This is a genomic window from Bifidobacterium sp. ESL0732 (genome assembly GCF_029395535.1).
Classification (GTDB): Bacteria; Actinomycetota; Actinomycetes; order Actinomycetales; family Bifidobacteriaceae; genus Bifidobacterium.
The window spans coordinates 2,191,517-2,306,859 of record NZ_CP113920.1 but is presented as its reverse complement, the minus strand read 5'-3'; the positions used below and the strand labels follow the sequence as shown (position 1 = coordinate 2,306,859).

67 protein-coding genes and 1 pseudogene (2 of these 68 running past the window's edge) are annotated in these 115,343 nt (G+C 55.7%); 46 read left to right on the top strand and 22 right to left on the bottom strand.

The features are described from left to right. Nucleotides 1–37 carry the 5' portion of an InlB B-repeat-containing protein gene (locus OZX70_RS08705; RefSeq protein WP_277180817.1) on the bottom strand. 2,633 nt of this gene lie to the left of the window's left edge, so only the first 37 of its 2,670 coding nucleotides appear in the window; the start codon lies at nucleotides 35–37; its stop codon lies beyond the left edge, outside the window. Nucleotides 38–635: 598 nt separating this feature from the next. On the opposite strand from OZX70_RS08705, the gene OZX70_RS08700 reads away from it, so the two are divergent. Further along, nucleotides 636–2,645, top strand: a complete 2,010-nt coding sequence (locus OZX70_RS08700) for a trypsin-like peptidase domain-containing protein (RefSeq protein ID WP_277180814.1) — start codon at nucleotides 636–638, stop codon at nucleotides 2,643–2,645. A 383-nt stretch (nucleotides 2,646–3,028) separates the two neighbouring features. Here the strand turns inward: OZX70_RS08700 and OZX70_RS08695 are convergent, their stop codons facing one another. Then, nucleotides 3,029–3,616: a TetR/AcrR family transcriptional regulator gene (locus OZX70_RS08695; protein WP_277180812.1), complete on the bottom strand. Its 588-nt coding sequence runs from the start codon at nucleotides 3,614–3,616 to the stop codon at nucleotides 3,029–3,031. Nucleotides 3,617–3,756: 140 nt separating this feature from the next. Between OZX70_RS08695 and OZX70_RS08690 the strand changes: the two genes are divergently transcribed. Next, nucleotides 3,757–4,677: a carotenoid biosynthesis protein gene (locus OZX70_RS08690; protein ID WP_277180810.1), complete on the top strand. Its 921-nt coding sequence runs from the start codon at nucleotides 3,757–3,759 to the stop codon at nucleotides 4,675–4,677. A gap of 91 nt (nucleotides 4,678–4,768) precedes the next feature. On the opposite strand, the gene OZX70_RS08685 is transcribed toward OZX70_RS08690, so the two are convergent. After that, the gene (locus OZX70_RS08685; protein WP_277180808.1) at nucleotides 4,769–4,921 is read right to left on the bottom strand and encodes a hypothetical protein; all 153 of its coding nucleotides are present in this window, start codon (nucleotides 4,919–4,921) and stop codon (nucleotides 4,769–4,771) included. Between the two features lie 534 nt (nucleotides 4,922–5,455). On the opposite strand from OZX70_RS08685, the gene OZX70_RS08680 reads away from it, so the two are divergent. The 8 genes from OZX70_RS08680 (at nucleotide 5,456) to OZX70_RS08645 (ending at nucleotide 18,512) form a co-directional block, all read left to right on the top strand. Further along, complete coding sequence (locus OZX70_RS08680; RefSeq protein ID WP_277180806.1) at nucleotides 5,456–8,161, top strand: heavy metal translocating P-type ATPase; 2,706 nt, start codon at nucleotides 5,456–5,458, stop codon at nucleotides 8,159–8,161. Between the two features lie 328 nt (nucleotides 8,162–8,489). Next, nucleotides 8,490–10,160: a PTS transporter subunit IIC gene (locus OZX70_RS08675; protein ID WP_277180804.1), complete on the top strand. Its 1,671-nt coding sequence runs from the start codon at nucleotides 8,490–8,492 to the stop codon at nucleotides 10,158–10,160. 137 nt (nucleotides 10,161–10,297) lie between these two features. Next, the gene (locus OZX70_RS08670) at nucleotides 10,298–11,299 is read left to right on the top strand and encodes a LacI family DNA-binding transcriptional regulator (protein ID WP_277180802.1); all 1,002 of its coding nucleotides are present in this window, start codon (nucleotides 10,298–10,300) and stop codon (nucleotides 11,297–11,299) included. A 13-nt stretch (nucleotides 11,300–11,312) separates the two neighbouring features. After that, nucleotides 11,313–11,993, top strand: a complete 681-nt coding sequence (gene rpe / locus OZX70_RS08665; protein ID WP_277180800.1) for a ribulose-phosphate 3-epimerase — start codon at nucleotides 11,313–11,315, stop codon at nucleotides 11,991–11,993. Nucleotides 11,994–12,267: 274 nt separating this feature from the next. Next, complete coding sequence (locus tag OZX70_RS08660) at nucleotides 12,268–13,173, top strand: ribokinase (RefSeq protein ID WP_277180798.1); 906 nt, start codon at nucleotides 12,268–12,270, stop codon at nucleotides 13,171–13,173. Between the two features lie 412 nt (nucleotides 13,174–13,585). Next, nucleotides 13,586–14,887 carry an adenylosuccinate synthase gene (locus tag OZX70_RS08655; RefSeq protein ID WP_277180796.1) on the top strand — a complete coding sequence of 434 codons (1,302 nt, stop codon included), beginning with the start codon at nucleotides 13,586–13,588 and terminating at the stop codon, nucleotides 14,885–14,887. A 335-nt stretch (nucleotides 14,888–15,222) separates the two neighbouring features. Next, on the top strand, nucleotides 15,223–16,710 hold the full coding sequence (locus OZX70_RS08650) for a ClC family H(+)/Cl(-) exchange transporter (protein ID WP_277180794.1): 1,488 nt from the start codon (nucleotides 15,223–15,225) through the stop codon (nucleotides 16,708–16,710). Nucleotides 16,711–16,847: 137 nt separating this feature from the next. Continuing rightward, nucleotides 16,848–18,512, top strand: coding sequence for a hypothetical protein (locus OZX70_RS08645; RefSeq protein ID WP_277180792.1), 1,665 nt, complete (start codon nucleotides 16,848–16,850; stop codon nucleotides 18,510–18,512). 482 nt (nucleotides 18,513–18,994) lie between these two features. Here the strand turns inward: OZX70_RS08645 and OZX70_RS08640 are convergent, their stop codons facing one another. Continuing rightward, on the bottom strand, nucleotides 18,995–19,360 hold the full coding sequence (locus OZX70_RS08640) for a PaaI family thioesterase (protein WP_277180790.1): 366 nt from the start codon (nucleotides 19,358–19,360) through the stop codon (nucleotides 18,995–18,997). A gap of 48 nt (nucleotides 19,361–19,408) precedes the next feature. Between OZX70_RS08640 and menB the strand changes: the two genes are divergently transcribed. From menB to OZX70_RS08600, 8 genes are all read left to right on the top strand, one after another. Further along, nucleotides 19,409–20,233, top strand: a complete 825-nt coding sequence (gene menB / locus OZX70_RS08635) for a 1,4-dihydroxy-2-naphthoyl-CoA synthase (protein ID WP_277180788.1) — start codon at nucleotides 19,409–19,411, stop codon at nucleotides 20,231–20,233. A gap of 196 nt (nucleotides 20,234–20,429) precedes the next feature. Beyond that, entirely contained in the window at nucleotides 20,430–22,343 is a 1,914-nt protein-coding gene (locus tag OZX70_RS08630; protein WP_277180786.1) for an AMP-binding protein, read from the top strand. A gap of 400 nt (nucleotides 22,344–22,743) precedes the next feature. Next, nucleotides 22,744–30,684 (top strand): DUF5979 domain-containing protein, encoded by a 7,941-nt coding sequence (locus OZX70_RS08625; RefSeq protein ID WP_277180784.1) that lies wholly within the window; start codon nucleotides 22,744–22,746, stop codon nucleotides 30,682–30,684. A 361-nt stretch (nucleotides 30,685–31,045) separates the two neighbouring features. After that, nucleotides 31,046–37,963, top strand: coding sequence for a hypothetical protein (locus OZX70_RS08620; RefSeq protein WP_277180782.1), 6,918 nt, complete (start codon nucleotides 31,046–31,048; stop codon nucleotides 37,961–37,963). Nucleotides 37,964–38,910: 947 nt separating this feature from the next. Further along, on the top strand, nucleotides 38,911–40,209 hold the full coding sequence (locus tag OZX70_RS08615) for an MFS transporter (protein ID WP_277182193.1): 1,299 nt from the start codon (nucleotides 38,911–38,913) through the stop codon (nucleotides 40,207–40,209). 526 nt (nucleotides 40,210–40,735) lie between these two features. Further along, nucleotides 40,736–41,791: a ketol-acid reductoisomerase gene (gene ilvC, locus OZX70_RS08610; protein WP_277180780.1), complete on the top strand. Its 1,056-nt coding sequence runs from the start codon at nucleotides 40,736–40,738 to the stop codon at nucleotides 41,789–41,791. A gap of 901 nt (nucleotides 41,792–42,692) precedes the next feature. Beyond that, on the top strand, nucleotides 42,693–43,079 hold the full coding sequence (locus OZX70_RS08605) for a hypothetical protein (protein ID WP_277180778.1): 387 nt from the start codon (nucleotides 42,693–42,695) through the stop codon (nucleotides 43,077–43,079). 751 nt (nucleotides 43,080–43,830) lie between these two features. Then, nucleotides 43,831–44,973, top strand: a complete 1,143-nt coding sequence (locus OZX70_RS08600; RefSeq protein ID WP_277180776.1) for a DUF5067 domain-containing protein — start codon at nucleotides 43,831–43,833, stop codon at nucleotides 44,971–44,973. Between the two features lie 226 nt (nucleotides 44,974–45,199). On the opposite strand, the gene OZX70_RS08595 is transcribed toward OZX70_RS08600, so the two are convergent. Beyond that, nucleotides 45,200–46,390, bottom strand: a complete 1,191-nt coding sequence (locus OZX70_RS08595; RefSeq protein ID WP_277180774.1) for an ATP-binding protein — start codon at nucleotides 46,388–46,390, stop codon at nucleotides 45,200–45,202. A 471-nt stretch (nucleotides 46,391–46,861) separates the two neighbouring features. Continuing rightward, nucleotides 46,862–48,478 (bottom strand): amino acid permease, encoded by a 1,617-nt coding sequence (locus OZX70_RS08590; protein WP_277180772.1) that lies wholly within the window; start codon nucleotides 48,476–48,478, stop codon nucleotides 46,862–46,864. Nucleotides 48,479–49,043: 565 nt separating this feature from the next. Here OZX70_RS08590 and OZX70_RS08585 point away from each other — a divergent pair. From OZX70_RS08585 to OZX70_RS08550, 8 genes are all read left to right on the top strand, one after another. Next, nucleotides 49,044–50,609 (top strand): amino acid permease, encoded by a 1,566-nt coding sequence (locus tag OZX70_RS08585; RefSeq protein ID WP_277180770.1) that lies wholly within the window; start codon nucleotides 49,044–49,046, stop codon nucleotides 50,607–50,609. A gap of 394 nt (nucleotides 50,610–51,003) precedes the next feature. Then, a complete protein-coding gene (locus OZX70_RS08580) occupies nucleotides 51,004–51,207 on the top strand; it encodes a hypothetical protein (RefSeq protein ID WP_277146035.1) in 204 nt (67 codons plus the stop codon). 611 nt (nucleotides 51,208–51,818) lie between these two features. Further along, complete coding sequence (locus OZX70_RS08575) at nucleotides 51,819–52,346, top strand: MarR family winged helix-turn-helix transcriptional regulator (RefSeq protein ID WP_277182191.1); 528 nt, start codon at nucleotides 51,819–51,821, stop codon at nucleotides 52,344–52,346. Between the two features lie 266 nt (nucleotides 52,347–52,612). Further along, nucleotides 52,613–54,472, top strand: coding sequence for an ABC transporter ATP-binding protein (locus OZX70_RS08570; protein WP_277180768.1), 1,860 nt, complete (start codon nucleotides 52,613–52,615; stop codon nucleotides 54,470–54,472). Nucleotides 54,473–54,611: 139 nt separating this feature from the next. Further along, on the top strand, nucleotides 54,612–56,447 hold the full coding sequence (locus tag OZX70_RS08565; protein ID WP_277180766.1) for an ABC transporter ATP-binding protein: 1,836 nt from the start codon (nucleotides 54,612–54,614) through the stop codon (nucleotides 56,445–56,447). Between the two features lie 675 nt (nucleotides 56,448–57,122). After that, nucleotides 57,123–59,963, top strand: coding sequence for a hypothetical protein (locus OZX70_RS08560; protein WP_277180764.1), 2,841 nt, complete (start codon nucleotides 57,123–57,125; stop codon nucleotides 59,961–59,963). A gap of 161 nt (nucleotides 59,964–60,124) precedes the next feature. Further along, nucleotides 60,125–62,107 (top strand): isopeptide-forming domain-containing fimbrial protein, encoded by a 1,983-nt coding sequence (locus OZX70_RS08555; RefSeq protein ID WP_277180761.1) that lies wholly within the window; start codon nucleotides 60,125–60,127, stop codon nucleotides 62,105–62,107. A 348-nt stretch (nucleotides 62,108–62,455) separates the two neighbouring features. Next, nucleotides 62,456–63,511: a class C sortase gene (locus tag OZX70_RS08550; RefSeq protein WP_277180759.1), complete on the top strand. Its 1,056-nt coding sequence runs from the start codon at nucleotides 62,456–62,458 to the stop codon at nucleotides 63,509–63,511. 115 nt (nucleotides 63,512–63,626) lie between these two features. Here the strand turns inward: OZX70_RS08550 and OZX70_RS08545 are convergent, their stop codons facing one another. Beyond that, complete coding sequence (locus OZX70_RS08545) at nucleotides 63,627–65,321, bottom strand: MFS transporter (protein WP_277180757.1); 1,695 nt, start codon at nucleotides 65,319–65,321, stop codon at nucleotides 63,627–63,629. Nucleotides 65,322–66,005: 684 nt separating this feature from the next. Further along, complete coding sequence (locus OZX70_RS08540; protein WP_277180755.1) at nucleotides 66,006–66,968, bottom strand: hypothetical protein; 963 nt, start codon at nucleotides 66,966–66,968, stop codon at nucleotides 66,006–66,008. 203 nt (nucleotides 66,969–67,171) lie between these two features. Here OZX70_RS08540 and metG point away from each other — a divergent pair, with 203 nt between their 5' ends. Next, the gene (gene metG / locus OZX70_RS08535) at nucleotides 67,172–69,049 is read left to right on the top strand and encodes a methionine--tRNA ligase (protein WP_277180753.1); all 1,878 of its coding nucleotides are present in this window, start codon (nucleotides 67,172–67,174) and stop codon (nucleotides 69,047–69,049) included. Nucleotides 69,050–69,619: 570 nt separating this feature from the next. On the opposite strand, the gene OZX70_RS08530 is transcribed toward metG, so the two are convergent. Next, complete coding sequence (locus OZX70_RS08530; RefSeq protein ID WP_277182190.1) at nucleotides 69,620–71,113, bottom strand: C1 family peptidase; 1,494 nt, start codon at nucleotides 71,111–71,113, stop codon at nucleotides 69,620–69,622. Between the two features lie 251 nt (nucleotides 71,114–71,364). Here OZX70_RS08530 and OZX70_RS08525 point away from each other — a divergent pair, with 251 nt between their 5' ends. From OZX70_RS08525 to OZX70_RS08515, 3 genes are all read left to right on the top strand, one after another. Then, a complete protein-coding gene (locus OZX70_RS08525; protein ID WP_277180751.1) occupies nucleotides 71,365–72,303 on the top strand; it encodes an aldo/keto reductase in 939 nt (312 codons plus the stop codon). 384 nt (nucleotides 72,304–72,687) lie between these two features. Further along, nucleotides 72,688–72,954, top strand: a complete 267-nt coding sequence (locus OZX70_RS08520) for a hypothetical protein (RefSeq protein ID WP_277180749.1) — start codon at nucleotides 72,688–72,690, stop codon at nucleotides 72,952–72,954. A gap of 115 nt (nucleotides 72,955–73,069) precedes the next feature. Continuing rightward, on the top strand, nucleotides 73,070–73,588 hold the full coding sequence (locus OZX70_RS08515) for a ClbS/DfsB family four-helix bundle protein (protein ID WP_277182189.1): 519 nt from the start codon (nucleotides 73,070–73,072) through the stop codon (nucleotides 73,586–73,588). A gap of 171 nt (nucleotides 73,589–73,759) precedes the next feature. On the opposite strand, the gene OZX70_RS08510 is transcribed toward OZX70_RS08515, so the two are convergent. Beyond that, on the bottom strand, nucleotides 73,760–74,551 hold the full coding sequence (locus OZX70_RS08510) for a nitroreductase family protein (RefSeq protein WP_277180747.1): 792 nt from the start codon (nucleotides 74,549–74,551) through the stop codon (nucleotides 73,760–73,762). Between the two features lie 79 nt (nucleotides 74,552–74,630). Then, complete coding sequence (locus tag OZX70_RS08505; protein ID WP_277180745.1) at nucleotides 74,631–75,230, bottom strand: DUF4235 domain-containing protein; 600 nt, start codon at nucleotides 75,228–75,230, stop codon at nucleotides 74,631–74,633. Nucleotides 75,231–75,463: 233 nt separating this feature from the next. Here OZX70_RS08505 and OZX70_RS08500 point away from each other — a divergent pair, with 233 nt between their 5' ends. Then, nucleotides 75,464–76,162 carry a histidine phosphatase family protein gene (locus OZX70_RS08500; RefSeq protein ID WP_277180743.1) on the top strand — a complete coding sequence of 233 codons (699 nt, stop codon included), beginning with the start codon at nucleotides 75,464–75,466 and terminating at the stop codon, nucleotides 76,160–76,162. A gap of 105 nt (nucleotides 76,163–76,267) precedes the next feature. Here the strand turns inward: OZX70_RS08500 and OZX70_RS08495 are convergent, their stop codons facing one another. Further along, on the bottom strand, nucleotides 76,268–78,040 hold the full coding sequence (locus tag OZX70_RS08495; RefSeq protein ID WP_277180741.1) for a glycoside hydrolase family 13 protein: 1,773 nt from the start codon (nucleotides 78,038–78,040) through the stop codon (nucleotides 76,268–76,270). Nucleotides 78,041–78,225: 185 nt separating this feature from the next. Between OZX70_RS08495 and OZX70_RS08490 the strand changes: the two genes are divergently transcribed. After that, nucleotides 78,226–78,414: a histidine phosphatase family protein gene (locus OZX70_RS08490; protein WP_277182188.1), complete on the top strand. Its 189-nt coding sequence runs from the start codon at nucleotides 78,226–78,228 to the stop codon at nucleotides 78,412–78,414. A gap of 105 nt (nucleotides 78,415–78,519) precedes the next feature. Here OZX70_RS08490 and OZX70_RS08485 read toward each other — a convergent pair whose 3' ends face one another. Then, nucleotides 78,520–80,301: a glycoside hydrolase family 13 protein gene (locus OZX70_RS08485; protein ID WP_277180739.1), complete on the bottom strand. Its 1,782-nt coding sequence runs from the start codon at nucleotides 80,299–80,301 to the stop codon at nucleotides 78,520–78,522. Nucleotides 80,302–80,752: 451 nt separating this feature from the next. On the opposite strand from OZX70_RS08485, the gene OZX70_RS08480 reads away from it, so the two are divergent. Next, nucleotides 80,753–82,021: an MFS transporter gene (locus OZX70_RS08480; RefSeq protein ID WP_277180737.1), complete on the top strand. Its 1,269-nt coding sequence runs from the start codon at nucleotides 80,753–80,755 to the stop codon at nucleotides 82,019–82,021. A gap of 170 nt (nucleotides 82,022–82,191) precedes the next feature. Here OZX70_RS08480 and OZX70_RS08475 read toward each other — a convergent pair whose 3' ends face one another. Further along, entirely contained in the window at nucleotides 82,192–83,292 is a 1,101-nt protein-coding gene (locus OZX70_RS08475) for a LacI family DNA-binding transcriptional regulator (protein ID WP_277180735.1), read from the bottom strand. Between the two features lie 191 nt (nucleotides 83,293–83,483). After that, nucleotides 83,484–84,563, bottom strand: a complete 1,080-nt coding sequence (locus tag OZX70_RS08470) for a Gfo/Idh/MocA family oxidoreductase (protein WP_277180733.1) — start codon at nucleotides 84,561–84,563, stop codon at nucleotides 83,484–83,486. 136 nt (nucleotides 84,564–84,699) lie between these two features. On the opposite strand from OZX70_RS08470, the pseudogene OZX70_RS08465 reads away from it, so the two are divergent. After that, nucleotides 84,700–85,070 (top strand): annotated as a pseudogene (locus OZX70_RS08465) (ABC transporter permease subunit); the annotation flags it as partial. 32 nt (nucleotides 85,071–85,102) lie between these two features. On the opposite strand, the gene OZX70_RS08460 reads toward OZX70_RS08465, so the two are convergent. Next, nucleotides 85,103–86,569 carry an MFS transporter gene (locus tag OZX70_RS08460; protein ID WP_277180731.1) on the bottom strand — a complete coding sequence of 489 codons (1,467 nt, stop codon included), beginning with the start codon at nucleotides 86,567–86,569 and terminating at the stop codon, nucleotides 85,103–85,105. Between the two features lie 425 nt (nucleotides 86,570–86,994). Between OZX70_RS08460 and OZX70_RS08455 the strand changes: the two genes are divergently transcribed. Next, nucleotides 86,995–87,846 (top strand): tyrosine-protein phosphatase, encoded by an 852-nt coding sequence (locus OZX70_RS08455; RefSeq protein WP_277180729.1) that lies wholly within the window; start codon nucleotides 86,995–86,997, stop codon nucleotides 87,844–87,846. Between the two features lie 253 nt (nucleotides 87,847–88,099). Further along, nucleotides 88,100–89,560, top strand: coding sequence for an NADP-dependent phosphogluconate dehydrogenase (gene gndA / locus OZX70_RS08450; RefSeq protein ID WP_277180726.1), 1,461 nt, complete (start codon nucleotides 88,100–88,102; stop codon nucleotides 89,558–89,560). Between the two features lie 151 nt (nucleotides 89,561–89,711). On the opposite strand, the gene pgl is transcribed toward gndA, so the two are convergent. The 3 genes from pgl to zwf all read right to left on the bottom strand — a co-directional run bounded on the left by pgl (nucleotide 89,712) and on the right by zwf (nucleotide 93,395). After that, nucleotides 89,712–90,536 (bottom strand): 6-phosphogluconolactonase, encoded by an 825-nt coding sequence (pgl, locus tag OZX70_RS08445; protein WP_277180724.1) that lies wholly within the window; start codon nucleotides 90,534–90,536, stop codon nucleotides 89,712–89,714. Between the two features lie 349 nt (nucleotides 90,537–90,885). Then, nucleotides 90,886–91,860 (bottom strand): glucose-6-phosphate dehydrogenase assembly protein OpcA, encoded by a 975-nt coding sequence (locus OZX70_RS08440; RefSeq protein ID WP_277180722.1) that lies wholly within the window; start codon nucleotides 91,858–91,860, stop codon nucleotides 90,886–90,888. Then, nucleotides 91,857–93,395, bottom strand: a complete 1,539-nt coding sequence (gene zwf, locus OZX70_RS08435) for a glucose-6-phosphate dehydrogenase (protein ID WP_277180721.1) — start codon at nucleotides 93,393–93,395, stop codon at nucleotides 91,857–91,859. Before zwf ends, OZX70_RS08440 begins: the two co-directional genes overlap by 4 nt. A gap of 1,564 nt (nucleotides 93,396–94,959) precedes the next feature. Between zwf and OZX70_RS08430 the strand changes: the two genes are divergently transcribed. The 5 genes from OZX70_RS08430 to OZX70_RS08410 all read left to right on the top strand — a co-directional run bounded on the left by OZX70_RS08430 (nucleotide 94,960) and on the right by OZX70_RS08410 (nucleotide 103,559). After that, nucleotides 94,960–97,728 (top strand): hypothetical protein, encoded by a 2,769-nt coding sequence (locus OZX70_RS08430; protein WP_277180719.1) that lies wholly within the window; start codon nucleotides 94,960–94,962, stop codon nucleotides 97,726–97,728. Nucleotides 97,729–97,847: 119 nt separating this feature from the next. Beyond that, a complete protein-coding gene (locus tag OZX70_RS08425; RefSeq protein ID WP_277180717.1) occupies nucleotides 97,848–99,569 on the top strand; it encodes a SpaH/EbpB family LPXTG-anchored major pilin in 1,722 nt (573 codons plus the stop codon). 33 nt (nucleotides 99,570–99,602) lie between these two features. Continuing rightward, nucleotides 99,603–100,610 carry a class C sortase gene (locus tag OZX70_RS08420; RefSeq protein ID WP_277180715.1) on the top strand — a complete coding sequence of 336 codons (1,008 nt, stop codon included), beginning with the start codon at nucleotides 99,603–99,605 and terminating at the stop codon, nucleotides 100,608–100,610. Between the two features lie 49 nt (nucleotides 100,611–100,659). Next, entirely contained in the window at nucleotides 100,660–101,346 is a 687-nt protein-coding gene (locus OZX70_RS08415; protein WP_277180713.1) for a hypothetical protein, read from the top strand. Further along, a complete protein-coding gene (locus tag OZX70_RS08410) occupies nucleotides 101,343–103,559 on the top strand; it encodes a hypothetical protein (protein WP_277180711.1) in 2,217 nt (738 codons plus the stop codon). Before OZX70_RS08415 ends, OZX70_RS08410 begins: the two co-directional genes overlap by 4 nt. Nucleotides 103,560–103,736: 177 nt before the next feature. Here the strand turns inward: OZX70_RS08410 and OZX70_RS08405 are convergent, their stop codons facing one another. After that, nucleotides 103,737–104,105, bottom strand: a complete 369-nt coding sequence (locus tag OZX70_RS08405; RefSeq protein ID WP_277180709.1) for a hypothetical protein — start codon at nucleotides 104,103–104,105, stop codon at nucleotides 103,737–103,739. Between the two features lie 644 nt (nucleotides 104,106–104,749). Here OZX70_RS08405 and OZX70_RS08400 point away from each other — a divergent pair. The 4 genes from OZX70_RS08400 to OZX70_RS08385 all read left to right on the top strand — a co-directional run bounded on the left by OZX70_RS08400 (nucleotide 104,750) and on the right by OZX70_RS08385 (nucleotide 112,137). After that, the gene (locus tag OZX70_RS08400; protein WP_277180707.1) at nucleotides 104,750–108,655 is read left to right on the top strand and encodes a BspA family leucine-rich repeat surface protein; all 3,906 of its coding nucleotides are present in this window, start codon (nucleotides 104,750–104,752) and stop codon (nucleotides 108,653–108,655) included. A gap of 88 nt (nucleotides 108,656–108,743) precedes the next feature. Beyond that, nucleotides 108,744–110,234 (top strand): leucine-rich repeat domain-containing protein, encoded by a 1,491-nt coding sequence (locus OZX70_RS08395; RefSeq protein WP_277180705.1) that lies wholly within the window; start codon nucleotides 108,744–108,746, stop codon nucleotides 110,232–110,234. A 790-nt stretch (nucleotides 110,235–111,024) separates the two neighbouring features. Further along, nucleotides 111,025–111,507, top strand: a complete 483-nt coding sequence (locus OZX70_RS08390; RefSeq protein ID WP_277180703.1) for a LytTR family DNA-binding domain-containing protein — start codon at nucleotides 111,025–111,027, stop codon at nucleotides 111,505–111,507. 144 nt (nucleotides 111,508–111,651) lie between these two features. Next, the gene (locus OZX70_RS08385) at nucleotides 111,652–112,137 is read left to right on the top strand and encodes a DUF3021 family protein (RefSeq protein WP_277180701.1); all 486 of its coding nucleotides are present in this window, start codon (nucleotides 111,652–111,654) and stop codon (nucleotides 112,135–112,137) included. A gap of 96 nt (nucleotides 112,138–112,233) precedes the next feature. Here the strand turns inward: OZX70_RS08385 and nrdF are convergent, their stop codons facing one another. Further along, the gene (gene nrdF, locus OZX70_RS08380; protein WP_277182187.1) at nucleotides 112,234–113,253 is read right to left on the bottom strand and encodes a class 1b ribonucleoside-diphosphate reductase subunit beta; all 1,020 of its coding nucleotides are present in this window, start codon (nucleotides 113,251–113,253) and stop codon (nucleotides 112,234–112,236) included. Nucleotides 113,254–113,816: 563 nt separating this feature from the next. On the opposite strand from nrdF, the gene OZX70_RS08375 reads away from it, so the two are divergent. Further along, nucleotides 113,817–114,998, top strand: a complete 1,182-nt coding sequence (locus tag OZX70_RS08375; RefSeq protein WP_277180699.1) for an ATP-binding protein — start codon at nucleotides 113,817–113,819, stop codon at nucleotides 114,996–114,998. Nucleotides 114,999–115,143: 145 nt separating this feature from the next. On the opposite strand, the gene OZX70_RS08370 is transcribed toward OZX70_RS08375, so the two are convergent. Beyond that, a protein-coding gene (locus OZX70_RS08370; RefSeq protein ID WP_277180697.1) for a sucrose-6-phosphate hydrolase crosses the window boundary here: on the bottom strand, nucleotides 115,144–115,343 show its final stretch. The gene runs 1,348 nt beyond the window's last position; only the last 200 of its 1,548 coding nucleotides appear in the window; its start codon lies beyond the right edge, outside the window; the stop codon is at nucleotides 115,144–115,146.

Genomic DNA, 115,343 nt, shown 5'->3' with positions numbered 1-115,343 from the left:
CGGCCATCGCTAATGCTGGCGACAACGTTAATGCCATTGCGGCTACGGCTGCTGTAAGACCCGTCAGAAGTCGTGCCGAACTGTTCAACTTCGAATTCCGCATGTTCTCTAGCTCTCTATACCATTTTTTGTGATGAATGATACTTATTAGTCTAGCATAACGTAGTGCAATTAGAACGATGGACGTATCAAGAAAATCCTTCTTTATCGCTTTGAATATGAGCCAATAAGAGGGTTTTATTCTCAGTCTTATTTTATGGTTTGATGTTGCCAAAGCATTGTGATGCATGGGAATATAACATAAAGGAATAACCTTGATTCTACGGGGTAAAAGGCGGACGCTATGGACTGTTTTGCCGAGTTGAATTGTTAGAAATTTTGCTTTCGGCAGAATAGTGGTACGGAATTCCTGCCGAAAAAAGTCTTGCAACCGGTTTATGGCAACAGTTATTATGTCTAGTTGATGCCGATTTAATGGACATGGCGGCGAAGTTCCGTGATGCTGGGATTATTCTTTCAAGAAATGTTCAGGAAACATCCAGACCGGGTGTATTTACTCATTATTAAGGCTCAGGACTGGCGTTTATGGCGGATACCGCCGAAGACAGACCTGTTGGAGGAAATAAGGAGCAGCAATGGCTGAAGATAATAAAGACGAGTGGAGCAGTGGTCAGCCTGCACGTCCCAATGAAGACACGAATATGACACCGGACTCATCAGATCTTGCCGGTAGTGCCCACGCCGAAAGCGCTTCGGCGGGCAGCGATAATGGCGATTACGCCGGAGCTCAGGCAAACAACAGCGAAACGGCCGATGCGAACGAGAATCAGTCGGCCGCCACGCAACCCATTACGACGCAGGATACGCAAAACTTCAATAGTGAAGCGAATGCCACGCCTACGGAAGTGTTCACGACCGGATACCGGCCCGAAGATGCGAATTCGGCCGATACCACCTCTACCAATGCTTCGGACAATCCTTACGCGAATTCCTCTGCGGCTGATTCCGACAACTCAAGCAATGATAGCGGCCCATACCGCCCGGCTCCGGAATATGGTGCCTATGGCCCGTTGCCTGATCACATCGGCAGCAGCGACACTGGCAACGACTACGGCAATCCGAACGCTGCCGGCAATAACGGTCCGGTGAACGCTCCGAGCATGCCTTGGAACGGCATCTTCGGCAGTGCCGGCCAGAATCCGAACGTCGGGCAGAACGGCAATGGCGGCGAGAACAACAACGATTACGGCAGCAACGGCTTCGGCGGCCCTTATAACGGTGGCCCTGGCCAGCCGGAAGGACCCAATGGCGGCAACTTCGGCGGTCCGAACATGCCCGGCAGCAACGGTTACGGAAACGGTTACGCAGAACCCAAATCCCATAGCAATATCATTACCGCCATCGTCGCGGCCGTGGTGAGTGCAGCGTTGTGCTTGGGCATCGGCTTCCTTGCCATTTCCAAAGGTTGGGTCACCGTTCCGACTTCGAGCTCCATGGCCGGTATCACTTCCAACAAGTCCGGCTCCGGCACCGCCAACGTCAAGGGCGGCCAAGCTCCCGACTGGGCTGGCGTCTCCTCGCAGGTCTCCAATTCCGTGGTCTCGATCACCACGCAGGTCAGCCAGGGCATCGCCAAGGGTTCCGGCGCGATTCTCGACACCAAGGGCCACGTCGTCACCAACAACCACGTTGTTTCCGGCGGCCAGAACATCCAGGTCACGCTTTCCAACGGCCAGATGTACAAGGCCTCCATCGTGGGTGCCGACAACACCACCGATCTCGCGGTGATTCAGCTGCAAGGTGCTCCGAGTGACCTCAAGCCGGTGCAATTCGCGGATTCTAGCAAGCTTGCGGTCGGCGAGAACGTGATGGCCGTCGGCAATCCGCTGGGTTACGACGACACCGCCACCACCGGCATCGTTTCCGCGCTCAACCGCCCGGTTTCGGTGATGGACGACAACAATTCCGAAATCGTGACCAACGCGGTGCAGATCGACGCGGCCATCAACCCGGGCAACTCGGGTGGCCCCACCTTCAACGCAGCTGGCGAGGTCATCGGCATCAATTCCTCGATCGCCTCCGCTTCCTCGTCTTCCGGTCAGTCCGGATCGATTGGCATCGGTTTCGCGATTCCCTCGAACCTCGTCAAGCGCGTGGCCGACCAGATCGTCAGCAATGGTTCCGTCCAGCACGCGATGCTCGGCGTAACCATCAAGTCCACGAATGTCGAATCCGACGGCATCACCCGCGGCGGCGCGCAGATTACCACTCCTTCCACCGGCGGCTCGGCCGTGGTCAAGGGAAGCCCGGCGGACAAGGCCGGTCTCAAGGCTGACGACACCGTGGTGGCCTTCAATGGCCAGGCGGTCGGCAGCAGCTCGGCACTGCTCGGCTACGTCCGTGCGGCGAGCCTCGGCGACAAGGTCAAGCTCACCATCGTGCGTGGCGGCAAGACCATGGATGTTGACCTCACCCTCGATCAGAAGGAAACCGACGTCAAGGGCAGCAACCGTTCCGAAACCCAGAAGCAAAACGGCAACAACGGTCAAAACGGCCAAGGTCAGAATGGCCAGGGCCAGAATGGCCAGGGCGGTAACAGCGACGGAGACGGCGGCGGCCTCTTCGACCCGTTCGGCCTCTGGTAAAGCCGCTAGCTCGCACCTGGCTCGGGATTCCTCGGATAGGTGCGGGTTAAACCGGCTAAATTGGTATTAACCAGTAGTAAATAAGCCAATCTTGCGATGCTAACGTTAATAAGGTGTCGCAAGATCGGCTTTTATAATTGCTGGAGTTATAAACCGTTTGCCGCCCGCTATAGCGTGTCTTTCGTCCGTAGCTCGATAGGTTTGCCTATTCGTCGCTCGTTCGTCATCCGCTTGTTTGTCATTTTTATATGTCTGCCTCGGTCTTTTGCGTAAAAGCGACTTTCAGTAGGCCTATTCGTCACTTTTTACACAGCTAGGTCAAGCAAATGTGCAATAAGTGATAAGTAGCGAGCTGGCGAAAGTGGGGAAGGGAGAAAAACGAATTATTCCCAGACTTTGATCTGCGCCCATCCGAATGCGTACATATCGCTGATGATAGTGCTGATGGTTTCGGCAGAGACATCCGGGTGTTCCCTCATCCAGCTCCTGAAAATACCAATGATTCCGGTTTTGATGAAGTCCAGACGCAGGCTTGCGTTTTCCAAGGTTTCCTGGCCCGGATCCAAGCATTCGATGACCGTCTTCATCCACGATTTGAACAATGTGTCCTTGAGATCGTCTTCAAAATCTCGCGTATCGGTATTGTTGAACAGAATCGCATATATCTTACGGTCTTTTTCCACTGTTTCGATAAGACGGGAAACGTAGTTCGACATTTCTTTCGGAGTCGGGATTTCGGGGCCGGGAGGGCTATCCGGGATCTGTTGCAGCAAGTAATCCTTGACGTCTGCGTATAGTTCGCCGATTCCTGAATAATGCAAGTAGAACGTGTTTCGGTTGATTTGTGCCAGTGCAGCGAGTTCTTTAACTGTAATGCGATGGAGCGGTTTCTTCGTGAGAAGCTTAAGGAATGCGCCGACGATCGCGTTCTGGTTTTTCTGATATCGGAGGTCTTCCGTTCTTGATGCCAAAAATCCTCCTATGCAGATTTTACTAAAGTGTCGTTTACGCTGCGCGTGGTTAAACGATGACCATTGACCACTATTTTATCGCCTCGTACACTCAAATTGTCTCAAGTAAGACAATGAAAAAGTAGAAAGAGGATTGGATTATGAGCGCTTTCTTTGATAAAGATAGCGATACCACCATCACCAGTATGCCTGATGAGCAACAACGCTCGCTGCGTAATCGGTTGCTTGTCTTTGTAGCACTGGTTGTAGTAGGTACGGCGATTGCCGGTGGGCTTGCCATCGCCAAGGTCATTCCCATCGGTTATGCCGTTTTGGTGGGGGTCACAACGATAACGCTGATGCTGTGGTCACACGCATCGACGCTTATCGGTACCAAGTCCGCCACGATGATGTTCATCACGGGCATCGTTATGGGCTTCGTATTTGAGGACTTCTCGGTGCACTTCAACGTCGGCGGTGGCTATTACTTCCAGCCGATACTTGGCCCAAAGATCGACGTGATTCCGCTGGTTATTCCGCAGTTCTGGGTTATTTCCATTTACATGTGCTGGGTGATGATGAACTTCATCCTCGATGGAGCCCCCACGCCGCGCATCAATACGCCATTCAGGATTCTCGAGCGTGCCTTGGCCGCTGATCTCATCATGACGACCGTCGATCTGAGCGCCGATCCTGTCGCCGTCCATATCATTGGCGCTTGGGTTTGGAAGAAGCCGGGAACTTATTTCGGCGTGCCTTATGCGAACTACACCTTCATCTGGTTCCTTGTCGGCGTGCTCACCCTCGTAGTGCACGGGTTCCAAGAGCGTAAAGAGGTCAAGACCTGGATAGACACCGCTCATTACGGCCTCAGGATCTGGACCATTCTGCCGGTTCTCGCATACGGCGGCAACTGGCTGATGATGATGCTGATCAATTACGATGGCGCCATCGGTCTGCTCGCCGGTTTCTCGATGGGTGGTCCGTTTGTGATTGCACTCGTCAAGTGGATTGACTGGTATCGTGCCACGAGCCCGAAGGCTTTGGCTAAGAAGGCAGTGGCCGAAAAGGCTAATGCCTGAAAGCAATGATGTAATCTGACGGCTTGCATGGCTGTCGGATTACCTGCCGTGCCGCTCGCGACTGATTGCCGAGAGTGGCACGGTGCTGGCGCTATTCGATCCTGCGGATTGCGTAGAGGACGCAGACCGTCAGAATTGCCGCGGCCAGAGGCGGGCTTACCTTCGGCACGATCGCGAGCAGCACGACGCCCGCGAGCCAGCAGAGCCCGGCGTTCCCGGGCTTATGTTCATTGTTAGGTGCCATTTCTGGCTCCTTTCGATATTTGTTCAGCCGGCCTTGTGGCCCTAGCCGACCGCCCGCACGTTTCCGGTTTTCCGGTTCGGGGATTGCCGTGCCGCGTGCGTGCGGCATAACCAACGTCGCATAGATGGGTTTGAATCGCAAGTTAGAATGTCAAGATTTGCAAAAAATCAAGGTTTCTTGATATCGGTTGCAACTTTATGGGCTTGTATGATATCCTCGTTCTGCCAGTCGGAATCGGTTCGCATCAAGGTATATCCGGGTTTCTAGAGCTTTCGCTTTGTTGGGTTCCGGCCGGTAGGGCGTTGTTCATTTCGTCCTTCGATATTGTTATTCGTGTGGGTCGTCGGCTGAGGCTGGCGGCCCGTACGAGTTTTCCGGCACGTTGTCAACGTGGTGCCGTTATACTTGACTCATAATCTTTACGCCGTGTATCGGTGGCTTCGCGCCGCTGGTGGGTTAACAAGGCGTGACCAACTTGCTTGGCCGCGTGCTTGTGTAATTCGTGGCAAAGCAGCACACGCGCAAGGAGAACTCATGCGGGTCATTCGCAAAGTTGCTGACATCTGCCGACAAGTACCAATGCTTCCCACCACCATCGTGGCTGCGGTTTTCGTGGCTTTGTTCTGGAATTATCGGCCGTGGCTGGGCGGCCTTGGTGCGTTGGGAATCGGCAATTTCGTGGCCGCTCCGCCGAGCGCGGGGGCATGGCATATCGGGCCGTTCGCGTTTAACCCTTCCGTCGGTCAGTTCATCGTGGTCTTGCTCGTCGCCTATTCCGTTTTCGATTCCGTCCGCGGCATGATCGCCTCGCTTAAAGCCGGACATGTGGGTATCGATGTGCTCGCGATTCTCGCGTTGCTTTCGACGTTGGGAGTGCAAGAGTATTGGGCGGCATGGGCCGTGGTTTTGATGATATGGTCCGGTGAGGCTATCGAGTCGTTTGCCCAAACCAGGGCTGAAAGCAACCTGAGCGCTCTGATTGCCGCGGCTCCTCAGATGGCGCATATTTCGGATTTGCCAGGGGTCGGTGCGGCCTTCAACGATGAGGGCGTCAGAGTTCAAAAGGGATCTTCTAAAACGAACGAGGACACCGATACCCGCAAAGCGCATCTTAGGGCAATATTTAGCGAAAGCAACAGGCGTTTGGCCGATGGTTTCCGCGCGACTTTGGCTGCTGCGTTGCCGCAAGTGGACGTGCACGATTTGGAAAATAATGTATGCAGAATCGACCCGAGTGAATGCAGTTGTGAACTTGCATCCGTGGCCAAGGGCGAGGCTGGAAGCCGGCAGAAATCCAATCAGACCTATAGCGGTCAGCAAATCGAAAATGACGGCGGCGATACGATTGATGTGAAAGCCAACGTGGACGGGCGTAGAGAGCGCAACGTGATGGACTATGCGGGAACGGGCGTGCGAGCCGGTTCCCAGAGCCGACGTACGCAGGTTCCCGGTTCGTTGGCGCGGCATACATTCATCGGCGGTTCCTTGGCACGCGATTCTCAAGCGGTGAAAATTATGGAATCGCAGGCTTCTCAGGATGCGCATTTCCATACCGTGCCGGTCGATCAGGTGGCGCTCGGCGATGTGCTGGTGGTTCTGCCTGGCGAAACGGTCCCGGTGGACGGCAAGCTCTTAAGCGGCACGGCGACGCTCGACCTCAGTGCCATCAACGGCGAGCCCTTGCCACGCACCGTATTCGCGGGTGCTCGCGTAATGTCCGGGGCGATTAACGGATCGACGATGATCGTAATTCGCGCCACCCAACTGGCTAAAGATTCGCAGTATCAACAGACCATGCAATTGGTCGATTCAGCGCGGTCCTCGCGCGCGCCCGTGGTCAAAACCGCCGACGTGCTTGCAGTGCCGTTCACCATTATTTCCTTGATTATTGGCATCGCTGCGTGGATTGCTTCCGGCACCCCGGAACGCTTCGCACAGGTGCTCGTGCTGGCTACGCCGTGCCCGTTGCTCATCGCTGCGCCGGTGGCGTATATGGCCGGAACCGGAAGGCTTGCGAAGGCCGGAATCCTGGCGAAAACGCAGGAAGTTCTGGAGAATCTCGGCAAGGTTTCGCATATCTTCTTTGACAAGACGGGCACACTTACCGTCACCAGGCCACAGGTCGTACGGGTCGACGTGCCGGAGGTTGCACGTAAACGGTTACCCGCCTTGCTTGCATTCGACGAAGATAAGCCGGAGTCTCATTCTTTGCAGTACATCGAGGATATTATCGTTGAACTTGCGGCAGTGGTGGAGACCTATTCGGTTCATATTCTTGCTCAGGGCATCGTAGCCGCAGGAGCCGCCGCATCAAAGAAGTTGCACAATGGCCGAACGGCTTTCCCGGTGGTCAATGACGTGCACGAAGATGCCGGCAACGGCGTGCAGGGCAAGGTCGAAGGCCACACGATCCGCGTTGGCCGGCTGAGTTTTGTAATGAGCGCGACCAGTGATAACGGCGGCGACGGGCGTGAAACCAAAACCGCAATGGACTCTTCGGTTTCGCATGATTCAAATTCTGTGCTACGAGCCGATGAGGCGTTTCCTAGCTCGCAATTCAAGCCGCGTTCGGCCGATGAAATGGTGGCGTACGTTTCAGTCGACGGGACTCTTGCTGCCCGTATCGTACTGCGTGACGTGCCGCGGAGCAATGCCCGTGAATCGTTGCAGCGTCTGCGTTCCTTGGGTATCGGCAAGGTGACGATGCTGACTGGAGACTCCCGCAGCTCGGCCGATGTGATTGCCGATGAGGTCGGTATCGACGATGTTCGTGCTGATTTGCTTCCGCAAGATAAGGTGTCAGCTGTCAGAAACGCTTCACAGGAGGAGCTGCAGCATCCGTCGAAAATCGAGGCATTCCTTGACCGGCTTTCCGGCCAGCCTAAGCCGCGTCCAATTTCGGTGATGGTCGGCGATGGCGTCAACGACGCTCCTGTGCTTGCTGCTGCCGATATCGGCATCGCTATGACCGACGGCACTTCCACCGCTGCCTCGCAAACAGCCCAGGTAGTCATCATGAACGACGACATCGCCGATGTGCCCAACGCAGTCGCTATCGCGCGTCAGACCAAGCGTACGATGCTGCAGGCTGTGGTAACCGGTCTCGGCCTCGCGCTCGTCTGTATGGTCGCTGCCGCGTTCGATCTCATTCCCGTGGTGGTTGGCGCCTTCATGCAAGAGGCCATCGACGTCGTTTCGATTCTTTGGGCGCTGACCGCGCTGCGTGACCGTAAGGCCTGAAAGAGTCCCTATTATCTGGGTTTAAGGAGAATGGCTGACGGAGTAGTGCCTTCTTATTGGTTTACATAAAAAGTTGAGTAATCGGTTTCGTAATTTATCGCTATGTATTTGTGATTTATTCTTCTCGACACGCGCTTTCTGATAATTTTAGATACGATAAAACGTTGCAATAAAGCCATTATTTGCACTTCTTATCAATAAATCGTCCAAGTGGCTTGCTTTTTTTGAAAAGAGGCATATAGTGTTATTTACGTAACCGGTTACGTAAGGAAAGCCGGCGGAAAACCAACGAAGAGATATCGAAAGCTCTACGAGGAGGTAGGTATCAATGGATTTCTCCAAAGTCGTGGGCGCATTGGACCAAGGTTTCAATTGGTTCATCAGCTTGGGCGGTGCGGCGATGATGTTCATCATCATCACTCTGCTGTCGCTGGCATTTGGCGTCAAACTCAGCAGGGCTTTTGAAGGCGGTCTGCGTATGGCGATGGCCCTCACCGGCATGAGCGCTGTGATTTCATTGTTGACCACAGCATTCGGCCCGGCGTTGAAGGCATTCGTCTCCTTCACCGGCCTGCATCTGTCAATCAGCGATTTGGGTTGGGCACCGATTGCGGTGATTACGTGGAGTTCGCTTTATACGCTGTATTTCGCGTTCATCTGCATCATCACCAACCTGGTGATGTTGGCGCTCAAAGCCACCAATACGCTGAACGTCGATCTGTTTAACATCTGGAACGTATCGATTCTTGGCCTGCTCATCAACTGGAGCTCGGGCGGCAATTTCTTCCTGATGTCGATTTTCGTGGTCTTCATCTATGCGCTGATGCTGTTCAACGCGGATGCGATGAAGCCGACCATCAACGATCTGCTTGGCTACGATGAAACGAACATCACCACCACCGCGCACCCTGAGCTGTTGGTCACGCCCATCGTGGTACTGCTTGACAGGCTGATCAGCAAGATCTTCCCCTTCATCGACAAGTTCGATTTCGATGCGGAAACGCTTAACAAGAAAATCGGTTTCCTCGGCAGCAAGGGCGCGATTGGCGCGTATCTTGGCGTGTTTGTCGGTCTGCTCGGCCGTCAGGATGCTCCGCATATCTTCACACTGGCATTTACCGCCGGTGTGGCTCTCGAACTCTTCGGCATCGTGGGCGATTGGTTCGCCCCCGCCATTGAACCGCTTTCGGAAGGCATCACCTCCTTCATGGAGCGCAGGATGCATGGCCGCAAGCTCTACGTCGCCATCGACTGGCCGATTCTCGCCTCGCGTGCGGAAATCTGGGCCGTGGCAAACATTCTGGCACCGATCCTTCTGATCATCGCCATGGTGCTTCCGGGCAACAACGTGCTTCCGTTGGGCGGCATTATTCTCACCGTCCTCGCCCCCGCGCTGCTTATCGGCACTCGTGGCAAGGTCGTGCGTATGACGCTGATCGGCACCATCATGATTCCGATCTTCCTGTGGGCTGCGACGCTGATCGCGCCGTTCCTCACGCAGACCTCGAAGGCCATGGGCGTCTTCCCTGCCGGCCTTGGCAAGAACGAGATGTTCAGCGCCGTTGATTCCGACCCCATCGAAAAGATGCTTGCGCTGCTCTTCGGCAATGCAGCGAAGACGCTTGATTTGAAGCTGATTCTTTGCTCCGTACTCGCGTTGGTCGCTTATGTCGGTCTGTTCGTGTGGTATGTGCATACGCTGCGCAAAGAAGCCAGGCTTCGTGGCGAAAACAACACTCCGACGGTTGCGGTGACTGCCGACATGGCTTCCAAAGCTGTTGAAAAGGACGACGCAGATGTGACTGCCCAGTCCGCTGAGTCCGCCGATGCTGTCGAAAAGAACGAACCGTTCCAGGAAGACAAGGAAACTGCCGGTGCCTGCGTTGTGATGAGGCCAATGACTTCGACCACGTTGAATCGCATAAAGAATCGTGGCTTATGTTCTTTGCGGAATCGTTTACGTTCATTTATTTCGCGTGCATCTCTCGCAGTCGGATGACCTAAAAACTTGGAATACGGCCGGAACTTTGGCAAATCTTGAATTTTGGTCGTATTCCTTCGTTGGATGCTTGCCAAATCATGACTCCGGTTTAGTGTGAAGGTACTTAAACCTATCCGACACCTGATTAGAAGGCAATGATGGCAACGATTAAAGACATCGCGCAAATGAGCGGAGTGTCCACCGCAACCGTATCGCGCATCATCAATCAGAAGGGGGGAGCGAGTGAGAAGACCATAAAAAAGGTCAGTGCCGTAATCAACAGACTTGGCTATGAACCTGATTTCGTTGCAAAAACATTGTCGCAGAAGGCCTCAGACCTTATCGCCTTGCTTGTCCCCAATCTGACAAATCCGTTTTTTGCGGAGTTGGTAAGCAGTATCGAGAGCGCGGCGGATGCGCGCGGATATCGCGTGTATCTGTGCAACAGCGAAGACGACCGGGACAAAGTCGAATATTACCTGAAATTCATGTGCAATATTCGGGTTCGGGGAGCGATTATCAATTCGCTTTACGTTGATGAAGGTGATCTTGAGGTTCTCAGCAGCCGCGGGATTGTACCGTTGACAATCGATAGAGCATGTTTTTCGCATCCTTATGCAGCAATGGCGGTCAACAACGTAAGCGGTTCCTACCAAGCGACCAAGTATCTGATTCAGGAAGGCCACAGTTCGAGGCTGGTCTTCATCTCCGGTCCGGAAGGAGAGAAAAGCTCCGAGGACCGCTATGAAGGTTACCTGAAGGCCATCAACGAGTGCAACGCCACGCATGTGGTCAAGCTTTACAGCGATTTCTCGGTTTCCGAAGGTTATCGGGTAGCCAGCGATTTGTTCAAGGTCCGTAGGGATGTCGACGGAATCGTATGCTCTGACGATGCCATCGCCTTGGGGGTGTTGAGAGCAGTCGCCGACACAGGTTTGCAGGTTCCTGAAGACATACGAGTAATCGGTTACGACAACATTGAAATGAGCAGGTATTCAATTCCGCGTCTGAGCACGGTCAACCAACTTCCCGAAAACATAGGGGACATGGTGTTGGACATGTTCGAAAAAAGCGTCAAGGCCGGAAACAAACCTCAAAAAAACGTGATTGAGCCGCACCTTGTCATACGTGACACTTCTCAGACAAGGAGCGCATAAAGGAGTGTTATAAATGTGTGAGATAGGTCCCTCGTTGATGTGCGCGGATCTGGGTAATCTGGAGCGCGATGTCAAGCAACTTGATGCTGCAGGAGTTGATTTCTACCACATCGACATCATGGACGGTTCGTTTGTCCCCAACTTCACGCTCGGCCCCGATCTGGTGAAAAGCGTGCGTGGCATGACGGAGAAGCCGCTGGACATGCATCTGATGGTCGATAAGCCCGAGCGTTATATTTCCATGTTCGCCGATGCAGGCGCCGATAGAGTCGCCGTGCACGCTGAATCCACGAACAATCTGCAAGGCACGCTTACTGCCATCCGCCAAGCCGGTATGCAAGCAGGCGTAGCGATCAGCCCGGCCACGCCTCTCGAAACGTTGGATTACGTGTATGACGTTACCGATTACGTCATCATCATGACCGTCAATCCAGGATTTGCAGGGCAGAAATTCATTGGTCCGATGTACGACAAGATTGGCGATCTGTCGAGTCGAATCGCCGAACGTGGTCTTGTCATCCCCATTGAGGTGGATGGCAACATCGGCGCCGAAACGATTCCGGAATGCGTACGCCGCGGAGCCACAAGGTTCATCGGCGGAACCAGCGCGATCTTCCGCAAGGGTTCTACGCTGGCCGACAACGTGAAGGCGACCCGTGCATTGTTCGGCGAGGCGATGGCCGATTCGCGCTGACGAACCGAGAAGTCTCTAAGCTATGAGTTGGCTTGTTGGTTGCATGGTTCTGCAATCCAAATTCGTCTTTTCAAAAATTCAATAGCCGATCTTTCATAATCAAATAATCGAATAAAAAAACACAACAAATTCCATCGCAGGCGCATATTTTTTGATTTAAAAATGCCTACCCCGGCGAAAGCTATACCTTTTTTCGGTGTCAACGTTCGAATAAAGGTTACGTAACCGGTTACTGCGAATCCTGCAGGCGATGGACACAAAAAGGAATACAGCAATGAACATGAAATACGATGTAGTGGTTCTTGGCAGCATGCACCTTGATATCAAGGCGTTCACCAAAACATATCCCAAACACGGAGACACCGCGACCGCCAAAAGCATCACGATGATTCCCGGCGGCAAAGGCGCAAACCAGGCTGTTTCTGCTGCCAAACTCGGTGGCAAGGTGGCCATGCTCGGCAGCGTCGGCGATGACGGCGCCGGCAAGCAGATTCTGGATGACCTGGCTTCATGGAATGTCGATACCAAATTCGTCAAGCAGACCAAGGAGCTGGGGACAGGAACGTTCATCGTCGAAATCGATGATAGCTCCGAGAACACGATGCTCGGCACGATGGGTGCCGACAACGCCACCACCGAAGAGGACATCAAGACCGCGATGAGCCAGATTGATGCTCCCGTTCTCGACCTGCAGCTGGAGACCTGCAAGGAATCGGTGATGGCCGCGCTCAAAGAGGGTAGGAGAAAGGGCATGTATATCATCCTTGATCCCGCTCCGGCCGACAACTACTTCCCCGAAGCCATGCAATACGCTGACTGTGTGACCCCCAACCAGCAGGAAACCGAGAAGATCACCGGCATTAAGGTCAACAACCGGGTCGATGCCGTCAAAGCCGCGAAGGCGATTGTCGAGCTCGGTCCGAAAACTGCCATCGTCAAGATGGGAGGCAATGGCAGCGTTGTTTATCATGATGGCCAAATTTACGAAATCGATGCGGTGAAGGTCAACGCGGTCGACAGCGTATGTGCAGGCGATGTGTTTGCGGGTGCTCTGGCGGTTCATTATTCGCAACATAATGATTTCCTTGCCGCTGTGAATTTTGCCAACCACGCTGCGGCGGTGAAGGTCAGCCGCGTCGGCAATCACGCCGCTTTCCCGACACTTGCCGAAATGAAGTAACCGGTTAATCAAATAAAGTGAATAAACGTTCTCTTCGCCATACCAAGCCTATGGGAGAAAGTCTGACGAAGAGAACGAAATCTGCCGTTTTAACACTTGGGCTGGGTACGCCATAAACAACAAACGCATATTTGGTTGGGAATCCCCGATAATCATCTTCGACGGATTTTAATCCAGCTTATTTGTCGATGTTGGCGCGCCAAGTTGCCGATTTTTTGATGAATCAGGCACGATTCTTCGTTTTTGGGGGTACTTGGCGCGCCAACATACCCCAAAAAACGAAGAATACACCACAATTCTTCATAAATAGGGGTACTTGGTGCGCCAAGAGGCATAAATAGTGCAAAATGACCGGTATAGGCGTGACGGTAGGCTAATAACGGCGGAATAACGCGTATCTCGGGAGGTTAGCATGCCTGGAATTGTTCTGATTGGTACCCAATGGGGAGACGAAGGCAAAGGTAAGGCCACCGACCTCATTGGCACGAAGGTCGATTATGTCGCGCGCTTCAACGGCGGCAACAATGCGGGCCATACCGTGGTGGTCGGCGATGAAACGTATGCGCTGCACCTGCTCCCCAGCGGTGTGGTGAACTCTCAGGTCACGCCGGTCATCGGCAATGGCGTGGTGGTGGACCCCGAAGTGCTGTTCGAGGAAATCGACGGGCTGCAGAAGCGTGGCGTCGATTGCTCGCATCTCAAAGTCAGCGAATCCGCACAGATTATCGCTTCTTATCACCGCGTTATTGACAAGGTGACCGAGCGCTTCCTCGGCAAGCACAAGATCGGCACCACCGGCCGCGGTATCGGCCCGGCATATGCCGACAAGATCAACCGCGTCGGCATCCGCGTGCACGACCTCTTCGACGCGGAGCGCCTGCGTGACAAGGTCGAAGCGAGCCTGCATCAGAAGAACCAGATGCTCGTCAAGCTTTACAACCGCCGTCCGATCGACGTCGACGAGACCACCGACGAGCTGCTGAAGCTCGGCGAACGTCTGAAGCCCTACGTTGCCAATACTTCATTACTTTTGAATAACGCCCTCGACGAGGGCAAGACCGTGCTCTTCGAGGGCGGCCAGGCCACGATGCTCGACGTCGACCATGGCACTTATCCCTTTGTGACATCTTCCAATCCGACCGCCGGCGGCGCCTGCACCGGCACCGGCGTCGGCCCCACGAGAATCGACCGCGTCATCGGCGTGGCCAAGGCCTATGTCACTCGCGTGGGCGAGGGGCCGTTCCCGACCGAGCTCAACGACGATTCCGGCGAATGGTTGCGTCAGCAGGGCCATGAATTCGGAGTTACCACCGGCCGTCCGCGTCGTTGTGGCTGGTTCGATGCCGTCGTCACCCGTTACGCCACGCAGGTCAACGGCCTGACCGACATCGTGCTCACCAAGCTCGACGTCTTGACCGGCCTCAACGAGATTCCGATTTGCGTCGCTTACGACGTGGACAACGGCGACGGCACTCACACCCGCTACGAGGATATGCCCATTGACCAGGCTGCGTTCGCCAAGGCCAAGCCCGTTTACGAAACCATGCCCGGCTGGACCGAAGACATCTCGAAGGTTCACAAGTTCGAGGATTTGCCTGCCAACACCCAAGCTTACGTCAAGCGCCTCGAGGAGATCTCCAACTGCCGTATCTCCGCCATCGGCACCGGCCCGCAGCGCGACCACATCATCGAGGTCCGCTCGCTCGTCGACTGAGCATATTGCCGATACTGTATAAAAAGTGCACTTTAGGATTGCTAGAGTGCACTTTTCCTGCATTGGCGTCAAAATAATGCATTTTAAGGAACTGTAAAATGCACTTTTCCGACGGCTGGCGTGAGAATGGTACTGGAAATTGCAAAGTGTACTTTTTCGACGGTACCGTTGAAATGGTGTACTTTAAGGATGCCAGCTTGCACTTTTCTTACGGTAGCGTCAGATTAATGCACTTTAGGGATGCTAGCTGGCACTTTTCCGACGGCAGCGTCAGAAAAGTGCACGAAAGGCCAGCAGTTCTGTAAGGAACTGGCACAGGGAAGGAATCGGCAACAATGGCAACAGTGGGCATCTCGCGGCGCAGCCAGTGGGTGGTGGCGGCTCGCGCGGTGGTCTGCGGCCTGATTGCGGGGGTACTTGTCACCTGCTATCGTCAGGGCATCGAATGGGGCACGCAGTTCGCGCGCTGGATGTACCCGCAAATCCGCAACAATCCTTGGCTTCTCGCACCTTGGGCGCTCGCTGCAGTGGCGATTGGCCTCTTCGTGGCGTGGTTGGTCAGGCTTGAGCCGATGGCATCCGGCAGTGGCATTCCGCAAGTTGAAGGTGTGGTGAGGATTGGCCTCAAAATGCGAGCGGGAATGGTCCTGCTCGTCCGATTCGCCGGAGGCCTGCTCTGCGGAATGTTCGGTCTTTCGCTCGGCCGCGAAGGCCCGTCGATTCAGATCGGCGCCGCAGCCAGCCAGGGCGTGGCGCAAGGAATGCGAAAAATCCGTTACCATGGCGAGAGTGAGAGTAGCGAAAAATCAATAAATATAGTCGATTTCGATAACGTAAGCGGTTCCGACCAAACGGTTAGTGCGAATAGTGCTGGCCTCACAAAAGACTTCAACAAAGCAAACGGTCACGAAGGCGCGGGCGGCAATAAAACAGCCGAAACCAACATCCTCATCACTGCGGGTGCCGCCGCTGGGCTTTCCTCCGCGTTCAACGCTCCGCTCTCCGGCATGATGTTCGCGCTGGAGGAGGTGCATCACAATTTCTCACCGGCTATCCTGCTTTCGGCGGCTGCGGCTTCGATAAGTGCCGATTTCGTCTCGAAATACTGGTTTGGCTTGAAGCCGGTGCTTGATTTCGCGCGCCTTTCGCAGCTGAGCCTGCCACAATATTGGTGGATGATTCCGCTCGGCCTTGTCGCCGGATTAATTGGCGTAGCGATGAACAAGCTATTGCTCGGTTTCCAAATGCTTTATAACAAACTGCCGTGGCAGGTTCGCCCAATGATCTCCCTGGCCATTGCATTACCGGTCGGCGTCTTCCTGCCGCAGGTTCTGGGCGGCGGTGAAAGCCTGATCGGTTTCGCAGAACGTGCGACCGACGGCATCGCGCTGCTGCTGGTACTGTTGGCCGTCAAAATGCTATTCACCTCCACGAGCTTCGGCAGCGGCGTACCCGGCGGTATTTTCATGCCGATTCTTGCGGTCGGCACGCTCACCGGTTCCATTTTCGGGGTCACGCTGCACACCGTGACCATCAATGGGAACCCACTCATTTCAACGAAAATCATTCCGCTGTTTGCCGTCTGCGCGATGGCCGGAGCGCTGACCGCGTCTGTCAAAGCCCCGATGACTTCCATCCTGCTGACCGTCGAAATGAGCGGCACCCTGATGCACATGCTCCCGGTCGCCGCCTGCAGTTTCATCGCCCTGCTGGTCTCGGATCTGACCAATACCGAGCCGATTTACGACGCGCTCCTCGACCGCTATGCAGCCAGCCATCCGGAGCAACTGCCCAAAAGTATCATTTCAACGATGCTGGGCTGAAAATGGCTACTCGAATCTGACACATTACCATTTAGTCATTTATCGAATATTTATATGGATATATCGACAGACAGGTGTAATCTTTATCACGTAATATATCCCAATCCAGTGAGGCTGGATGAAGAGAAGGGAACAATATGGCAAAGAAGAGATATGCCATTGTCGCATCGTTCGCGGCAGCGTGCATGATGATGGCCGGTATCGGCGTCGGTTCGGCGAATGCGGCTGAGACACCGGCGACCAAGGATGCACCTGCTGCCACGCAGCAGACGCAGTCTGCCAGCAAAGACGCGGCGCAAAGCAACGATGCCAAAGTCGATGCGAACGCGACGACTGCCGATTCGTCCAATAAGAGCGATGCCACGGCGCAGGCCAAGCCGCAAACCCAGGCTCAGCCCAAGGCTCAGGCACAGTCCGAACAGAAGCCGTCCGCACAGTCCCAGCCGGCCGTGCAGCCGCGCGAGACCCCATCCAGCAGCAGTGATGGCGTGGGTCTCAGCGGCATCAAGATTACCGATGTGAAGGTCACCGATGTCGGTGCCCACACCGCGAACCTCAGCTTCGATTATCGTATTACGTGGCCTAATGGTCATCCCGCGAATCATCCGATTGACGGCGAGACCGATCGTATCGCTCCGATCATTTCCTTCACCAACATCACCAGCTTAACCGCGCGTTCGGCCAGGGGCGGGTGCCAACCGTACGAGGATCCGACAACGCATCAGACCACCGAGAACTGCTACGCTTTCAGCGGATACAATCCGACCAATCTGGATATCGATCACAATGATGCGCACATTGACGATAATATGACCGCTCAGACGTACGCGCAGGACTATGGCTCGCACTATGTGGGCGACTTCGCTAATTTTGTTGGGCAGGGGCAGCAGTTCACCCGTTACGGTTTCTCCAATGTCGATTACAAGTTCGGCTATCCTTACGACGCCTCCAAGAGCACCGGTCATTTCGATATGTCGTTGATCGGCCTTGAGCCGAACACCCATTATGAGAATCAGAATGTGAACGCCAACGGCAAGGACCTCACCTATGCCGATCCTTACATCATGCTCGGTGAGCATGCCAAGGAGCTCGTGGCTCAGGGCAAAAAGGATCAGGCCGTCAACCCCCACATTATGCAGCTGCTCGTCGGTGTCGAGTACATGGACTTCTACGATCAGGGCAATGGCGTGTCGGGTACGGAAGGTGTTCCGTCCGGCAATTTCGTCCAGATTCCCGCCTTCACCACCAAGGCCGAGCCGACCGCGCCTGCGTCCGGCGACCTCAACAACTCCAACCATGGCGACGTCACCGCGCCCAGCAACCCCGTGGCCGGTTCGCCGTCGCGTATCTACATCCACAACCTTTCCGAGGCGTGCAAGGCCGGTGCCGACGATACCACCGATTCCAAGCCTTCCTGCTTCTGGGCTGGTTACATCTATTCCGACCCGACCCAGCTGACCGATCCGTCCGGAGCTCCGTACCTTACGGTGAAGAGCGACGACAAGGGCTACTACGTCGAGCCGCTGCTGCCGAGCGACAAGACCGGCGTGCACAAGATCGCGCTGCTCAACGAGAACGGTGCGCTCGCTGGCTGGACGACAGTGAACATTGCTACGCCGCCCACCCCGCCGTCGGGGAACGGTACGCCCGGTACGCCTGCTCCGTCTGGTGACAACAAGAAGACTGGCACGGATCCGAAGCTCGCGAATACTGGCGCTTCGGTTGCCTACGTTGCGCTCGCTGCTGCTGCTTCGTTGACGCTGGCCGCTGGCATCTCGCTGGCTCGTCGTCGCCGCGCATGATTGCATGAATGCGTGAATGTATGAGGCGATAATCGCTGGCCGATGATATTGCGGTCCGCGATTGAGGCATACAAATTCCCGGGAATCGATGTTCATTTGATCGGTCCCGGGAATTTTCTTCTTGGTGAGTACCGAAGATATAAGGCTGCTCACGGTCCTTTCAAATCATGGCTTTGCCGTTCCTTTTTTAAAGTCTCTTTTTAAAGGTTTCCCGTTACTTCCCGCGCGCGCGATGAGGCGCACGAAATCCACGGTTATTCCCGCCGTACATGGTGAAGTTTTGTATTGCTTTGGATGACCTGAGGCGTTCGGTCTAAAAGATTTTTCAGGACTTATCATTTACTCGTAGAGTGTCAAGGGAATAGAAATTATCGTCATCTGCTGTCATGTTATTTGCTAAAGAAACCAGCGAAAATGCCCGATTCCATCTTCGCTGACAATAAGATATAAGGCTGTAAAACTCTCGGTGCACTCGCTGGGGATTATCGGCGTTCGCGAACAGCTAACGTCACTGTCGAAATACTGGTGAGCTTGCTGCCCATGCGTATCTCTACACGCCATGTTTGCAACGTTTTACCGACATTTTCGGGGGTCGCGGTGGCAGTCAGCGTGCCGGATGTTACCGGACGAAAATGATGCGTGCTAATATCCACGCCGACGGCAATATGAGAGACATCAAGCCGTGCCATTGCGCCCAAACTTGCCGCTTCCTCTGCCAAAACGGCATTCACTCCGCCGTGCAGGATGCCATATGGCTGTAGAACGTTTTCGGTAACCGGCAATGTTAAGATGACTTTTGACCGCGAGATTTCCTGTTGTTTGATGCCCAGATAATTCGCAAGTGACATAATCGAACCTCGCATTCGTAATAGGGGACATGACGCTAAGGAGCCAACATGGCGACAAGTCACGATTTCGAGACTGTCAAAAAGTATGACGAAATACTGTTCGAACGTCTCGACCACATAGCTAAAATTACCATCAATCGGCCGGAGAAGCGAAACGCTTTCACACCGAAAACCATCGAGGAGCTGATCGACGCCTTCACGATTTGCCGTGACGATGCCGCAATCGGCGTCATCATCTTCACCGGCGCGGGCGACCTCGCCTTCTCGTCCGGTGGCGACCAGGGTGTGCGCGGCAACGGCGGCTACGTCGGCAGCGACCACGTTGCTCGACTAAACGTACTCGATTTGCAACATCTCATTCGCATCATCCCCAAGCCCGTCATCGCGATGGTCAAGGGTTGGTCCGTGGGCGGCGGCAACGTGTTGCAGCTGGTCTGCGACCTGACGATCGCGGCCGACAACGCGAAGTTCGGCCAGACCGGTCCCAAGGTAGGCAGTTTCGACGCGGGCTACGGCTCCGGCTTGCTCGCCGACGTCATCGGCCAGAAGCGCGCGAAGGAAGTCTGGTTCCTCGGTCATTTCTACACCGCTGAAGAGGCTCTGCAAATGGGCTGGATCAACAAGGTCGTGCCGCTGGCGGACATCGAAGAGGAAACGCTCAAGTGGTGCGACGAGCTTCTGACCAAGTCACCCATGGCCTTGCGCTTCATCAAGGCTTCCATGAACGCGGCGACCGACGGGCTCGCCGGCCTGCAGCAGCTTGGCGGCGACGCGACGATGCTCTTCTACACCACCGACGAGGCGAAGGAAGGCCGTGACGCGTTCAACCAGAAGCGCAAGCCCGACTTCGACCAGTTCCCGAAGTTCCCGTGATCCTAAATCGGCTGTATTCATCCCTCTTGGCGCGCCAAGAAGGCCAAAATCGCATGAATGATGTTTAATTCTTCATTTTTCGGGCCACTTGGTGCGCCAAGAGGCCCAAAAAACGAAGAATGATGGGTGAAAGTTCCGTTTTTGGGGGACTTGGTGCGCCAAGAGGTCTCAATAATGCGGATTGGGGAAATCTGTTATGGATAATTGGGTGCTGAAGCGTGCGCTGTTGACGCCGGAACGCACAGCGGTTTACGACGGCGAGACGCGCTATACGTTCGGTGACGTGTTCGACGAGGCTCAGCGGCTGGGCAGCGTGCTCGACAGATGCGGCGCGTTCAAAACGCAAAACGTCGCGATGGTCTCCAATAACAACGTCCGCGGTTATCTGCTGGCTGTCACCCTGCTGCTTTACGGCAAGACGGTCGTGTGGCTCAACAAGCGCCTGACCGACGACGAGCTCGAAGGGCAGATGCAAGACGCCGGTGTGGCATGCTGCCTGAAAGATGACAGTCTGCCTGCCGATTTGTTACGGGGCTCGTCGACTAACGCTTCGGCCAAGAAAAGCGCGAATGTTGATTCGAGCATTGACCATGCTGATGTTCTAACGGATGGCAACGTCCGCATTATCGGTTTCGACGAGGTATTCTCCAAAGCTGATGATTTCAAACTCGATGGTACCGGCACGGCTTTGGCCGGTTCGCAGATGACTTCTGGCACACCCGTTTCGGTCTATCAATCTTCCGCGTTGGAATCAGAAAAATCCGCAGCCGAGACTTGCGGCAACGACAGCGGCCTTGATCCCATAGTTTCGGCCCCGCCGATTCCTCGTGAATTCGCCGACGACCAGGTGGTGAGCGTCATGTTCACCTCTGGTTCCACGGGCGCGCCGAAAGGCATCCAGCAGACTGTGCGCAATCATTTCACCTCCGCGACCAGCGTGGCCCTAAGTCTTGGCACAAGTCCCGCCGACGAGTGGCTTTGCGCCGTCCCGATTTTCCATATCAGCGGCTATTCCATCATTCTGCGCGGCCTCATTTTCGGTGTCGCTGTACGTTTGATGGATCATTTCGACGCCCCCAAAATGGAGCGGATCCTGACCAACGAGCCCGTGTCGTGGGTTTCTATGGTCCCCACGATGCTCAAGGCGCTAGTGTCTGAGCACGAGAAGCGTGTCGCAGTGGCAGCAGTTTCGGCAGATGGTTCCGAATCCGGTTTGTCGAGTTCCGTTTCCGGTTCGGCCAGTTCAACCACCGGTTCCGCTTCCGACATTTCTGGTGACAACGACGTCCGCGCACCGCTGCCCGCCAATTTCGGTTATTCGCCGGCATTCAAAGGCTTCATTCTGGGCGGCGAAAAGTCCGACCTCAAACTGCTGAAACGTTGCTATGCGCTTGGCATGATTGTCGTGCGCTCCTACGGTATGACCGAGACCTGCTCGCAGATCGTCGGCACCGGCACGGGTGACGGCGCTCGCAAGTTGCTGGCAAGCGGCAAGCCGTACTTCACAACGTCATTGAAACTTGCCGACAAAACCGGCGAAATCCTCATCAAAACCGGCGCGCTCACGCCCGGCTACCTCAATCGTCCCGGCGTTTTCGAGGCCAAAAAAACCGCAGACGGCTGGTATAGGACCGGCGACGTAGGCCATCTCGACGACGATGGTTACCTTTACGTCGATGGCAGGCTTGATAACATGATGATTTCCGGCGGCGAGCACGTCTTCCCCGAGGAGGTCGAGCGTGTCTACGCCGATTGCCCAGGTATCGACCAGATTGCCGTCACCGCCGAGCCCGACGAAAAATGGGGTGAAGTGCCGGTGGCCTACGTGGTGTGCAAGGCCGATAATACTCAAATATCACAAGGTGCTAGCGCTGGTACAGACGCTGGCGCAGGCACCGGTGCAGACACCGGAAAGTCGGTTGACGCCAATGGGCAAGGTAAGCCGGAAGGTTCCGAAATAGAGGTTTCGGCCCCCTTATCCGCTCAGTGGCGTGAGTTCGGTCGAGCTAATCTGGCGCATTATAAAGTCCCGAAGCGTTTCTATCGCGTCGACTCCCTGCCGCGCACAAGCACGGGCAAGGTCCGTCGTTTCTTGCTTGGCAAAGGCTGAAATAAGATGCCTGGTTTGTCGCCCAACATGTGAGATGACAACATATTATATTTCAACAATTAGATATTTATATATACTTCGTTTAAAAAATAGATAAATAAACAATTTAATATAAGGTTTTACGCAAAGCGTATTAAGATTTTCTAGTCAATTAAAAGTCGGGAAACTCTTATAAATATCACGCAGAATCCTAATATTTTCAACATTTTAGACACGTTATTTCAATATGTTATATTTTAATACTGTCATGCGTTGATAGAATAGCTGTAACTGTTTTATGTAGTGTCATTTAAGGGCAATGGGCAGAAGGTTTATACCTGAACGACATTATTGAGAAAGGTTGAGAGGTCCTTTCTTGAGATAACGCGGATGCCGCCAGGTTTGTGCAGAGGAGAAAGTCATGGGTCTGTTTGATAACCGTGAAACGATGAAACGTGCGGCAGGCAAAACGCATAACGCAAATGGCGGGACCGCGAAGTTGCTGAAGTGGCTCGTGGCCATGATAGCTGCCGTGGCAACTCTGCTCAGCGGTGGGGTGGTCGCTTCGGCGAACAATGTTGATTCCAGCAGCCCAAGTTCGGCCAGCAGTGCCCCCAAATCAGGCAAAGAAAATAAGGTCGGGACTCAGGGTGACCCCGAGTATCAGTTCCTGAATTTTTCTCAGTCCGTTTATGGTGTTGACAGCGCGAACTCGGCGGCCCTCAAGCCCGGCGACGAATTCACGTACCAATTTAACCTAGGCTGCTCAGAGACCAACTGCGAGAATGCCTCTCTGGCCGATCAACTCCCGGCCGCCTTGCAAGGCTTTGCGATTGCTGATTTCAATGTCAGCGCGAACCTGCAGGCCGACATTCAGTGGAAAGAGAGCGGGGTAAACCAGCCTTCGCGGCCTACGACCATCGGTCCCGCCACTTCGTTCACCCTTATCCCAGGCCAGCAGTTCGTGTCGGGCGGAATCAACAAGACCGGCTTGGTGGTCGGCATGAACGGTACGGTGAACCTCACCTTGCAGGTTCCCGCAAACTTCTCCCCGAGCAACCCACACAACAAAACCGATATCGTCAACTCAGCCACGCTTTCAGCCGACAATTCCAAGCCTGTCACCTCTAACGCCACGGTGAAGGTAAGCGTCGACGCCAAGCTTGGGGCCAAAGCCACGGGTAGTTTCGACCCGGGTAATGCCCAGTATGTGCCCGGCAATGCCGAGACCCTGAAACTCAACGTTACCAATACCTCGAACATCACTGCGGACAAGGTCATTGTGCAGATGCCACAGGATGCGCAGGCTGGTTCGGATGCCGCAACGCTTGATGCGAACAACCCGTTCCGTTTCTTTGATTTTGATAGTTTTGGTTCCACTGTGATGCCAACAGGTGCTACTGGAGTTCAGGTTGATGCTTATGTCAAAAACGGCAGCACCGGTAAATGGAACTGGACCAACGGCGTCGCCGGACCTGCCTTCGCTCTGCCAACTGGTGTAAACCCGGGCGGCGTAGCCGGACTTCGCTTTACCTACACCGGCACAATGGCTCCGAACGCAGGGACTTCCAATCCGATTATCCTTAATCTCAAGCAACGTTCGACGGATCGCAATGACAATAGTTCGCTGGTTGAATTGAACACGGCTTCTACCGTTAGTCCCGTCGTTCAGGCCAACGCCGCACAGGGGTCCCAAACCGGCACGGCGACGGCGTCAGATCCGGTGACAGTAACACTTACACCTGCCCAGATGGGCATTACGGCGAGCGAGTCCTTTGACCCGGCCCGCCATCCTGCCGGCAACAAATCGACCGGAACGGTAGTTGTCACCAATGGCAACTCGGCAGTGGAAAAGATGGAGGTCACGGTTGGCAGCGGCTTCTTTGATTCCGACATCAAATTCGACGGTTTCAAAGAAGGTATTACATATCCTTCGGGCGCGGGCAGCGGCAAGGTCGTCTACCATATGCTCGATAACACTCAAGCTGATCAGACGGTCACCTTTGCCAAAGGCGCGATTCCAGCGCCTCCTACCGGCAACATCGCTTCCTTCGATATCAAATTCGATTCGACTCCGAGCGGCAGCACGACCAATCCAATCCTTGCAGGCGCGAACACTTCTATAAAATTCAGCGTGAAATCTCCGAGTACTTATGCATTTACGTCCGGCCAGACCACGAAAGATTTCACAGATGCTGCCAAAGCCAAGGTCACCGCGCACAATGCGGCGACGGCGAACGCCACGGCTCCGGACGCGACCATGACGTTGGTCAAGCCGCAAATCAAGGTGACGGTCAACAAGACGGTGAACCCCAGCGACGCCGTGCCGATCGGCCATAACGCGGTGGTCGCCTACCAGGAGACCACGGGCGCGAGCACCGATTACCTCCAGCCCAACGTCATCACCGTCGAGGATTCCTGGTCAGACAAGACCATCAGCGACCTCGGCACGATCAGCGCGGGGACCCCCGGCGCCAACGCAAACGATTTTTGGAACTCCTTCAACCTCAACGCCATCGAGTCCACCCCGATTCCCGCCCACACCAGGCTTACGGTGAGTATCAACATCCCCGGCGTCGGCTGGATCGACCTCGACACCAAGGCCCCGCAGGACGCAAGCTACCTCTATAGCCTCAACCACGACGACCTGGTTGGTAAGCTCGGCCATGTCCACCCCGGCGCTACGCCCGACCAGGTCACGGGCATCCGCTTTAAACTCGAGGCAGATGCCGGCAACAACGCCTTCTCCGGCAGCACCGCGATCTCGCAGTATGTCAGTTTCACCGCCCGCGCCAGCAAACGCGACGGCTCCGGCCCCACTGACGAGCTCGACACTCCTGACCCGCAGAAGCCCACGAAATACAAGTACGGCAACACCACCAGCCTTGCCGCCTCGGGGACAACAGATGACCATCATACCGTCGACAGCAACGCACTTGATGTGGATTCGGACAACCAGAATACGGTCGGTGTCTTCGCCTTCCACACGCCCGTGATTCCGCCGGGGGAAGATTTCTATCAGGTCAATGACTGGATCAGCGTCAACTACACCGACCCTGCTGCCTCCGACAACGCGACCAATTCCGTGCCATCCCTTTCCAACAAAATCATCACCTCGCACCTCAAGTGGGGCATCGACAGCGACATGACCTCGGTGACGCTCAAGCAGTCCGGCGACGTGACGGATTACGCCGATGCGGGCGCCCACAACGACCAGTGGAACGACGTCTTCAACCTGGTGTCGATCAACCCGATTGCCGTCTCCGACACCCCCTACACCAACGGTTGGTATCTCAAGTACGACAAGATCACCCAAGTGCGCGTCTACCACGCCTCCACCAGCTTGTGGCAGGTGGTCGCCGCGCCCGACGGTAGTTGGCAAAATGATGACCATTCCTTCAAGGGCTATATGGTGCCTGCCATAGACAGTGACGACATCGCCGGCCTTGAGGTGCACCTCGAGCCCGACGACGCCACCCGCACCGCCGACATCGCCGCGGGCAAGCCTTACGTGCCCCAGCCCAACTCCGACATCGTCGCCGCGGCCCAGACGCGCGATTTCCCTGCAAACTGGCAGATACGTGACAGGAACCGTGACACCAACGCCTTCGTTACCGGCAGCGTGCTGCACAACGGCGACACGAACCACGAACAGCCGCAGAACGTCCGGTTGGAGTCCACGAGGCGCACCGCAGCCGACCCCGTCCAATACCCGAACACGGTGAAATACGTAGCGCTCAACGGCAACAAAATCAGCATTACCGACTATAAGGCCGCCCTCAAGGTCGGCGCCGGCAACGTGTACGACCTCCTGGTTCCGCCGCACGGCATTTCGGCCCCGTCGAGCTCCTACCCGACGCAGACCTATGACATCTCCGCCACCAACGATTCGCCCAATCGTGCTTCTTACCTGCGCATCACCACGCCGTCGGAGTGCGACAAGAACAACCAGACCGACTGCTATACCGCCAACACCTCGCTGGCCGCCACGCAGAACCCGTTCACGGCCGCGCAGATTCCCGATATGAACACAGGCAAACTCGATTCGACCTCGACAATGCCCAACATCTTCAACCGTCAGACGCTCACCAAAATCGAGATCAGCTCCGATGACCCAAGCCAGGTCTCGCTGGCTGATTCGCGTGTCTATATCCTCCGTTACAGGCCCACGAACACCGCTGCGGGCACCGGCACCTTCTTTGTAGATCCCACGATCACCACGGCCGCCCAGGCCAACGCGATGACCAAGGCCGACCTGGCTGACGTGGTGGGCGTCTCGGTCACCTTCCAAGGTTCCTCCGACCCCGCCACCGCTGGCCCGACGCTGGTCGAGGGCAACTATGTCCGTCTCAAGCTGACCACCACCGTGCGTGATACGTTGCGCTCCACCGGCAAGGCCTTCGTGCCCAAGGCCGAGGACAACAACGCCAGCGAGACCACCCGCGCCACCGCGCAGATTTACGCGCCCATCACCGACTCGCGCGCCGACGACAAACCCACCAAGTTCGTCAGCGGCACCACCAGCTACCGTACTGGTAGCCTCCAGACGAGCATCAACGAGAGCATCAACCCAAACAACTTGGTCAATGTCCATCCACAGAACCCGCAAACGGTCGCGCTGGTGGCATCAAGTAGTAAGGGAAGCAGCGCCTCCACCCTTTCGCCCACCAAGGTGACAATCACCAGTTGGCCCGATGGTCAAGGCAAGAGTGGCAGCTCTACAAAGACTGGCAATTTCTGGAAGAACTTCGATTTCAGCAGTCTTTCGCAGCTTACGTTCCCGGCGGGTGCCACCAAAGTCAAGATTGGCGCTTATGGCCCGTTCGGCTCCGGCGGCGCGATGGGTTGGAAGTATGGCGAAGAGCAGGCCCAGCTCCCTGGCGGAAGTTCGGCCTACGACCTGCCAGTGACGTCCGCGCAATATAGCCAGATCCAAGGGTTGCGCTTCATCTTCACCAACCCCGACCTCTCCGGCAACCCCCAGCCCTTCACCAATTCCGGCAGCGTCGCTTGGAGCGCCCAGGCCAGCTATACGGTGATCCAGCGTGAGCATGTGCGCGACGATGATATGCAGTCCGTCGCATACCCGGGCAGTGAGCCCAATGCCGCTTCTTCCGAGGTGGAAAGCAAGCTCAACGACGGCGTCAATCCCGATCAATCCACTTCGGCCGATACCAGTACTCCTATGGTCTGGGGCTTTGGTACGTTCGGTCTCGGTGTCAGTGAGGTGGCTAACAATGGCACTCCCGGGGTCACAGTCGGGCAGATGGTGCCATGGGATGTCTACTTCTCCAATATCGGTACCGGTTACCTCGATGTCGACAAGGTGACTGCCGATTTGCCCGCCGAATTGCGCTATACCGGCCAAGGCGGGGCTGGTGATCCAGCCCACCCGATTGCTTTTACGCCGGGTGCCGTGGGTGCTGTGCCCAATTCCGGCATGCTCAATACCGCTCCGACGCTGGATTCCAGCAACCCAAGGAAGCTTGTGTTCAGTTGGCCGGAAGGCAAGAGCCGCATGCTGCCGGGCGAAGTGGTGAAAATGACCATTTGGCTGGAAGTACAGCCGGGTGCGACAGCGGGCGCGAATGTTAGGCTGCCTGTCACGGTCACCACCAAGAATCTTTTGAGAGATTTGTGGTTTGTCAGCGGTTATCCCAACTCGGTCGATCCGGTCAGGGAGAGAGATAGTGGCCGCACTATCGGCGGTAAGGTAACGGCTTTCGTTACCCCATCCAGCGGCGAAAACGTCTATGTCATCGGTGGCGTGAAGGGCAGCAAGTCGGGCGCAATCAATACGCTTGACCCAGCCCAGACCTGCAACCCGACCCTTACCGCGCTTGATGGCCAGAACTATTACCGCACGCCCTGTCGTGCCAATACCGCTGTCGGCGGCAAAGACGACTGGGTGCTACACATGATCAACGCCGGCACCACGACGGAAACGAGGGTCCAATTCTTTGAGCAACTGCCTGCCAAGCACGACAAGCGCGTGGCGGCCAGCAACTCTTACCGCGGTTCCACTTACCGGCCTGAGCTCACTGGGGTTCCGAAAGTTGTAGGTGAGCCGGCTGGCACGAGTACAACCATTGAGGCTTCCACCGACACCTCGCCTTGCGTGGGCACGTGGAGCACATTGCCCGGCCATTCCATCTCGCCTGCGAGCACATCCTGTTCGACCTCGACTTGGGTCGATAGCAGCGCCGTAACGGATTGGTCCAAAGTCACCGGCCTTCGTGTAACGCTTGATTTCACACGAGTGTCTGGTGGCGGGCTTCTTCCCGGCAAGGGTGCGGACGTTACCTACACGTCCAAGAACGTCCCAGCTTCGTCTCCCGGAACGCTCGCGGACGATTCCGATCCAACGGTTCCGGTCTCACTCGACCAGACGGCCGGCGTGCAGGAGGCTTGGGGCCAGTTCGGCATCCTTTACACCTCGGCCGACGACTCGATGCATCCCTTCGCGCCGGAACGTTTTGGCACGCGCATCGAAACCGGTTCGCTCAAGGTCGACAAGGCCGTGGGCGGTGCCGCAGCGACCGCGTATACCCCACAGGAGGTTCGCGCATCCGTTACCTGCAAGGACGCGGATGGCGAAGCGATGCTTTTCGGTGGTCAAAGCCACGGTTTGGTTACGCTCAACAAGCAGATTGACGGTACGTATGCTTCCGGAAGACTTGCGAATATCCCGCTGAGCGTCGATGGATCTGGTGCTGGCTATACCGTCTGCACGATTTCCGAGGACGGTCAGCTTGGCAAGTTCGGTGAGACCGAGCGTGCCGTGAGCGTCAATGGTGACAACAACACCAGTGATTCCCATACGATGAATATCATCGATTCCGACACTCTCGACGGTTCCGGCAATCCCACCAACGTGGTGGCCCCGGCCCAATCCGCGAAGATCACCAATACCTACCGTTATTCCGGCCTGAGCGTCACCAAGAGGGTCGACACCCACGCCGACAAGGGCAAGCTTGGCCCGTTCGACTTCAAGGCGGTCTGCAAGACCAGCGACGGTCAGGCGGTCAAGTTCAACGGCGGTCGTGACGAAAGTGTTTCCTTCACCTTGAGCGACGGCCAGACTTGGAGCGCCCCTTCCGATACGATTCCGGCCAATTCCACCTGTACCATTACCGAAACCGATACGTCTGCTGCCGATAGGACGGCATTCACCGGAACCAACGTCACTGACAATGCCAACGGCAGCGCGAGCGTTCGCGTCGGCAACGGCAGCGCCGGAGACATCGCGCATCTGGTGGCCACCACGGTGACCAACCATTACGATGCGGGCACGCTCACCGTCAGCCGTGCGGTTTCCGGGGCCGGCGCTTCGCGCTACGGCAAGGTTCCCGTCGGTTTCAAGGCGGTCTGCGATTATCGCGGTCAGCAGTTGCTTGACGAGAAGTTCGATCTCGCTGGAACGTCCAACAAGAGTTTCGGAGTCTTCCCAGCGGGCACGCAGTGCACTGTCACCCAGCTGACCGATGCGGGCGCTACCAAGCACGTATTCCTGCCGGAGAACGGCAAGGTGACCATTGCCACGATCGCTCAGGCCAGTGCTGCCGATGCGGCAGCTAGCGGTAGTTCCAGCGCTCCCGGCACGCCGAGCAGTCCTAGTGGGTCCAGCGGTTTGACCTCCGGTTCCAACAGTGCCGATGACCCCACACTTCCCGAGGGGGCCAAGCCCGGCGTCCCGACTTTGGTCAACGATCTGAGCGGCATTACCGTCGCCGAAGCTGATAGATACGATGTCAGCCAAGTGCCGATTGTGCTCAAGCGTACCGGCGACGAAAACGCCGTTCGCTCGCGTGGCAACGGTCCGTTCAAGATCAAAGCCACGTGCACTTACCAACGCGATGGCAAGCCGACCCCGATTGACTTGGGTGGCGACGGCACGTTTATCCTGAACGCTGGAAACGGCTACAGCACAACGCTCAACGACATCCTGCTCGGCGCGCATTGCACGGTCGCGCAAACCGATTCGGCCGGTGCGGATTCCACGTCGATTGATCCGGCGAACGGCGATGTGACGGTGGTCGAGGCAGCGGGCAAGAACACGGTGACTATCACCGACGTCTTCCGCGACAAGCCTTCGATGGCCGAGACCGGTGCCGCAATCGCGGGTATCGTCGTGCTGATTGTGATCCTGCTCGCCGGTGGTGCCATAATCCTCTACATGCGTCGTCGCTCGACGGGTGGCGATGAGAGTGACGCGACTTCCGGCGATCCTCAAGATCCCGATGATTCGCCAGCCTCTGGCGACTTGCCAACCACTGACGACCCATCGACTCCTGCGGCGCAATCCGCGGCCGCCGATGGCAAAGGTAGTGACGGCTCTCAAGGCGGTGAAGTCGGCGCCTGATAGATAGTTGAAGGTCGGTTCCTAAGGCCGGGCACGATTAGATTCGTACCCGACCTTTGCCGTGTTGTCTTCGTATCGCCAATATCTATGTTGCGTGATTGCCTGTGATGTCAAAGTTAGTGCCATGCGATAAATAGTCATAATTCATAATATAGACTATTGAATTATCTTTATCCGCAATATATGACCGTTTACCTTTTGCTTGTTACCGGTCATCCGTAAATAAGACCACGTAATGCATTTTGGTCTATCGTTGATAGTGGATATGTTTCATTGCCTGCATTCCAGAGATGGCCGCTTTATTTGAAGTCGTGGCATTCATGGTCGGTTGGGCAAGAAAATGCGGAAAGAGAGCAGACAGGTGAGTTTCTTGAACGGCTGGCATACGCGTCACGAGGCATGCGGTAAACGGTCGCATGGCCATGTATCCGGAGTCGAGGCAACGGAATCGAGTGTTCTGGAAAATGCCGGCGGTAACGGAGCCTATAACAATCGAACTGGTGGTAGTGGTCGCACTTTCAGGGGTCGGCTGAGGCGTGCGCTCAAAGCTTTCGCCTGCGGCACGGCCGCATTCGCGACGCTGTTCGCAGGCGCAATCGTTCCGGCATACGCCGACGGCTCCGCGGCGCTGTCGTTGACTAAAACGGTTCAGGGCATTTCCGGAGCCGACCCCCAGGCGTTGAAGCCCGGCGACCAGTTCCAATACGTGATGTCGTTGCAATGCCAGCAGAGTGCCTGCGTCAATGTGAAGCTTGAAGACAAATTGCCCAATGGCCTGAACGGTTTCAGCATCGAAGGTTTCGACGTCGCCTTGGGGTCGGGGGCCACCACTTACACCGCCACCGTCGATTGGAAGCAAGGCGGGAACGATTTGCACGGCACGAAGCCTACGCGTGTCAATACTGATACTTCCGTGACGATTACTCCGACGTATGGTCTTGATGGTGGCAAGGTCGGCATGGATGCGGGCAGCACCGGCACGGTGACACTCGGGTTGAGGGTTCCCGGCAATTTCACCGCGGACAATCCCGTCAACGGCAAGACGGTCACGAACACGGCCAAGGCCACGGCTGATGATGCCGATTCGGTGACGCGCACGGCTTCGGTGAGGGTGCAGGCACCCGTCGATTTGAAGGCTTCCGCCACGGCTGCATTCACGCCTACTGGCGGCGAATATGCTACCGGCCGGAACGTGGGTCTGGCCCTCGGCGCGAAGAACGAGTCGACGCTCAGGGTCGACAAGTTCACCATGCAGGAGCCGCAGGCTTCGGCTTCGGCGGCCGGTGCAGCAAGTCTCGCTGACGACAACCCCTTCCGCATTTTCGATTTGGACACTTTGCCTACGAGCTCGGCTGCTGACGCGCTGCCGGGCGCTACGGCCGTTGAAGTCGACGCTTACGTGAAATCCGACGATCAGTGGGTCTGGACGCAGGGTACGGCAGACGCAAATTTTGCCTTGCCGAACGGCATGAACAAGACGGAAGTCGCCGGATTGCGGTTCATCTTCACCGGTGACATGGCCGCCGGCGCAAGTGCGTCCTTGGACCTCGGACTCAAGATGCGTGCGACGGACCGTAACGATTCGAACGTCCGGCTCGACGACATCGCGCATTCGATCACCGTGGACGGCACAGAGGACGTCACGGTTTCCAAAGGCAACGTGACATCGTCTGTGGCAAAGGCCCCCGCGTCCGCCAGCACCAAGTTCATGCTTACCGCGGCGAAGCTGGAGGTCGCGGTCAATCAGGCGTTCAGCCCGAACCCCTCTCCCGCAGGCAACAACACGAAGGCCACCATCACCGCCGAAAACACCGGTGCCGCCGTCAAGCGGTTAGAGGTTTCCACCGCAAAAGACAAGGATGGCAACGCATCAGATATCTTCAACGCGGACGTGACCTTCGGCGGCTTCAGCGGGGCGGTGGACTACCCTGCGGGCGCTGATAGGGGCAAGATCGTCTACCATCTGTTGACCGGTGGAGATCAGAGCGCGCAATTCGCCAATGGTGCCAGGCCGGCTTCGCCTACGGGGAACGCCAAGATCAAGTCGTTTGATGCGGTCTTCTGGACCAGCAATGGGCAGAATCTTATCACGCCTACGGCGGCCGTCACTCTGGAATACAATGTGCACACCAAGGGTCATGACAGCGGCATCAATTTCGATAGCACGGGCAAGCATGATTTCGCGGCCAACGTCGTCGCCAAGGTCACGGCTGCCAATAATACGGAGGCCACGGCTGGCTCAGCAGGCAAGCTGACGTTGACAAAGCCGAAGACCCATGTCTCGGTAGGCAAGGATGTGAGGCCTAAAGGGAGCGCGCGTCCCGGCCAAACGGTGATCGCGCAGCTGCACAGCAGTTTCGGCAGTGACAATGCCTATATCAGGCCGAATAAGCTGACCGTCGAGGATTCATGGTCGCTGAAGAGCGCCAATGCCGATACGGGCGCCATCACGACTGCCTCGTCCAAAGAGGCGGATGGCTTTTGGAACGGCTTCAACCTCACTTCCATCCGGGCCACGCAGATTCCCGCCAACGTCGGCGTCACGGTTTCGGTATTGACGTCCGCCGGATGGAAAACCATCATCACCAACGCGGCCCGGTCAACAAGCTACTTCTTGGAAAAGAATAATGGCGACTTCGCTACTGCTCTTGCCGGGGTCTCATCCAGTGTGGAAGATGTTACCGGCATCAGATTCGTGTTCACCGCAGGCTCGGGCACGACATTCAATGACCAGAATGTGATGTCGCAGTACTTGGGCTTTACCGCGCGGCAAAAGCTTCGCAGCGATTCTACGAAAGAGACGGATAAGGCAGACGACGGAAAGCAGAATGCGACGGGATATTTCGGAACGGCTGCCGGTCAAAAAGGCAATGTTACCGCAGTTGCTGAAGGCGAGGCCGATGACACCACCGCAGTCAAATCTGCGGACGAAAGTGGCGCATCCGGCGCTATTATGGTCTATCCTCAAACAGCCCCGCCCTCTGATCCTGTGCACTTGCCGGATGAGGTTCCGACCAACCCGATTGTTAACGAGAACGGCTGGATACAACTCGACTTCACGCACACCAGGGTCAGTGGCCTCGGCCACTATGAAGACTTCGGTGGCTCCATGGACAGCATCGCTGCGCAATCCGGAGATGCAACGACCGCTCATGCCCGGTGGAGTGTGAACGACGGGATGAAGCAGGCGACGGTGACGGTTAAGAACGACGCCAGTTGGTCGGAGGACTTCAACCTGTTGCTTATCCCCGGAATCAGCACCGTAAACGCCTCGGCATATACCAATGCCTGGTGCCTGAAGTATGACACGATCACCAAGGTGGAGCTCTACTCGGATAGCGATTGGCATGAGGTTTCGGCACCCGGTGGCTCGTGGCAGGAAACCGATGGCTCATTCAAGGGTATGGATTATACCGACATAGGTGCCAATCCTCTTGCCAATGTCGTCGCTGCGCCCAATGTCGATGAGACGTTGCCGGGCAAAGCGGACACGTATAAGAACACAGGGTTCCGCATCACCGTGGTTCCCAACGATACCGCCCGTACGAATGCGAGAGCCGATCATACCGATATGTTCGCCCCGTTGCCCGGCTCGGGTGTGGTCTCGACGTGTGCATTCATCCGCGACTTCCCGTCCATCTGGCAGTTGCGCAATAAGAAGCGCGGCAAGGCCGGGTCACGTGATTTGAGCGATTTCGTTACCGGTCATGCCAAGTCGGAAGAGCAGTCGGGCGGCGACATCACTTCGGTTCCGTTGACGGACAGTATCAAAGCCTACGCCACCGTTCCGGTAACTTCTTCGACCCACGTTCATTATGCGGTCGGCGAGGGCAAGATGACCATTTACAACTACGATCCATCGATCAGCCTTAGCACGCCTGCCGATAAAGATATTGTAATACCTCCGTATGGCACGGGTGGCACGTATCCGAGTAGGGCGTATTCGTATATAGCAAAGAACACCTCCCAAGCCCAAGCTTCGTACGTGCGTGTAACCCTGCCTTCGGAATGCAAGGCTTCAGGTGGAACGTGCTATATGGATGATCCGACACCGGCGAACGCCGAAGGCGATCCTTTCGCCCGCTACGTCGGTCTCGATACCGGTAAGCTGGATCAGGGCAGCGATTTGCCCAATATCTTCAACCGTCAGAATCTCACGAAAATCCAAGTGCTTGCCCGATATCTATCATGGAATCAACACTTTGCACAAGGCGATCCGCTTGAGAACCACGTTTCCTTCGATGACTCGGTGGTATGGCTGCTGCACTATGACGACAGCCAGCCCATGAGCAACAGATTCAGTACGACCAAGACCAATGTGACTGCAGCGACTCAAATGAGCGTCGAGGAGTTGAAGGATGTGGTCGGCGTTTCCGTCACGTTCCGAGGCAAGAATCCCGAGGTCACCGGTGGTACGATTCCCCATGACCTCTCGCTCGAGGTCGTAGCCAGCACGCAGGTGCGCAGCACGCTGCGTGACACCGGCGAGCCGTTCGCCCCGGACAAAGATGCGCCGCAGAAGCTGGAGAAGAAGAACGGGTTCACCGCGCAGACCTACGACCCGGTTCTCGCAAGCGATAAGAAGGCCGGCAGCCGTGAGTTCGGAACCGTCACCTACACCGCGGGCGACGTGAGGACCAAGGCCACAGAGACCATCACGCCGCAAGCGGTCACCGAAGTCAATCCCGCCGAACAGACGGTGACCTTCAGCGGTGCAAGCGTGGACGCTTACGCGGATCCGCACCGTGCGACGCTTTCGCCCACCAAAGTCACCATCACCAGCCAGCCTGACGGGCAGGGCTTCACGGATGAGGCCAATACGGAGCACAAGACCAGCAGGTTCTGGGCCAATCTCGATTTCCGGGGTCTGGATGAGGTGACCTTCCCGCTCGGCGCGACGCGTGTGAAGATCGGCGTGTATGGGCCGTTTGGCACGGGTGGTGCCATGGCGTGGAAAGATGGCGATTGGCAGGCCAAACAATCGGTTGCCACGCCGTCCTATGACTTACCGATCGACACTACGCAATACGGCGACGTACAAGGCATCCGTGCGTCCTTCGACAATACCGTGGGCGGCCAAGTCAAGCTGTTCTCGTCTTCGGGAGCCTCTTGGAACGCCAGTGTGAAATATCGCGTGAAACTGCGCAAGAAGGTGCGTGGAAGCAACGCCAAGGTCACCTTCCCCGGTAACGCCACCAATATCGTTACCTCGTATGTCGAAAGCACCACGATGTATGCCAACGGCCGTCGCCATGAGGCCATGGCGCAGGCTGATCCCTCGTGGTCCGCTGGCGATGTGAAGCTCGGCTTGAGCGAATTCGTGGGCAACGGCTATGGCTCGATTCATTCCGGCAAGATGGTGCCATGGGATATCTTCATTTCGAACAAGGGCGTCGGCTATCTCGATCTTGAAGATGTAGTCGACGAGTTGCCGACCAACCTGCGTTTCACCGGTGAGGGCGGCGACGATCGCACTGAGGCACCGGTCGTGTTCACGCCTGGCGTTGTCTCCAGTTCGCCGGGTTCGGCCATGCTCACCACCGCACCGTCCGTGGATTCCAGTAATCCCGACAAGGTGGTCTTCACCTGGCCGGAAGGCAAGAATCGCATGTATCCGGGCGAAGTGGCGCAGATTCGGATCTGGCTGGAATTAAAGGCCGGCTCTCCGATAGGCATTCCCGTCAAGAACCCGGTGAAAGCCGACACCGTCGAGGAACTGGTCGGTGCCGAGGCGGAAAACGGGTCGGCATACGGCGGCTATGGTGACCTGTTTGATGCCTTCACCAATAACCACGGTGCGCGGGTGTATGCGCATACCGTGCCTTTGAGCGGCCAGAATGTTTATGTGGTGCAGGCGGTGGCCGGCGCAAGAACCGGTGCCGTCAATCAGCGCGATTCCGCACTGGCATGCACCCCCTTGCTTGATGGGCTGGACGGCAAGAAGTATTATCGAGCGCCTTGCGCCGCCAATACGGCGATAGGCGGTAAGGACCATTGGGTGATGCGTGCCTTCAACGCAGGGAACACGACCCTTGACCGTATCCAGTACTTCGAGGATCTGCCGACCGTCGGCGATAAGTATGTGGCCACGAACGACAGCCGCGAGTCGATGTATCGGCCGGAACTCACCGAGGCTCCCAAGGTCGTGGGCGCCCCCGCCGGGACGGGAGCGATCATCGAGGCTTCCACTGCGGCGCATCCCTGCCAAGGGACGTGGAACGGATTGCCTGGCCAAGCGTCTCCGGGTTCGAACGATGCCTGCACTGCCGCAACCGACTGGACGCTAAGCGGTTCCGTCGCCGATTGGTCAAAGGTCACCGCACTGCGTGTGACGTTGGACTTCACCACTTCCACGACGGGTTATCTTGACTCCGGCAAGGGCGTGGATATCACCTACGTTTCGCGCAATGTGCCGAAAACCGAGTCGGGAACGCATGCGTACGGCGCTTCGCTCGATACTACAGCCGGGCAGCAGCGTGCCTGGGCGCAATTCGGCTTGATTTTCAATCCGACAAGCGGGCCTGCGGAATCCATTACCCCAAGGCGCGTCGGTACGCGAGTCGACACCGGTTCGGTCTCGGTCGCCAAGCGCGTTGCCGGTCCCAAGGCGTCGGCAAAGGCCCCGCAACGGATTACGGGCAAGGTCACGTGCAGGGATGCCGATGGCGAATCCATCACCTTTGATGGTTCGGGTGCCAAGGCCGTCACGCTGAACAAGACCAGCGGGCTGCATTATGACACTGCGCGGGTTTCGGGCATTCCGCTGAGTATCGGCAATGGTACGAACATGGGCAAGACGACATCCTGCGTGGTTTCCGAGGACGGCCCAGTGGGCAAGTTCCAAGAGGATTCACGTTCGACGTCCGTTGACGGCGACAGCACGAACACCGCCAAAGTTGCTCAGGCCGATTCCTTCGGCGCGGGTGGCGACGTGACCAACGAGGTTGCCGCCGCACAAGGATTCGTGATGACCAATACCTATAATGCGCCTGCCGATCCTGGCTCTTCCGATCCTGGCACGTCTGATCCTGGTCCCGACCACAACAACCCGCACACGCCGCAGCCTCCGACCCACGATTCCAGCCAACCGCAAAAGGATCCGGTGCAGAGCCCGAACGGCGCAGCGCCGCAGGCCGCCAAGCCAAAGCTGGTCAAAACCGGCGCGGGTGTCGCCTACGTGGCAATAGCTTCCATCGCGGCGGCGGCTCTGGCCCTGGCTGTGCTGATTGCCTGTCACCGTTCATCGCGGCATGTTGAAGTCCGGCATAGGATGCTTTGATTGCGTTTCCCAGTGTCGCGCCGAGCTGAGTTTCATACGCGGCTGCCGGAAAGACCGCTGATTTGAAAGGCTGCTGGTGGGTTGGCCCGATTCTTATGAGTCGGGCCAACCCACCAGTATTTTTGGCAAGCGCGCAGGATGCGAATGCATCTTTTACAAGATTCACCGCGGAATTGTTGATCTGCTGCCGTTATCGAGGCCTTTAGCCCTGTTCGTATGGGCCGGTTATCAATTCCGATGCGGTTTCGTCTTTATAGGCTTTACTGTCCAAATAGTGAGACTCATGGAGGTTCTAATCTCAAGCCGCGCCTATGGTAACTGACTAAACGGGTCACGAACCCGAAAGAACTTGGTAAATGTTGAAAGGAGGACGCCATGAAGAACGGATTGATGAGTTTTAATGCGCAATCTGCACGAATTATTAGCCCGTCTTCGTTGGCGGCCTGATTTTTCACATTCAGCTTGAGCCCCGCCAATGAAGGCAGGGCAAGCAAGCAAATCGTTCAGTCGAACGAATAGTGATATTCAAAACAAATATCGAAGCGTATTGCTTTCTGAGCCCTGCATTCAAGCGCAGGGCTCATTTTGTTATTGCGTCCCAAAAGGTCACCGTGGTAATGCCGCAAGTTCGTGCACGAACATAACTGAAATACTCGATAACTCAAGAATGCAAAACTCAAAACCGACTACACGGCTGGGATCCACCGCATACCGCAAAGATTTCAGACCGGCCGTCCGCGAAGCGCAAAAAGCAAGACGCAACGCAGGCCGCGGGCGGCGAGAGCGGCAAGAGTGACGAGAGAACGAATGAAGCAGTAATCGGTACGGAATAAACAAATGTACCGGAGGAGAACATCATGACATCAGTCGACACAGCGACTGTAAACGGCAGTGGCAGCGCCAACGGCAACGTTGGTGCCGCCGCACGCAAGGCAAAACTTCAGGGGATGGCGCACGATTCGGTCGGTACCGTCATCGCCGCCTCGATGGTCGGCACGGCCATTGAATTCTATGATTTCTATGCCTATGGCACCGCCTCGGCCAACTATTTCCCGAAAATTTTCTTCTCGGATAAGACCAACCCGACCGTGGCGCTTCTGGTCAGCCTGCTGACCTTCGCCATCGCGTTCATCGCCCGCCCACTCGGCTCGCTGATTTTCGGGCACTACGGCGATAAGATGGGCCGCAAGACCACGCTGGTCGTCAGCCTGATGACCATGGGCCTCTCCACCTTCCTTATCGGCTGCCTACCGACGTATAGCCAGTGGGGACTGCTCGCGGTGGTCGTGCTCTGCCTCTGCCGCTTCATTCAGGGCATTGGTCTCGGCGGCGAATGGTCCGGTGCGGCTCTGGTCGCCACGGAAAACGCCCCGGCCAACAAGCGTGCGCTTTACGGCTCCTTCCCGGAGCTTGGCGCGCCTATCGGCTTTTTCCTCTCCAACGGCACGTACTTCGTGCTTGAGTCCTTCTGCACTCCGGCGCAGATGCTCGCTTGGGGCTGGCGTGTGCCGTTCCTGCTCTCCATCGTCCTCGTCGTGGTCGGCCTCGTCGTCCGCGTCCACATGGAGGAGACCCCGATCTTCCGCCTTGCCCAAGAGCAGAAGAAGACCGTCAAGTCGCCGCTCAAGGAAGTCTTCCGCACCAGCTGGCGTCAGGTCCTGCAGGCCACGTTCATCGTCGCGGTCACCTACACCCTCTTCTATACGTTGGCCACCTGGTCGCTCGCTTGGGGCACCAAGACCAAGCGCGAGGGCGGCGGCGGCCTCGGCTTCACGAATCGTGAGTATCTCTTGATGCTCATGGCTGGCATCTGCGTTTTTGCCCTGTTCATCGTGCTCTCCTGCGTCTACGCCGACAAACTCGGCCGCCGCCGCGTTCTGATGTTCTCCGCGGTCGCGCTGGTCGTCTTCTCCTTCGTCTTCCCCTACCTGCTGATGGGTCACCGCAACTTCGTGGAGATCATGGTCTTCCTGTGCGTCGGCTTCGCCCTGATGGGCATCGCGTTCGGCCCGGTCGGCGCAATCCTGCCCGAGCTGTTCAGCGCCAACGTCCGCTACTCCGGTTCCGGCCTGGGCTACAACCTCGCCGCCATCGTCGGCGCGGCTTTCGTCCCGACCGTGGCCACCTGGCTTTCGTCCCACTGGGGTGTCAAGTCCGTCGGCCTCTACATGGCCGTGATGGCAGTTTGCTGCTTGGTCGCTCTGCTGACTTGCAGGGAAACCAAGGACACCGACTTCACCGCCTGATTGCATGGGCCGGTTGCGTCACCCAGCCGTAAGCCGACTCAGCGACCACTTTCTTGCTTTTTATTTGTGCCGTGCAAGAAAACGGTCACTGAAAGCTTCTAAATGACCGTTTTCTTGCATCAGCGTTTGGTCCTGCAAGAAAACGGCCACTAAGAGCTCGTAGATGACCATTCTCTAGCATTCGAGTTGGTTCATGCTAGAAACCGGTCGCTGGCGGCGAAGTCGGTAGATGTCCTGACCTGTGGTGTCGCAATTATTGGCAACAAGATTTTTATAACTGAATATTTATAATTTAAAAGTAAAATTAAGATTTGAAAGTGGCTGTTGATTCGGGATTTGTCCCGTCTCAATCCGCAAGAATTATCTGTTCGATAATTGGACGGCGGTGCGATTCGTATTGTGACCGGCGTTACAATGGACAAACAACGGGACAAAATCCCTTTTTGATCAAGAGCCAATTTCTACGCACGGCAGGCAGAGTGTTTAGTCGTGCAAATAATAATAAATTATGCAAGGAGTGCATATTATGGCAGCACAAATCTGGTACGAAGACGACGCTGATCTTTCCGTTCTCGACGGCAAGAAGGTCGGTATCATCGGTTACGGCTCGCAAGGTCACGCTCACGCGCTGAACCTGCGCGATTCCGGTGTGGACGTCATCGTCGGCCTGCGGCCTACCTCCAAGTCCGTTGAGTACGCCAAGGAGCAAGGACTCGAGGTCATGTCCGTTGCTGATATGGCAAAGGTTGCGGACATCATTATGTTCCTGGCTCCTGATCAGTATCAGGGCACGATCTATAAGGAAGAAGTCGAGCCCAACATGAAGCCTGATGCGGCGCTCGCATTCGCGCACGGCTTCAACATTCGTTACGGCTACATCAAGCCGGGCAAGGGCCACATGACCTTTATGGTCGCCCCGAAGGGCCCGGGCCACATCGTCCGTCGTGAGTACGTCGCCGGCCGCGGCGTGCCGGTGGTCGTCGCCTGCGAGAACGACGACAAGGGCGACGGCTGGGCCATCACCCTCGCTTACGCCAAGGCTCTCGGCGCTCTGCGCGCCGGCGCCATCAAGACCACCTTCAAGGAAGAGACCGAGACCGACCTCTTCGGCGAGCAGGACGTGCTCATGGGTGGCGTCAACCACTTGGTCGAGACCGGTTTCGAGGTCCTCACCGACGCCGGCTACCAGCCGGAGATCGCCTACTTCGAGGTCTGCCACGAGCTGAAGATGCTCGTCGACCTGATGAACGAGGGCGGCCTGAACAAGGCTCGTTGGTCCTGCTCCGACACCGCCCAGTACGGCGATTTCACCTCCACGGTGATCGACGAGCATACCCGCCACAACATGGAGCATCAGCTGCAGCGCATCCAGGACGGTTCGTTCGCCAAGGAATTCATGGATGACCAGGCCGCCGGTGCCCCGCGCTTCAAGGAACTGCAGCAGAAGTACAGCCACGAACGCATCGAGACCGTCGGCCCGAAGCTTCGTTCGATGTTCTCTTGGCTCAAGGGCAAGTCGGCCGATGCCGATGAGAACGAGTCCTTCAACGGCGACATCGCCCGTACGCAGGTACAGGAGTAATTCGGTTTGTTGATATAGACGGCAGTAAGCTGTCCGTCGGGTCTGCCGGCGAGAGATAGAGAGTAAAGGTTGCCATCGGGTTTCGGCCCGGTGGCAATTTTGTTGTTCGGGGAGGTGCTCGCTTTGGTTGAGGTTGTAGGTTCTTGAATACTGGCGGCGCGCTGCGGTTGTGGACGGCGTTGGCACCTACCAAGGTCCGTTATGCCGGTTGTGGCAGCGCATCGGGAACGTACCGGGAGTCGGGTGTCAGTGAGGAAACGTTGGGGTGTCATATCGCGTTCGGCTGCCTTGTAAATGTGGAACCATAGGAGGTGTGTGATTGCGCGAAGTTGGGTGGGCGTATTGGGTCCATTGCGGCTCGTTTCTTGCAGTGTGGAAAGGAACGGAAACGACCTCAGATCCTTCTTCTGTGAGGATGGTCAGCTTGGGTTGTAATGCGTAATATGACGCGTCGTTACGCGCAATGAATACCTGATTAGACACTGGAATCACGGTGATGCGACCATGTTACTCGCTGGTTTTGGATATAAGACATTTCGTAGATTGGTGCCTATTTCGCTTGGTGAGTCCTCCGTTGCGCTGTATGGCATTTTTCATCTGTAATGGGCGTAACATTTTCAGAATTTTAGAAAACCTGATTTTCGCGCTTTAAAAGGTCTATAAACCGCGGTAAACAGCGGTTTTCGTATAATTAGACAAATTTATAAAAAATGACGATTGCGCAACAATGCATCACAACGCGCAAATTTTGGTCTTTGATGCACGGTGAGAAGCGATACTCTTTTTACACGTTCAGCAATCAACTGTTGAATAATTTATCAATCACTTCTTACGCAAGCGGCCTGAGCCACAGGCCACCGAGGCAAGGGGCAAGCAAGCAACACAGTTAAGGATGGCAATCATGAGAAGAAGCAAACGATTCGTGGCTAGGCCGGTCCACAAAAAGTCTCACGGCTCGATTGTCGTCTCCCGCATCAAAAGCATCGTCTACAAGCTTGCCATCTTTGCGCTTGTCGCTGTGGCTGTATTCGCAATCCTCAAGGATATGCATACCTACACGATCGTCGAGGCACCGCATCCCGTCTCCGCGATTTACATGCAGACCGGCTCTGAGGCTCAGGAAGGCCCGGACGCCACCATTCACGTCAACCCCGCCACCAAGCCTGAGCAGGGCAACAAGGCCGGCGACACCGCCGACTCCAAGATCCAATCCGCCGCTTACGTGTTCAGCGTTGCTGGCGCCGAGGCTGAAGCCGGAACGGTGACCACGACATATCTTGTTGCTTGACGTTGCAGCTACCCGGCTGCCTGCATGGTTGCGCTTGGCGCCGGGTCTTGTAATGCCGGTAACAAAAGTGATTTGATTGTATTTGATTTTAAGTTGCCTCCCGATTCGCGAGAAAACGAATCGGGAGGCAACTTTTTGCGTGTGACTGTGTGGTCTCATGATTTCGTAATTATGCGGTTGTTCGGTTGCGTTCCGATTTGTGGACAAACCGAACAGGAACCATCGCCGGCAAACAGCGCAACTTCGCCAAAGAAGAGGCGAATTCCACGGACGGGCAGGGCATTCTTTCCCAGCCCGGCTTCCGCTTTCCGAATTCATTTTTGATTGTCTAAACCCTGTCGGTTCGCTGACAGGGTTTTCATTGTTGTCGGGTGATGCGGCAATATGAGAGGGTATGAGAAATGGCCGAAGCTGACCTGCATGTCGTTGCCTTCGAGAAGCGTTCGGCCCGGCTCCACTCTGCTCGGGCTCGGTGCCGCCGGCTTTGCTTTGCCTTGCCGTGCCCTGTCCTGTCTTGTCTTGCCCTGTCTTGTGTTTGAACCTGCCCTGCGCGAACTGCCCTGGTTCTGCCATCTAAATCGAAGAATCTGTTGTAATCAGATCGGTAGAAGGAACGACGCTGTTGCGGTGTGTAAATGCGGATAAGGCATATCATAATTCAGGCCGAACATTATTTTATATTAAAAAATGTTTATTATTAATAAGGGAGTGGACAGCCCGCTGCCAAGAAGATTGTCGGAAGGATATGACAATGCAGGAAGATAACAACCCATATGGTGGCGACTCAATGCCCCAGCCCAATCAGTACAACGACCAGACGCCATACACCTCTCAGCAGCCCACGGATTCGGTGCAACAGCCGGATGATTCGGCGCAGCAGCCCTCGGGCACAGCACAACAGCAGCCCTCGGGCACAGCACAACAGCAGCCCTCGGGCACAGCACAACAGCAGCCGTCGACGACCCCCGTGCCTCAGCAGCCGGTTGACTCGACATCGCAGGAGTCGATGAATCAGATGCCTCAGCAGCCGTCGACTAATCCTGTGTCTCAGCAGCAGTCGTCCATGGGCGGTATGCCGCCGCAACAGCCAATGAATCCGACATTGCAGCAGCCGATGGGCATGCCGCCCCAGCAGCAAATGGGAATGATGCCGAAGCGTCCGGGTATGGCCCTCGCCGCTCTGATTCTGGGCATCATCGCCATTGTCATGTTCTGGATTCCAATCGTAGGCATCGGATGCGGCATCGCCGCCCTTGTCACTGGTATCATGTCCATGCGCAAAATCAAAGCCAACAGGCTTCCCGGTAAAAACATGTCTGTTGCCGGTATAGTCACCGGTATTATCGGCATGGTCCTTTCCGTCGTTATGGCTATCGCTTCCTTCAGTATCGGAATGAACATGGTCAATAAGATCACGAATTCCTCAAGTTCCGCCACTACTTCCGTACCTTCGCATGGTAAGTCCGATCCGCAGAAGGGTCTTGACACTTATAACAAGACGAAAGGAAAGGAATTGAAGGGCAGCGGCAGCTTCGGAGGTGCTGACGTCAAGATCGTCTCTGCCCAGAAAGGCCCGAACGATGATCAGGGGCATCCTACAGTAGTCATTACCTATCAGTATAAAAATACCGATACCGAGAACCATTCCTTTATTGATGGCGTCCAAGACCAAGTGTTCCAAAAAGGCGTCGCTCTGAAATCAACATATTACCGTGATGAAATTCAGGGATTCGACGAGGAGTCCAGAGACACCGCCGTGCAACCTGGTGGCAGCTTGAATGTTACCGTTGCCTATGCGCTCAACGACGAAACCTCGCCGATTGATGTGGAGCTCCGCTCGGCCGTCAATTTCGACGACCAGACGAAGATTACGCAAACCTTCAACTTGAAGTAACGGCCTGTGGCCACCAATGCCGTGGCTTGGGCGTAGGCGCCGCTGAAACTGATGCCAGATAGGATTGAATCGGCACAACGGCGCAACGTTGATAGCGAAAACCAATCATTCAGACATCTCGAATGATTGGTTTTCGTTATTTTCGGGTGTGAGTTTGCCATCTTTCCTCAAGCGATCTTTTCCGCTGGGGCTTTTAAGAATTAGAAACCTGTGGTAACGTTACTGCTTATTTAAGCAGCCAGCCGAGCAGATTTTCCTGCTTGATGCCGTTGTGGTTGCCGTTGCCGATGTGGTCCAAGGCCAGCAGGGTTTTGGGGTGGTTGTCGTCGATGCCTTGCAGCGGCGCGAGTTCGCGCTCCAGCGTCGCGTTGTCGAGTACGGTTTGCGAGACTTGGAAATAGTGAACTCCATCAGCATCGGCGGCGCAAAAGTCAATCTCTTTGGTCCCGATTTTTCCGATGGAAACGGTGCGATAGCGCCGCAAAAGTTCAAGATAGACCACGTTTTCGATGCGATGACCGATGTCACCGCCCGATTTACCGAGGAACCAGAATCTGAAACCGGGGTCGCCCAAGTAGTATTTTTCCGTCGTTTGCAGGTAGGATTTGCCTTTGATGTCATAGCGGTCGGCGCGGAATAACAAATAGTTTTCGCAGAGCGCCGATATATATTCGCGGATCGTATTCCGTGAAACGGAGGCATGCTCCTGCTTCATCGTGTTAGCAATGCTGGTTAGCGAGGTGAGATTCCCGACGTTATCGGCTAGAAACGCAGCTACTTCGCTAAATGCGGGTATATCTATTTGGGGACGTCTTGCCGCAATGTCTTTTACTAAAATGGTGTTGAATACGCCGCCAAGGTAGTCAGCGATGCTCTGTTCGTCATCAAGATAAGTGGTATAGGGCAGGCCCCCGTAAGTGAGATAGCGTTCGAACGATTGGTCGGGGGTTTCCGATTTTGGCCGTGTGGTTCGGTATTCGGCGAATGAAAGTGGGAACATGTTGAGTTCAACGTAACGGCCGGTCAGCAGCGTTGCAAGTTCGCTAGAAAGCAGCTTCGCGTTCGAACCGGTGATATAGATATCCGTATCTTTGCGGATGTATAGCGCGTCGACTGCCTTCTCGAAATGCTCGACATGCTGAATTTCGTCAAGGAAAATATAGTTCTGGCCGGATTGCAGGCGTTTGACGATGTAATCGTAAAGCGGCTTGGCTTCGGTGGGGTAGTCCTCGTCGAGGCTTTCGAAATTGATGGAGATGATGTTCTTGGGATTGACGCCTTCGTCGGCGGCAAGGCGTTCGCGGAAGATCTCGAGTATTTTCGACTTGCCGCTGCGGCGCATCCCGGTGACCACTTTGATGGGTTCTTTGTCGCGCCAGCGTTCCAGCCAATCCAAGTAATAAGGACGATTAATCATTTCAAGCTCCAAACCCGTCAATTTACTGACCATTTTAACACAAAAAATAAAAATTGGTCAATCTATTGACCGATTTTAAAAAAAAAGACAAAATCCGTCATCCTATTGACTGAACTTTTGACTTTTTTTAAGCATCTGTCTATTGATAATATAAATCCCGGAACCATAAATCCGGACAAATCAACGATTGAGCATATAAGAACAATGGTTGAGCGTGAACGGTACTTTTTGCAAAAGCAAGGTCGTATCTATCCGGGTATCACAACATTTGAAGATGGATATTCCTCAGATGGTTTCTTTTGGTGATTGTGATTTATTGACGGAAAAGGCTTGTGGGATATGAAGCGCACTGTTAAAAAACCTACAGCCCAAAACCGTCTGCAACTGCTGATGTATAGGCAGTTGGACGTGCATTCTTGCCACTGAAGTTCTTAGTATTTCCTCATGCTAGATTTCATTTGAGCTATGCGCCTACTGCTGCTTCAGCACCTCGGGGCGAGCCGAGGAGACGTCCATATCCTCGAGCTTGACGATGTGGGTGTGGTGCGTGAATTTGAAGCCGAAGTAGAGGATGGCGACGAGGATGACGCTGAAATAGGTGGCCAGCAGCTCGCCCCAGTTGCCGGAGGCGAAAGCTGGCAAGTCCTGCCCGCAGATCACGACCAGACACAGCACAATCGCCAGAATCGGGCCGAACGGGAAGAGCTTGGCATGGTACTTGAGTTCGGAGAGCTTGTGGCCCTGCAGCTTGAAAGCGCGGCGGAAGCGGAAGTGGCTTAAGGCGATGCCAATCCAGGAGATGAAGCCGGTCAGGCCGGTTGCGGTGACCAGCCACATATAGAACTTCGGGCCGAAAATGCTCGACGAGAACGCCAGCGCCTCGATGCAAAGTGTGGTGATCAACGCCGCGAGCGGCACACCACGCTTGGTGGTGGTACCCAGGAACTTGGGTGCGTAGCCGTCCTTGGCCATGCCGTAGAGCATGCGGCTTGAGGCGTAGGCGCCCGTGTTGACGGCAGACAAAATCGAGGTGAGCACGACGGCGTTCATGATGCTTGCCGCGCCCGCCAAACCGGCCTTCTCGAAGACGATGGTGAACGGCGACATCGCGATGTTGCTGTCGGAAGCGCCGAGCAGATTCGGGTCGGTGTAGGGGATGATGGCCGCGATCACGAAAATCGAAAGCAAATAGAAGAGGATGATGCGCCAGAAGACGTTGTTGATGGCTTTGGGCACCGCCTGCGTCGGGTTCTCGGATTCGCCGGCGGTCACGCCTACGACCTCGGTGCCTTGGAACGAGTAGCCGGCGATGAGGAAGACGCCCATGATCGCGGGCAGGCCGCCGATGAACGGGCCGCCTTTATACGTGAAGTTTTTGAAGCCGATGGCCGGCTGGAACATGATGCCGCAGATCATCAAAAGCCCCACGACGATGAAGATGATGATGGTGACCACCTTGATCAGCGCTAGCCAGAATTCTGTCTCGCCGAACGCGGAGACCACGAAGGCGTTGAGGCAGAAGATGATGACGAGCATCGTCAGGCTCCACACCCAGCCCGGCGATTTGGGGAACCAGTACTGCATTAAGAGCGCGGCCGTCGAGATGTCGGTAGCGCCGGCGATCGCCCAGTTGAGCCAGTAGTCCCAGCCCATCGCGAAGCCCAGCGCGGGGTCGACGTATTTGGAACTGTAGACCGAGAAAGAGCCGGAGACGGGCATGTTGGTGGCGAGCTCGCCGAGGCTGGTCATCAAGAAGTAGATCATCACGCCCATGGCCGCGTAGGCCACGAGTCCACCGCCGGGTCCGGCTTCGGCGATGGTGCCGCCGGAGGTCATGAACAGACCGGTGCCGATGCACCCGCCAAGGGCGATCATCGAGATTTGTCGGGTTTTGAGCTTGCGCAGGACGTGGTTGCCGCCTTGTTTTTTGGGTTTTGCGGATTTTCCGTTTCCGGTGCCGTTTCCGAAATTGCCGGTATCGCTGCCGTCGTCAGATAGGTTGCCTGCTGCCGTGCCGCCGTTCGCGAGGCTTGCGCCGTTCCCGCTGCTTGCGTTGTTGTCTGTTATTGTGCCCGACTGACCAGTCATGTGGCGCTCCTCTTTCACGGGATTCCCTGCTCGTGTATTACGCATCGCGTATTTGGACGCGAAAGTTTCGGCGGAAATAAAACACGCGGGTCGTGCGCCGTGATTGGCGGCTGGAATTTGCGGCTCGTCTGAAAACTTCCCCAACATTTCGAAAGTCTAAGGCCGTGAGGGGATATTTGCGTTGATGGGTTCATGATTCGACGAAACCTTTCGCGCGTTTCGCGGGTAAATGCGTCCGAATATGTGCATTGGCAAGTTCGTTCCGTTCGGTTCAAGCAGATTTCGGCTGATTTGCGATGCCGGTTTCCATTTGCGCTGTGAAATAGTCCACTTTATGAGACATCGCCCGAAACTTTTGCATTTGGGCTGAAAGCTTGCGAAAAACGCTGAAATGTCTTGTTGCATGCGGGAAAGCGACCAATTATTTTCGTCATTTTCCATCATATATTGCTATTTTGCCGACGATAATTCTCTTCGAATCGGCCTCGGAAACCTTGATGTCATCTCTTGCGGCGTACTCTATTCACTATTGCGCGCTTGACGCAGCAAAAGCGAAGGGAAGATTATGACACAAATGGAAAGCAGGAATACTGCGGCCAATGCCGGTACCAACGCCAAAGCTGCAAACGATTCGTCGGCAAGCGGAACCCCAGCAAACGGCACTTCGCCAACCGTGAGCGGGGGAAGCGCCGGTGAAAAGACGAATCAGCTCGAGCGTGGCCTGAGCAACCGTCACGTCCAGTTTATCGCCATCGGCGGCACCATCGGCACCGGCCTCTTCCTGGGCTCCGGCAAGTCGATCGCGTTGACCGGCCCGAGCATCATCCTGGTTTACATCCTCGTCGGCTTCATGATGTTCCTGCTGATGCGCGCCATCGGCGAGCTGATGTATCATGATCCGGACCAGCACACCTTCATCAACTTCATCGGCCGCTACCTCGGCGCGGGCTGGGGCCATTTCGCAGGCTGGACCTACTGGATCGTCCTTATATTAATGGGTCTCTCCGAGCTCACCGCGGTCGGCACGTATTTCGTCACGTTCTTCGATACCTTCGGTTTCGACCTGCGTAAGTGGCAGCCGCTGATCGAGGTCTGCTTCCTGGCGCTGCTGGCGGTCATCAACTTGATTGCCGTTAAAGCGTTCGGTGAGACCGAATTCTGGTTCTCGATGATCAAGATCACCCTGATTGTCGGCCTCATCGTCACGGCCATCGTCATGGTCATCATCGGCTACCATTACCCGGCCGTCCAGATCCACGGCGTCGACCACGTGAGCCCCGCCGGCCACGCCGGTTTCGACAACATTTTCAACGGCCTCACGCTTGCTCCGAACGGCTGGCTCGCGCTGTTGATGAGCTTCCAGATGGTCTTCTTCGCTTATGAAATGATCGAGTTCGTCGGTGTCACCGTCTCCGAGACCAAGAACCCGCGCAAGGTCTTGCCGAAAGCCATCAACGAGATCATCATGCGCATCCTGATCTTCTACGTCGGCGCGCTGATCGCCATCATGCTCATCGTGCCATGGCAGTCGTTCAAGCCCAACAAAGACGGCTCCTTCGCCTCCCCGTTCATCATGGTCTTCCAGTACGCGGGTCTGAACTGGGCTTCGGCTCTGGTCTTCTTCGTGGTGCTGACCGCCGCCGCCTCGGCGCTCAACTCGCTGCTCTATTCCGCGGGCCGTCACCTCTTCCAGCTGGCCGAAGTCTCTAAGTCGCCCAAGCTGCGTCCGCTCGGTGTCGTCTCTAAGCGCAAGGTGCCGGCTCGGGCCATCGTGGTCTCCGCCTGCTTCATCCTCCTGTCGCCGGTCATCAACGCGATTCCGCAGGTTTCCAGTGCTTTCGTGCTCTTCGCTTCGGCGTCCAGTGCGGCGATCATCTTCATCTACATCCTGACGATGGTTGCTCACCAGCGTTACCGCCAGTCCGCCGATTTCGACCCGAACGGCTTTGTGATGCCGGCGTACAAGATCACGAACACGTTGACGATCATCTTCTTCGTGTTCATCTATGTGACGCTTTTCCTCTCCTCGGATACCATCGGTTCGGCCATCGCTGGCTTGGTATGGCTGGCGCTCTTCGGGGGGTACAGCCTGATTCATTACCGCGGAAAAGAAGCCGAGCTTTTAGTCTGAGAGAAAAATCGCCCGCGACATCAAATAGACCTTTGCTGGAACGTTTGATGGTCGCGAGAGCTCTTGTCTCGCACCTATTATGCTGTGAGCGAGAAGTATTTTTAAAAAGGTTTTAAGTGACTTTGGCATCCTTGAAAGTATTGCAAATATTGGGTTTTATGCTATTAATTATCCCAAAATAATTGTGAAAATTCTTTCGAAACTCGAAATCCAGATTGACAAATTAAAATGCTGTATTACCTTTAATTATATTGATGTAGGAACTTACGTCAATGTAGTTTGTGCAATGATAACTGGTTCACAAAAAGGCCAGAAGCTGTTCCGGTTTTCCGGAAAAGTGATACAATGTATCAATCTGTAACACAGATATTTACGTATAAAACGGAGGTAGGAAATGGCTAAGGCAGTTAAGGCACAGCATGGGGTTCGTCAGCTTCAAGAGCGCACCTGGTGCGTTCGCGCGACTTCTGAGCTCGCTGATTGGGTTCTTTCGGGTGCGGCGGATGAAGAGGTTCGTCCTTCTGTACTCATTCGCGAGGCGGTTGGTGAGTATCTCAAGCGCCATCACGCTGACCTCCGTCCGGTTGCAAAGGCCTGATAGGGTCCAACCAGAATTTAAAAATTCAGATTTTTCATCTTCCCGTCTCTTGGGTTCATCCTTTGAGGCGTGAAGATTTTTTATTTGTGCTAGCTAGCTGCGCTGTCGATGGTGACGAATTGTGGCTCGCTGGATGCGATGGGCTGGGACTCGCAGGGTTGTGGCGGAGAATATATAGACCATCCGTTCGGGTGCGGGGTGAACAGACAAGGAATCTGGTTGATCGGGCCCTTGAAGCTTTAGCAAGTTTTCTGATATGGGGAATCCGCAGGCGATAGTTAGTACCGTCCCCGCGTGGGGCGACCTGCGTCGGGCGCTTCCTCCTGCAAACCTACGTGCCATCTTCAAAGTCCCTTGTTCTGATATGTATTTGCGCCTCATAGAGGCAAAGAAACATATAAAGGAGTTATAACTCCGATTCCATTCGCCGTGGCATCGGCGCGTAAGTTTCTTCCGACTGTCCCGGCTCTTCGCAGTAAGCACATGGCAATGGGGCAGAAATACGGAAAGCTGTTTTCTGTTAGATGTTTCTGCGTCCGCGAAAGCTTCTACCGTAAACTATTCATGGGTGTTAGTATTAATGCCATCGTAGATGAGAAACGGAGTGAATGATGGGATTCGAGCAGGAGGCGCTGCAGACGCTGCGTGACGAAGTGCATAGCAACAAGTCTGCTATGTGGCACGAAGTGGAAGGCGCGAGCAAGGGGGAGCCGTTCGTGCTGCGGCACCTGCTCAAGCACGGCACGCAGACCCCTTCGCGCCTTGCCGATGCCTTGCATGCCAGCTCCGGCAGGATTTCGGCGTTGCTCGGGTCGATGGAGAAGAAGGGCTATGTCACGCGGAAAATCGACGATCACGACAGGCGGAATATCCTCGTTTCGTTGACCCCGAAAGGGACCGAACAGGCCGAGCGCGACCGCGATGACATCGATTCGGTCGTGCGCTGGATCTTCTCGCAGATGGGGGAGCGCCGCACCCGAGAGTTCGTGGATCTTGTGAAGGAGTTCATCACCTACATGTCCGTGTGTGAGCCTGGTGCGCCCAGGCCCAGCGCCGAAGAAGTGAGCAAGGCGTTCGCGGACAAGCACGAGCAGAACAATAAGCGGGCCAAAGATTCTTCTGCGCAAGCCGATGGATGATGACCGTTTTCTTGCGTGAAGCAACGCGGATGCTAGAAAACGGCCGTTTGCGATCTGTCAGTGGCCGCTTTCTTGCATAGCTCTTTGCGGATGCTAGAAACTGGCCATTCGGCTCCGTGGTTTCCTACGCGCTGGGTGAAAAGCGGGCATCATCCAGCGTTGGCGAGTATTGTACTTTCAGTCAACAAAATATTTAACATCGTTAATCATTAAGGGTGCTCGGTAATTATGCCTCCGAGGCCAACAAAAATACGAAAAGGGGATTCATGCTTCGCATCAGCAAATATCTCTCCAAAACGGAGATCGGGCAGATGCTGCTGAGCCTTGCGTTCATCGCAGGGCAGGTCTTTTTCGACCTGAAGCTGCCGGACTACATGTCCAAGGTAACCGCGCTGGTCGAGACGCCGGGCAGCAGGATGGCGGATATCTGGAAAGAGGGCGGCAAGATGTTGCTCGTCTCTCTGGGCTCGGTCATCTGCGCCATCGCCGTCGGCTACTTCATGGCCCGTGTGGGAGCATCGTTTAGCCAACGTCTGCGCTCGCTCGAGTTCCGCAAGGTCGAATCCTTCGGTCCGGCCGAGATGAACAAGTTCTCCACGGCCTCGCTGATCACCCGTTCCACAAACGACATCACCCAGATCCAGATGTTCATTACCATGGGCGTTTTGCTGGTCTTCCGCGCGCCGATTATGGCTGTCTGGGCTATTTTCAAAATCGCGGGCAAAGGCTTTGAGTGGACGGTGGCCACGGCCGCTGCCACGGCAATCATGCTGGTTTTCGTCATTATCATCATGATTATGGTCATGCCGAAGTTCCGTTCGATGCAGCGTTTGACCGATAATATCAACGCCGTGGCCCGCGAGAACCTGACCGGCCTGCGCGTCGTTCGCGCCTACAACGCCGAGGATTATCAGGAGGCCAAGTTCGCACACGTCAACGACGAACTGACCAATACCCAGCTCTTCACCACCCGCGCGATGGCCGCGATGAATCCCGTGATGTCGAGCGTGATGAACGGCTTGGGCCTTGCGATCTACTGGATCGGTGCCTACCTCATCAAGGACGCGGCGCTGCCAGCCGACAAACTCACTGACTTCTCGAACATGGTCGTCTTCTCCAGCTATGCGATGCAGGTCATTATGGCCTTCCTCCTCTTAAGCATGGTCTTCGTGCTCTGGCCGCGCGCCGACGTCTCCGCACAGCGCGTGCTGGAAGTGCTCGACACCGAACCTAGCGTCAAGTCCGGAACATTGACACAAGGCAAGCCCGGCGAGACCGGAACTGTCGAGTTCCGCAACGTCGGTTTCGCCTATCCCGACACCCGCGAGGAGATGCTTCAGAATATCAGCTTCACCGCGCGTAAAGGCCAGACCGTCGCCTTCATCGGTTCCACCGGTTCCGGCAAATCCACGCTCGTCAACCTCGTGCCGCGTTTCTACGATGCCACCGAAGGCGAGGTTTTGGTCGACGGAGTGAATGTAAAGGATTACGACATCAAGGACCTGCGCGACAAGATCGGTTATGTGCCGCAGCAATCGGTGATGTTCAAGGGCACCGTCGCGTCCAACGTCAGCTACGGCGACCGGCCCGGCGACGCCGAAACCGTCGAGGTGGCCGATACCTCCACCGCCAAGGGCCGCAAGCGTGAGCTGGCGCTGATCGTCGGCGAAAGCGAGCGCGACGAACTGACGCCCGAGCAAAAAGCCAATGTCCGCGAGGCAAGCGAGGTGGCACAGGCCAGCGAGTTCGTCGACCGTATGGACGGTGGCTACGAAGCGCCGATCGCGCAGAGCGGCTCCAACGTCTCCGGTGGCCAGAAGCAGCGTCTTTCCATCGCGCGCGCCGTCTACCGCCACCCCGAAATCATGGTCTTCGACGACTCGTTCAGCGCGCTCGACTTCAAGACCGACCGTGCTGTTCGAGACGCTTTGAAGAAGGATGCCGCCGATTCCACCAAGCTCATCGTCGCCCAGCGCGTCGGCACCATCATGGACGCCGACCAGATCGTCGTGCTCGACGACGGCAAAGTGGTGGGCCAGGGCACGCACAAGGAGCTGCTCAAGACCTGCGAGGTCTACAAGGAGATCGCCGAGTCCCAGCTGACCCCCGACGAGCTCGCCGCGTGAAAGTCAAGGGACGGCGGAAATGTTGTGAAATTTCGTTATGTCAATAAATATCGCAACGAAATATTCGCTTTCCGCCGTTCGGATAGCAGCCAAGCCGATTACGAAAACAAAACGTTAGATTTATAGGAAAGTAGCCAAAATGCCAAGAATGAGGGGACCGGTCGAGAAGCCGGCCGATTTCGGCGGAGTGATGCTCAAACTGGTGCGTTACTGCCGCAAATACCTGCCCGTCATCATCATCGCGCTCGTGCTGGGCGCGGCCGGCACCATCTGCCAGATCATCGGGCCGGACCAACTGAAGAACATGACCAACGCCATCGCCAAAGGCCTGCCCGCCCTGGTGCACGGCAAGCCTGTGATGGGCGCGGTCGACATGGGCGAGGTGACGCGCATCGCATGGCTGCTCGTCGGCCTGTACGTCGGCTACGCGGTGCTGAACTATATCCAGCACTGGATGATGGCCACCGTCACCCAGCGCATCGGCCAAAGCCTACGCCGTTCGATTTCCGACAAGATCAACAAGCTGCCACTCAAGTATTTCGACAAGACCAGCTATGGAGACATACTCTCTCGTATTACAAACGACGTCGACGCCATCGGCCAGACGCTGGGACAGTCGCTGGGCATGCTCATTACCTCGATCACGCTGTTCTTCGGCTCGCTGATCATGATGTTCTACAACAACGTCATCATGACGCTGTGCGCCATTGCGGTCTCGATTCTGGGCATCGTGGTGATGATGCTCATCATGCACTTCTCGCAGAAGTACTTCGCACGCCAGCAGATCGCGCTTGGCGACGTCAACGGCCACGTCGAGGAGATGTACGCCGGCCACACCGTCGTCAAGGCCTACAACGGCGAGGCCGACTCCATCCGCCGCTTCGAGAAGTACAACAACGACCTCTACGATTCGGCGTGGAAGAGCCAGTTCCTCTCCGGGCTGATGGGCCCGATGATGAACATGATCGGCAACCTGAGCTTCGTGGCCGTCTGCATCGTGGGCGGGGCGCTCGCCATCGACGGCAAGATCGAGTTCGGCGTCATCGTGGCGTTCATGATGTACGTGCGCCTCTTCACCCAGCCGCTCTCGCAGTTCGCGCAGGCCTTCCAGAACCTGCAGCGTTGCGCCGCTGCTTCCGAGCGTGTCTTCGGCTTCCTCGAGGAGCCTGAGATGAGTGATGAGAGCAAGAAGCCCGCGCTGCTCGGCCGCGACCCGAAGACTGGCAAGCCCGTCCGTGTGCGCGGCGACGTTGAGTTCGAGCACGTCAGCTTCGGTTACGAGCCCGGCAAGCCGATCATCCACGACTTCTCCGCGAGCGTCAAAGCTGGTCAGAAGGTCGCCATCGTCGGCCCGACCGGTGCCGGCAAGTCCACCATGGTCAACTTGCTGATGCGCTTCTACGACATCGACGGCGGCAAGATGACCATCGATGGTATCGACACCTCCACCGTCCCGCGCTCCAACGTGCACGAGCAGTTCTCGATGGTGCTGCAGGACACGTGGGTCTTCCGTGGCACGGTACGCGAAAACGTCGCCTACGCCAAGAAGGGCGTTACCGATAAGCAGATCGAGGACGCGTGCAAGGCCGTTGGGCTCGACCATTACGTGCGCTCGCTGCCACAGGGATACGACACCGTGCTCGACGACAATTCCTCGCTTTCGGCCGGGCAGCGGCAGCTGCTGACGATCGCCCGCGCGATGGTGCAGGACGCGCCGATCCTGATCTTGGACGAGGCCACTTCATCGGTCGACACCCGCACCGAGGAGCTGATCCAGAAGGCGATGGATGCGCTGACCGTGGGCCGCACGAGCTTCGTGATTGCGCATCGCCTCTCGACGATCAAGGACGCGGACATGATCCTGGTGATGAACCACGGCGACATCGTCGAGCGCGGCACCCACGACGAGCTGCTGGCCAAGGGTGGCTTCTATGCCGACCTCTACAACAGCCAGTTCTCGACTTTGGTTGCGTGAGGCGCGTCGGATAAAGTCACGCAAGTGGTCCTCAGAAGCAGCCTATGTATTTAGCTGGGCATGGTTTCTATGATAAGAGGCCATTGCCCGCACTGTTGTCAGTGCGGGCAATGGCCTCTTCGCTGTTTTGCAGAGTGAAAATGCTGACTTATCTCCAAATTGACGCCTGACTTACCTCATTGTTGAGTTGGTTATTAATTATGTTTATGCGGGCGGCCAATTTTGTCAGGCGGTATTCGGAATCCAGCTGAAGTTCTAAACCAATAAAAGTTATGGTTGCAGTTTTACTAAAAGAGGAAAAAGACTATTTTTTTCAAATCTTTTTTGTAACGATTCTGTGTTTATCTTGTCAAACCTTTTATGTTAACGGCTTAATATTTGTAATCCATAATATACAAAGATTTCTTATTTTTTTTAATAGCAGACGTTTAAAGTCAGAGTGCTTATTTTCGTTGAAAATATAGGCTTTACATCACATTATTCAAAGAACGTAATTGTATTGCCCGTGTTACGGTAAAGCACTGAAACAAGATGAAAGACGATTTGAAGTATTTCGTTTGACTTCGATAAATCCATAAATTTTGTACATGAACATGAAATTGCAAGGCAATTGACTTCGGCAATGCGAAGTAGGGGAATTTCGTAGGTTGATGAAGCTTTAGGGAAGTTGATGGAATGAATCGTGTGAAACTTTTTGCGCGGCTGGCCAGCCTTCTTGCTGTAGTGGCGTTGGTGGTCTCGGGTGCGCTTGTTGCTGTAAAAACGACAGTTTCCGCAGATGACTCATCGTCTCGCGGTGACACTTCTTGGCGACTTACTAACGCCGTGACGGCCCCGAACGGTGCATCTCGTAAACCTGTGCTGTTCCAACTACTGGCAAACAACGACAAGGTCGATACTTACAACGACGAGATTCGTTTGGATGCAGTGATTCGTGTGGCACACGGCGAGGTTAACCCAAACGTGGGTTCGAACACCGAAAGCAGTGCAACCGGCTTGCGTATTGTCTACGACTACGTAAATGCGAGAAGCAACAACAGTGGGGATGCTGCGCACGATTTCTCAACGAATAATAATCCCTTTAGATATTTGAACACCATTGATGGCGCGAGCGGCGCAGATAATTGGGCCCACAATCAGGATCAGTATTATACGATTCACAAGATCGTTCATTCGGGTCTCTACGATTACGTAACGATTTCGCTCGAAGCAGATATTGATTATATCAATCAGGATCAGCAGGCGAGCTGGTGGAACCACACTGCTGAAGGCCGTGTGATGCCGACACCTCCTATTTACGTGATGGTTGGTGCCTACACCAATCGAAGCACTTATCCTATGAGCAATCTTTCTGATTTGAACAATAACCCACTTGCCACTGATTTGATGGCCGGCCGTCAGACAACGGTCTTTCCCGGAATGTGCAACGATATCAGTAAAGAAAGTTGTGATATCCCGCTTTCCTTCATCGGTTGGGATGCCAATCCGACATTGTGGAGCAACAGGCAGGCGAACTGGGGATTGGTGACCGATTATGGTCTCAATGGGCAGCCAAGTGGTGTGGCACCCGCGAACTCATTCTTCGTGCGTATGTATAACGGCAAATATAGCCAGGATACGCGCAATCCCTGTTATCAAGCGACATCTTTCAAATACCAATGGATAGCGCTCAAGAACAACTCGAACTGGGTTCCTGTGGATGCGCTGACCCCGACTGTTCAGCAGGTTGACAACCAGCCGGCCACCGGCATAGGCGCTCCTCCGGGCAACGTTAATGCCGCAGCGTTTAACCGGAGCAAGTCCCAATCGGGCGACAATACACTTTATGCTCCTGGAGATGCGCAGAATACGGACGGTTCGATTGATTTTGCTAAAGCCAAGTCCGAACAAGGCCTTGACGGATACTTCAAGCTGGTTACCTGGCCAGTTATGAACCCGAGCTGCTCGATGATCAATACCACGGACCCGTATAGGAATCCCGCGAATCCCGGCATTACCGATACGATGACGCAGTCTGAGGTCAAAGAACAACTGAAGAACGCCTGGACGATTGATACGGCTTTTTACAAGTATGATGTGGTTCGTCCGAAAGTTCCGACGATTACCAGTGTGTCGAATACCAATACTGATAGCAGTGACCCGGCCAATAATATCGGGTTCAGTGCCATGAGTTCGTCGGACCCTGACGGCCAGACGGATGACGGGGACTTCAAATCGAATTCGCGTTCTTCGGCCACCAAGCCGATTATCAAAGGTGCGGGCGGCACTGCAGGCCAGAAAATTTCGGTTTATGAAGACGTGCCGAAAGCAGGCGCAACAGCTACGTTTTCGGACGGTACCAGTAAAAAGGTCATCGTTAAAGGCGTCACGGATGATTATGAAAACATGGGTCATCTTGTAGGCACGGCTGATGTCAATGCCGATGGCACCTGGCAGCTTCAGGCATCGAGTGCTGACGACATCGTGGATTTGACTAATCCAAAAGAACGCGAACGGCGTTACCACGCTTATCAAACCGACCCCACTGAAGGCGAAAATGGCATTGCGATGAATCTGACGTCCTTCTTCTCGCCGGTATATGTCGTTAATTTCAAAGCGGCGGCGGACAAGGCGCCGACGGTGGATCCGGACAAGATTGTCGTGCCGCATACCCAGCAGTCAGGGTCGCTGGACGGCGAGCTCACCAACGGCAACAGCACGACGGTGAGCATCGGTGGCACGATGAGTTCCAGCGAGGGCGAGTCCACGATGAAGCTCTACGCGAAGCACGTTACTTCTCCAAGCGGCACGTCGGGGACGAAGAGCAAATCTGCTTCTTCATCCGTGGCGACGCGTGATGACGAATCCGCCCTTGGCAACGAGATTGTCGGGATAGACAGCGCCAAATGCGAGCAGAGCATAGGGGTGGGCAACGATCAGAACTGGAGTTGCAGTGTGCCGGTGCAATGGTTCATTGACAACACTCCATCACCCGTGGCCGATTCGGGTTGTTACTTCAAGTTCGTGGCGGTCACCGCCAACAAGGATGGTGTGACGGCCGAGTCCGATCCCGTCACCAAAACCGTTGACTTCTATGCTCCGGTGGTTTCCATCACCAGCGCCGACAACAATTACGTAAAGGGCAAGGTGGCGGTCGACCCCAGCACGCCTGTCATTCTGAGCACGATATTGCCTGGCGCAACCGTTCATCTGACCTGGCCGGAGGGCACGCCTTCAAGCGCCCCGACAACAGCGACGGTGGATTCCGACGGCAACTGGCAGGCCAAAGTGGTCTACGGATCCAAGCCAGGTGACATCAAGGCCTATGTCGTGGATAAAGAGACCAACGCGTCTAAGAACGTGGTGTATAAGGGCTTCAATCCCACGCCGCCTACTGACAAGTTGCCCTTTACTGGTGGCTTCTCAAGCTGGGCATTATTACTCACCTTGCTGGCAGTGGTGATTGCTGTTACTACTTATGTCGTCTTCCGCAAGACACATTCCCGTTTGACTCATAAGGGGGTGCATGCGAAATGAAAAGTGTAATTTCCAGTCTCGCAGCAAGGGGAGGTAATCGATATGACACAGGGTAAGTGAGGTGGCCCTTGTGCCTAATCGGAATCCTCATGCGGGCACGTACCGAAAAGTATTTAAGCAATCGGATAGAACAAGAAATGAAAGAACAAGAAAGGCATTCCATGAAAAGGAAAATGAGTCTTCGTGCGTTGATCGGTGCCGCGGTTTCTGCCGCCACCCTTCTCGCACTAGCACCTATGGGCGCAGCGAATGCAGACAACTCGTCGTTGGATATGAGTCAGGCTGCTGCTAAATCCACTATCACCATTAATGTTGATGCGACGAATTCGTCAAGTGGAACCATGGAAGGGCATAAGTTCGCGGCTGTGAAAGTCGGCAACTACGAGAATGCAGAAGGCGACGCTTCCACGCATGTCCTGTCGTCTGTCGCGGTCAGCACGGTATCCGGCATCAAGACTGATGCGGAATCTGCTCTGAGTTCGACCAAAACCGCTTTGGGCCAATCGACTGATGTCGCTGCCGGCTATGAGGGCAACCCAATTGGTGAGGTCGCCTCGAAGTGGCTTGGCTACACTGGAACCGATTCGACCTCAAATGACGGTACCGTTCCCAACGGCTGGAAGGGCAACCTGCGTACGTTTGTCACCAAGTTGTCTGATATCTCGACATTCCAGGCCAATTTTACGTCTTCGAGTCCTTCGGTCACTGTGACTACGGGCAATAGCGCTCAGATTACTGATCTTACACCTGGTGTCTATGTCGTTGAAGACGTCACTGCCAGCGGTGCGAGCGGACTAAGCTCCACGTCGCACAAGAACTCCATTCCCATGCTTGTCAGCACCGGTGTCGTGATGGGCAGTGACACATACAGCAAGCTCAACTCGGAGGATCTCGGTGTCGTCAATCTGAAGAATGACGCTCCCAAGGTCACCAAGTCGTTGGACACCGACGGCGTCACCAATGATCCCTCGGTCGGCGGCACGTTGCATTATAAACTGTCCACCAAGGTGCCACTGACGACCGGTTTCTCGAAGTATGTCTTCACGATGATCGATACGCCTTCGCAAAAGGGATTGAGCTATGACGCGGTTCAGAGTGTTAAGGTCGGCGGCACTGATCTGGATACCGGCAAATATGCGGTGAAGAATGCCAACTATGACGGCAGCACCAGCACCCAGTACCTTGTCATCGATTTGAGCCAATCGATTCTCGATCAAACGTATGGTGACAGCATCGTTGTCAAATTCACAATGAAAGTCAACGATGAAGCCACGGGTGGAGCTCTCGAAAACGGTGTGACGCTGGGCTATTCCTCTGATCCCGGCAACCAGCCTACCGTTGTTCCTCCGACAATTAATGATGGCAAAGTCGACAATTGCCCCGTGGCTTCCGGGACATGCACTAACGGCACGGTAATCAATGACAAGACCGATGGCAGTAACAACAATGATTCCAAGGCCTACTTCCGTCACTTCGATGTGCTGAAGGAAAAGAAGGTGGATGGTTCCGGACTTACCGGTGCGAAGTTCACTGTCACGAAGCAGGGCGAGAGCACTGCTATCAAGTTCCTTCAGGTGGGCAACGGTTCCTACAAGAAGGCTGCTGAACAAAGCAATACTTCGGCCACCGACAAGCTCTCCGTGTACGATTCCGCATCGAGCGTACCGGCCGATACCGCTACCGGCGCGCCGAGCTCCAACGGCCAGTTGAAGATCGACGGTCTGGCCGACGGCGTGTATACGCTTGCAGAGGACACGGCTCCTGCAGGTTATTCCGACACCTTCAAGCCTTCCGTAGAAGTTACGGTGGGCAAGGGCTCGTCGGATGCAGTCTCCGGATTCGCCAATAAGGGCGATACCTGGGGCCTTGTCAAGACGAATGGTGCCTACACTTCCGGTGCGGCTACGACGCTCAATGACGTTAGCTGGTCCACTACGGGCGCCTCCGCGGCTCCTAGCGCGGGCGCTATCGTTGTCCAGAACGTCAATTCGGTTTCCCAACTGCCATTGACTGGTGGAGCCGGTGCGATTCTTGCGCTTCTGGTTGTTGTTGTGCTCGCTATCCTGACCGCGTCCTTGATCTTCGTGCGTCGCCGTCTGGGTTCCGACTCTAACGTCAATAACGGTGTTGCCATCCAGGCATAGCAGGCCATAAGGTCATAAGGTCATAAGCCAACTGAGGTCTAGTGTCTCGGTTGGTTTATGGCGTTATGGTTGTTTGAACGTTGGTTTTGAAGATCCGGCAAGAACGTTTTCCTCAAAGGTTCTTGCCGGCTTTTGTTCGTTACCGGCAAACAAAAAGTCTCGCTGTCATTGGCATCCTTTCGTCTTTTCATTCTTGAATTGTGCTCGCGTAATATTGCGTCGGTGAAAAAGGGGAAACGGGATAGTCTTTGGTATTTTCCGATACATATTACGTTCAGATAAAAATTATTAAAAATTTTTCAATAAACAGTAAGTGATAACCATTGTTTTTCGCGGAAGGGTGCGTTCATGGCTTCATCGGATATTAAAACCGCGTCTGTTCGTAATATATTGGATGCAGGTTCTTTCGATGACATCATCGGCACTGTCGATGAAAGTGCCAATAAAGTCCGTAGGGTTGTTATTATTGTCGTCGACATTCTTATTGTTATTTGCCTGATAGCTCTTCTGGTGGCTATCGCATGGTTCCCCGTACGTTGGGTGACCAATATGTACAGAGAAAGCGCCGAGGTCTCTGCATCGGTCAACCGCATCGCCCAATGGCCTCAAGGCAAGGTCGCTGATGAATACCATCGGGCTCAAGCCTATAACCAGCGTATCGTCGCAGATGGTCAGCCATTGCTTGGAGAGTTCACCGATCCTTTCGATACCGGCAATCCCAACGCAAAACCGGAATCCGAAAAGGATAACGAGTACCAGTCCCTCTTGAATGACGGCACGGGGGTTATGGGCACTATCCGTATTCCGAAGATTTCTGTGAAAATGCCTATCTACCACGGCACATCCGACAAGGTGCTTGAGCATGGTGCTGGCCACCTTTACGGCACCAGTCTGCCGGTCGGCGGCCCCTCGACCAATGCCGTGCTTAGCGGCCATACCGGTCTGCAGAATGCGTTGTTGTTTACTCGTCTTGACGAACTGAAAAATGGCGACATCTTTTATGTGCAAACACTCAATCGAACCATGGGCTATCGTGTTGTCGGTATCCATGTAATCGATCCGTCTGATACGCATCTCTACAAAGTCGTGTCTGGTCGTGACCTAGTTACGTTGATGACGTGTACTCCTTATGGAGTCAACACGCAGCGTCTGATTGTTACCGGTACCCGACAACCCATACCCGAGCCGATTCCTGATCCCGAAAACGCCAAGGGTGACCCCGTCGTGTTTGGGGCACTGGTGGTATTGGGCGGCATGATTCTGGGCCTTATAGCAATCCGTTCGTTGCACCGCAAGCCATGGCTGATTCAGCATTCGGGATTAGCGCTGCGTCCACCCCATACTTGGTTGTGGTGGCTATCTGCGAATTTGCCACAACGCTGCCAGATGCGTCACGTTCGATAGCTTATTTGGATGTCTGGAGGATATTGGTTCGTAATTCCCGATTCCTTGCGGTGGTATGAATTTGCGATTCCGGTCATTGCCAACATGTTCGCTTTCGCAATGCCCGCTTTTCTATCTAGTCCTTATTATCAGTATCCGTCTCGGTCCCGGAATCTTGACTTTGCGAATCGGTTCGTTCCTCAGACTTCTTGGATTCCGTATCCTTCGAGTCTTCCGAGTCCTTCGAACCCGCTTCCGGTTCTTTGCGCGGAGGCAGTTTAATGTTTTCAGGGCGCTGGGGGAGCGTCTGGCCCACGGGAATTTCGACGGTGATCATCGGCATCGGCATGGTCGAGGTGTCGATCTTCGGGTTCTGTTCCTGGGTCAGGACCAGTTCGCGCGCCTCTTCCTCGCTGCCCACCGTCGGCATCGAACCGGGTAGAGGCGAAGCCGACGACTCGCGCATCACAATGCAGGCGATGCCGCTGAAAATCGCAAAGAACATGATGTAGAAGCCTGGAGCGTCGTGATTACCGGTGAAGGTGATCAGCGCTTGCGAGACCAGAGGTGTGGTGCCGCCAAAGAGCGAGACCGCGAAGTTATAGGAAAGTCCCATGCCCGAGAAGCGCGATTCGGTCGGGAACAGTGCCGGCAGCGTGCTGGCGGAGACGCCTGCGTAGAAGGCCACGGGGATGGCGATCATCGCCAGCGCGCCCTGGATGGCCCAGAACGTGCCGTGGTGCAGCAGTTGGAAAGCCGGGTAGACCAGGACGAACGTCGAGATCACTGCAATGGCGTAGATGGGCTTGCGGCCGATGATGTCGGAAAGGTGGCCGATCAGCGGCAGGCACAGCGCCATGATGGTCAGCACTGGCACGGTCGCGGCGGCGGCCATCGTGGGTGTGGTTCCGACTTCCTCGCGCAGGTAGGTCGGCATGTAGCTGGTAAGCACGTAGCCGGCGGTGTTGGTGGCTGCGACGATGGCCACGGCAATCAGCAGACGACGCCAATGGCGTTTGATGACGTAAAGCATAGTACCGGGGCGGTCCCAAGGCGATTCCTGACGCCAAGCGGCCTCGCGGGCCTCGTGCGAGAGCTCGGCTTGCTCCTCTTCCTGACGTTCCTGATGTGCCGCGAACTGCGGGGTTTCGGGGATGTGGGTACGCAGGGCCATCGCGATGATGCCCAGTGGAATGGTCAGTAGGTAGGGGATGCGCCAGCCGCCGTTGACCATGGCATCCGCACCCCAGCCGTGTTCGGCGATGATAGTAGTGATGGCCACCATTCCCGCGCCGAACGCCGAGCCGATGTAGGAACCCATGTCGAGCCAAGCGCTGTAGAAGCCTCGTTTGCGATCGGGCGAGAACTCGGAGATATAGGTGGTTGCGCCGGAGTATTCGCCGCCGGTCGAGAAGCCCTGCACCATCTGCAACGCGTAAAGCGGCACAATGGCCCAAGCGCCGATCTGATGGCTTGTAGGCAGGATGCCGATCAACGCGGTGGAGACCACCATCATGCCCATGGTGAGGAACAGCACTTTCTGGCGTCCCACGCGGTCGCCGAGCGGTCCCAGAATGATGCCACCGAGCGGTCGGACGAGGAAGCTCACCGCAAAACCTAGGAGCATCACGATCAGGCTCATGCTCTTCGGTAGTCCGCTGGTGAAGACGCTCGCCATCGTCACCGCGAGATATCCGTAGATGCCGAAATCATACCATTCCATGAAGTTGCCGACCACGGTGCCGGCGATGGCCTGTTTCAGCGTCTTTTCCTCTACGACCGTAATGTCTTTGGTACGCAGGAACTGCCGGCGGATATGGACTTTTTGCATTTTCGGCTCGCTGTTTTTGTCCGGTTGTGAGCCTGTACCTATATGCATTACATGCTTGACGCTTTGTATCGGGTGGACTCTATGCGGGCCTTGCCCCGAGCGTCCAGTGCTGGGGTTTCGCTTCTGATGGTTTGTTGGCATACCGAATTCGTCCTTTCACCGCGCGCTACAGCATTGGTTGGCATGCATGGAGAGCAACCGAGGAGGCCGCCCGTCTCTATCGACGGCCGACCAATCTGAGGCGGTGTCCTGCACAAAACTTGCTTGTGGAAAGCCGTCAAACGCGCGAATGGCGCGGCAAGATTCCTGATCGCCGGTCTTGTTGCCGAACCTCCTTGACGATTCAGGCTGATAAAGCGTAAATGTCAGTTCCGTAGCTGTAGCAAAGTGCTTATTGCGACAATATAGGGTTCTATCTTACCAGCTGCACATATTTTCTTCACTTTTCGAGCATAAGACGGCCTGTTTTGTCGCCTATGTATTACAGTTTATTCGGTCTTTGAATTCAGTGTGGGAATGTTGATAAACGTTGGAAATCTGCCATATTCACAGCAGTGACATATTGCATTTCTGTGGTTTGCACGGACGCTGTATGCCGTTAGCTCAATCGTATCGAATGGTGCTTCTTCTTTCGTGCTAGTTGAGTGCTTATTGATGGCTGGTCGCGGCTGGATGGTGGCGTAGTCACAGTCTGGACGCGGTCCTGTCTGTCGATGAAGTTGTTTGGAAACAGTATTGGATGGCTTTAAAAAACTGACGGGCTTGGGGCATGTTTGGCCAAAAACGGTTCTTTTGAAGTATTTCGAGGCAAACGGACGGATCAATATGATATTCCTGCATGATTGCGCAGACCAGTTCCACACGGCGTTTGTCGGGTATGGCAGTGCCGCTCATCAACGCGATGTCGCAGGCGGTTCTGGTCGGCGAGGTCACTTTCAGCCCCGCGATAGTGCTCATTTGCCCTTCAGGGACACAGCGTTTGTATGTTTTAATCGGTCGGCCGTAGGCCATCGAGCGGAAATGCGACCCTGAGATGATGTCGATGACATCGGGGAAACTGCCGCCCATCCATACCCACAGGGCACTACGGCCGCAGGCGATCGATCGGCTCGGCACGACTTTGGTCATGATGGTGCCCCTGCCGAAAAGCGTGTCCGAGTATTCGGCGAGATAGGCACTGATGTCATCTAGACGGTGCAGGGCGCCGAAATCGTCAAGCCGATTCATGCTCAGTGGTCCGGGCAGATCGCGGTTGCTCATCAGCATGGGTGTGGTGCGGTTGATGGGTGGCGGTGTGGTATTGGTAGTGAAGTTGCCGGGAGCCGTCAGGGCGTTGCCGTGGTCAAGCGTCGGAGCGTTGGCTTCGAAGCCTGCGTTCAAGCTGTTTTCATTCTTGGGGCTTTCGATTTTGCGGTTGCGTTGTTTCCTGCCGAGAACGCCACGTCTGCCGGTATGGCTGCTGTTATGCCCGCTAGCGTTTCCGTTGGCTTGCCTGTTGGAGAGTCCGTCGGCGTGCCCGCCGCTTTGGTTCGCCGGCGGTTTGGCATTCGGCGGAGGACGGCCGGTACCGGTGTATTTGCTCGGGCCTGCGGGGTTGCGAGTATGGAGATGGTCTGTGTACTGTGTGTCAATTGTTGTAGCGTTCATGTTCTGCAATATAGATATGGCATTTGTGACGAGCAAATCGAAAAATTAAAAAGTGAATATGTGGATAACTCATGGCTGCGGTGCCGAAATTGTGGACGACACGGTCAACAAGTGCTCTGCTCTCGCTCATTGTCTTGCATTTGTCTAATCTACTTGCCGTGAAAGCCTTCCGCTGTCCCCGCTGGGCCCAATAATCGGTAGTTATGACACATATTTTGGTGAACGTTGCATGGCCGTACGCAAACGGCCCCCGTCATATCGGCCACGTGGCCGGTTTCGGCGTGCCTTCCGACGTGTACGCGCGCTACGAACGTATGAAGGGCAACGATGTCCTGATGGTTTCCGGCACCGACGAACACGGTACCCCGATTCTGGTCGAGGCCGACAAGGAAGGCGTGAGTCCTCAGGAGCTGGCGAATCGCTACAACCGCGTCATCGCCAAGGACCTTTGCGATCTCGGCCTGAGCTACGACCTTTTCACCCGCACCACAACGGGTAACCATGAGCATGTCGTCCAAGAGATGTTCAAGCAGTGCTTGGAGAACGGCTACATATATAAAGGTACGCAGAAAGTCGCGATTTCGCCTTCCACCGGCCGCACCCTGCCTGACCGCTATATCGAGGGTACCTGCCCAATCTGCGGTGCCGACGGCGCTCGCGGCGACCAGTGCGACAACTGCGGCAACGAGCTCGACCCCGACGAGCTGATCAACCCCGTCTCCAAGATCAACGGCGAAAAGCCGGAATTCAAGGAGACCGAACATTTCTTCCTCGACCTGCCGGCGCTCGCCGAAGCGAACCTCGCGTGGCTCAAGACCCGCAAGGGCTGGCGCACTAACGTCATCAACTTCTCACTCGGCCTCTTTAAGGAGGTCAAGCCGCGCGCCATCACCCGCGACATTGACTGGGGCATCCCCGTGCCGGTCGATGGCTGGATCGACAACCCCAACAAGAAGCTCTACGTGTGGTTTGATGCGGTTATTGGCTATCTGTCTGCTTCCATCGAATGGGCCCGCCGCAAGGGCGAGCCTGACGCATGGAAGAAATGGTGGAACGACCCGCAGTCCCCGGCCTATTACTTCATGGGCAAAGACAACATCACCTTCCATTCCCAGATCTGGCCCTCCGAGATCCTCGCCTATAACGGCGAAGGCTCTAAGGGCGGGGAACCCGGCGAATATGGCAAACTCAACCTGCCCGAGCAAGTCGTTGCCAGCGAGTTCATGACCATGGAGGGCAAGAAGTTCAGCTCCTCGCGCGGCATCGTCATCTATGTCAAGGACATTTTGGCACGGTACCCCGTTGATGCCGTTCGGTATTACATTTCCGTGGCCGGCCCGGAGACCTCAGACGCCGACTTCACCTGGTCCGAATTCGTGCGCCACAATAACGAGGAACTTGCTGCCAGCTGGGGCAACCTCGTCAATCGCGTGGCCAACCTCATGTACAAGAACTTCGGCGAGATTCCGGAGCTTGACGAGGATTCCATGACCGCCGAGGACCGTGCGCTGCTCGAGGAGACCTCCGCGGCGTTCGACGTGGTCGGCGGGCTCATCGAGCACCATCACCAGAAGAACGCCCTGAACGAGGCCATGAAGGTCGTCGGCGACATCAACAAGTACATTTCCGCGGTCGAGCCGTGGAAGATCAAGGACGACGAGAGGCGCCTCGGCACCGTGCTGCACATCTGCGCGCAAGCCGTTTCCGACGCGAACCATCTGCTCGCTCCGTTCCTGCCGCAGTCTGCGCAGAAGGTCTGGGAGGCACTCGGTGGCGTCGGCACGTTCTCGCCGCTGCCGCATATCGAAGAGGTCGAAGACCTCGACAAGCCCGGTTTCAAGTACCCGATCATCACCGGCGACTATGAACTGGGCCGCACTGTTCATCCGTGGCAGAGCGAGCCGCTTATCCCTGGCACGCCGATTCCTGCGCCGTCCCCTATCTTCCAGAAGATTCCGAAAGAAGCCGTCACCGAAGAGCTGACTCGCTTCGAGGCCGACCTGGAGGCCCGCAAGGAGGCCGAGGCCAAGCGCTTGGAAGAAGCCAAGGAAAAGCTTGCCGAAGAAGAAAAAGCCAAGTAGCCCCTTCTAGGTGAGCAATCGCGATTGCAATCGCGAATATATTGCTAACGCTTTGGTCCCTGTCGCAATTCACTTTGTGGCAGGGACCAAAGCATTTTTTCGTATGAAGTTGACGCATCTATCGGGCGGTATCTACCGCGCTTGCGCTTTGAGCTGAGCTTTGAGAGTTTGGTTCCTGCCTGGAAACAGGTCTTTGAATCCTGTTTGCCGTCTGTTGGAGGCTGATTTTTAGTTTGTAGACAGGTAAATGCACTTAAAACTATACATTCCACTTTTTCTTTGCAGTATCGTTACAACTTTCACAGATATCTTTGAGTTTCACACATCGTTTTTCCAAGGAAGATGCTGTTATAGTAGAGATGTCGGCAGTTAAACCGCTGACGAGATTCTTCTCTGAATCCCATAATTGAACCTTCTTCTCTCTTCTCTCGCCCGGCGGCTTTCTCTCCGCCGGGCATCTCTTTTCTTGGCCTGTTGTCTGACTCGGTTACTGGCATCCCTTGCGCATCACTCGGCATCTCTAACGCACTTTTGCGTCGGAGCCAAATTATGGTTCAGCGATTCAGTCCATCAGTCGCTTCGTGCGCTGATCGTCTGCCACGGGTCGAGCACTACTGGTTCGGATTGCGAAGCCTTCAGCGTCCTGTCATCGAGGAATTCCTTGCGGATGATGACCTCGGTGACGAACTGGTCGAACCACTCACCGTCCGCGACATAGTAGCCGTCGGTTCCAGTCGACTTGCCCCAGCTGTTCTCGATCTTCCAGCGGTTCGGCTTGCCGTTTTCATCGAGGTTCACACCGGTGATGGTCATGGCGTGGTTGCTCGGATAATCCCCGTATTCCAGGCCATTCGCCTTGTCGATGTCGAAATCGGTGCCGAACAGCTCATCCACGCGCACCGCGTTTTTGCTGAAGTATCCGCCGTCGCGAACGCAATATTGCATGCAATCGCAAGCGAACCAGATCGGGTGTCCTGCCTTGACTTGGTCGACGGCCGCCTTGCGCAGTACGTCAATCGGTACGTTGGTGAAATCGAGATTGCCGGTTTCGGCCACGTTGGTCGAATACTTGAGCTGGAAATGAGTATAGAACGGGCGGGATCTCATCGGGTTGTTGCAAAGCGTCACGAAGTCGTTGACATCCACTGGCACATACTTGTGATAGAAATCAAGTGGCGTGATGCCGTGCTCGACGATCTGCTTGCGCTCGTCGATGCCGGGTTCTCCCTGCTCCGATTTTTCAGCATTTTCCTTTGACTTTTCGGCCTCTGCGTCGGACGTGGCGTTATTCTTTGAGTCCTTGGAGTTCTTGCCGCTGCCGCTCTTGTTTTCACTTTCGTCGTTCTTGTCGTCATCGCCGTCTTTGACACGCGCTCGCCAATCGAACTTTGCCGGTGGCTCGCCCAATGAAATCGCGCAGATACGGTAGATGTCCTCCATATATCGTTTCTTGGATTCGCGCAGCTCACTCATGGCCATGCCGTTTTCATGGTGATCGCGCAACTGAATCGCGAACTGGTGCAGTTTCGTGGTCAGATACTGCGTGAATGCGTCGGAATCCTTGGAATTCTGCGATTCTGGATATGCCGATTTCGGCACGAGCCCGTACTTGTTGACCAGATTGACGAACATCTGCCACCATCCGCCATCGTCGGCTGGGTAGGCGTTGATCGTCTCGAACGTGCGGCTATCGGTCGGCTCGTCGAGCGTGGCCAGCACGTTTTCAAGGTAGGCGTTCGACTTCTCGAACTTGTCCCAGAAGAACAGATACGTCTCAGAAAACTCGAAATCCTCGAGTTTCCAGCGATGCATCAGCTCGTAACGCAGGGTGTTGAGCGAGGCGAACATCCAGCACCGCCCGCTGCGCTGCTGGTCGGTGATACTTCCTTGCTTGAGCTCGATGGAGAAGTCATGTGTCAGCTCGCGCGTTCCTTCGTAACTGGTCGCGGCTTTGATTACGCCGTTCTTGACCGCCGCATTCGCTGCCACATGGTTGGCTCTCGCGGCTGAGCCCATGTTGTAGTTCTCGCTATATCCACGAACGTCATCAATGCCCATCGCCATTGCCGCATTGCCTGCCTCATTTGTATTGTTCGTCTTGTTTTCGGCTGCCATTGTTCCTCCTGTTTCGTATGCCAACATCTTATCGTGGTGTCTGCCTTCGTTTGGATGTCGGATGGAATATGCAACGGCTTGCTGATATCAACGTTGAAGAGAAGCCGGCTGTCTTTTAAAAGCATTACAAATATGTCGTATTCTTCGTGGTCATATCCTAGACTGGAAATACCTATGAATACCAAGGAAGGCGTTAATAAATGAAATATAGCGAACTCGGAACATCGGGCGTGAAAGCTTCGCGCGTGGCCTTTGGAGCCATGCGTATTCGCAGCAAGAGCGAGGAAGAGGCGCGGGAAATCGTGCGCACGGCGCTGGACGGCGGCATCAATTTCTTCGATACCGCAGATTGCTACGGTGCGGGTGCCAGCAGCAGGCGGCTTGGCCAGGCGTTTAAGGACGTCAAAGTCGACCGTAGCAAGATTTTCATACAGACAAAGTTCGGCATCTATCGCGATCCGGATGACGATAACATCACGCGTTACGATTTTTCCAAGGATCATCTCGTCGCCGCGCTCGACGGTGAGCTGAAGAATCTGCAGACCGATTACGTTGATTTCGTCCTCCTTCACCGCCCGGATACGCTTGTCGAGCTTGATGAGCTGGCAGAGGCCTTCAACGAGCTGCAATCCAGCGGCAAGGTGCGTCATTTCGGCGTCAGCAACATGAACCCGATGCAGGTCGAGATGTTGCAAAGCGCTCTCGACCAGAAGCTGGAGGTCAACCAGCTGCAATTCGGGCTCGGGCACACCGGCATGCTGCAGCAGGAGATTCACGTCAACATGGAGGACGCGCCGAGCGTCGACCATGACGGCGGTCTAATCAGCTACTCGCGTTTGAAGCGTATGACAATTCAGGCGTGGAGCCCGTTCCAGTTCGGCTTCTTCGAAGGCGTTTTCATCGACAACCCGAAGTTCCCCGAACTCAACGAGGAGCTGCAACACGTCGCTGATGCGCACGGTGTGGCGAAGAACGCGATTGCCGTGGCTTGGATTCTGCGCCATCCTGCCAAGATGCAGGTGCTGCTGGGGTCGATGACTCCAAGCCGTCTGAAAGAGATGATGGCGGGTACCGATATTGAAATCAGTGCTCAGGAATGGTACGACCTCTACACCGCCGCCGGCAACGACCTACCGTAAGGTGGCCATTGGGTAATCACCGATCCCAATGTCGGAAACCGTTCATCTGCCTGTGCGTGGTGAACGGTTTCTTGTATTTTGCGGCTATATGCAGAAAAGTGTTCATCCGGCGTTGCTCAGCGGCCGTTTTCTTGCATGTGTGCGCCTGAATGCTAGAGACAGCCCTTTTAGAACTGCTCAGTGGCCAGTTTCTTGCATAGCGCAAACCGGATGCAAGAAAACGGCCGTTTAGAACTGCTCAGTGGCCAGTTTCTTGCATAGGCCGATGCGGATGCTAGAAACCGGTCTTAGCGTCGCTCGGTGCCGCACTCTCTTGCATATGCGTGGGGTTCAGTGCAAGAAACCGGTCAGCTGCCTGTAATCCCGCATTGCTAGGGTAGGGGCGTGCACTACTTCACCCCGAAACGTTGCGCCAGCTCGCGCAAGATCATCTACCACGACAAGGCTCAGGCCGAGCGCGCCGCCCGGCAGGCCTTCATCGAGCGCGATGCCGAGCTGTGGGTGTACCGGTGTGAATATTGCGGTGGCTGGCATCTGACCCACCACGATCCGAAAGAGGAACAATTTCTGCGCGATATGAGCACGCAAGCTGCTGCGCGACGCGGAAGGCCCCATTCCCGCAAACGTGGTTTCAAGCCGAGGCGACACTAGCAGCGTAACAATAACAGATACGGCTTCAGGTATGGAATAATATTTGGACAGCGTTGTCTGGCGATTTGCGCTGTCATGTGAACATTGACAAAATTCGGAAGCGGAGGTCGTGAAAATGCAGACATATCAAGACAAAGAGGATCTGAAAAGCGAAATTCGGAAGACATACGACAAGTACATTGCGGAATTCGATGAGATTCCGGAGACGTTGAAAGACGAACGGTGCGAGGATGTCGATCGTACGCCCGCAGAAAACCTTGCGTACCAAGTTGGCTGGACCACCTTGCTTCTGCAATGGGAGCGCGATGAGCGTGCAGGGCGACAAGTACACACGCCATCCGAACGATATGCATGGAACCGGCTGGGCGACTTGTACCGTTGGTTCACGGATACATACGCGGGGCTGCCATTGCGGGAGCTCAGAGAGAGGCTTGATGCCAACGTTGCTGACATCCTTGCTATGATTGACACCATGTCGGAAGATGAGGTTTTCGATCCTCATCGACGTAAATGGGCGGATGAGGCCACTAAAACGGCTATATGGCCGGTCTGGAAGTTCATTCACATCAACACAGTTGCGCCGTTCAAGACGTTTAGGGCAAAAATCAGGAAGTGGAAAAAGAACGTTTTGTAGCTCCCAATCCTAACTTACCGCCGCAATTGCAAGATGAGATTGTAAACGCGACGCGAGTGAGGTTGTGTGCGTCGCAGACGCAAGGCGGAATTGCATCTGCGACGCTAATCCTTGGTTAGACTTCACAAATGCGATGTTAATGGGGTGGAGCCGACTGTGGGATTCGGCTGATCAGCGGTCGAAGCGGAAGTGCTGGTCCTCGGCGACAGGCGTGACCGAGCGGCTGAAGACGCCGCGGTCGACCGAGTTGTTCGCGATTTGGTCGCTGAAGGCGTCGACGGGGCGGTCGGTGTTGCGCAAATCGTAATACTTGTGGGCGGTAGCGTCGAAGGCATCGAGCCCGTGGAGCAGCTCCCCGTCGTCGGCAGGGTAGCGGTTGATGAAGAACTGGTCGTCGCGTTCCATGCGAGGTTTCAGGGCCGGCGACTGGTCGGGCTTGCCGATGGCGAGGCCGAGCACGGGGTAAGTGAATTCCGGCAGATGCAGCAGCTTGATGAGCTTGCGCGGATTGTTCAACACGGAACCGAGGATCACGCAGCCCAGGTCCAGCGAATAGGCGGCGGTCTCCATGGCGTGCAGCGCAAGAACCGCGTCGTTCTGCGCCTGGGTGAAGCGATAGCTGGAGTTCAGCGTGAATTCGTCGGAGTGGACGTCGACGCCTTTGCGTGTGGCGATGGCGGCGTTGCGGTGCTCGTCGGCCACGAAAAGGTAGAGCAACGGGGCTTCGGCCACGTAGGTCTGGTGGGCGATTTCGGCGATGGCGCCTTTGACGGCCGGGTCTTCGACGCGGATGGCCGACCAATCCTGCAGGTATTGGCTTGAGGCGGCGTGCTGCGCCACGGTTTCCAGCGTGGCGACGGTCTCAACGTCGATGGCTTCCGGCTTGAACTTGCGGATCGAGCGGCGGTTTAACAAGGTTTCGATGGTTTCGTTGGTACGAAGATTTTTTTGAGATTCGGTCATAGCTCTATTCTTTCAAACGCATGTGAAGGGGCTCAGCGATTTTCCGCTCTGGGTAATGCTGCAGATGTGAGATTGGTATCTATTTCCCGTTGCGCCGATTGTGCCGACGCGTGACCAGCGCGTTCGAACCGCGCGTGCCCAGCGAGGAGATTACGGAACCGAACGCGGCCGAAGCTGCGGCGAAGATGACACTGGCGATAAATCCTTGCTGTTGGGCATCTTCGGCAATGCCGCTGCCCGCGCCCGCTGACCGATGCCTGTTGGTGACTTGGCTGTCCCACACGGTTTTGAACACCTTGCCGGCCAACGTTCCCAGAACGGTGGGCACGATGATTTTGACGATCTTGTCGCCCAAGGTATCGGGGTCTTGCAAACGATGTTGACGCATGGTTTCTACTTTCTGGTCGACGCGATGAAGGCTTTCGACGATATGGTCCGTCGATGAGGATGAGGATGAGGATGAAGATGACGGTACAGGCGAAGATGAAGATAAAGGTGAAGATGGGGGCACTGGTGAAGATGGGTATGAGGCCGAATCTGTTGCAGGGCTGGCTTCGGTTTGAGCCGAGGGCTTGGAGGGCCTGGAAGGCATAAACGAATCCCAGGCAGGTGTGTTGAGATTTTGCGAGCTTTCCTTGTCGGCTTCCTCTACCGCCGTTTTGCTGTGTCTTGCGTGCATTTTTCCATAATAGACGCGGCACTATCCGTCAGACAGGATACGGTGATGGCGTTACTTGATTTTTGCTTTGGGCATGTACTGCTTTAATCGAGAGTCAGACTAAAAAGCATTCATAATCCAGTCACCATGTCGATAATGATGACGCATCGTAAATCATTGCCGAATTTTTTACTGTTGGTTGACCATGGCTGGTTAGTTTTGCGCGTTTTTCCGCCCTGCGTTAGAGTGGCGGTATGACTGATTATCTTACTTCGGGCGAGGGAGCCTCGAAACCCGGCTATTTGGTATTGCTACGCCACGGACAGACCGCGTGGAGCGCTACCGGTCAGTATACGGGGCTTACCGATGTGCCGTTGAACGAAGAAGGTCGGCGTCAGGCAATGGCCGGCGGCAAGCGTCTGCGTGAGGCGTTCCCGGAAGGTTTTGGGGACGGGCATATTTTTTCCAGTCCGTTGCATCGTGCCACCGAGACCGCGCAATTGGCGGGTTATTCCGATTTCGAAACGCTCGACGACCTGGTGGAATGGGATTATGGTCCCGCCGAAGGCCGCAGGCGTGAGGAAGTCAGTGCCGCGCTTGGGCACGATTGGTGTGTGTGGGACGAAGGCCCCGAAATGTTGCCGGCTCAAATGCAAGGTAATTGGGTTTGCACGCTGCCCAGCAATGAAAAGGTGAACGTCCATAGCGGCACCGGCGAGACCGTGGAAGAGGCTGCCGAACGCTCTCGTCGTGTCATCGGGAAAATAACGCCGTTGATTCTTGCCGGTCACAATGTCCTGCTCGTGGCTCACGCCCATATCCTGCGTATCGTCACCACGCAATGGCTTCGCACCGACCCGCGTGCTGGCCGTCTCCTGCGTTTCGATACCGCCCATCACTCGGTTTTGGGCTACTACAAAAACGATCCTGTCATTGTCCGTTGGAATGTGTGAAAGATCTATTTCGGATTGACGTACTTGTAGGAGAATGGAAAAGCGTCTGGAACCTTATACGCTGTAAGGTTCCAGACGCTTATTTTTTGTGATTTGCTTTACTGCTTACTTGTCAAGCAGAAGCCAGGCGCTCGCGTCTTGCGGCAGCCCGCCGTCTGCGGCAAGTTCGGCGGAAGTGAGCAGGATGCGGCCCTTTGGCAGTGCTACGGGAGCCGCGCCGAAGTTTGTGACGCTTGCAAACATGGCTGACGAGCCTTGATAGACCGCCGGGCGGGTGTAGGCGATGACGTCATCACCCATGTCGAGCCAGTCGAGGCTACTGTGGTCGCCCGTCGCGGTCAGCAGTTCGGCACGCTCTTTGAGCGCCGAACGATAAAGCGTGAGCATCGAGGTCGGGTCGGTCGTTTCCTTGTCGGCCGCGAAGTCCTTGAACCACAGGGGCTGCGGGAGATGCGGAGCTTCGGCGGGAGTTCCGTCGGCCTTCGTCGCGGATGAGAAGCCAAATGATGCGCCCTCACCAAAATTCTTATCCCAAGAAGCCGGTTTGGGCTCGTCGTCGGCGACCCACGGCAGCGGTACGCGACAACCGTCGCGGCCCTTGTCACTCGCGGCCTGCTTGGTGTTCACCGCGTTCGGATCTTCCAGACGATCCCACGGGATATCCGGCACTTCGAAAAGCCCGAGTTCTTCACCCTGATAAATATAAACAGAACCAGGGAGGCCCATTTCCATCAGAACGGCGGCGCGGGCGCGGCGGGTGCCGAGCTCGCGATTCTCGAAGTAGGTCTTGCCGTCGCGCAGCAGCCAGTCTTTGGCGATCTGGTGCTTGTCTGTCGCTGGGACTTGAGGTAGCCCGTAACGAGTGGTGCTACGAGGAATGTCATGGTTGTTCATCACCCAAGTCGAGGTTGACCCATCGGTGTGCGCGGCGGAATCAAGCCCCTCGGTGATGGCCATGCGCATCTGGTTGACGTCCCAACCGGCCTTCGCGAACTCGAAGTTGAAGACCTGGCCGAGTTCGTCGGTCGAAGCGTAAAGATGCTGGTGCTCGGGCACCACCCAAGCCTCGCCGACTGCGAAACGCGGCGGGTTGTATTCGTTGAAGACCTGTCGCCACTCCTTGTAGATGTCGTGGACCTCCGGGCGATCCCACAAAGGGCTGCGGCCGTCGTGGGACTCCTGATTTTGTACGCTGAATTCCTCGCCCAGCTTCTCCAGGGGCTCGCTGTCGAGGTCTTTGGCCAGGCCATGCGCCACGTCGATGCGGAATCCGTCGACACCATGGTCGCTCCAGAAGCGGAACGTCTTCTTGAATTCCTCGTGGATATCCGGGTTCTTCCAGTTGACGTCGGGCTGTTCGACGGCGAAGATGTGCAGGTACCACTGGCCGTCGGCGACGCGTTCCCATGCCGGCCCGCCGAACAGTGACTGCCAGTCGTTCGGTGGCAGTTCGCCGTTCTTGCCACGGCCTTCACGGAAGATATAGCGGTCGCGCGCCTTCGAGCCGCGGCCGGCCTGGAGTGCTTCCTGGAAGAAGCGATGCTTGTTGGAGGTGTGGTTCGGCACGATATCGACGATCACCTTGAGACCGGCCTTGTGCCCCGCCTCGACCATCTTGTCGAAATCGTCCATCGTGCCGAGCCGCGGGTCGACGTTGCGGTAATCGATGACATCGTAGCCGCCGTCGGCGAGTTCGGAAGGGTAGAAGGGGGAGAGCCAGATTGCATCTACGCCCAGCGTCTTCAAGTAATTCATTTTTTCCGTGATGCCGGCGATGTCGCCAATGCCGTCACCATTGACGTCCTTGAAGCTGCGCGGATAGACCTGATAGACGACGGCCTGCTTCCACCAGTCGTCGCGCGAGTTATTAGCGGTCATGATTTCCTTTCGTTTTAAGATATCTGGGATATCCCAATTCCTCATCTGCTTTTATTTGACAACGTTACTATGTTTATAATTACTATAATCAAAAAGCTAAGAGATTAAAATAATTTATATTGTTGACCACGTTTCCATTACCAGAAATGTATGAACGCATGTAGTCGGTTTTCGGTTTCTGTCGTATCTGTCGCCGTAGGCGGCGCCGTCGTGCCGCCGATACCGCGCAATTGGCGGGTTATTCCGATTTCGAAACGCTCGACGATCTGATGGAATGGGATTATGGCACGGCCGAAGGCCGTAGACGTGAGGAAGCCGGTGCTGTGCTGGGCTACTACAAAAACTGCCCTGTCATCGTTCGCTGGAATGCGTGAAAGGTCTATTTCGGATTCACGTACTTGTAGGGGAATGGAAAAGTGTCTGGAACCCTATATGTTGTAAGGTTCCAGACACTTAATTGTTGATAATTTGCCTAAGGCTTACTTGTCGAGCAGAAGCCAGGCGCTCGCGTCTTGCGGCAGGCCGCCATCTTCAGCAAGTCCGGCCGAGGTTAGCAGCACCTTGCCCTTCGGCAAGGCGACAGGGGCTGCACCGAAGTTGGTGATGCTGGCGAAGGTGGCTTTCGATTCATCGGAGGCCTTTGCCGGGCGGGTGTAGGCGATGACGTCGTGGCCCATATCCAGCCAGTCGAGGCTGTCATGATCGCCTGTCGAAGTCAGCAGCTCGGCTCGATTTCTGAGCGCGGAACGATAGAAGTTCAGCATCGAGGTCGGGTCGGTCGCTTCTTTGTCGGCGGCGAAATCCTTGAACCACAGTGGTTGCGGCAGATGCGGATCGGCGCTCGGTGTGCCGTCGGCCTTCTTTTTGGGCGAGAAGCCGAATGATGCGCCCTCGCCGAAGGCCCCGTCCTCGCTCCAGCTGGCAGGCTTCGGCTCGTCGCCGGCGATCCAGGGCAGCGGCACACGACAGCCGTCGCGGCCCTTGTCGCTGAAGTTGCGCGCGGTGCGGAACGGCGTCGGGTCCTCGAGACGGTCCCATGGGATGTTCGGCACCTCGAAGAGGCCGAGTTCCTCGCCTTGGTAGATATAGACAGATCCGGGCAGGCCGAATTCCATCATCGCGGCGGCGCGTGCCCGGCGGGTACCGAGCTCACGGTCCTCGATGTAGGTCTTGCCGTCGCGTAGCAGCCAGTCTTTCGGAAGCTGGTGCTGGCCGTTGGCCTTGACCTTCGGCAGGCCGTAACGGGAGGGATTGCGCACAATATCATGGTTGCTCATCACCCACGTTGAGGTGGAACCGCCACTCTGTGTTGCGGATTCGAGACCTTCAATAATCGCGGTGCGCATCTCATCGACGTCCCAGTTGGCTTTGGCGAACTCGAAGTTGAAGACCTGACCCAGCTCGTCGGGAGAGGCGTAAAGATGTTGGTGTTCAGGGACGACCCAGGCCTCGCCGACGGCGAAACGCGGCGGATTGTACTCGTTGAACACCTTGCGCCACTCCTTGTAGATATCGTGGACTTCAGGGCGATCCCACATGGGGTTCCGTCCATCGTGGTTTTCTTGGTCTTGAGTGTTGTACTCACGACCGAGTTCTTCCATAGATCTGCTGTCAAAGTCCTTGGCCAGGCCGTGGGCCACGTCGATACGGAAACCATCCACGCCGTGCTCGCTCCAGAAGCGGAATGTCTTCCTGAACTCCTCGTGAACGTCTGGGTTCTTCCAGTTGAGATCGGCCTGCTCGACCGCGAAGAGGTGGAAATACCACTGGCCGTCGTCGACGCGTTTCCAAGCTGGGCCACCGAAAAACGACTGCCAGTCGTTCGGCGGTAATTCGCCGTTCTTGCCTCGTCCTTCGCGGAAGATGTAGCGGTCGCGGGCGGCACTGCCTCGTCCGGCCCTGAGCGCCTCTTTAAAGAAACGGTGCTTAGTAGAGGTATGGTTCGGCACGATGTCGACGATGACCTTGAGGCCGGCCTTGTGAGCGGTCTCCGCCATCTTGTCGAAGTCATCCATGGTACCGAGCCGCGGGTCGACGTTGCGATAGTCGATCACGTCATAGCCGCCGTCGGCCAGATCGGAGGGGTAGAAGGGGGAGAGCCAGATTGCGTCCACACCCAACGCCTTCAGATAGTCCATCTTCTCGGTGACACCGGCGATGTCGCCGATGCCGTCGCCATTGACGTCCTTGAAGCTGCGCGGATAGACCTGATAGACGACGGCCTGCTTCCACCAGTCGTCGCGCGTGTTGTTGGTGGTCATTGTGTTCCTTTCATGTGAATGGTGTTTGGAAGTAAATATATGTTTTCAAACATCCTATTTGACAACGTTAGCATTTTTTGAAGTTATTGCATTTCAATAACTTTGGTATTATAGTAATTCATCGCATTGACTACGTTATCAATAGAGGAGAAAAGAATGAACTTATTGTGGTACGTACGGCTTTTTAATGACCATTAGAAACTGTCAGATATTCCTTTGAAGCAAGTATGCAAACTCCGAACTTATTGGTTTGTTACGCTTGCCGAAGCCATTTTTCAGCTGAAAGAGTAATTTGTAGATTTGGAATTGTCGGTTTCGGAAGCACTCGAACTTTGTGATTGCTTGCTGCTGGAAAATTTCCTAAAAAATTTGCACTGATAAATCATTTTGATAAGACATCTATCGAATAGGCGATAACGCTGCTGTTACCGCTAACTCAAGGAGGAAATATATGGATGCACAAATAACCGCTACGTCACCGAACCTAGCGCCAGATACTCAGAAGCCACTGGAACACAAGATCCGATTCGCGCTTGGCTTCCTGATAATCGCGCTGATGATATGTATCCCCTACAGCATGGGTTCCGGTGTGCTGCTGCCGCAGGTGTTCTCCGGTATCAAGGGAATTTCCGCTGAAGGCGCGCTGGGCACCATGAACGCCGTCAGTGCAATTTTCGCACTTGTGGCGAACATCGTTTTCGGCACCTTTTCGGATGTCTCCAAGTTTAAGATTGGCAAGCGCACCCCATGGATTGCCGCAGGCGGTGTTATCGGTGCTGCTGGTTACTTCCTGACCGCCCACTCCACCTCATTGGTCTGGATGGTCATTGGCTGGTGCATCGTACAGATCGGCATCAACTGTGTGATCGCTCCTGCTGTTGCAGTACTTTCTGACCGCATCCCCGAGGACGTGCGTGGCACTTTCTCTGCCCTATATGGTGCTGGGCAAATCGTCGGTAGTCAGCTGGGCAACTTCATTGGCAGCTTTTTCTTGGCCAAGCTCGATGTCGGTTTGGCGATCGGCACTGGTGTTTTCTTCTTCTCTGGTCTCATTGCTGTCATTGTCTGGCCCCGTGAGAAGTCTGCGGAAAACAATACCAAGGCCACTTCGGTCGGTGAGATCCTTAAGTCGTTCATCCCGCCGACCAAGAACTGCCGCGACTTCTATCTCGCCCTCTTCGGCCGCCTGGCCTTCATCATCGGCACATTTATGATCTCTGGCTACCAGCTGCTGATCCTCGAGCGATACATCCACTTGAGCGTCAAGGACGCTGGCACCGCTATGCAGATCATGTCAATTATCACTTTGGTCGCCAGTATCCTCGCCTCAATGGTCTCCGGACCGCTTTCTGATTTCTTGCGCCGCCGTAAGGTCATGGTTTGCGCCGCGTGCGTTATTATCGCCTTGGGCATGCTCGTGGCATGGATTATGCCTACCACCACCGGTATCTACATCTACGCGACGTTTGCCGGTATCGGTAACGGCTGCTACATGTCCGTCGACCAAGCTCTTAACGTCGATGTCCTGCCCAATCCGCAGGAAGCGGGCAAGGACTTGGGAATCCTGAACCTTGCCAACACTATCGGCCAAACTCTTGCCCCTGCCTTTACCACATTGTTCATTGGCATCGCGGGTGGCTATCGAGGTGTCTTCCCCGTTGCCATCGTCTTCATGCTTGTGGGCACCATCTTCATCATGATGATACGCAAGGTAAAGTAATACGAGTTAAGTCCGATAATTGCCAACGGTGTCGTATCCTCAGTTCTGTCAGGACACGACACCGCCGCATACCGACCATACTGTTAGCTGATTCTGTTGATGTATGCTAATGTGCCACACCTGTTCTGGATTGTAAAAAAAGAACTTGTAATATACAATATTCGAGAGTTCTATAGACCGGAATATGGTGCTGCGGCGGTTGTTGGGTTTTCAGAGGACTTTGCCATGGTGGTTTTGGTAGTCGTGGGAGGTGCCGTTGTCCCGCGCAGTATGAGTTGCACTGGAAAGACGACGTGTGAATTCGTCTTGTCTAGCTTGGTTCCGTCTTCTTCGTCCTCTTTGTTTTCCAAAGCTTGTATTGTTTTTCGGGCTGCTTCGGCACCAAGCATGTAAGGATCCTGATGCAAGGTGGTCAGACCGATTTGCTTGGCAAGCTCGATGTCGTCGAAGCCGATTATCGACAGGTCGTGCGGCACCTCGCATCCGTATTGGCGCAATCGGTAGAGAATGGGCAGTGCAGTCTCGTCCGTCATGACACAGACGGCGGTGAGACGTGGTTTTGCGGTCAGAATGCTATTGACGGCGTTGCCAATGAGATTAGTGCTGGAATCGACAAGCGATACTTGCGGGCGTACGCCGCGATATGCCTTGCACGCGTCGCGGAACCCCTGCAAACGTGATTCGGCGCTGCAAAGCAGCTGGCATTGGGAGACTTCGCCGATATAGCCGATATCGCGATGCCCAATTGCCACCAAGTGTTCGACTGCGGTGCGCATAGCGCCCTTGTCGTCAATACCCACCGTAGCGTTAAAGCCTACTGAAGACGGTACATTAATACCTATAATCGGCACATGCATGCTCTTCAGTCGTTTGACTTCTCTGGGGTCGATGTCGAACGAATCAACGATGACCGCATCGACGTTGCGACGCACTGGAAGATCCATGAAGAACTTGCGGCGCTCGGCTGTCGTCATCATTTTGTATATCGAGATGTCGTATTCGGCTGGATGGAAGACTGAGTCAAGGCCGGCGAACACATGTGAGTCGAACCATGTCGACACTCCTGCGCTGGCCAAAAGCGCAATGCGCATGGTCTGCCCGCTTTTGAGCGCAGCCGCGGAACGGGAAATATGGAAATCAAGTTTTTCGGCCGCGCGAGCGACCTTTTCCCGCGTCCTCGGGGCGACGAGCTCCGGCTTGGTAAACGTTCGCGAGACGGTGGAAATGGAAACGCCCGCAGCCCGAGCGACCTGTTGGATGTCTGCTGTCATATTCCGCCTCTGTACTTCCGTTTACCCTGCTGTTTTCATTCTATCTGTGTTTGCCGATGACAAGAATTTTCATAGAGCGAAGCCGAAGCCATGGCACGCCGCGGTAAAGCTGGGTTGGGGCCAAATGGAAGGAATGGAGTTACTGATTGTGTCTATCACATTGTGTTGCTGAGATAAGGTGTACCACCGAATTATTCGAACGGGTAGCGCAGGCCCCAATCGGCGCGAATTTGGTCCATGAGGCCAAGAATCCGTAGGGTATCGCTGTGCTGATGTCGGTCATATTCCGTTTTGTGCGTACGGACGGCTTGCGCGGCGGCCTCGACTTCATATTCGTAACCGGTCAGTTGCACAGGGGCCGAAACGGTGCGCAAGAGATGGTGATTTTCGTCGTAGATATCTGCCGAGGCGATGTCCATGACGTTGTCGCAGATGATGCTGCCCTTGCTTCCGCAAATATTTCCGCGAGGTTGCGTGGTGGCGATGATGGAACTGAAGACTTCGGCCATGGCCCCATTTTCATACGTCAAAGTAGTGAAACTTTGTGCGTCGACGCCGGTGGGGCAGGGTCGCATCGAAGTCTGGATTTTTGCAATTGGTTGCGAACCGTGTTGGAAGTCGGATTGTTGTGGCGTTTGCCGGTTGCCGTCGTCTCTTGGAGCTTGTTGCTCGAGAATCGTGTCGGCAAACGACAACGTATAGATTCCGGTATCAAGCAGGGCACCACCCGCCAATTCGGGCTTGACCAAGCGTGGGATATTGAGGCCATAGCCGCCTATGCTGGCCGTTACTGCGGAAATTTCTCCGATTATGCCTGAATCGATGAGCGAGGCTATGGTCTCGCGCATTGGCATGAACCGAGTCCAGAAAGCTTCGCCGCAGAACAGGCCTTTCCGCTCGGCCAGACTAAAGACGTCTCGAGCCTGCGCAGCATTTGGTGCGAAAGGTTTTTCGACCAGCACGTTGCGTCCGGCGTTGAGACAGAGCGTGGCCTGTTGAGCGTGGAAGCTATGCGGAGTGGCGATATAGACGAGGTCGATCGAGGGGTCGTTTACCAATTCTTCGTACGAGCCATAGGCTTGGGGAATATTGAATTTGCGTGCGAATTGCTGCGCTCGTCCGAGGTCTCGTGCCGCAATCGCACAAAGCTCAACTTCACCGGCGTACCGTTCGTCGTCTCGCATCATGCCGATGGTTCTTGCCATCTTGTGTGCGATGGTTCCTGCCCCCAAAATCCCGATTCTCACCGGTTCGTCTTGCGTTTTCAGCATCGTTGTCCCCTTTGTGTATTTATATAATATCGGTTACGTATAACAGCGGGAAACGTTTTTAAATGCTTGGTTTCGGCTAAAGAATTCCTGCGTCGGCACCCTGATGCCAACGTGCGCAAGATCGTGACTAACGAAATGGGGCAAGTCCATTACCTACTCGGGAACCTAAGGTTTTTGGGGCGTGGTTATGCTTTACTGCTGGCAGCAAATCGGCTATATGATGATTATCTATATCGCGGGCCTGCAGGCGCTGCATGGGGATGTGATTGAAGCTGCACACGTTGGCGGTGCGAACGGTCGTCAGACGTTGTTTGATGTCACGTGCCATTGATGATGCTCTCGGTTACCGTTTGCACCTTCCTGGCCATCACCAATGGTTTCAAGATGTTCGATCGGAACTTGGCATTGACCAACGTTGCCCCTTCCAACAAGTCGGAGCTATTGGTCCTGAACATCTACCGCACATTCTACGGTCGTGCAGGGTTCGAGGGCGTCGGCCAAGCGCAGCTGTAAACTTTAGTCTCTCGCCAATCCCATGGTTACTTAATATCGTTGTCGAAGTCCATATCCTTGGTCTCTTTGGTCAGGATCAAGGAAACGAACGTCAGCATGCCGGAGATGGCGAGATAAACGCCGACCATCCACGTGCTGCCGCCGGCGGCGCTCCACAACGCGGTTGCGATGATCGGTGCCAGCGCCGCACCCAGGATCGAGCTGACGTTGTAGGCCACCGCAGAACCCGTATAGCGCACGTTGGTCGGGAACATCTCAGGCAGTAGCGCGCCCATCGGTCCGAAGGTGAAGCCCATCAGCGTGAAGCCGATGACGAGGAACAGCTCGACGAGCATCAATGTCGAGCTCTGCCCTGCCGGACGGTCAAGGAAGAGCGGGAACATCAGTGCGAAGATGATGATGATGCCGGTCACCACGAGCAGCAGTTTGCGTCGGCCGAGTTTGTCGGCCAAAGGCCCGGAAACCAGCGTGAAGATACCGAAGAAAACCACGCCGATAATCTGCATCAACACGAATTGCGTATAGGGAATCCCAAGCCCGTCGGGGTGTGCGTTGGCCGGCGCAGTGCCATAGGTGAGGCTGAAGGTGGTCATCAAGTAGAAGAGTACGTAGGTGGCGAGCATGGCGAAAGTGCCCAGCACGACGGCCTTGAAATGGTGGCGGAGTGTCTCGATGAGCGGCATCTTGACGACTGCACCCTGCGATTCGGCCTTCTTGAAGGTCTCGGATTCCACGAGCTTGGAACGCACCCACAGGCCGATGATGACCATGACCGCGCTGAAGAGGAACGGGATGCGCCAACCCCAAGAGAGGAATGCGCTCGAAGCCATGCCGGATTTGGCGCCGCTGGCGTGGGGCATCGCGTAGTTGATAATAAGGAACAGTCCGTTGGCGATGATGAAGCCGATCGGAGCGCCGAGCTGCGGGAAGGTGCCGTAGAGCGCACGTTTGTTGGCCGGCGCGTTTTCCGTGGCCACCAGCGCCGCGCCGGACCATTCGCCGCCGAGCGCGAAGCCCTGCGTCAGGCGCAGAATCAAGAGGAAAAGCGGAGCCCATAGCCCGATGTTCTGGTAGGTGGGCAGGCAGCCGGCGAGGAACGTGGCGATGCCCATGGTCAGAAGCGAGACGACCAGCGTGGTCTTGCGCCCGCGTTTGTCGCCCATGTGCCCGAAGACGATGGCGCCGACGGGCCGCGCGATCATGGCCGCGCCGAAAACGCCGAACGAGGCGAGCTGGCTGGCGATGGCGTTGCCGGAGGGGAAGAAGAGTTTCGGGAAAACGAGCACGGCCGCGGTCGCGTAAACATAGAAGTCGTAGAACTCGATGGTCGTTCCCACCAGGCTCGCGGCAATGACCTCGGCCGGTGAGTTCAGCGGCTTTGAAGAATCTGCAGTTTTTGAAGTCTGCGCAGAATCGCTCGCTTTAGGTTCGGTTGTGGTGATGCTATTTTGGGCTGCTGTTTGCGTTTCCGCCCCGGGGTTTGCTGAGGACACTTGTCCCTTTCCTCTCAGTTTTCGTCGTCTTGTCGTCTCGTCTTGTGCGTCGTTTGCCAACTAAGCGCAGGCCTCGAATTCATTGTGTGAATTGGCTAAATAGTGCCGTTCTTGTGGAACACGTCTTTTGGCATATTAAGAAATTTCCGAAGTGCGGAAGGAAAGTGACCGTAATATGGACAGATATATAAAAATCAATAAATGATGTCTGTTTCAAGACATCGTGTTTTGCTGGTTTCGCAGTGCGAAAATTGTATGATTGGAGGACAGATGTCGGATATGGATTATATTGTAATACGTTAGTGTTTATCGTGATTTTCATCCACATTGTGGCGTTATGCGGGGCGGTTAAGGCATAACGAATAGACTGAGTTCGTTCATCTATAGCAGGGTTGTGCGGAAAGGCCCGCGAAAGAAGGGTTGTAATGGGAAACAAGGCAAATGGCGAAAATGGTGACTCGTCCGGTATTGCGGACCGCAATTCCGGTGATATTGCGGGTACCGGTTATCTTGACTATCGCCCCGATGGAGACGGCGCCGGCGTCGAAATTGACGGCGTTCCCAATTCCCGCGGTATCGGCGGCTATCCAACGCAGGATGGCCACAAGCTGCGCGACGGGCTTTTCTTCCGTACCGCTGGCCTCAATTTCCTAGGAAAGCACGGCGTTGACGACCTTCATCGTCTCAATATCAAAGAGGTAGTGGATCTGCGCGACCCGCTCGAGGTCGAGCAATGGCCGTATACGCTTCCTGACGACATCCACGTCGATCGAGTCCCGCTTCTGAAGACATCCATGACCGATCAGGGCGGAATGGAGCAAGTGGCCAAAGGTATCGATATGGCCGAAATGTATCACGATATCGTTTTTGGGTCGGCCGAGCAGATCGTCCTCATCCTGCGCAAGCTGCTGCAGGACGACGGCCACCCGATGCTCATTCATTGCACTGCCGGCAAGGACCGCACCGGCATCACCGCAGGCATCCTGATGAGCTTGCTTGGGGTGAGCGATGACATGGTGGTTTCCTGCTATGCCCAGTCCGGCGCAAACCTCGGTGCCGCGTTCAAAAAGGCCGTGATGAAGGGCCTCACCAACGACGAAAAGGGCGTCGGCCAGATTACTGCCGCCCAGACCGCTATGCTTGCTTCCCCGCCGGAACTCATGCGGGGTGTGCTGGACAGCGTCAAGGACGAGTATGGGTCTGTCGAGCAATATTGCCTGCAGAACGGTATGCGCGAAGACGAAGTTGCCGGCTTGCGTGCGTTGTTTGTCGAGTAGGTAGAAATAGACGATGAAGTCCATAGGCTTGTTGCCGGAATTTGCAGGACGCGGATTATAAGAATGTGGGTGATTCCACGTTTTCCACATGCACGCAGGCGCAAGTAGATATAGACTTAATGAGGGATGCCTTCGGACTTCAGCGAAGTTTCGAAGGTATTAAGAACTAAGAACTTAGGCGGAATAAAAGGATGCCGGCAAGATAGATCGGTGGCCCTTCCTGCCGAAGAAATGTCAAGTTGAAAGGCGAACAATGACGGAAGCTATTGCAAATATTGGAGTCGTCGGTCTGGCGGCTATGGGTTCGAACCTCGCGCGTAACCTCGCGCATCATGGCAACACCGTGGCGCTTTACAATCGCCACTATGAGCGCACTGAAAAGCTCATGGAGGAGCACGGCAGCGAAGGCAAGTTCGTGCCTGCCAAGACCATCGACGAGTTCGTAGCCAGCCTCACCAAGCCGCGCACGGCCATCATCATGGTCAAGGCCGGTGCTCCTACCGATGCCATGATCGAGGCGCTCGCAGACGCCATGGATCCGGGCGACATCATCGTCGACGGTGGCAATTCCTATTTCAAGGACACCATCCGTCGAGAGAAGGAAATTCGCGCTCGCGGCCTGCATTTCGTCGGCTGTGGTGTTTCCGGCGGCGAAGAGGGCGCGCTCAACGGCCCGTCCATGATGCCCGGCGGCACCGATGAGTCATGGAAGACTCTCGGCCCGATCCTGAAGTCCATCGCGGCCAAGGCGGAGGGCGAGCCCTGCGTCACCCACATCGGTGAGAACGGCGCCGGCCACTTCGTCAAGATGGTCCACAACGGCATTGAGTACGCCGACATGCAGCTGATCGCCGAAAGCTACGATCTGATGCGCCGCGGCATGGGCATGACCCCCGACGAGATCGGCGACGTGTTCACCGAGTGGAACAAGACCGAGCTCAACTCCTACTTGATTGAGATCACCGCCGACCTGCTGCATCAGAAAGATAAGAAGACCGGCAAGCCGTTGGTTGATATCATCGTCGATCAGGCTGGCATGAAGGGCACTGGCACTTGGACGGTTCAGACAGCCCTCGAGCTGGGCACTCCCGTCACCGCCATCGCCGAAGGCGTGTTCGCCCGTGGTCTTTCCGATCAGGTCGAGCTGCGCGAAGGCGCCGCCAAGCAGAACCTAACCGGTCCCGACGGCAAGATTTCGTTCGCGAACGACGACGAGCGCAAGGCCTTCATCGAAGACATTCGTCAGGCGCTCTATGCCTCCAAGATCGTTGCGTATGCACAGGGCTTCAACGAGATCAACGATGGTGCCAAGGAATACAACTGGAAGATCAATCTGGCCGCGGTTGCGCGCATTTGGCGCGGCGGCTGCATCATTCGTGCCCAGTTCCTGAACGTCGTTTCCGACGCCTTCGAGTCCGGTGAGGCCGATATCTCACTGCTCTTCGCTCCGTACTTCAAGAGTGCCATCGAGAACGCACAGGAAGCGTGGCGTCGTGTTGTCGCCAAGGCTGCGGCCTGCGGCATCCCCGCGCCGGTCTTCTCGACTTCGCTTTCCTACTACGACGGCATGCGTTCCAAGCGCCTGCCCGCTGCCCTCATCCAGGCCCAGCGCGACCTCTTCGGTGCTCACACCTACGGCCGTGTCGACGAGCCCGGTGCCTTCCACACCTTGTGGGCCGAGCCCGGTCGTCCGGAAGAAAAAATGAGCGACTGATTGGTTGATTGCCGGCTGGCTCGAATACTAGTTGGTTTGGCTAGTCGGTGAGTTAGTTAATTAGTTAATTAGTTAATCAGTAACGTTTGTGCTTCTGTTCCATTTAGGAATAGAAGCACAAATCGTATCAATGGCGATTTATTTTTGGTTTTTATAGTTCGCTCACCGCGTCGGGCGTGGTGAACCATGTGAATTCTTCGGCGCCTGTGGCAAAGCTGGCGGGATATGCCGGGTTGTTCGGGCGCGCGAAGACGGCAGCGGTGGCCTTGGCTTTTCCGGCTCCGCAGGTGAGCATCCAGGTGCGGCGGCTGCGGGCGAGCATCGGTGCGGTCATCGAGATGCGTAACGGTGGCATCTTGGGCGAATGCGTTACGCCTACGGCCAGGCGTGCCGGGTCGGTGATGTTGATTTCATCATGGCCCGGGAAGAGCGAAGCGAAATGGCCGTCCGGCCCCATGCCGAGAATCAGCAGGTCCATTGTCGGTTCGTCGCTGAGTTCGCGCTTGAGTTCAGCTTCGTAATCTGCTGCCGCTTTGGCAAGCAGTTCATCGTTTTCGGCATCGGTTGCAGCGGCGACTTGTTCGGGCGCGCGTGAGTCGACGGCCATCTCGTGGATGTTGCTTTCCGGCAAGCGTCCGTCGGCGACGAGCTTATTGAGGAAACGTTGCCGTGCCTGCCACGAGCTGCGGTCCTCATCGGTTGCGGCCACAAAGCGGTCGTCGCTCCACCAGAAGTGGACGCGACTCCAGTCGATGGCATCAACCAATGGATTGGAGGCCATATAAGTCAGCGCTCGCAAAATGTCGGATCCGCCGGTCAGTGCGACGTCGTAACGGCTGCGAATCGGTTTCGCGCCAGCGTCACCAGCGCCTTGGCATTCGTTTACGCCGTCCAGAATGGCGAGCAACGTGCGTTGCGCTGCGGCCTGAGCCACGGTTTCCGCGTCCTTATATATTTCCAGCTTTTGATCAGCCATGAATTGAGTGCTCCTTGTCCGTTGTGTGATTCGGATAATTGATTGAATACCACAAGTTTAGATAACCGCCCGAGTTATGCTGCCTGCGCCGACATTTTCCGGTGTTTGCACAACTCGTGTCAAGTAATGGGATGAAATAAACGTGCAAAAGTGCCAATTGCAACATGCAATGTGCACTTTTCTGACGTTACTGTGCAAAATGTGCACCTTAGCGATGCCAAAGTGCACATTTCTGACGGTACCGTGTGAAATGTGCATCTTAGTGACGACACCGTGCACTCCTGCGACGCCACCGTGCACCCTTCGCACGGCAGTCCCTTGACAGGGGCAGCAACAATTGTCTGGCCAATCAGCCCTGAATCATGTCCCATCCCTCGCGGATGACATCGGCGTAGACCTCATCCGGGTCAATCCGACGCAATTCCTCGCTTAGGCAATCCTCGAGCGTACGCAGCGGCATGGCGACCTTTTGCGGCGTCTGCCCCGGCTGGCTGATGATGGCCTCGCGCGAATCCGGGCGTTCCAGCGCAATCGTGCCGTCAGAACGGGTCAGGTAAACGCCGGTGATGGCCTCGGCACCGGTGACGTAACCGAGCTCGACTGGCACGTTGAGCTTCAGCGCAAGCCAGGCGGCAAGCAATTTCAACGGCAGATAATCGGGCTGTCCGATCACCTTGGCGGACTCGATCGGCAGGTGTGGCGGCTGGTCGATGGTGGTGGCCAGCATCGCGCGCCAAGTGGTCAAGCGCGTCCATGAGAAATCGACATCCTTGGGCTCCCAATTGGCACGAAGCTTGGCAAAGGTCGCATCGGGATCTTTCGAACGTAGCGCATCTGTAATACGACTTCCGGCCATGGCGCCCAAGGGGTCCTTCGACGGGTTTGCCGGTGGATTCGTCGGCCACCAAGTAACAACAGGCGCATCCGGAACGAGTAGCGGCATCACCAGTGTATCGGTGTGCTGGCAAAGCCCGCCGCGCGGGCGCAAAATAATAACTTCGCCTGCACCGGCGTCGGCACCGAAACGAACCTGTGCATCGAGATCGGTCTCAACATCGCCGGAATCGGTGACATAGCAATCCGGCTCCTTGTCGACATCGCAGAATGGCAGTTCCTTGCTGTTCGGCACGATGGCGATGACACGGCACGGGTGTTCGCGGCCTGCGGAATTGGCGATTTTCAGGGCATTCTCGAGCTCGCTCTCGTCGGTCGAGATGATGAGCGTCAAGACGCGATCGTTGCCGGCCTCGCCGCGCTCCTGGTGCAGCTCGTCGATTTTGCGCGCGATGGCGTTGGTCTGGGTATCGGGCATTTTGATAATCATGGCATCCTCCAATGGCGTCCGTCGCGTGCAAGCATTTCATCGGCTTCCTTCGGCCCCCAAGTGCCGGCGCGGTAAGGCTGCGGCTGGCCGAGCGTGGCCCAGTAGTCCTCGATCGGGTCGAGAATCTGCCAGCTCAGGTCGACCTCTTTGGTCGTCGGGAAGAGCGGTGGATCGCCGAGCAAGACGTCCAGAATCAAGCGTTCATAAGCTTCAGGTGAGTTTTCGGTGAAGCTTTGACCGTAGCTGAAGTCCATCGACACATCGCGGACTTCCATGGCGGTGGCACCTGGCACCTTCGCGCCGAAGCGCATGGTGACGCCTTCATTGGGCTGCACACGGATGACGATGGCGTTGTTGCCGAGTTCGCGTACGGCGGTCTGCTCGAAAGGCAGATGCGGGGCACGCTTGAAGACCACGGCGATTTCCGTGACGCGCTTGCCCAGGCGCTTGCCGGTACGCAGGTAGAACGGCACCCCGGCCCAGCGGCGCGTGTCGACGTCGAGCGTGATGGCGGCGTAGGTCTCGGTGGCGCTGGACTTGTCGATGCCCTTTTCGTCGAGGTAGCCGCAGACTTCCTCGGAACCCTGCCATCCGGCGGCGTACTGACCGCGTGCGGTGTAGGCGCCGAGATCCTTGGGTAGGCGGACAGCGGAAAGCACCTTCGTCTTTTCGGCCGTGAGGTCGGAGGCAGCGAAGCTCACCGGTTCCTCCATCGCGGTCAGGGCCATCAACTGCAGCAAATGGTTCTGTATAACGTCTCGTGCGGCGCCAATGCCGTCATAGTAACCAGCGCGGCCGCCGATGCCGATGTCCTCGGCCATGGTGATCTGCACATGGTCGACGTAGTTGGAGTTCCAAATTGGCTCGAACATGGAGTTGGCGAAACGCAGTGCCAGCATGTTCTGCACCGTTTCCTTGCCGAGATAGTGGTCGATGCGGAAGACCGAGCTCGGGTCGAAGACTTCGGAGACCACCCGATCGAGTTCCTTCGCGCTTTCGAGGTCGTGGCCGAACGGCTTCTCGATGATGACACGGCGCCATGCGTCGTCATTGGATTTCGCGAGCCCGGAATCGGCCAGCTGCTTTGAAACGATAGGGAAGGCGCTCGGCGGCACCGACATATAAAAGGCATGGTTGCCACGAGTACCGCGGTCGCGGTCGAGCTCCTTGACCGTCTGGCTTAGGCGTTCGAAGGCTTCTTTATCGTCAAACGTGCCTTGCACAAAGCGCATGCCCTTGGCGAGGTTGGCCCAGGTCGATTCGCGGAATGGCGTACGGCAGTGAGCCTTCACGTTTTCTTTGACGAAGTTCGCGAATTCCTCATTGCTCCACGGGCGACGCCCGAAGCCGATAAGCCCGAAGCTCGGCGGCAGCAGGCCGCGATTGGCCAGATCGTAAATGGCTGGTTGCAGTTTCTTTTTGGCCAAATCGCCGGTGATGCCGAAAATCACCAGGCTGCAGGGCCCAGCAATGCGTGGCAGCCGCAGGTCTCGCGGATCGCGCAGAGGGTTCACCCAATTGTTAAGTTCACTCATACTTCTTAAGTGTAGTGGTTTGTCTGCGATGCGCCAGCGCCGAGAGCGATACCGTGGCCAACGTGTAGCGAGGTTCACAGTACGAGGGCATTGTGGCAGAACGGTCTAAATATCAACTCCAATGGCGACGTCACCTCATGTATCTTGGCAAGGTTTGGGCAGTTGGCTATGCGTGGCGTCCAAGTGACATTTGAATGAGGTCGACACTTTGCCCTGATCCCATTGGGGGTTTATAAACTATCGCGGGTTTTCATTACCACATCCAGAAAAGCATACAGGTGTTTCTGTTGCTGACATTTTTCGATATACTACAGGGTAATAAAAAAGAAATAATAGAGAGTAAATATGGTTGACGTCAATAGAATCAATTTGCGTATCACATTTGTAGAATATAGAGCGTCAAAGTGATGCGGTTTTGTAAATATCGGTTATTTTGCTTGAAAAATAAAAGAAATTCATACGTCAATATTATTATGTTATCGTTGAAAAAATATGTTTATGACGTTGACGAAAAAAGTTGAGAATAGATATTAACAATACGCATTACATTTGATGTTATGTTAAACCGTCGTTTTATAAAAGGTTTAAATAAAATACATTCAATAGGCTTGTCTAAACGAATGACTTTTTGCTGAAAGAGGAAATGTAATTTTCTTTTGTGAATATTGTGTAAATTTGATTGGCAATCTGATATTTAATGTCGATTTCTTTCGATATTTCGAGGTCGATTACTTCCCCAGTTGTCGCACATTTTTGCTTGTAATGATCGTTAATAGAGCAAAACTGTTCATATGAAAGGGAATTCGTTTGTTGTTCCCGACTATGACCTAGGTCACATGGCCTTTGCGACAGAGTGTTCGCGGTTCCTGTAATGTCTCATTTTGTACTAATTAATTTCCAAATGGATAAGCGAGGCGGGTGAGACAGTGGAAGAAGCATTACATGGCGGTGGCCGGTATCTTTTCTCTGGTGCTCTGATGGCCGCCTTCCGGGAGGAACCACCCTGTTGGCGGATATGTGCCGCAGAGCGGTTGAATGACGAAATGGGCGAATAGCCCACGATAAAAAAGAAAAAGAAGAGCACCGCCAGTCATGGTCGATACTGAACGAAATCCACGACTGACGGCAATGGTTTGAATTTTGGCGAATCCAGAACCTGCTCTTCATTGTACAGCATGGTTTGCGAACAAGGAGGAGTCTATGTTTTTTGCGAGCGAAAACGGTGTGTCTCGGCGGTTGCCGGGCAGTCTGGCCTATCAGCGAGTCAATGAGGTCTTAGCGGCATATTCCAGGTGTGCCTACAACTGCGCATGCCTATTGGGCATGGCTGTTCAAACGATTCGATAAATCGGTTCGGCGGCATGGGCTGCCTTGTTTCCGATTAAAACTGGTGCCCCTATATGGGGATTCTCAAACTGGGCTCGATTTCTTTAGAAGATTCAAAATGCAATCGCAGGATTTCTTAACGATTGAAGAGTCCGACCATATTCAATGCAACTCAACAACTGCGAAGCATCAGCGCCGGCAATTATTCCTGCGTCCAGAAAGGTGAAGGTCTCGAAAAATGGCTTCATGGAAAAAGAAATCAACGTTTGCGGTCACTCTTGTGGCGGCGTTCGCGATTGCATTCACTTCCTTTGCTGCCTATATCGGCGTTCGTGATTCCGGCTCGCAAGACACGTCGAGCAGGCAATTCAGGTCGTCGCCGGTGACGAAAATTGCTCAGCACTCGCAGTTCCCCAACTACGGACAGTCCGCGCGCTTCGGCACCGCAGGCAACGATCGTCAGGGATATGCGGCAGCGGCGTATGGTAATCATTTGGCTTATGTCTCCCAGCAGGGCAAACCCGGCATGACAGGTGATGGCTCGGTGGTCGTTGAAACTTTTACTGGTGACTATTCGACCCCGAACGCTGACACCTCGGTTTGGACGGGAAACCTCGACCATGTGGGCGGTGTCCTGCCTGGCTCTCTGACAGTCGCTGCCCCGGCTGACGCTTCCGGATTCGGTTATGGCGTCGCGATGGATGCAGGCCACCTTATCGTCAGTGCGAAATGGTCGCAACAGGTTTTCGTCTATGGTCTCGACGGAACCCTGCAACGCACTATCAATGCCCCGGCAGCCAGTGATCGTGTGCAGGTAGATAATTTTGCAGAGTCCATCGCGTTGAGTGGCGACACGCTGGTGGTCGGTGCGCCCAATTCGACGGTGGACGGCCAGGAAGATGCGGGTGCCGCCTTCACCATCGATCTCAAGAACGCTGTGTCGGCTCCGGTTGCCCTGCTCCCGGCAAAAGGCGATTCCTCGATTAAGGAAGGGGCTTTGGCGGGCCAAACCGTCGCCGTCAAAGAATCAATAGTCGCCGCCGGTGTACCTGGCCATGTCGCAAAAGTGGGGGACGCTTCGGCCATTACCGGCCTGGTGCAGCTCTATCAGGCGAACGTGTGGAAGTCCAACCTCGCGCCCGACCTGTCCGAAGGGTCCTATCCCTCCGCCAGCGGTCCAAGTATGGCCGGTCTCGGCCGAGCTCTCGCCTTCAGCCGTGACGGTTCGACTTTGTATGCCTCCGATCCCTCGTGGGATTCAGCCTCGGCTTGGAGCGCGCAAAGGGGCACGGTTCTCGCCTTCGACACGAAGTCCGGTGCGATCGCCCATAAGCTCAGCTCTCCTGATGGTGATTACTTCGGCGGCACCCTTGCCGTCGGTGATGCTGAGGCGGGTAATGATACTCTGTTCGTCTCCTGCCGTGACAAGGACGATAAGGGACGTGTGCGTGGGTATGCCGTTTTAAGTGACGGTGCGCCAAACTTTAAAGCGACATTACAGCCTTCGGATGCTGCAGGCGACACTGGTTTCGGCTCGCTTGGCTTGCTGGGCGGCTCCATTGCGCCGTATTCAGTGACTGGCAAGGATGGGGCGAAGCATCGTCGTCTTCTCGTCACCGCTCGTGATGCCATCTACAATTTCGAGACCGAGCGTGATCTCAATCTGACAAAGTCGGTCAATCCGGGCAGCGGAACTCGCGTGTTCCCCGGCCAAAAGCTCACCTATACCTTGACCGCCACCAATCCGAACCCGAAGGGTGACCTGATGGAGACGACGCTGAAGGATGACTTAACGGGCGTGCTCAGCCATTCGAAGAGCGGTGGGCTGGACGACGTTAACACGGCGTTCGACCCGGTGGCCTCGACTCCGGCGGCGCCGAAGGTGGATACGGAAGTGAAGACCCTTTCGTGGAGCGGTTTGATTCCCGGTGGCTCTTCGTTGACCATTACTTATTCGATCACCGTTGACAAAAGTGAGAAAAATGTGTATTACACAGGTTCCGTGAAGAATCTCTTCAGCTCCGATCGTTCGGAGGATACGCCCGGCACCAATAATCCGTTGGGTAAGGTCGATACGACGGTGGGCATCGAGGATGCCGACGGCAACGCTGTTCCTGAAGGAGCGCAGCTCGGCAAGGATCAGGATTACATCTACGTCGTCACCGTGGGCAACGACACTGATGCCGACACCCCCTCGTTCTCGGCCACTGGCGACCTTGGCGGCATCGTGGATGACGGATCTGTCGATCAGTCTGGCTTGTCTGCAGATTCAGGCTCGGCCGTCTATGACCCGGCGACGGGCAAGGTTGTATGGAACGGAACTTTACCTGCGGGTAAAAAGGTAAAGATCAAGATTCCCTTCCACACCAATCCAGCCAGCGGGCCTTCGAGCGGCGATTCGTCGCTTGTCGGAAACGTCGATAATCCGCTTGGCCCAAACCCGGTCCCGTCAAAGGACGCTCTAGTTGATATCGGTCTCACCAAAGGGGCTTATGGAGCTAATGGCAAAACTGTCACAGAGGTGAAACCCGGAGCGCAGATGCGTTACGAGGTCGTCTATGAAAACGCGACCGGTGCGGCGCTGGGCAAAGCCGATGTCGTCGATGACCTGAGTGATGTGCTCAAGAGCGCCACTGGACCCACTGGTCTGTCAGCCACCTCATCGCAAGTGGACCACGCACTTAAGTCCCCGACTTTCGATGCCGCCAAAAAGCAATTGCGGTGGAGCGGCACAGGGCTGAAGCCGGGTGAGCGGGTGACGCTCTCCTACACGGTGAAGGTCCGTGACGACGTCGAACGCGATATTGAGATCCGCAATGGAGTCTCCTCACCGCAGACCTCGCTTTCGCCAAGCACCACGGTCAAGACCCTCGCGGCCGGAGAAACGGTGGGAACCCTGCCGCTGACAGGCAAGCAGGCATGGATATTGCTGCTCTGCTTACTCGTCGGACTAGCCATAATCGCTGCTTCCTACGTCATAAGGCGCAAGGCTCGCAGCAGGAAATAAAAGATTTCTTCCGCCAAACTGACGCGGAAGGTCCGCAGCGATCGCAATCGCGGTCGCGGCACAGCGTAGGGGCGCAACAACGAGATTCGTTGTCGCCCTGACCCAAGGAAAGGAAAATAATGGGAAAGAAAAAGTTGACGAGGCTCTTCGCCTCAGCAACCGCGCTTGTGGCCGGAGTGACTATGCTCGCGTCCACTGCTATGAGCGCCTCGGCGGTTGAAACGCAGCCGAATGTTGATTTGACGCTGAAGGGGGAGACCGTTCAGGGCCGCACCTACTCGGCGGTCAAGCTTGGCGATTACGGCAACGCCGTTAGCGCAAGCGGTTCGACCGCGAGCACCGTGGAGGTCTCCACGGTGGACAATGCCGCCATCAAGTCCTCCTCGTCTTCGGCATTGACCTCGACGCTCAGCCAGCTTGGTTCGACAGATACGTTCACAGACCCGATTGGTTATGTCGCCAGCAAGTGGAATACGGCCCAAGACACGACCTCCGACAAGGCGACTGCCTATGAAGGCAACCTGCGCCGCTTTGTCGCCAATCTCTGGAAGGAATCGGCGATCAAGAGCGCGGCGGCCTCCTCGACCATCACCGCCACCGGCGCCAAAGACAACACTGCGAAATTCACCATGCCCAACGGCGTCTACCTGATCGTGGATACCACACCCGACACGGCCTCGGGTCTGGGCGATCACACTGGAGCCTCGATTCCGATGTTGGTGAGCACCACAAGCCCGAACGCCACCGGCATGGCCGGAGCCGTCAGCGAGATCAACGTGAAGGCTCCTCACTTGAGCAAGCCGGACAAGACCACGGACAAGCCGAGCCATAACGTCGGTGACACCGTTCCCTTCAAGATCAGCACCACAGTGCCGACTTATACGGACTTCGATCAGGCCTCCTACAAGCTCATCGTTCGAGATCAGCTTTCGCAAGGCCTGACTTACACGGACGCGGTTTTCAACCCGGTCGTCAAGATCGGTGAGAAAACCCTGGCCAAGGGCACCGACTACACCGTGACCACTCCTGCCGACGGAACCAAGGCCGGTGCTTTCTCCTTCGACCTGTCGCCCTACATGCAGGCCCAGATCGCCGCGAAGAACTACAAGCTCGCTGGCTCCTCTATTACCATCTCCTACGGCGCCGTGCTCAACGAGGATGCCATCTCCATGGCTCCGGGCACCGTCAAGAACTCCGCGAAGGTCGAATACACCAACGATCCGAGCTCCACCACCGAGCACAACAAAACCGACAACACCGAGCCTGGCGAGACTCCGGTCTACACCTTCGGCTTTGACGTGGAAAAGCTTGCCAAGGACACTGGCGAGGCTCTGCCCGGAACCCAGTTCCAGGTTTCCTTCAACGGAAAGATTGTCAAGTTCTTTGATGAAGGCAATGGCAACTATCGTTCCCCGATGAGCGGAGAGGCCACCGTCGACACCGTCACGGTTCCCGCCTCGGGCACCATCCACCTGCAGGGCATCGAGTCCGGCACCTATTCGGTCAAGGAAACCAAGGCCGTTGACGGTTTCAAGAACATGAACACCGCCTTCGACGCGATCATCACCCCGACCTACGACGCCAACAAGATGCTGACCTCGCTCAGCTACGAAGGCGGCAAGGATGTGACCTGGGATTTGGTCTCCCACAGTGACAAGTCATCCAAGAAGTACACCGTTACCAACGTGCGCAGCCTGGCTTCCTTGCCACTCACGGGTGCGGCGGGCATCACCATGCTGGTCGCCCTTGGCGTCCTGCTCGTGGCTGCCGGCTCAGGCCTCTACATCGGTGTGCGTCGCAGCCAGCGTTCGCACAACATGGGCGACCCGATCGCACTGTAAGCCCAACAGGAAAGCAAACCAGGAGTAACGAATATGACCAAGGCCTTATGCGTGGGGAGCGGTTCGTCAAGCGGCGATGTCGTCAAGTCGCGCAAGGCCTTGGCCTTTCCCGACAAAAATGATATCCGGATGGCGCGGGAAATGGACAGGAAGGCACGAAGAACCCAACTTGTTCTCAAGGTTCTCGCAGTGCTGCTGTTGCTTGCCGGAATCGGTGTCGTCTCATATCCGTTTGTGGCTCAATACATCACCGCGATGAGCCAAAGCAGACAGTCCGATCTTTCGGCTTCACAGGTAGCTGGTTGGCCTTACCCTCGCGCCAAAGAGGCATTGGAAGCGGCCGATCAATATAATCACAGACTCGCCCTGAGCGGGCAGCCGGTGATGGGCCAGAGCGTTGATCCGTTCTCGTCCCAGAAATCAGATGGTCAGAGCGCCGAAGAGCGCGACCATGATTATCAGACCATACTTGACCAAGGCGGAGGGGTCATGGGTTCCATCGTCATCCCCAAGATCTCCGTCAATATTCCCATCTTTCATGGCACGTCCGAAAAGGCCCTTGCAGCCGGTGCGGGGCATCTGTATGGCACTTCGCTTCCGGTAGGAGGCCCGTCTACCCACTCGGTGATTACTGGGCACAGGGGCATGGTGCAAGCATTGATGTTCACCAGACTTGATGAGATGAAAAAGGGCGATACGTTCTACGTCAAGACGATGGGTAAGACGATTGGCTATAAGGTCGACCGCATCAATGTCATTGACCCACAGGATACCAGCAGACTCAAAATCGAACGGGGCACGGACAGGATCACCTTGATGACCTGCACCCCCTATGGGATCAACACCCACAGGCTTCTGGTTTCGGGCGTACGCTCAGAGATTCCTAATGTAATACCTGCACCCGAGAATGCGGGTCCGGATTTCGTGCTGCTAATGGCGCTGGTGGCCCTGGTGGCGCTGGTGGTCTTGGCGGTTGTCGCCTTCCTGCGCAGCCGAAGGGCACCGCTTCTGGCACGTCATGCTCGAGACGAAAAACGATGATAAACAATTTGGATTGTTTGAAAAACGGTAAGTTCGGCAAGGAGAAATGATGGCAAAACACAAAATGAAGGCGAGATCGTCCTTGATCCGTCGAAACATAGCCGTCGTGGTGGCTGCGGCCACGATGCTGTTGTCCGGAATGGCTGGAGCCAACGGACTGAACACTTCGACTGACACCGACTTTGATGTGGATATTCAGGCCGCTACCGGTGTCACTCCGCAAAGCAAAGGTACGGGATCGTCGGACGACCCGATCGTCATCGATTTGGTCGACCCGCTTTCCATTGGCACCCAGCATTGGAACGTCACCGTCAAATCGCTTGGCAATGACGTCGGGTCGTTGCAGATGAAATTTCTGGACCCAGATCCGAACATGAAGATCAAATACAAGCAGTTGCCGACTTCAGCTAGCAATGGTTCCACAGCAGCGATGAACTACTCCTATTATCCCGACCTGTTCACACAACTGCGTTTCAGCGTCTTCGATGGATCCCAGCAACTGTGGACAGGCAGGCTTGGCACGGAGGGTGACCTTAACCTAGGCGATCCCGCCGCCAACAACGCCAAGGCCCCAGGCTGGCTTTCTGCTCGGATACCTGTCTCTCTGCATGCCGGGGAGAGCAAGACCTATCAAGTCAATTTATATGTGGATTCGCCCATGAGCAAGGATCAGCTTGCCGCCTATAACGGCACCACTACCCGATTGGGCCTGATTGTGAAAGGTGAGACAAGATGAATTCGACTTCTGCAAAGAGAAAATTCAAGGGTCGTGTCGTTCTGGTCGTCACGCTGGTGGCCGCGCTGATAGCCGGCATTTCGACGGCCGCCTATGGCGCTTACGTGAAAAGCAAAAGCGTCGCCGTCACGTCTCCAGAGGAGAACTTCACCACCGGTGCGGGAGTGCAAGGCGAGTACGCCCTGGACACCCAGATCGCCAAAGACAAAAGCGGCAATATCTGGATTTGGGGATACTACAACCTTTGCAACATTGACAATGCCGGTCAGGGCGGCTACTTCTCCGGTGGTAAGAACGGCGCGAGCTACACCGGAGACCCGAAGGCGAGTGGAAGCTGCACGGGAATCACGAACAACAACAAACCATCGGTGATACGGGGCTTCACCTGCGCCACCGACGTGGCGGGTTCCGCGTATGCGCTGATGGCGGTGGATTGCTATGGCAATCTTTATGGTTGGGGCGACAATACTCAGAATGGTTCCAGGGTTCCTTCCGACCCCGCGTTCATCGCCTCCGGCGGTCCGGCGACCAATGTAACCGGAGGCGTCTATGGACTTTACAAAAACCAGACCGGTGCATCGGAAGCGATACCTGATACGGTCAACCAGGCCAATCCCCAAGCCAGTTCGGAGACATGGAAGCCGATTGATGGCCCCGGTGCCCCCACGGGCACCTATCCCGACGGTGATGACACCTCCAAAGTGGTTAAGGTGGCCTCGAACGAATACGGATTCGCCTGGCTCAAGGAGGATGGAACGGTGTGGACCGTGGGTGACAATGCCTTTGGTGCAAGAGGCGCGGGCAAATGGGGCGACACACCTGCCAAGTGGGGCCGAGAAGGCACGGATGGATATCCTGTTGGCACAAGCAGCGGCGTGGCGCTTTCACCCACCAAGGTGACGTTCCCCGGAAACGTCAAGATCAAATCGGTCTACAGCGGATATAACACATTCTTTGCCGTCGACACCAATAATCAGGTCTACTTCTGGGGCAAGTCGTTCGGAGGAGGAGCGGCAATGAGCAACGAGGAGCTTGAGGCCTACTCGTCAAGTGACACCACCAAGCCTTGCCGAAGCCTCAGCGGCAGCAACTACTATTGCTTCTCCCCAGTGCCGGTGCCGAGCCTTACCAAGCTGATTGCGGACAACGGCGGATATATCAAACTTCTCGGTGGTTTCAGCTATGGTGCCATGCTCACCAGCAACAAGAAGCTCTGGACATGGGGCGTCTCCACTGACGGCATCGGCATGCCGGAATCCGACAAACAAAACGATTCGACATATCGGTCGACTCCACAGGTGCTTTCGGCCACCACAGCGGATGGTTCCACGGTGACCGCCGACAATGTGATCGACGCCAACGGAGGCTATCATTCCGGTCAATTCGTGACGGAGGACGGCTACGCGTGGGGCTGGGGGCAGCACAAGTGGGGCGGGGCCTTCTCGTCAAACATGTCGCCAACCGAGGACGCTACGCCGACCAATGACAAGGACCGCCCGGGCATCGTCTGGAATCCTACCAAGGACCCACAGCACCGCAAGGCCGTCAAAGTGGGTGGCAACAAGGACGGAGCGAATCTGAATCTGAACGATGGCTCCGTCTACACCTGGGGCGAGAACGGCGGCGGGACATCTTTGGGCGGCCAAGGTTACGGCACACAGACCGTCTGCGCCTATGGACAGCCTGGATGTGTTTCTCCCAAGGTCATGGCAACGCAGGGCAAGAGGGCTCAGTCGGGCCTGTTTGTCTGGCCTGCGACCTTCGTGCCCGAAGTACAGAACGTCGGCAGCTATCAGACGGTGATTAAAAACGCATATCCCTTCCAGACGACGCCGGTGCATAATGGCGATGAGGTGAAATATACGGTACAGGTGCGCAACGAGCTGTCGAGCTTCAACAATCCGACCGTGAAAATCGAAGACACTTGGGGGCCGAACGCCGCCTTGGTAGCCGGGTCGTTCTCGGCGAAGTATGCTGCGTCCAACAGCCAGGACACCGACACCGACATTTCCGACAAGTTCTCTCTTTCGTCCACCGGCTATTCGACGAAAGACCCGAGCATGCAGCTCGACCCGTTGAGCGTCATAGCCATAACTTACCGGGTGAAGGTGACCGGAGCGACCGGGAATGTCGGTGGCGCGGTCATTCTATCGAACACCGGTGGTGCTGGAGGGCAGATTGATTCTGATGAGACCTTCAACCCAATCGAATGACATCAAATCGGGTCGATGAGCTGAGTACCCGATAGGCCAGATTAATGGCCGGGTGAGAATGATCGGCTGACCGAGTGAGCGTCCGTCGTGAGTATGGTAGGCCGCACCTACTGCCTCTTGGCTTTTCAGAGGCTCGGTGCGGTCTACGGGTTCCAGCATTTCGCCCGAACCGACCCATCAGCACATGGCAGGTTCATCATATGTGCACTTGATGGGAATGTCTGAATTGTTTTTTTCTTGTCGCCCTAAGAACACGGTTTTACGGCGATCGGTTAGTTGAAAATCGAAAGGAAGGAAATGTTGGAGTTTAATGGGAATACGGCCGATACGAAGCGTCGAATCAGTGAACGGAGGCTGTCGGTGAGGATTCCTGAAAATTTGAACCAGTGGCTTCGTTTCAGCGCAGATGCAGAAAGCCTCAAACCATCGGCTTTGATTCGCAAGGCCATCAATGAATACTTGGAATTGCATCATGGGCGTTTCAAGGAGATTGCCGAGATTATGAGCAGTTGTCCTGAGGGATGAGGGTGAGGTGGATTGTTCCATGTCACGGTTCCTGTGGATTAAGAGTCTCTACAGCCGCGCTTCCGTTGGTGATTGACATGGCGATGAACATGAAGGCGGTGATTATCGTTGCAGTCATGAAGCATACCAACCGTTTGATACTGGGCTTGAAGCGGGACAGCCGCCTGTAAACCCCATTCATGATTCGTCCCCTTCAACCAAATTGTTTGCGACAGTACTGCAATTAGCTGTGGTGAAACAAATGGCGTACGGCAGTGGGCCTTCACGTTTTCTTTGGCGAAGTTCGCGAATTCTTCATTGTTCCATGGGCGACGCCCGGAACCGATAAGCCCGAAGCATGCGTTTGATAAAATGTGCTGTTGCATACACTGCATTAAAGCGCTGCGTAATTACTCCATCAGGTCATCGACGCTGTCGAAACTGCGAGATTCGATGTCAACTACTGGCGACGCCATGCCGACTGCCGGGCAAGACATGCACAAGAAAGCCACTCATGTCGCATAAGTGGGCGTTGACGCCTCTTGCCCTACATTTTGTACCGCTTAGCTCGCTGCCCCCTCATACTGCACGATTTTGCGATACAACAACAAATGAAGAGTCGTGTCAATACAGTCATGCCCTTGCTACGACTTCAGCAAGGCGGATGTTGCGATAGGGGGTAATTCATGAAGTTGGGACGTAAGGTATTGGGTATCGTGATTGCCGGAGCCTTTTTGGCTGGTGTGTCGGTGGTGGCTTCCGCGAATGAGCCGAGTGTCGCGCCTGCATCCGGCCAGAATGCCATACAGTCACAGCTTCCGCAACAGACGAATGGCGGCGCCAATGGCGGCATCGCTCAGGATGAGGCGCTGGGTGGCTCCAAGGCTTCGACAAACGGGTCGCTAGCCGGTGCCAAGTCCTCCAAAGACGCCAAGACAACCGAATCGGCCAAGTCCTCCTCTTCGGCCGATGCCGGCAAGTCCGACACCGCTGCCAAGCCAACGACGCAGGATCTCGATATGAGCTGCAACGACACTACGCCGCACAACGCGGCGGAACCGACCTTCATGCAGGAAGAAGGTCTGCAGACGGCGCAATGGACGGCCGCTCCGACCGACGGCGGCGGCTGCGTCATCCACATCTACGATGGCACCGCGACACTGGCCTTCCTGCCTTGGAACACGTGGCCCGCCCGGTGGGTCAATCAGGTCACCGATATCGTCTTCACGAATGTGACGATATACAATCCTATGAATGACCTCCATGGACAGTACCGAGCCAGCGTCAGCGGTATGCTCAGGGGCCTGTCCAAATTGAAGACCGTGGACGTGTCTGGCCTGAAATTCCGCAACGACACCGGGTACGACGTCCAGATGCAGAAGATGTTCGCCGAGGACCCCAAGCTCGAACAGATCAAGGGCTTGAGCAGCCTGGATACTTCGCACGTCGGCAACATGTCGCAGCTGTTTGCAGGTGATGCTTCGCTCACCGAGCTCGACCTGTCGAGCTGGGACACCTCGCGAGTGCAGGATATGGCCGAGATGTTCAGCGGCGCGTCCTCGCTGCGGAGAGTGAACCTCTCCGGATGGGATACCTCCCGGCTGGGGCAGCGGTATGAGAACCAGGATGAGGAACGTCGCGTATCGGGCAGCCTCAACGCCATGTTTGCCAACGATACCGCGCTGCAAACCGTCGACATGACCGGCTGGAAGACCGGCGCGGTCCACGATTATACCGACATGTTCTCGAGCTGCTCGTCACTGAAGACGGTCAAGGGTATTGAGGACGTGTCCTGGACCCAGGTTCCGGCAGGTTTCGTTCAGCCTGGCGATGACGACGATGACGAAGATGATCCGGTCGACGATTCAGTGATGGTATCCGATATGTTCAAGGGCGACAAATCGCTTGAACGGATCGATCTTTCGAAGTGGGACACACGCAAGGTCACCGATGTGTCTGGCATGTTCTCGGGTGCCACGAAGCTGCGCCGGGTGAACGTGCGTGGATGGGACGTTTCCGCAGTTGCCGACTTCTCGGGCATGTTCGACGGCGCCTCGAGCCTTAATGCAGTGGATGGCATCAACGACTGGACCATGGAAAGTAGCGCCACCAAGAGCGGCCGGTCGATGGCCGACATGTTCGCGGGCACGGCGTTCACGAGCCTGGATCTTTCGCGCTGGAAGACCGGCAAGGTGACTGACATGTCCGGTATGTTCTCGAATGCGAAGTCGCTTACGAATGTGAAGTTTGCGGACTGGGACCTCTCGCAGGCCACGAACGTCTCCAGGCTGTTCGCCGGGGACACGGCCATGCAGCAGGTGGATCTGCACAATTGGAACGCGCCACAGGTGACCGATATGTCGTATCTGTTTGCCAACCAGTCTGACCTGAAGAAGGTGGACATCACCGGTTGGAATACCCCGAGCCTTAACAATGTTTCGTATATGTTCCTCGGAGACGGCAAACTCAATCAGATTAAGGGACTGGCTGACCTCGACACCAGTAACGTGACCGATATGTCGGGCATGTTCGCCAGTGTCAATCAGCTGAGCAAACTGCCGGCGCAGCCCGAGGATACTGCGGTCGCCGCGCAGGACGACTCTGAAGGCCTGGACTTCGGCGCCATCGCGCACTGGAACGTGGGCAAGGTCCAGAAGTTCGATCAGATGTTCATGGGGCGCGCCGACCTTGACAAGCTTGACCTCTCGCACTGGAAGCTGGGCCAGGGGCTTGTTCGTTCTGACCCCAGCGCGACCGTCTCGGTGCGCGCGATGTTCGCCGGCGATACGGCGCTGACCGGTGTCAAAGGACTTTCCTCTTGGAAGACCGGCGATGTGAGTGATATGTCCTATCTGTTCTACCAGTGCCAGTCGCTGGACGGTCTAGGTGATCTGTCTGGTTGGGACACCAGCCGCGTGGCCAACATGGAGGGCATGTTCCGCTATGACACGTCGCTCAAGAACGTACGTGGCATGAAGGATTGGGACACCTCCCAGGTCACCTCGATGGCTGGCATGTTCCAGCGTAACCGCAAGCGCACAGACCTTACCGATGTGTCCGGCTGGAAGACCGACAATGTCAGCCAGATGTGGGACATGTTCGGCGGCGACAGCAACTTGAAGCACATCGACGTTTCCGGTTGGAACACCGCCAACGTCAAGAGCATGACCTACATGTTCCAGGGCACCGGACTGAAGACCCTCGACCTCTCCGGCTGGAACACGATGCAGGTCGCGGACGTGCCGACAGAGAACCTGCACAAGTGCGCCGAGAACAAGGCCGTGGCCACGGACGGAACCTGCAAGATCCTTCCCGAGAACTTGGAGGAGATCACGGTGGGGGACGCCACCAAGCTTCAGGCCGAGTCCTTCAGCGACGATCCGGCCGACACCGACGGCTATACAGGCGGCTGGACCAGCGATGACGACAGCTGGGCCAGTGGCACCGACGACGCCAATGCGGACCTTGCAAACCATTTGACGGCTGGCATGACGGGTGCCCAGGGTGATTCGCCCGACGCTCCGCACAGCCACACGTATCGCTGGCAGGAGCGGGCGGCCTTGAAGTTTGACGCCAATCTGCCCAAGGGCGTTACGCTGCAGGGTACGTTGCCGCAGAATGTTACAGCGCTTGGCGCGCACGTCAACCAGGTGCAACACGAGATTCCCGCGGCCGACCTTAAGGCGGATGGCTACGAGTTCATGGGCTGGAACACCACATACGACGGCAATGAGGATGGCACCGGCCACCCGGGCAAGCCGTATAAGGCAGGAGACACAGTTGTACTCTCCCGTGGCCGGAACATCACTCTGTACGCGCAGTGGAAGGCCGTGGACGTGCCCGAACAGGGGCATTACGTTATGCATTATGAGGCGAACGCGCCTAAGGGATTTAAGGCCACGGGCACGATGAATGATGATGCCTTCGACGTGGTCTATACCAAGAAGAGCAACAAGTTGTATCAGCAGCGCGCCTTGGCCGAGAGCGATTTCGCGGTCGACGGCTACCGGTTCATCGGTTGGAGCAAGAAGGCCGCCGGCGGAGAGGATACGCCGGTCTACCGTCCGGGCACCAAGCTCAATGTGAAGCCCGGAGTCACCACGTTCTTCGCGCATTGGCGCAAGGTCACCGGTACTGATGATTCCTCTGCGAATCATCAAAGTGGTGGCTCGGTCTCTAGCGTCCAAGTCAATCAGAACGTCGTTGCTGCGGGCGGACTGTCTAACGGCATAGTGAACGGCCAGGGGCTGTGGCGTGACGGTGTGGTGGGATCGGCTCCTGCTAAGCCCAAGACCCAAAACGGTCAGCGATGCGTGCCTCGCCCCGCCAGTGCTGTCAGCCCAGCTAACGGCATTGCATGGTACGGCACTCGGTTAGCTGCTTCTCTGCCCTATTGCGAGGACAGTGATGTGCATTCTAATGCCGATCAGGCGGTTATCAGTTCTAAGTCGGCACGGGTCATTCCCATTATGGTGACAGCGCTTGTGTCGTTGGCGCTGTTGCTGGTGGGGCTCATAGCCATTCGGTTGCGGTTCGCTCCCTTCGCCTCCGCTATGGCATCGCGCCACCGTCGTGAGAATCGGGATGAGTGATATGACGGTTTGGAATCATTACGGTATATGTGAAAGTCCACAAGACGGAAATCGTGGTGGATACGGCACAGGGCCAGAAAGGAAGACGATGAGAAGGTTCATGCGGAGTGTGGTGCGTAGATTCGCAGCTGTTGTAGTCGTTCCTGCGGCGATGCTTGCGGGGATGGCGCTCGGCCAGGGCACGGCGATGGCCGCGGACGACGGCTGCGTCGTGGGCCAAAGCACCATCCCCGAGTGTTTCCCCGACCCGCTCATGGCCAAGGCCGTTAACGGATGGCATAACGATGTCAACAGAACCTTTAGGGAATCTGACACGCATATCCATGAGCTCGATATCCACGACGCTTACATGAATGTGGATGGCCAGTGGAAGCTGGTGCATGTCCACAGTCTGAAGGGGATGGAACATCTCACCAGCATCACCGTGTTGGATATCCGCGACTGCTCGGAACTGACCGATATCTCGCAGGTAGGCGATTACATAGCGACGAAGAAGAAGGAGCGGGAGGACGGATACAAGAAATACAAGGATCTGTTTGATCACGCAACCAACATGAACGACAAGATAAAATATCATAAAATCATGCTCAGAGAGCGTGATGGGGTTGATGTCACTGCCCTGTACGTCAATAACAGCAAGAAGATCAGGAACCTGAACGTCCTGCGTGATATGCGGGTCGGCGCTATTATTGATTATGAGGATGAAGGCCTGACCAGTCTTGATGGGATTCTTCCCCAGCCGATAGCAAGTCCATTTCACTACGTCTGGCTGGATAACAATGAGATTAGCGATCTTACACCCCTGAAGAACATGCCGCACATTGCGAGGTTGTACTTGCAGAACAACCGTATCAGCGATATCACTCCGCTGGGCAGCCTGAAGACTCTTGAAACTCTGAATGTCGAGAATAACTACATCACGGACCTGAGTCCCTTGCAATGGGGGAATCTGTTGGGTCGGGAGCTGCGTGCTGCCAATCAGAAGGCCTCCGTGCCCGCAAAGTCCTCCGGGGTCGTCAGCGTGCCGACGGCGAGGAACGCCGACGGCAGCTTCGTGCGGCCCACGCGGATTCGGCCGAGTTCGGGTTCGTACGATCCTCAGACGGGCGCGGTGACATGGAACGACCTGACCGGCGTCGAGCGGGCGTCCTTCTCGTTCAAGTCCACGCTGATCGCCGGCTGCACCGGGGATTGCAGCGTCTTCGCAGGCGATATAAACGTCAACGTGGGTGGCGTGCCAGAGGCGGAGAGCCTGGACCCGAGTCCCAACAGTATGCTGCGCACGCAGCCTCCGTCGAACCCCATCGTCCCGCCGACCCGGCCCAAGCCCCAGCAGCCTGCGCCTGGCGTACAGCTTGACCCGACCCCCGGCATCGACCCTGCGCCGAACCCGCTGAGCGTCACACCTACGAGTCTTGGTCCGCAGCAGGTCGCCACAAAGGCACCGGTCACGGAGCAGATGGCCACCACCGGCGCCGCGATTACGGCGATTGTTTTGGCGTCGTTTACGGTGTTCACCTTGGGCCTGTGCCTGGCACTGGCTAAAAAGCGGCATGGCCATACGACAGAAGGTAGATGAGCTGAGGAGCGGGCCGGGGTCTTTGACGATTCGGCCCAGACTCGCTCCAAGTTTCTGGATTTTTGATGAGAAGGCAGTATCGTTGTTTGACTTGATATCTCGTAATATCTCGTAATATTGCCGACTTCCTGTGCCGCCGCGGCCGGGTGTTCCTTTAGGTGCTGGGCGCTCTGTTTGCATACGGGGTGCTGCGTCTGATGTGCATCGGCGTGCCGATTCTGTGATTACGGCCTTGGGCACGACGGCTGGGTTTTTTACCGGGGCCTATGTGTCGGTTGGCATCATGCCGCCTCTGTTATTACATATTGCCAATGCACGCTGCTGCTCTACATTTCATCGGCAATACGCCACTTGTTCGAGAACCAGTAAGTCTCCCTGACGTTCAAGATCGCGGTGGACGTCGACTATGAGGACGATTTGTTCAAAAGAAGTCCGGGCGTCCGCAGTGCCTGGTTTGACTCGTCCATGCTCTTGGGCCCGCGCAGAACATGGCGATGGCCGTACTGACGCTCGCGTTTGTCATGCTGCTGGCGTTGCGCACCAATGGCATCGTGCGTCAAACCCGGCGGATTCGCGGCCTCGGTACCGTCTTGGCTTGAGTCAGGCGGCTTGTTTGAAAAGATATTGCGTTGTCAAGCTTGATTTCGTGATTATGAATTGTATGCTGAAAGGAGAGATTGCGTAGCTGAATATGATGACCATTGTGGTGCGAAAGCGATTGCCGTGGCGCTGCTGTGAATTGAGCGCGTTCATGCTGCGTTATGGACTGTAGAGAGTGGTGCGAGTGCGCATGGACGTTACGTTTCAGGCTAATCCGGTCTTGCCGCCGGGGCAGGTGAAGGTCCTTGTTGAAGCGCAGGAGCTCGACGAAGAGGCTCAGCAGGTTCTGAAAAGCATCCAGGCTCTGGGTGGGCGGCGTATTGGTTCCATCCCGATTACTACGGAGACCGGGCTGCAATTGGTGCGTCAGTCCGATATCGTTTCGTTAGAGGTGCAGGGCAGCATGGTGCTTATCACCATACTCACGCATGCGATGCTCGACGGTAGGGTCGGCACGCGGGTCGTCGCGACGGCGGACACGCTGGTGCATGTGCTCAGCCTGCTGCCCCCGACGTTCATCAGGGTCTCCAAACAGGCCGCCATCAACATCAACCATCTGCAGTCGTTGGAAGCAAGTTATTCCGGCAATATGACCGCCAGCCTTGCAGGTGGGGTTCAGGAGACCGTGAGCCGCCGTTACGTCGGCGCTCTTCGCCAGGCAATAGGAGTATAAATTGTGGATACCAACAAAGTTGAAGGATTAGAGCCCCAAGGCCCCCCTGTCGATCCGGGGAGTTGTTCTGACACCAATCAAGCCGCGGCCGGGCGTCCGTTGAAACCCGAAAGTGTAGCGCGTCATGCAGGCGAGGATGTTCCGATGAAAGCTGTTCCGAGGGTGTCGGCAAGGCAGGAGTCTCGGCTGTTTGGTGTCGAGTACAAGTATGCTTCGCAGAGTATTCCGGCTCAGATTCTTCGCCACCTGTGCATTGCCATTGCCGTGGGTGAGGTGTTGTGGGTGGTTTTCGAACTTATTGTGCCTGATTGGATCCCTGTCAACAGAATGAGCATGATGACGTTGTTGGGGCCGGAGATAGTGGTCGGCCTGCTCAACTTTCTGCTGTTCCACGTGGATGTTTCGCTGTTGATCGCGATACCCATTCACTGTGTATGCACCTTCGCGGCCTTCAGCGGGTGGGTGCTCGTCAACGGGTGGACCGTGGTGTTCAGCGAGCAGTTTGCGTACTTTGTCATCGCGTTTGTGGTGATATACCTGTTGGTCTGGCTGGTTTTGGTGGCTTACTACCGGTTCCTCGCGTGGAAGATGAACCGCGGCGTAGCCGCGAGGTTCAACGATCGCCACTAGATAGCGCACAAGTCGCCGGATAGGACATCAGGATTGGCGGAATTCCGCCGTTTCTTAAAACCTATCCGGCGACTTGTGCGTTGTGCTCGCTAAAGGCTAGAAGTCCCAGTCCTCGTCGTCGGTGGCCTCGGCGTTGCCGATGACGTAGGAGGAGCCGGAACCGGAGAAGAAGTCGTGGTTCTCGTCGGCCGAGGGGCTGAGCGCGGCGATGATCTCGGGGCTCACCTTGGTTTCGGCGGCGCTGAACTTGGCCTCGTAGCCGAGGTTCATCAGCGTCTTGTTGGCGTTGTAGCGCACGAATGCCTGCACGTCGTCGATGAAGTCGAAGCCTTCGTAGACCTGGTCGGAGTACTTGACCTCGAGGTCGTAAAGTTGGTTGAGCAGATCGTCGGTGTACTTCTTGAGCATTTCCTGGTCGGCCTCGGTGCGGTGCTCGAGGTGGCGCTGGTACTTGTAGCCGGAATAGTAGCCGTGGATGGCCTTGTCGCGCAGGATGAGGCGGATCATGTCCGCGGTGTTCATCAGCTTGGCGCGGCTGGAGAAGTAAAGCGGCAGGTAGAAGCCCGCGTAGAGCAGCAGCGAGGAGAGCATGACCGCCGCGACCTTGCGCTTGAGCGGGTCCTCGGACTGGTACTGCTCCATGACGATGCGGACGCGCTCCTGCACGAGGTCGTTGCCCACGGCCCAACGGTAGGCTTCGTCGATCTGCTCGGAGGAGCAGAGGGTGGAGAAGATGGAGGAGTAGGAGCGGGCGTGCACCGACTGCATGAAGGCGATGTTGGTGTAGATGGCCTGCTCGTGCTCCGTGAGCGCGTCCGGGATCTGGACGAGTTCACCGACGGTGGCCTGCTCGGTGTCCAGCGTGGTGAGGCCAGCGAAAACGCGGACCGTAGTGGTGCGTTCGTGTTCGGTCAGGCTGCGCCAGGAGGGGATGTCGTTGGAGAGCGGCACCTTCTCAGGCAGCCAGAAGTTGGCGATGAGGCGGTTCCACACCTCGAGGTCCTTGTCGTCTTGGATGTTGTTCCAGTTGACGGGGCGGATGCGCATGGACTTGGGGTCCGCGCCCTTGGCGAAGGCCGTCGACCACTGCGGAGGTGTCAGCGAATCGGCCATCATCTTGTCATCGGCGAGTTTGACCTCGTTTGTCATGAGTGTTCCTTCTTTTCGTGCCGTTCTGTATTGTTAAAGTTTCGCGGTATTCGCGTTGCGTCTGGGGCCGCCGCTCGCGAATACGTCTGGGAGGGTTCATTCTCCCGTATTCCGTTGACATTGAGCGGTCGGTTCCCAACACCGGCAACACTACATCTAGTGATTGGGCAATGCGATACCGCTATATATAGTAATAGGTCGCCCGTGGCTTCGCCTTACGGCACGCGGGCCAAAGCTGTGATGTAGCTAACAGAGACGAGCGTCGGTTGTCGGTTTCGTGCCTGTTCAATGCTGGTTCAATGCCTGTTCAATAATGCAAGCCGGTGAAAATCGTAAGGTAGTGATGGTGAAATCCGATAGTAGGGCTGGTGGAAATCGTAAGGTAGCGTTGGTGAAATCCGATAGTAGAACTGGTGAAAATCATAAGGTAGAATAGGTAAAAATCCTATAGTAGAAAGAAATTTCGGCAGAATTCCAAGCTTTCAAAAGGCTGCGGAGCGCAAAATGAAAAGGAAAGAAAGGGAGCTGTTATGATACCTCGTACGATAACGGATACGATACGCGATGCGGTATCGCAATTTCCCTTCGTCACGCTGACGGGAGCTCGGCAAAGCGGCAAAACGACGCTGTTGCGTGAGGAGTTCCCTGATTATCGGTACGTCTCTTTGGAAAGTTCGAGAGCACAGAAACTTGCCGCGGAAGATCCCGAAGCGTTTCTTGGGCTTTACGACGATCGTGTTATCTTCGATGAAGTGCAGCGCGTGCCCAACCTGTTCTCCGATGTGCAGGTTTTGGTGGACGAACGCAGGCAACGGCCCGGGCAGTTCATTTTTTCCGGTTCTCAGAATTTTCTGCTTCTGAAATCCATTTCGCAATCATTGGCCGGTCGCGCGGCCATCCTGCACCTTCTTCCGCTTTCCTATCAGGAACTCCGGCAGGGCGGTGTGGCTCCCGAAAGTATGGATCAGTGGGTGTTTCAAGGTGGCTACCCAAGGCTGTTCGACCGCGATGTCGAACATAAAGTGAGCAGAAATCTTTATTTCTCAGGATATGCGGACACGTATATCGAGCGCGACGTGCGCGCGGAACTCGGCGTGCGGAAAATCGGTGACTTTACGAAGTTTCTGCAGCAATGTGCCCTACGTTGCGGTGAGATGCTCAATTACAACGCGCTTGCCGTGGCGTGTGGGGTCAGCGTTGGCACGGTCAAAGAATGGCTGTCGTTGCTCGAATCCAGCTTCATCGTGTTTCGGCTTTATCCTTACCATACCAACTTTGGCAAGAGGCTGGTCAAGACGCCGAAGCTCTATTTTTACGATACTGGGCTGGCGGCGTACCTGGCGGGATTGGATAGTCTGGAAGCGTTTGTGCTCAGCGATCATCGGGGTTCGTTGTTTGAGAATGCTGTGATTGTCGAGCTGATGAAGCTGTATTTTGCGCAGGGACGTAAGCCGCAGCTTTACTTCTGGCGAGATGCGAAACGTAAGGAAATCGACCTGCTGATCGAAAAGGGCGGCAAGGTTCGCTACGCGGTGGAAATCAAGGCGTCAGCTGTTTTTGATTCCCATGCTTTTGCGGTTGTGGACGAGTTGGGAGACCAGTTCGGGCTTGATACGCAGCATCGCGTCGTCGTCTATGGCGGCGACCAGACGGTCGACACCAGATTCGGCAAATTGCTGCAAGTGGCGGATTTGCCGAATCTGGTGGTATAGGTTGGCGCGATGCGTTTGATAACGTTTTTTATAGTCGTTAAATGGAATCGTAAAACCCGTCCGAACCAATAAATTGAGCCTGTCATCAACGTGAGTTGTCGATGACAGGCTCAATATTATATGGGATTTTGGCTATCGGTGGCGACTACTCCAGGCCGATGCTCTTGATGTCGTGGACAGTGAGCTTGTCGACGGCGAGGACGCCCGACTCGGCGGAAAGCTTCACTGCGCGCTTGCCCTCCGACGGGTAGCTGTAAGAGCTCAGCACGTGAAGCCCGTCGTTGACGTAGACCTCGACGGAACCGCGATCGACATAAACGTGCAGCTTGAGTTCATCGGCGTTCA

Coding starts and splice junctions, on each gene's coding strand:
- OZX70_RS08700 (WP_277180814.1), top strand. CDS start 636: ATGGCTGAAGATAATAAAGACGAGTGGAGCAGTGGTCAGCCTGCACGT.
- OZX70_RS08690 (WP_277180810.1), top strand. CDS start 3,757: ATGAGCGCTTTCTTTGATAAAGATAGCGATACCACCATCACCAGTATG.
- OZX70_RS08685 (WP_277180808.1), bottom strand. CDS start 4,921: ATGGCACCTAACAATGAACATAAGCCCGGGAACGCCGGGCTCTGCTGG.
- OZX70_RS08680 (WP_277180806.1), top strand. CDS start 5,456: ATGCGGGTCATTCGCAAAGTTGCTGACATCTGCCGACAAGTACCAATG.
- OZX70_RS08675 (WP_277180804.1), top strand. CDS start 8,490: ATGGATTTCTCCAAAGTCGTGGGCGCATTGGACCAAGGTTTCAATTGG.
- OZX70_RS08670 (WP_277180802.1), top strand. CDS start 10,298: ATGATGGCAACGATTAAAGACATCGCGCAAATGAGCGGAGTGTCCACC.
- rpe (WP_277180800.1), top strand. CDS start 11,313: ATGTGTGAGATAGGTCCCTCGTTGATGTGCGCGGATCTGGGTAATCTG.
- OZX70_RS08660 (WP_277180798.1), top strand. CDS start 12,268: ATGAACATGAAATACGATGTAGTGGTTCTTGGCAGCATGCACCTTGAT.
- OZX70_RS08655 (WP_277180796.1), top strand. CDS start 13,586: ATGCCTGGAATTGTTCTGATTGGTACCCAATGGGGAGACGAAGGCAAA.
- OZX70_RS08650 (WP_277180794.1), top strand. CDS start 15,223: ATGGCAACAGTGGGCATCTCGCGGCGCAGCCAGTGGGTGGTGGCGGCT.
- OZX70_RS08645 (WP_277180792.1), top strand. CDS start 16,848: ATGGCAAAGAAGAGATATGCCATTGTCGCATCGTTCGCGGCAGCGTGC.
- OZX70_RS08640 (WP_277180790.1), bottom strand. CDS start 19,360: ATGTCACTTGCGAATTATCTGGGCATCAAACAACAGGAAATCTCGCGG.
- menB (WP_277180788.1), top strand. CDS start 19,409: ATGGCGACAAGTCACGATTTCGAGACTGTCAAAAAGTATGACGAAATA.
- OZX70_RS08630 (WP_277180786.1), top strand. CDS start 20,430: ATGGATAATTGGGTGCTGAAGCGTGCGCTGTTGACGCCGGAACGCACA.
- OZX70_RS08625 (WP_277180784.1), top strand. CDS start 22,744: ATGGGTCTGTTTGATAACCGTGAAACGATGAAACGTGCGGCAGGCAAA.
- OZX70_RS08615 (WP_277182193.1), top strand. CDS start 38,911: ATGGCGCACGATTCGGTCGGTACCGTCATCGCCGCCTCGATGGTCGGC.
- ilvC (WP_277180780.1), top strand. CDS start 40,736: ATGGCAGCACAAATCTGGTACGAAGACGACGCTGATCTTTCCGTTCTC.
- OZX70_RS08605 (WP_277180778.1), top strand. CDS start 42,693: ATGAGAAGAAGCAAACGATTCGTGGCTAGGCCGGTCCACAAAAAGTCT.
- OZX70_RS08600 (WP_277180776.1), top strand. CDS start 43,831: ATGCAGGAAGATAACAACCCATATGGTGGCGACTCAATGCCCCAGCCC.
- OZX70_RS08595 (WP_277180774.1), bottom strand. CDS start 46,390: ATGATTAATCGTCCTTATTACTTGGATTGGCTGGAACGCTGGCGCGAC.
- OZX70_RS08590 (WP_277180772.1), bottom strand. CDS start 48,478: ATGACTGGTCAGTCGGGCACAATAACAGACAACAACGCAAGCAGCGGG.
- OZX70_RS08585 (WP_277180770.1), top strand. CDS start 49,044: ATGACACAAATGGAAAGCAGGAATACTGCGGCCAATGCCGGTACCAAC.
- OZX70_RS08580 (WP_277146035.1), top strand. CDS start 51,004: ATGGCTAAGGCAGTTAAGGCACAGCATGGGGTTCGTCAGCTTCAAGAG.
- OZX70_RS08575 (WP_277182191.1), top strand. CDS start 51,819: ATGGGATTCGAGCAGGAGGCGCTGCAGACGCTGCGTGACGAAGTGCAT.
- OZX70_RS08570 (WP_277180768.1), top strand. CDS start 52,613: ATGCTTCGCATCAGCAAATATCTCTCCAAAACGGAGATCGGGCAGATG.
- OZX70_RS08565 (WP_277180766.1), top strand. CDS start 54,612: ATGCCAAGAATGAGGGGACCGGTCGAGAAGCCGGCCGATTTCGGCGGA.
- OZX70_RS08560 (WP_277180764.1), top strand. CDS start 57,123: ATGAATCGTGTGAAACTTTTTGCGCGGCTGGCCAGCCTTCTTGCTGTA.
- OZX70_RS08555 (WP_277180761.1), top strand. CDS start 60,125: ATGAAAAGGAAAATGAGTCTTCGTGCGTTGATCGGTGCCGCGGTTTCT.
- OZX70_RS08550 (WP_277180759.1), top strand. CDS start 62,456: ATGGCTTCATCGGATATTAAAACCGCGTCTGTTCGTAATATATTGGAT.
- OZX70_RS08545 (WP_277180757.1), bottom strand. CDS start 65,321: ATGCAAAAAGTCCATATCCGCCGGCAGTTCCTGCGTACCAAAGACATT.
- OZX70_RS08540 (WP_277180755.1), bottom strand. CDS start 66,968: ATGAACGCTACAACAATTGACACACAGTACACAGACCATCTCCATACT.
- metG (WP_277180753.1), top strand. CDS start 67,172: ATGACACATATTTTGGTGAACGTTGCATGGCCGTACGCAAACGGCCCC.
- OZX70_RS08530 (WP_277182190.1), bottom strand. CDS start 71,113: ATGGCGATGGGCATTGATGACGTTCGTGGATATAGCGAGAACTACAAC.
- OZX70_RS08525 (WP_277180751.1), top strand. CDS start 71,365: ATGAAATATAGCGAACTCGGAACATCGGGCGTGAAAGCTTCGCGCGTG.
- OZX70_RS08515 (WP_277182189.1), top strand. CDS start 73,070: ATGCAGACATATCAAGACAAAGAGGATCTGAAAAGCGAAATTCGGAAG.
- OZX70_RS08510 (WP_277180747.1), bottom strand. CDS start 74,551: ATGACCGAATCTCAAAAAAATCTTCGTACCAACGAAACCATCGAAACC.
- OZX70_RS08505 (WP_277180745.1), bottom strand. CDS start 75,230: ATGCACGCAAGACACAGCAAAACGGCGGTAGAGGAAGCCGACAAGGAA.
- OZX70_RS08500 (WP_277180743.1), top strand. CDS start 75,464: ATGACTGATTATCTTACTTCGGGCGAGGGAGCCTCGAAACCCGGCTAT.
- OZX70_RS08495 (WP_277180741.1), bottom strand. CDS start 78,040: ATGACCGCTAATAACTCGCGCGACGACTGGTGGAAGCAGGCCGTCGTC.
- OZX70_RS08485 (WP_277180739.1), bottom strand. CDS start 80,301: ATGACCACCAACAACACGCGCGACGACTGGTGGAAGCAGGCCGTCGTC.
- OZX70_RS08480 (WP_277180737.1), top strand. CDS start 80,753: ATGGATGCACAAATAACCGCTACGTCACCGAACCTAGCGCCAGATACT.
- OZX70_RS08475 (WP_277180735.1), bottom strand. CDS start 83,292: ATGACAGCAGACATCCAACAGGTCGCTCGGGCTGCGGGCGTTTCCATT.
- OZX70_RS08470 (WP_277180733.1), bottom strand. CDS start 84,563: ATGCTGAAAACGCAAGACGAACCGGTGAGAATCGGGATTTTGGGGGCA.
- OZX70_RS08455 (WP_277180729.1), top strand. CDS start 86,995: ATGGGAAACAAGGCAAATGGCGAAAATGGTGACTCGTCCGGTATTGCG.
- gndA (WP_277180726.1), top strand. CDS start 88,100: ATGACGGAAGCTATTGCAAATATTGGAGTCGTCGGTCTGGCGGCTATG.
- pgl (WP_277180724.1), bottom strand. CDS start 90,536: ATGGCTGATCAAAAGCTGGAAATATATAAGGACGCGGAAACCGTGGCT.
- OZX70_RS08440 (WP_277180722.1), bottom strand. CDS start 91,860: ATGATTATCAAAATGCCCGATACCCAGACCAACGCCATCGCGCGCAAA.
- zwf (WP_277180721.1), bottom strand. CDS start 93,395: ATGAGTGAACTTAACAATTGGGTGAACCCTCTGCGCGATCCGCGAGAC.
- OZX70_RS08430 (WP_277180719.1), top strand. CDS start 94,960: ATGGCTTCATGGAAAAAGAAATCAACGTTTGCGGTCACTCTTGTGGCG.
- OZX70_RS08425 (WP_277180717.1), top strand. CDS start 97,848: ATGGGAAAGAAAAAGTTGACGAGGCTCTTCGCCTCAGCAACCGCGCTT.
- OZX70_RS08420 (WP_277180715.1), top strand. CDS start 99,603: ATGACCAAGGCCTTATGCGTGGGGAGCGGTTCGTCAAGCGGCGATGTC.
- OZX70_RS08415 (WP_277180713.1), top strand. CDS start 100,660: ATGGCAAAACACAAAATGAAGGCGAGATCGTCCTTGATCCGTCGAAAC.
- OZX70_RS08410 (WP_277180711.1), top strand. CDS start 101,343: ATGAATTCGACTTCTGCAAAGAGAAAATTCAAGGGTCGTGTCGTTCTG.
- OZX70_RS08405 (WP_277180709.1), bottom strand. CDS start 104,105: ATGGAACAATCCACCTCACCCTCATCCCTCAGGACAACTGCTCATAAT.
- OZX70_RS08400 (WP_277180707.1), top strand. CDS start 104,750: ATGAAGTTGGGACGTAAGGTATTGGGTATCGTGATTGCCGGAGCCTTT.
- OZX70_RS08395 (WP_277180705.1), top strand. CDS start 108,744: ATGAGAAGGTTCATGCGGAGTGTGGTGCGTAGATTCGCAGCTGTTGTA.
- OZX70_RS08390 (WP_277180703.1), top strand. CDS start 111,025: ATGGACGTTACGTTTCAGGCTAATCCGGTCTTGCCGCCGGGGCAGGTG.
- OZX70_RS08385 (WP_277180701.1), top strand. CDS start 111,652: ATGAAAGCTGTTCCGAGGGTGTCGGCAAGGCAGGAGTCTCGGCTGTTT.
- nrdF (WP_277182187.1), bottom strand. CDS start 113,253: ATGATGGCCGATTCGCTGACACCTCCGCAGTGGTCGACGGCCTTCGCC.
- OZX70_RS08375 (WP_277180699.1), top strand. CDS start 113,817: ATGATACCTCGTACGATAACGGATACGATACGCGATGCGGTATCGCAA.